Raw genomic sequence first — 115343 nt, 5'->3', positions numbered from 1 at the left:
ATCAATGAATGATATTATCACAGCAAGATAGGATTTTGAGTCTCGGCTTCATCTCAATAACAACGGGATTAAAAAATGACCGATAAATTAACCTTTTTACGAAAAATAACGACGGTTGTAGCAGATACAGGTGATATAAGCGCAATAAAGCTTTATAAACCTGAAGATGCAACAACTAACCCTTCTTTGATCCTTAATGCGGCTCAAATCCCAGAATATCAGCCACTCACTGATGAAGCGATCTCATGGGCACGGCAACAAAGTCAATCACGTGAGCAACAAATCATTGATGCGTGTGATAAATTGGCTGTTAATATTGGGTTAGAAATCCTGCAATTAATTCCGGGAAGAATTTCAACGGAAGTCGATGCGCGTCTTTCCTATGATACCGAAGCCTGTATTAACAAAGCGCGGCATATTACTGAACTTTATAATCGTGCCGGCATTAAAAATGAGCGTATTTTGATTAAGTTAGCTTCAACCTGGCAAGGGATCCGCGCGGCAGAGCAGTTGGAAAAAGAGGGTATTAACTGTAATCTAACGCTATTATTCTCTTTTACTCAGGCACGAGCTTGTGCTGAAGCTGGCGTTTATTTGATTTCACCTTTTGTCGGTCGTATTCTTGATTGGTATAAAGCGAATACCGATACAAAAGAGTATGCGCCACAAGAAGATCCTGGTGTTATTTCTGTTACACAAATTTACAATTATTATAAGCAGCATGACTATAAAACGGTTGTCATGGCGGCAAGTTTCCGCAATAGCGGCGAAATTTTACAACTGGCAGGCTGTGATCGTTTAACAATTTCTCCGACATTACTTAAAAAACTTTCTGAAGCCCAAGGCGAAGTGCCCCGCAAATTGGCATTTAATGGTCAAATTCAGTCACCGCTAAAGCCGATGACAGAAGCAGAATTCTATTGGCAACATTATGCAGATGCCATGGCGACGGACAAACTGGCTGATGGTATTCGTAAATTTGCTATTGATCAGGAAAAATTGGAAAAAATGGTTGCGCAGCAGCTGTAATTAATATTTCTCTGTTATAACTTGAAAGCCTAGTGGATTATCTTACTGGGCTGATTGTGCCCAAGGTCAATAAACAATATTATTTACCTTTGTATCGTTACAGCATAAGTTGAATAAATTTAGTATTAAACATCTTGTTTTCAATATCGAATTTGATGACCTCATGGATAAGTTTCCGATAGGTTTGGTTTCTGTTTCAGATCGGGCAGCCAATGGAATTTATCAAGATCAGGGGATCCCTGCACTTAAAAACTGGCTTTCAACGGCACTAAAAACCCTTTTTACGGTTGAGCCACGTTTGATCCCTGATGAACAAAAAATTATTGAACTTACTCTCTGTGAGCTGGTTAATGAATTTGCTTGTCATTTAATTTTAACCACCGTTGGCACTGGCCCAGCGCTGCGTGACGTAACACCGGATGCGACACTGGCGATTGCTGATCGGCAAATACCTGGTTTTGGTGAACAAATGCGGCAAACTAGTTTGCATTTTGTGCCAACGGCGATCCTCTCACGCCAACTTGGCGTGATCCGCAAGCAAACATTGATTTTGTATTTACCTGGACAACCAAAATCAATTACAGAAACATTAGCCGGTTTAAAATATGAACAGGGACGTGAAATTGTTTCCGGAATTTTCGCTAGCGTGCTTTACTGTATCTAATTACTAGAGGGTCCCTATGTTGAAACTGATCCCAACGTGATTAAAGCATTTAGACCTAAATCAGCCATGCGATAAAATGGATCAATCTTGGCTATTTTTGGCATTAGAAAATAACTTTAGTAATGATTAAAGCAGCTGTTAAATTGCGCTGCGATCAATTAGTGTCAATTTTAAAGCCAAAACTTCTCTATTGTCGTCATGGTGACGGATAGAATAGGGTATTAATAAAGCAGTATAATACTGCTTTATTAATGTGGCAGGATGCTGTTTAAGATCTATTACCAATAGGTAATATTGTACGGCCAAATTGTTCATTAATAACTTCTGCCATAGCAAGGTAAAAATCGCTGGCGCCACAAATGATACCTTCGTAACCGGCAATAGTAAGTACAGTTTGATTTCCATACATATTACCGATTGCTAGCAGCGCAAAAAGTACTGTCAGACTAGCAAAAACGAATTGTAGTGCGCAATTAGCCTTTAACGTGCCAACAAACATAAATACATAAATAAGGTAAAGATACCCCACACAATGTCAAGTAAACTGCCAGAAAATCTGCTGATGTCACTTGCACTGACGCTATTTCAGGCAGCATTAATAAACCAATTAAGCTGAGCCAAAAAAAGCCATAAGATGAGGATGCCGTTGCGGCAAAGGTATTTCCTTTTTTATATTCAAAAATATCGGCAATAATCTGGGTAATACCACCATAGAAGATATCCATACTTAGTATTACTGAAGTTAATGGAAAAAATCCAGCATTGTGAATATTTAATAAAATTGTTGTCATACCAAAACCCATCAAACCTAATGGGCCTGGATTGGTAATATTATTTGAACTCATGCATTCCTATAAATGTCATTAAATATATAATATTCAATAGGATATAAATTTTTATATACTATTATGGCTTACATAAAGCAAGTATAATAGGTAGTGTTTGGTTCAAAACAAAGATTAAAATGACTTTTCATTTAAAAAATATTTTTTTACTTTCCCCTTGATGAATATTTTTATGTCCCCACTTTAATGAATAGAATAGTTACCAATGGTCAATCTATCAACCTCTCACAAGATGTCTCGTTAGGTAGATTTTTTTTTGAGGTCAGGGAAAAAATCCCTTGAAAAAAATTCATTGAGCCTCATATAGGTTGGTAACTAGATTGGTTAAGAATTCCCTTTGGAGGCTGTTTAGATGGGTAAAATTATTGGGATTGACCTGGGTACAACTAACTCTTGTGTAGCTATTATGGATGGCACAAATGCACGGGTATTGGAAAACAGTGAGGGTGATCGTACCACACCTTCTATTGTTGCATATACTCAAGATGGTGAAATTCTTGTGGGGCAACCGGCAAAACGTCAGGCCGTGACAAATCCACAAAATACATTTTTTGCCATCAAGCGTCTGATTGGACGTCGCTTTGAAGATGAAGAAGTTCAACGTGACATTTCTATTATGCCTTATAAAATCATTGCCACAGATAATGGTGATGCTTGGTTGGATGTTAAGGGGCAAAAAATGGCTCCTCCTCAGGTTTCCGCTGAGGTGTTGAAAAAAATGAAAAAAACAGCAGAAGATTATCTGTGTGAACCCGTTATTGAAGCTGTTATTACTGTACCGGCTTATTTTAATGATGCTCAGCGTCAAGCAACTAAAGATGCAGGTCGCATTGCTGGTTTAGATGTAAAACGTATTATTAATGAACCAACGGCAGCGGCGCTTGCTTATGGTTTAGATCGTGAAGTAGGTAACCGTACCATTGCGGTATATGATTTAGGTGGTGGTACTTTTGATATTTCAATTATTGAAATTGATGAAGTTGATGGTGAAAAAACCTATGAAGTGCTGGCCACTAATGGTGATACTCACTTAGGTGGTGAAGACTTTGATAATCGTCTGATCAACTATTTAGTCGATGAATTTAAGAAAGAACAAGGTTTTGATCTACGCAATGATCCCCTAGCAATGCAACGCTTAAAAGAAGCAGCAGAGAAAGCTAAAATTGAGCTCTCTTCTGCTCAGCAGACCGATGTCAATCTGCCTTACATTACCGCAGATGCAAGTGGTCCTAAGCATATGAATATTAAGGTGACTCGAGCAAAACTTGAATCACTGCTTGAAGATTTGGTTAAGCGCTCAATGGAGCCGTTGAAAGTTGCACTGCAAGATGCCGGCTTAAATGTTAATGACATAAACGACGTCATTCTGGTTGGTGGTCAGACGCGTATGCCAATGGTGCAAAAAGCGGTTGCTGACTTTTTCGATAAAGAACCTCGTAAAGACGTTAACCCTGATGAAGCGGTTGCTATGGGTGCGGCGGTGCAAGGTGGTGTATTAGCTGGTGATGTGAAAGATGTCTTGTTACTTGATGTAACTCCACTATCTTTAGGTATTGAAACCATGGGTGGTGTAATGACAACGTTAATTGCCAAAAATACCACTATTCCGACTAAACATAGTCAGGTGTTTTCAACCGCAGAAGATAATCAGTCGGCAGTAACCATTCATGTATTGCAAGGTGAACGTAAACGCTCAGGTGATAATAAATCATTAGGGCAGTTCAATTTGGATGGTATTCAAGCGGCACCGCGTGGTATGCCACAAATTGAAGTTACCTTTGATATTGACGCTGATGGTATCTTACACGTATCAGCTAAAGATAAGAATACTGGCCGCGAGCAAAAGATTACCATTAAGGCATCTTCTGGTCTGAAGGAAGATGAAATCCAAAGAATGGTAAGCGATGCAGAAGCAAATGCGGAAGCAGATCGTAAGTTTGAAGAATTAGTTCAGGTACGTAATCAGGCTGATCAATTGATTCATGGTACGCGCAAACAAATTGAAGAAGCGGCTGATAAGTTACCTACTGATGATAAAGCTAACATGGAAAAAGCCATTTCTGAGTTGGAAACTGCGGTGAAAAGTGAAGATAAAGCCATCATTGAAGAGAAAATTCAAGCTTTAGTTCAAGCTTCGGTCAAGCTACTAGAGTTAGCTCAACAGCAGGCTCAAGCAGGCACCGCTGATGCTGCTGCAGGCGCTCAACCTAAACAAGATGATAATGTTGTTGATGCTGAATTTGAAGAAGTCAACGACAAGGATAAAGATAAAAAATAGTGGCCCTTAGCGGGCACAGTAATGGTATTAAGGATAATTTCCTCTGTTACTGAAAACCGAGTACGGGCGTTGGGGGAACTCTACGCCCGTTTACGTGTGTTAAGGGCAAAATAAATATGGCAAAAAAAGATTATTATCAAGTTTTAGGCGTTACTAAAACCGTTAACGAAAAAGAGATCAAAAAAGCGTATAAACGTCTGGCAATGAAGTATCATCCAGATCGTAATCAGGGTGATAAGGAAGCAGAAAATAAGTTTAAAGAAATTAAAGAAGCTTATGAAATTTTAACTGATGTGCAAAAACGCGCTGCTTATGATCAATATGGACATGCAGCTTTTGAACAAGGTGGCATGGGTGGTGGATTTAGCGGTGGTTTTGCTTCGGGCACTGATTTTAGTGATATTTTTGGTGATGTATTTGGTGATATTTTTGGTGGTGGTAGGCGTCAGCGATCGGCTCGTGGGGCTGATCTCCAGTACGAAATTACCTTAACCTTAGAGGAATTAGTTCGCGGAGTCAGCAAAGAGATCCGTATCCCGACTTTAGAAAAATGTGATGTTTGTCACGGCAGAGGCGCTAAACCAGGCACTAAACCAGAAACTTGCTCAACTTGTCATGGGGCAGGTCAGATTCAAATCCGGCAAGGATTTTTTGCAGTTCAACAAACTTGTCCAACTTGCCATGGTCGTGGTCAAATCATCAAAGAACCTTGCATTAAATGTCATGGTCATGGTCGAGTAGAGAAATACAAAACTTTATCAGTAAAAATTCCACCAGGGGTTAATACAGGCGATCGTATTCGCTTAAATGGTGAAGGTGAGGCCGGAGAAAACGGCGCCCAAGCTGGTGATCTATATATTCAGATCAATGTCGCAAGACATGCTATTTTTGAGCGCGATGGCAATAATTTATATTGCGAAGTACCCATTAATTTTGCGATTGCGGCTCTGGGTGGTGAAATTGATGTACCGACACTTGATGGTCGGGTAAGTCTCAAAATTCCAGCTGAAACACAAACAGGAAAAATTTTCCGCATGAAAGGAAAAGGTGTGAAGCCTGTTCGTGGTGGTATGACGGGAGATTTAATTTGCCGTATCCTTGTGGAAACGCCGGTTAAACTAAATGAAAAACAAAAAGCATTGTTGAAGCAATTTGGTGAATCTTTGAATGGCGAAAGTGATGGTAGGAACAGCCCTCGTTCAAAGAGTTTTTTAGATAGTGTGAAAAAGTTTTTTGATGATCTGACCAAGTAACGATATTTAGCTAAATAGATAGAGCATCGGATAGTCACTGATCGGTGCTTTTTTTATTGATTAAAAATAAGAACATTCAATTTGATTTACGGAAGAGAAGAGATAGTTATAAAATCGCGGGTTAATTATGGTTATTTAATTAATGTAACTTATTTAATTTGTTCAATTTATGCAAATTATATTTAAAAATTTTAAAGATTAATTTTGCCTGTTTTATGCAAGTTTCCTGCTTAAATTTCTATATAAAAATAAATTAAAATTAATTCCAACAAGTTAAACGTGCGCCTAACAAAACTTTCTATACAATTTGGTTTTATTTTTAATTAATTTATTGGATTGGAAATAGTTATGTGAGAATCGTTAGTAATAAGAGTAAAAAATTCATTTTCTTTTAATAAGCCCTTTATAACTGAACACAATTGCCAGCAAAATTTTAAAAAAGAATTAATTGACTGTCTAAAAGACATAGTAAATAACAGTGAAAAAAGTATTAAAATTAGCAGGACATTTGAATTATCAGCTAAACAGTATTGTTTTCTTTCTGCTGAAGGATTGGAGATACTTTTAGCTCGTAAACATACTGGAAATAAATAAAGCTAAACTGCAAAAATTTGATTTTTGTCTTTTTGATTGTATTAAAGAGATAAAAAATTTAGATAAGTTAGATAATATACGAAGACAAGTGGGTGGAAATATTATAGATACAATTGTATTAAGATTTTTAAGTGAGAATGATCAGGATTTTAATTATGTGAAAGAATGTACAAATAAAATTGATGACATAACAAATGAAGATAAAAGAAATCATGCAATATTTTAATAAATTTATAACTATAAATCATGTAAATGAGTAAGCTAATAAGAATAAGATAAAATTTAGAAGAATGAATATTAACTAAAAAAATGACTGAATTAGCGGAAGAAAAAACAGAATTTGCGCCATCTTCAAGCGCCGTTAAGAAAAAAAGTGTAATAGAAAAAAAGAAGCTGTTATTTTTGATAAAATGCATGCACAAGCTAAAGAAAGTCAAGAAGCTGAAAAGCCACTTCAAGCTAAACCGCAACAAGAGAGCAAGCCAACTTTTTGGCAAAAATTAAACCAAAAAACCACCCAGTTATTTGCAGGATCATGGAGTTTTATCAAAACTAAACTTATCGGGGTTTTATTACCTACTTTTTTTAGTACCAAGATTAACTAATTGTTTTTCAATGCTAGCCTAATTTTAAACAGCTAATCGGTTAATAGCGTCAAAATAGTTAGTAACTACTCGGTATAAACGAATTATTTACGTTAAAAAAAATGGTTTTCCGGATTGTATGTATTAGCGTAAAATAAATTAAGCTAATTAACACTGAGGTTATAGTAATGACAGCAATTATCCGACAGTTTTTAAAGTTAGAAGTAGCAAGCGGGGTGCTGTTAATTATTGCTGCCATCTTAGCTTTGATTATGGCTAATACCCCATTGCGGTTAAAATCAGCGTATTAGATATTGATAAACCTTTTTTACTGTGGATAAACGATAGTTTAATGGCCATTTTCTTTTTGGTTGTTGGTCTGGAAGTTAAACGAGAACTGATAGAAGGCTCGTTAGCCGGTCGTGATAAAGCAATATTTCCCGCTGTTGCTGCGGTAGGTGGTATGTTATTACCCGCTCTGGTATATTTATTTTTTAATGTTAATGATGAAATTGCCCGGCAGGGGTGGGCCCGATCCCAGCGGGGCGACAGATATTGCATTTGCATTGGGTATTATGGCGCTATTAGGTAAACGTGTACCAACAGAGTTAAAAGTATTTCTACTGGCGTTGGCGATTATTGATGATCTTGGCGTGATTATCATTATTGCTCTCTTTTATACTAAATTTTCTATCATGGCATTAGGGTTGCTATGCTTTCTCTATTGGTATTAATATGGATGAATTGGCGTAAAGTTGAAAATACTTCTGCTTATTTGGTTGTTGGCATCATTTTGTGGGGTCTGTATATTAAAATCAGGCATTCATGCAACGTTAGCTGGTGTCATTATGGGCTTTTTGATACCGCTCAAAGGGGGACAAAATAATTCACCTTCTGAACAATTAGAACATCTTTTACATCCTTGGGTTGCTTATTTAATTTTGCCATTATTTGCCTTTGTTAATGCAAGCATACAACTTGATGGTGTTACCCTAACTAATCTTGCCAGTGCTTTACCGATCGGTGTCGCGTTAGGCTTATTAATTGGTAAACCAACAGGTATTTTTCTGTTTAGTTGGCTAGCGTTAAAATTAGGCGTTGCAAAATTACCCGCCAAAATTAACCTTAAACAGATATTTGCTGTTTCAGTACTCTGTGGTATTGGCTTTACTATGTCAATTTTTATTGCCAGTTTAGCATTTGAAGGTTTAGATAATTTTAGTACTTATGCACGGTTTGGGTATCCTAATCGGTTCGACCCTAGCGGCTATCTTAGGATTATTATTATTGAATAGTGTATTACCTAAAAAGCCAATTAGCACTAAAACAGCTAATCAGGCAGGATAATGTTAATTTTAAGTTATATTTGCGTGAAATAAATAGTATTTTTGTATTCGCAATACAATATTTTATTTTTGTAGCGAGAGTATCTTATTTAGGTAAAATGAAATGAATCGTTTATCTTCTAATGTTCAGAGAATAACGAATATAAACAGTTATCGGTGGTACAAAAAGGAATCTATATGAGAGTGTCGCATCTCAATTTTAATCATCTCTATTATTTTTGGCATGTTTGTAAAGAGGGATCGGTTGTTGGCGCCGCTGAAGAACTTTATTTAACGCCTCAGACAATAACGGGTCAGATTAAGGCATTAGAAGAACGTTTGATAGTAAATTATTTAAAAGACAAGGCAGAGGGCTGGTTCCTTCAGAACTAGGGGAACTAGTTTTTCGTTATGCTGATAAAATGTTTGTGCTAAGCCAGGAAATGCTAGATATTGTTAATTATAGTCGTGAAATGAATTTGCTATTTGATGTTGGTGTTGCTGACGCTTTATCGAAACGGCTGGTAAGCCGTGTTTTTGAAACAGCTATTGTTGAGCATGAGCGGGATCCATTTACGCTGTTTTGAATCGACACACGAGCTTTTATTGGAGCAATTCAGTCAACATAAGTTAGACATGATCTTATCTGATTTCCCGGTTGATTCGTCCCAATAAGAGGGATTATTTTCCGTCAAGCTTGGAGAATGTGGCGTTAGTTTTTTCTGTCGCAAACCAATACCAGAGAAACCTTTTCCACTGTGTCTAGAAGAGCGGCGATTATTGATCCTAGGTCGCCGTTCTATGTTAGGTCGTCACCTGCTTTCTTGGATCCAGAATAATAATTTGCAGGTAGAAATCCTGGGTGAGTTTGATGATGCTGCATTGATGAAAGCATTTGGTATGTATCATAACGCAATATTTGTTGCGCCATCGCTCTATGCTAGTGAGATTTTTTTAGATAATGAAGTAGTTGAAATTGGTCATATGGATAAAGTAAAAGAAGAATATTATGTTATTTTTGCTGAACGTATGATCCAGCAGTGCAACGTGTTTGTAATAAGGATTTTTATGGTCTATTTTATCAAATTTTTTATAAACAATAAGCGTCATTTTTTAATAATAAAAAAACCGGCTGAAGCCGGTTTTTTTAGCAAAATCAAAATAAATTACATTGATTTGATTTGCGCTACTAAATTTGCTTTATGACGTGCAGCTTTATTTTTGTGGATCAAGCCTTTGCTAGCATAGCGATCAACAATAGGTTGCATGTCGTTAAATGCTTTTTGTGCTGCTTCTTTATCGCCAGTAGCGATAGCAGCGTAAACTTTTTTGATAAAAGTACGCACCATAGAACGACGGCTAGCATTATGCTGACGGCGTTTCTCTGATTGTATGGCACGTTTCTTAGCTGATTTGATATTAGCCAAGGTCCAACTCCCAAATATTTATTCTATCGAGGACAATCTAAAGGCCGAGGGATATGCCTTTTTAGCCTTCATTTGTCAATGAATTTGTGTAAATAAGCATCGTGTACAACAATGCGAATCTGTTATGATGACCAGGAATTTTATCAGTTTACTGAGTGAGAATACAGTTTTAAATGTGAAAAAGCGGATGAAATTGTAGGAAATTAGATTAAGTATTTTTTACTGACAAACAACCATTTATTATCTTTGTTATAAATATTAATCAAATGGTGACTTAACCTTCAAGGTAGTAAGCGGTATAATCCAGCAATTTTTATTATATTGAGCCGATTATGAAGTTAGTACGTGGTATACATAATATTCGCGCATATCATCATGGCTGTGTGTTGACTATTGGCAATTTTGATGCTGTTCATCGAGGGCATCAGACATTATTGAAACATTTAAAACAACAGAGTCAGCGTCTTGGCCTGCCAACGATGGTCATAATTTTCGAACCTCAACCATTGGAGTTTTTTTTGGGTGCAAATGCGCCAGTACGTTTAACGCGTTTACGTGATAAGATAAAATACTTTACCGAATATGGTGTTGATTATTTACTATGTGTTAAATTTAATCCAACATTTGCTTCATTGACACCCCAGGCTTTTGTTTCACAATTGCTAGTGGAAAAATTGGCAGTTAAATTTTTGGCGATCGGTGATGATTTTCGTTTTGGCAAAGATAGACAGGGTGATTTAAAATATCTTCGTGAGGCAGGGGAACAATATGGTTTTGAAGTGGCCAATACTGAAAGTTTTTGTGACGCCGGCCAGCGAGTTAGTAGTACGGCTGTCAGGCAAGCACTATTAAGTGATAATCTTACCCTTGCTGAGAACCTCATGGGACACCCCTACCGATTGAGTGGTCGAGTGGTACATGGTCGCCAGCTTGGTAGTACGATCGGTTTCCCAACCGCGAATATACCATTTAAATGTTTAGTTATGCCTGTTAAAGGTGTTTATGTGGTAGAAGTATATGGATTAGCCGATAACCCTTTGCAGGCAGTGGCCAATATTGGCACACGGCCAACAGTGAATGGGGTAGATCAGCAAATTGAAGTTCATTTGATAGATGTGCATATGGATATATATGGACGTCATATTGATGTTGTATTGTGTAAAAAATTGCGTAACGAGCAGCGATTTGCTTTTATTGATGAATTAAGACAGCAAATCGGTAAGGATATAATGGCTGCGAGACAATTCTTCCAGTCGTCATAATTTAGATATTTAGCAGAAAATTGGAACTGAGAATTTAGATGAGTGACTACAAAAATACCCTAAATTTACCGGAAACAGGGTTCCCTATGCGCGGTGATCTCGCTAAACGAGAACCACAAATGTTAGCCCGTTGGTATAAAGAAGGTTTGTACCAAGCTATTCGCCAGGCCAAAACAGGCAAACAGATGTTTATATTGCATGATGGTCCTCCTTATGCAAACGGAAGTCTTCATATTGGTCACTCAGTTAATAAAATTCTCAAAGATATTATCATTAAATCTAAAGGGCTATCCGGATTTGATTCGCCATATATTCCTGGTTGGGATTGCCACGGTTTGCCAATTGAACATAAAGTTGAACAAATTATCGGTAAACCCGGTGACAAGGTTTCTGCAGCTGTTTTTCGTGAAGAGTGTCGCAAATATGCCAAAGAACAAATTGAGGGCCAGAAAGCTGATTTTATCAGAATGGGCGTACTTGGTGATTGGGAACAGCCTTATTTAACCATGGATTTTAGTACCGAAGCCAATATTATTCGTGCGTTAGGTAAAGTGATTGAAAATGGCTACTTAGTGAAAGGTGCTAAACCTGTTCATTGGTGTACTGCTTGCGGTTCTTCCTTAGCGGAAGCGGAAGTTGAATATTATGACAAATCATCACCTTCCGTTGATGTACGCTTTAGCGTGGTGGATGCTAACGCTATTTATAGTAAATTTGGCGTAAAATCGTCGGCTTTGCCGGTTTCAGCCGTAATCTGGACGACAACACCTTGGACATTACCCGCCAACCGGGCGATTGCGGTTAACGCTGATTTTGAATATCAATTAGTGAAAGTCAATAATAATGAATGTTTGATTTTGGCAAAATTATTGGTTGAAACAGTAATGCAGCGTATTGCAGCAACAGAGTGGCAAATTTTAGCACAATGTAATGGCTTTGAATTGGAATTACTGCGTTTTCATCACCCATTTATGAATTTTGATGTGCCTGTTATTTTAAGTGATCACATTACTTTAGATGCGGGTACCGGGATTGTACATACGGCACCAGGCCATGGTCCGGATGATTATATTGTTGGGCAGAAATATAAACTTGAAATAGCAAATCCCGTCGGTCCAAATGGTTGTTATTTACCTAATACTTATCCTGGTTTGGATGGTGTTTTTGTATTTAAAGCAAATGAATTAATTATCAAAGTTTTAGCGGCAAAAGGGGCATTGCTGCATAAAGAAATATTACAGCATAGTTATCCTTGTTGCTGGCGGCATAAGACACCGGTTATTTTTCGTTCTACACCTCAGTGGTTTGTTAGTATGGAAAAAAATGGTTTACGTGAACAATCACTAAAAGAGATTAACGGGGTTAAATGGATCCCAGATTGGGGACAAAGCCGGATTGAATCTATGGTTGCAAATCGTCCAGATTGGTGTATTTCTCGTCAGCGCACCTGGGGTATGCAGATGGCATTATTTGTGCATAAGCAGACAGAAGAATTGCATCCGCGGACGTTAGAATTGATTGAAGAAGTCGCTAAACATGTTGAAAAAGCAGGTATCCAGGCGTGGTGGGATCTTGACCCCGTTGCCCTATTAGGAAGTGATGCAGCTGATTATGTTAAAGTCCCCGATACGCTTGATGTCTGGTTTGATTCTGGTTCTACACACTATGCTGTTGTAGATGTTCGCCCTGAATTTAAAGGCCATTCTACTGATTTATATTTGGAAGGCTCTGATCAATATCGTGGTTGGTTTATGTCGTCTCTAATGCTATCAAATGCTATGAAAGGAAAAGCGCCTTATCGAGAAGTATTAACCCACGGTTTTACGGTTGATGGACAAGGCCGTAAAATGTCAAAATCTTTGGGTAATACCATTAGCCCACAAGACGTCATGAATGATTTAGGGGCTGATATTTTACGGCTATGGGTTGCTTCAACCGACTATACTAGTGAAATTGCTGTTTCAAATGAGATTTTAAAACGTTCTGCTGACAGCTATCGACGTATTCGTAATACATCACGCTTCTTATTAGCCAATTTGAACGGTTTTGATCCTGCTTCACATCAAGTTAAACCAGAAGATATGGTGATATTAGATCGCTGGGCAGTAGGGCGGGCGAAAGCCGCTCAAGCGGAAATTGGTATGCATTATGCTAATTATGATTTTCATGCAGTTGTTCAGCGTTTGATGCAGTTTTGTTCAATTGAAATGGGTTCTTTCTATTTAGATATTATAAAAGATCGTCAATATACGGCAAAAAGTGATAGCGTGGCACGTCGTAGTTGTCAGACAGCCTTATTTCATATCATAGAGGCATTGGTACGTTGGATTGCGCCGATCCTTTCTTTCACAGCCGATGAAATTTGGCAGCAATTGCCTGCTAGACAGAGCAAATATGTCTTTACTGAGGAATATTATGCTGACTTGTTTGGCTTGGAAGTTAATGAAACGCTTAATGATGAATTTTGGAATAAGTTATTAATTATCCGTAGTGAGGTTAATAAAGTTCTCGAACAAGCGCGTGCAGAAAAACTTATCCGTAGCTCGTTGGAGGCCGCAGTGATTTTATATGCTGATACAGAACTGGCTGAAATACTTAATTGTTTAGGTGATGAGTTACGTTTTTTACTGTTAACTTCACAGGCTAAAGTAATTGATATTAGCCAAGCCACAGTTCAGGCACAGAATAGTGAACTGAGTGGATTGAAAATTGCTTTCCAGCAGGCGGAAGGTGATAAATGTCCTCGTTGTTGGCATTATACAACGGATATTGGTCGGGAGGCGGAGTATGCAGAATTATGCGGCCGCTGTGTTACTAATGTAGCCGGTGACGGTGAAATACGTAAGGTTGCCTAATGAAAAATCCTATTTGCTCTACTGGCTTACGCTGGTTATGGTTAACGGTTGTGATATTAATTGTTGATCTTGGTAGTAAGCAACTCATTTTGAATAATTTTCAATTATATGAGTCGATACCATTAATGCCTTATTTCAATTTGGCTTATGCTCAAAACCTTGGTGCAGCATTTAGTTTTCTAGCTGATAAAGGGGGATGGCAGCGTTGGTTCTTTGCCTTGGTTGCTATTGTCATTTGTGTGGTGCTTATCGTAATGATGTATCGCCAAAGCGTGAATAAAAAATTGAGTAATATTGCTTATGCATTAGTTATTGGTGGAGCACTAGGGAATTTGTGCGACCGCTTAGTCCATGCCTTCGTAGTTGACTTTATTGATTTTTATGTTGGTGACTGGCATTGGCCAATATTTAACATTGCGGATATGGCGATTTGTCTTGGTGCGGCACTCATCATTTTCGACAGTTTCATCAATACAGATAAAAAAGCGAATGAATCTTAGATTATCCTTCGTTTACGTTGATAACAGGTTGATTTATTTATAACAGTGGCTTTTTATTGTCATGTTAACCTTAGTGCAAGCAAATAGTGCCGTGTTGCTGCATTTCACGATCAAACTTGAGGATGGTTCAATTGCTGATTCAACCTATAATCAGTATAAACCGGCACTTTTTCGCCTTGGCGATAAAAGTCTCTCGCTAGCACTTGAAAAACAATTAATTGGTTTAAGTGTTGGTGAAAAAAAGACATTTACTTTAAGCGGAGAGGATGTTTTTGGTAAACCAAACCCAGATATGATTCAATACTTTATGCCAAAAGATTTTATTCAGGTCGGTATACCTGAAGTCGGTGCCATCATATTGTTTACCACGATAAATGGCAGTCAAATGCTAGGGATCGTAACAGCAGTGACGGAAGAGTCGATCACTGTTAATTTTAATCACCCGTTAGCGGCTCAGAATATCATTTTTAACATTGAAGTGTTGGAAAAATTGACCCAAAATGGGAGGAATCAAATGCAAATATTGCTGGCTAACCCTCGGGGTTTCTGTGCCGGTGTTGATCGGGCAATTAGTATTGTTGATAGAGCTCTAGCGCTTTATGGTGCGCCGATTTATGTTCGTCATGAAGTTGTTCATAACCGTTATGTGGTTGACAATTTACGGCAACGTGGTGCGATTTTTATTGAACAAATCTCTGAAGTTCCTGATGGTGCTATTTTGATCTTTTCTGCTCATGGTGTCTCTCAAGCAATTCGACAGGAAGCTAAGCAACGTCATCTGACCATGTTATTTGATGCAACTTGTCCATTGGTGACTAAAGTACACATGGAAGTTGCGCGTGCTAGTCGTAAAGGTAAAGAAGCGATTTTAATTGGTCATGTTGGGCATCCTGAAGTAGAAGGCACAATGGGGCAATATAATAATCCCGCTGGAGATATGTATCTGGTTGAATCACCGGAGGATGTCTCGAAATTACAAGTAAAAGATGAAAATAATCTTTGTTTTATGACCCAGACTACCTTATCGGTTGATGATACCGCTCATATTATTGACGCGCTAAATAGTCGTTTTCCAAATATTATTGGGCCACGCAAAGATGATATCTGTTATGCGACAACCAATCGTCAGGAAGCAGCGCGTGAATTGGCTAATAAGGCTGATATTGTACTAGTTGTCGGCTCTAAAAATTCTTCTAATTCCAATCGTCTTGCTGAATTGGCTCAAAGAGCAGGCAAGCCGGGCTACCTGATTGACTCTGCTGATGATATTCAAGAACATTGGCTGAAAAATATGCAGATTATTGGTCTTACTGCTGGCGCATCTGCACCAGATATTCTTGTTCGTCAGGTTATTGAACGCTTAATGGTTTTAGGTGCCATTGAAATGATCGAACTTGCTGGTCATGAAGAAAATATTGTTTTTGAAGTACCAAAAGAGCTACGTGTTGAAATCAAGCAAATATAATAATAGCTATTTTGGTATTTTATTAAATGAATTTTTTAGTGCAGCCATTTATATATTAATTAAGCCAACTCTAATGGCTTTTTTTTTATCACTGATGGTTGCTGTAAGCGTTAAGCTACTATGAATGTTAACCTTATCGAACTCAAGATACTTAATCCGCTTTTAATCAAGAGAGATAAACATGACTAATTCAGATATTCGTGTTGCCATCGTTGGTGCGGGTGGCCGCATGGGACGTGAACTAATTAAAGCAGTTTCACAACAGAATGGCCTTGTTTTAGGGGCTGTATTAGAAAGAAAAGGCTCAAGTATAGTAGGTACTGATGCTGGTGAATTAGTAGGTATTGGCGGTTTAAATGTTATAATTAGTGATGACCTAATTAATGTTTTAGATAAATTTGATATTTTGATTGATTTTACCCGTCCCGAAGGCACGCAATATTACCTGTCAGTTTGTAAAAAATATGCCAAAGCGATGATTATTGGCACTACAAGTTTTAATGAAACTGAACAGCAGTCGATTGAAGAAGCGGCGAAAACGATCCCTATTGTATTAGCAGCCAATTTTAGTGTTGGCGTCAATTTGATGTTGAAGTTATTAGAAAAAGCCGCAAAAGTGATGGGCGAATATAGCGATATTGAGATTATTGAAGCTCATCACAGGCATAAAGTCGATGCGCCCTCAGGAACAGCCTTAGCAATGGGCTATGTTATTACCAAGTCAATTGGCCGTGATTTAAAAGATTGTGCAGTGTATGGTCGCCAAGGTATTACTGGTGAAAGAGAAAATAACAGCATTGGCTTTGCAACGATTAGAGCTGGCGATATTGTTGGCGAGCATACGGCGATTTTTGCTGATATAGGTGAAAGAATCGAGATAACTCATAAAGCATCAAGTCGGATGACGTTTGCAAATGGGGCTGTGAAGGCATGTTTGTGGCTAAAAGGAAAAAAAAGTGGTTTATATAGCATGAAAGATGTATTAAATTTAGAAAATATTTAATTTTCTATTTATCTATCTATTTGATAAATCAAAATTAATTTTAAGTTTGTGATTTTTTATGGCGGTTATTAAGTTTTTTATTTAATAACTTTTATTTCTATTATTTAAAATGAAAATTTTATTGACTTAAGATGATTTTTTGCGCATTTACTATAGTGAAATTTATCTAAACCATACTTTTACAATTATCATGCTATGCAATCGATTATTTTGCTAAGATAATTTATCATTTTACTAGTTACATTGATTTTTCATTATAAATTAACTAAAAAAGTAATAAAAAATTATTTTTTACTAGGCAATCACTCTTCTCATCATTAGATTGCGCGCAATTTGCCAAAAATTTGCTTAAATTCCATTTTGGCACGAATTTATTGGCTTACGCATGAATAAATATGCTCAATAAATGTTTTTTTATTCTCCTGGAGGGTATTTTGATTAAGCCAGCTATATTGGTTCTGCTGGAAGACGGAACCCAGTTTCATGCTCATTTCATTGGGGCTGAAGGAATTGTTGTTGGAGAAGTAGTTTTTAATACATCAATAACTGGATATTAAGAAATCCTCACTTATCCTTCCTACTCCCGCCAAATTGTCACACTTACTTATCCCCATATTGGAAACACTGGAATTAACCCAGATGATGAAGAGTCCGCAATCATTCATGCTCAAGGGTTTGTTATACGTGATTTACCGTTAATTTATAGTAACTTTCGTGGAAAAGAAAGTTTATCTGATTATTTAAAACGCCATAAAACAGTCGCCATTGCTGATATTGATACTCGTAAGCTTACGCGGCTATTAAGGGAAAAAGGTGCGCAAAATGGCTGCATTATTACTGTTGAAAATTTAGATACCGATTTAGTATTAGAAAAATTAAGTTATTTGCTGGAATAAAAGGGCTGGATTTAGCTAAAGAAGTTACTACTAAAGACATTTATACTTGGCAGCAACAGAGTTGGCATCTTGGTGCCGATGGATTATCGGCTACTAAAGCACGGGAGCAACTGCCTTATCATGCTGTTGCTTATGATTTTGGTGTTAAACGAAATATTTTACGGCTACTCGTTGATCGTGGCTGTTATTTGACGATTGTGCCAGCAACAACAGCGGCTGATGAAGTATTAAAATGGCACCTGATGGCATTTTTCTTTCTAATGGTCCGGGTGATCCTGCAGCCTGTGATTATGCAATTAAAGCAATTAAACAGTTTTTAACAACAGAAATACCTATTTTTGGTATCTGCTTAGGCCATCAATTACTGGCATTAGCCAGTGGGGCTGATACCGTTAAAATGAAATTTGGCCCCCATGGTGGGGTAACCATCCAGTAAAAGATTTAGTTAATAATCGCGTCATGATCACCGTACAAAATCACTGTTTTGCAGTTGATGAAGCAACATTATCTGACAAATTGCGCGTGACCCATAAATCACTGTTTGATGGAAGTTTACAAGGCATACATCATACCGAAAAGCCTGTATTTTGATTTCAAGTGCATCCCGAAGCAAGTCCAGGCCCTAAAGATACAGAATCCCTATTTGATTATTCAGGTGCACAAGTGTGTAAAGAACTACGAGAAGAGGGTTATCGAGTTATTTTAGTTAATTCCAATCCAGCGACAATCATGCCGGATCCGGATCTAGCTGATGCTACTTATATTGAGCCGATTCAGTGGGAAGTAGTGCACAAAATTATTGAAAAAGAACGTGATGCGATTTTGCCTACGATGGGAGGGCAAACTGCTTTAAACTGTGCTTTAGAATTAGAGCGTAAAGGCGTATTAAAAGAATTTGCTGTTACCATGATTGGCACAATGGCTGATGCGATTGATAAGGCAGAAGATCGTCAGCGATTTGATAAAGCAATGAAGAAAATCGGCCTTGAAACTGCACGTTCAGGAATTGCGCATTCCCTGGAAGAAGCGTTAGACGTAGTAGCAAAAGTAGGTTTCCCATGTATTATTCGCCCTTCATTTACCATAGGCGGCTCGGGTGGTGGTATTGCATACAACCGGGAAGAGTTTAAAGGTATTTGTCTGACAGGTTTAGATCTTTCAACGACCAACGAATTATTGATAGATGAATTGCTGATTGGTTGGAAAGAGTATGAAATGGAAGTGGTGCATGATAAAAATGATAATTGCATCATTATCTGTTCTATTGAAAATGTTGATGCAATGAGGATCCATACTGGAGATTCTATCACTGTCGCACCCGCTCAAACATTAACGATAAAGAATATCAAACATGTGCAATGCATCGATGGCAGTGTTGCGAGAAATTGATGTAGAAACTGGTGGTTCAAATGTTCAATTTGCCGTAAATCCTAAAACTGGCCGCTTAATTGTTATTGAAATGAATCCACGAGTATCATGTTCTTCGGCCTTGGCATCTAAAGCAACCGGTTTTCCTATTGCTAAGGTTGCAGCAAAACTTGCCGTAGGTTATACACTTGATGAATTAATGAATGATATTACCGGAGGACGGACACTTGCTTCTTTTGAACCTTCCTATTGATTATGTCGTGACTAAGATCCCACGCTTTAACTTTGAAAAATTTCCAGGTAGTAATAATCGTCTGACAACCCAGATGGAATCTGTTGGTGAAGTAATGGCTATTGAGCGAACTTTTCAAAAATCAATACAAAAAGCATTGCGTGGATTAGAAGTTGCCGCCACGGGTTTTGATCCTAAAGTAGATTTGGATGAATTTGATTCGTTAACAAAAATTCGCCGTGAATTGAAAGATGCTGGTGCTGAACGTATCTGGTCTGGTATATAGCCGATGCTTTCCACGCAGGTATGTCTGTGGATGGTGTATTTAATCTAACCAATATTGATCGTTGGTTCTTGGTACAAATTGAATAGCTTGTTCGTTTAGAAGAGAAAGTTACTGAGTTTGGCATTAATGGCTTATCAGCAGAATTCTTGCTGCTATTGAAACGAAAAGGGTTTGCTGATATTCGTTTGGCAAAATTAGTAGGTGTTTCTGAAGCTGAAATTCGTAAATTACGCCAAAATTATAAACTGCATCCTGTTTTTAAGCGAGTTGATACTTGTGCAGCAGAGTTTGCTACAGATACCGCTTATCTCTATTCCACTTATGAAGATGAATGTGAAGCCAACCCTGACAATAGCAAATCTAAGATTATGCTACTAGGTGGTGGACCAAACCGTATTGGTCAAGGAATTGAGTTTGATTATTGCTGTGTTCATGCTGCATTGGCGTTACGTGAAGATGGCTATCAAACAATAATGGTAAATTGTAATCCTGAAACGGTTTCTACTGATTATGATACATCTGATCGTCTTTATTTTGAACCAGTAACATTAGAAGATGTATTAGAAATAATCAGGGTCGAACAACCTGACGGTGTAATTGTGCAGTATGGTGGCCAGACACCTTTAAAATTGGCGCTTGCCTTAGAAGAAGCGGGTGTTCCAATTATTGGCACTAGCCAGAATGCGATTGATCGCGCTGAAGATTGTGAACGTTTTCAACAAGCAGTGACCCGTTTAGGACTTAAGCAATCAGAAAACGCCACGGTTACGACAATTGAACAGGCTATAGAGAAGGCTCACAGTATTGGTTATCTTATCCATTAGTTGTTCGTCCTTCCTATGTTTTAGGCGGGCGGGCAATCGAAATTGTTTATGATGAAACTGATTTACGTCGATACTTTCAGACAGCGGTAAGTGTTTCCAATGATGCGCCAGTATTGCTCGATCATTTCCTGGATGATGCCATTGAGGTTGATGTAGATGCCATTTGTGATAGGGAAACTGTTTTAATTGGTGGTATTATGGAGCATATTGAAGAGGCTGGCGTTCTCTGGTGATTCGGCCTGTTCCTTGCCACCTTATACCTTGAGTCAGAATATACAAAATGTCATGCATGAACAGATAAAAGAACTGAGCTTTGAACTACGCGTTCGAGGATTAGTGAATGTTCAATTTTCGGTTAAAAATAATGACGTTTATTTAATCGAGGTTAATCCACGGGCTGTGCGTACAGTGCGTTTTGTATCAAAAGCAACCGAAATACCACTGGCAAAAGTAGCTGCTCGTGTCATGGTCAGGCAATTTTTAGCTAAACAGTGGGTAACGAAATAAATTATTCCACCTTATTATTCGGTAATAAGAAGTCGTATTACCATTTAATAAATTCCCTGACGTTGATCCTATTTTAGGGCCAGAAATGCGTTCCACCGGTGAAGTTATGGTATTGGTCGCACTTTTGCCGAAGCATTTGCTAAAGCTATGTTTGGTTGCTCTTCTACGATGAAAAAATCTGGCCGCGCATTACTTTCAGTAAGAGAGAATGATAAAGCCAAGGTTGTTGATTTAGCGGCGAAATTAATTGCGCATGGTTTTGAGTTAGATGCAACTCATGGTACCGCAATTGTGTTAGGTGAGGGCGGAATTAACCTACATTTAGTTAATAAAGTGCATGAGGGACGCCTTCATATTCAGGATAGAATAAAAATGGTGAATATAGTTATATTTTCAATACTACCACGGGCCGTCGTGCAATAGAAGATTCGAAGCTGATTCGTCGTAGTGCATTACAATATAAAGTAAATTATTATACCACTATCAATGGCGGTTTTTCGACCGCGATCTCTCTCAATGTCGATCCTACAGAGCAGGTTATCTTTGTCCAAGAGATGCATAAAATGATCCAGCATTAATTATGACTGACTATTTGAAATGGCCTATTTAACCGGGCGATTTTCTTATTCTGGGCGAATAAAATACATACTATTTAACTGCTTTTTTTATGTTTCCGATATACGACAATTGAGCCGATAAATCCGCTAATGAGTAGCAGTATCGGTAAAAATATTAAAATATTCATAACGATATTCTCATGGCGTTTTATAAAAGGAATTTGATTTATTGCGTAACCTAGAGAAACAATGATCCCAATCCATAAGAGGCCACTAAGCCAATTGAATAATTGAAAGCGCCGGTGACTTAAAGTCGAAAGCCCTGCTAAAACTGGCAATAGTGTTCGCACAAAAGCTAAAAAACGACCGATCAAAAGCGCATACCAGCCTTGGTTGTTAAATAATCGGTTTGCACGATCGTGATATTCTTGTGGGATCTGTTTTAACCATTGTTTTACTAAATGAGTATCACTAAGCCAGCGTCCTTGTAAAAAACCTAACCAGTAACCTAAGCTAGCAGCAATAGTTAAAATAATAATTATGGGAATAAAAGAAAGAACACCTTTTGCAATCAAAGCACCGGAAAGAATAAGCAATATATCTCCTGGCAGAAATGCGGCAGGAAGAATACCGTTTTCTAATGCAATAATGGTAAAAAGTACAGCATAAATAATCCATAAAATATCGGGATTATTTAGTTTAGCAAAATCATGATGCCAAATTGCCATCATGATCTCATTAAGAACTTGCATAACTTACCCTGCTAATAACAACCAAATGAAGGATCGATGTAGTTGCCAGTTTACCTTAAAAAACTGAATTATGTTGGATTTATTCAAGTGTTAAGTATAAAAGCCTGTTAGATAAAAAATGTTTATTTGAGAGAAACAAATATTAAAAATGGCAAATATCTGTTGCGATTATCAGTTATTAGAACAAGTCAAATTGCAGCAAAACTTATTGATAACAGTTAAATAAATAAAAAATTCATCAAATAGTAATGATAATTACTATCAAATGATTTAATGTCTGGTATGATCACTCAGTTTTTCATAATGTAAGCGTGGTAAATCAAAATTTACTACCAATAAACTAGCTGGCATAAGTTATGATTAGCTAAAAGGATCACATTAAATAACCGAAGAGTGATAGCCAACTGATGCGTAAATTGATAGCTTTTATTTTATTGGCAATGAGTTTGATAAATATAACATTCGTCGAGACAAATCTGGCAGGTCTGTCTGAACAGTTTTAGCCTGTTAATACACTTAATCAGCAAGATATGAGCTAATGAAGAGCAATCGAGCTAGAGAGACAGCTCGCTGCGGAAAAAAATTTAGTGAGTCTACAACAGGAGCCTAATTTATTAACCGCACAAGGAGGATTTGATCAAGATCTTTCGATTTGCAGTATGTATCAGCATACTGACATGGTTGTAAAGGTAGTAATGCTAGTATTAATTGTTGCTTCAATCATTACCTGTGCACTGTTTTTCTCAAAAGGCATCGAATTGATTGGAGCATACCAACAGCTACGAAAAGAACAGCAAAAACTATCTAAAGTAAAATCACTCGATGATGCGGTAGAAATTGCTGCAACATTTAAAAAAACTAGTTTTACTAGAAAATTGTATGATGAAGTTGTGGCAAAAAAAACATTATCAGCTGGCAGTAATGATTTAAATGGAACCAAAGATCGTGCCAGTTTTCGCCTTGAAAGAGTAGTTGCTTCAATTAGTCGTTACATGGGACGGGGTAATGGTTATTTAGCAACTATAGTAGCAATTTCTCCCTTTATTGGTTTATTTGGTACGGTTTGGGGAATTATGAATAGCTTTATTGGTATAGCCCATTCTCAGACGACAAATTTAGTAGTTGTTGCGCCTGGTATAGCAGAAGCTTTGTTAGCCACAACAATAGGACTGGTAGCTGCGATACCGGCGGTGGTTATTTATAATTTATTTGCACGCATGATTAATACTTACCGTGGTCAACTGGGTGATGTAGCTGCTCAAGCGACGGTATTATTAGGTAGAGATTTGGATTTAGCTGATAGTAAAAAAGAAAGGTAAGTGCTTATGGCGATCCGTTTAAACGATGATTTAAATGATAATGGTGAAATGCATGAAATTAATGTTACACCATTTATTGATGTAATGTTGGTTTTACTGATTATCTTCATGGTTGCTGCACCTTTAGCGACAGTAGATATTAAAGTTGATTTACCGGCTTCTGCAGCTAAACCCCAACCTAAACCGGAAAAACAGTTATTTTTAACAGTGAAAGCGAATGGTCAAATGTATGTTGGAGAGCAAAAGGTCTCTCAAGAACAATTGGCATCAGCATTGGATCTAATAACCGGTACAAATAAAGAAACCACTATTTTTTTCAAGCAGATAAAACAGTAGATTATGAAAGGATAATGGATGTAATGAACTTATTACGTAAATCTGGCTATCTTAAAGCGGGATTAGTTGGCATGGAGATGTCACAGGGTACAAAATAGAGTATTGTTAATAATGTCAAAGCTGGGTAATTAAATACCCAGTATTTATTCAATTAGGTTATTAATAAATCAATAGTGTTATATATTTTTATATTTCATGGCCATGTTAATTATATGGTTAATAAGCAATATAATTAATAATTCCAAATTTATTAATGTAGAAAAATAATAAACTATTAATTGAAGTTAAAATATAACAACAAAAAATTTATATTCATATTTTATGTTATTTATGGTTATTAATTTCATTTTTCTTAAGCTAATAAATTGAAAGTAAACATTAGCAATTTTTTACTCATATACTAGTTAAGTTATATATATAATTTTAATGAATGCACTAAGTAAGATCAGTTTTAATGTACAGTATAATTATTTATAAAAAATAAGGTAATTTAACTACGTTATAAATTAAAAAAATAATTTAACAAAAAATATTTGCATCAAAACATAGTTTAATTATAGAACAAATATTAGATATATGAATTATTAATATTAGGGATAATCACTATTGATAGTAGAATCTTTGTATTTATAAATCATTTTTATAAATAATATAGCTATGTTTACAATAGAATTTGTATCTAATTGTACTTATTAGCTAATTAACATATACATTTCCTAAGTTAGTTATAATTTACAGCTATTTTTTAGAAATTTTAATGGGCTGACTGTTTAATAACTACATACAGCAAAGTATATCAATAATATTTAACTTTATTAGGATTAACGTTATCTAGCCAAGATAACGTTTTTTTTGATCTATTTAATATTTTCAATATAAAAATAGGTATATTCAATTCTCTGTTAAGAAAATAAGAAAAATTCTTATTTTCTTTTTAATATATTTATATTATTCATTTTAATAAAACTGCCAGTCTTATATAACTAAAACAGTTATTGCTATTATTTTTAGTGATAAAATTCTAATTTGATAATCATAAATAATAATCTATATAGTTGGCAATTTTGTAATAAAAAATATATAAGTTATTAGAAATAATTATATTTATTCATTTAAACAGATAGAGGTATAGTGATATGAGTTTATTATCATTCAGCCCAGAAAGGGGGTATTTACCTAGTTGATAAAATTAAATTGGCGATTAAAAATCGCCATTCCCAATGGTTTTAGTGCATTAAAAGCTAATCACATTAAGTATTCATTTCTGCACCTAAAGCATCAATTGGTATTTTATCAACGCACTTATTTCGTTTGTCATCAAGATATAATCAGCATCAAAACGTTGGGCAAAATCTGTTTTATCAATATCATCATTTTGTCCTTTTATTAGATCACTAAATTTTAGTCTTTTAACAGTTCCGTCGTCCGAAATAATGAATTGAATACGCTCTTTCCATTCTAATGCTAATTTTGTTACCCGTTTTTTAGCTTCAATATGGGCAATAATTTCATCGTAGCATAAATCTTGTTTTTTACAACGGATCACGCCCTCTTCATCAACAGGTGCTTTTAATTCAGCTTCGTCCGATAAACTAAAACCATTAGTTGGTTGGCCCGAGCGTAGCCACTCAGTTAATGTCAGTTCGATCGGATTTTAATAACTTAAAGGAACAACTGTTAGCGAACCTAATGTTTTACGTAAAAAAGCCAGGTTATTTTCAGCATGCTTAGTACTGGCTGCATCTACGATAATCAAGTTATTGATTATATCTAACCTGATAAGTATGACTGATTTTACTAAAAGCTCTGCGCAAAAGAGCATGAACTACTTTCATCTTTCAATGGATCTTTTTCGCTTTTTTTCAGTTTTCGCGCCTGAGCTGTTTCTAGTTTTTTAATTTTTGCTTGTAACTCTTGTTTAATAACTTGTGCTGGTAGCAGTTTTTCTTCTTTCTGTGCACAAAGTAGAATTTGATTATTAACCGAGTGTATTAGCGCTTCACTGTGAGGTCCCATCGGTGATGTCCAACCTATTTTCATCATATCTTGGCTTCCGCATGGGCTATAAGCCAGTGTGGCAAGTTGTTTTTCAAGCTTATCGACGGATAATGTAAATTCCTCATTTAAGCGGTAGATCATTAGATTTTTAAACCACATCTCAAGGCTTCCTAGTTATTCCATTTCAAAAAATCGTGGCTATAATAACGGATCATACACTTTGACCCTAGTTTTCAATTGCAATTTTTATTGCTTAAGTCAATTTTAATGGGTTTTAACCATCTGGATATGTCACTCTTATCTTAAATAATAATGTATTTATAGTGATAAATTGATTTTAAAATTAAACTTTTACAATACAAGGTAATATTTTATTATCCATTATGATTAAAATAAAATTCTAACAATAAAAGATAAATTTTAATAACAGGAAAAAGAATAAAAAGAACATCTTATTTTATTGATTAAATTTACTAAATAGATTGATTAATTCCAATATAAGGTTTTATGCCAACAAATAGAATATAAATGTAATGTTATTTTAAACATAAAAGTAATTTTTTTATTGTATTTTTACACTTGCTTTATTAGTAACTTGATTATTTTGTTTATTAGTTTATCATTTCATTGGCGGTGATATTTTAATAAATCCTTATTCTTTGTTTATTTTTCAAAATATTTTTATTTATTATTTCAGTGTAAGTTTTTTTAAATTACCTTAAAGCAAATGGATTAACTTTATTATTTGAAGTGAGATTTTTAAATTATTTATTAGCTTAAATTAATGGGTGTTCTTATGGTAATAAAATTAAAACCTATCATAACATTTATTGTTACTTTATCTTTAGCACAGATTACACAGGCAACAAGTATTTATGATGATCAATATATACAGTTTGATATTTATGGACAGATTAGATTAATAAATAGTTGGGATACTGAAAAGAATAAAACCATTATTGGTGATGATGGAAGCCGTATTGGTTTTTATGCCGAGCATAAGTTGCCTCATTAGGTTAAAGTATTTGGCAATATTGAATTAGGTTTAGATACGTAAAAGTTGAATAGTAATAATCCCAACAGTCGGTTTGAACTCTATAATCGGGTTGGATATATTAGTGTTTCCCATGCAGAATATGGTAAAGCACAATTTGGCCGTACTTATATGCCTATATGCCTATATGCCTATATGCCTATATGCCTATATGCCTATATGCTTATCAATTCCGTTGCAAAATCTAATTTAGGTTATAACAATACTGGAGTGCTTTATTTTGCTGATGTACTTGGTCGACCGGTATATCTTCCGGTTTTATAGCGCAACAAAATGGCAATACCATCTATCGTGGTACTGGACAGGATAATTTTACCATACGTTTACCTCATACTATTTTTATAGAAACACCTTCATTTAAAGGCGTCAAGCTAGCAGGCAGTTATTCCAGATCCGCAGAAGGCAGTGTTGAGCCTGATTTCGGTGATATTATTCATGCATATTCATTGGGACTTTTTTATTAGAACGCTTTAGGTTTAGAACTGGCTACTGGTTGGGCAGAAGTGGTAGGTGAAAAAAACCGCAAGACAATATGTTTGCATTGGGTGTCAAATATGTTTTTCCTGATAAAACAGCTTCAATCGGGGTTGATTATGGTCGATTACAATCAACTAATGTTGTTGTTGCAGGACAAAAACTATCGCCAACTGCTGTTACCGGGGATTGGGCGGCTCACCTTTATGGCATGACTGCAAAGTGGTACTGACCTCAATCCGATACAGGGTTATATGCTGGTTATGGACTAAGATCGGGCGATAAAAAAACCTTTGACTATATAAAGTAGACTTATACGTTAGGGGTAGATAAAGACTTTATAGTAATAAAAAGTTCGCTATTACTTTTATATATGGAGATGGCCTATAACCATGTTCATAGTAAAAATCACGCTTACGAAAAAGATAATTGGCTTTTGGTTGAAACCAGTTTACGTTTCTTTTTCTAATCAAATCGGTAAATATTCACCTTATTGGTCATAGCGATTTAGTTTATTAAATAAAAATAAAAATTAATAACAACAGCCATTTTGGCTGTTATTTTTTATTTTTGATTCAATGATCAGAGTTAATATATTTTGCAAACTTTATCTTATTAATTGATATCTTATTGGTATAAGAATGTCACTAAAAAAACATTTAGTTTTGTTACCCTAATGCCGTTTTGCTAATAGTTGTGACTATGGGCAAAATAAATTTTGCCGCAAATTGAGTTAATTTTTTCCAAAGACTTTGAAACGCACGTCATCGTCAATATATGTTTTTTCATTGGCTGGTTGTTTAATTGCACCAAAAACTAATTGAGCGCGTAATTTCCACGAGTTTGGGATATGCCAACTGGCATGCACTTTTTCATCAATTAGTGGATTGTAGTGTTGTAGTGATGCGCCTACTTTTTCTTACGCCAGGCTAGCCCAAACCGCATATTGTGCCATACCACTACTTTGTTCTGACCAAACTGGAAAATTATCGGCATAAAGTGGAAATTTTTGCTGTAATTGTTCGATAATATTTTGCTCTTCAAAAAATAATACCGTACCTGCTCCGGCAGCAAAACTATCGATTTTTTTCTCTGTCGTGGTAAATATCTTTTTAGCCACAATTTCTTTTAGTGTTTCTTTGGTAATGTTATGCCACAGTTTTTTATGTTCATCACCAAATAGAATAACTACACGCGATGTTTGCGAATTAAATGAAGAGGGCGTTTCTTTAACCAATGTAATAAGTCTTTCTTCAGAGATAGGTAATGAATTATTTATATTATAAATAGTTCTTCTTTTTTTCATCATTTCAATAAATTTGTTTAGCATTATATTTACCTTATATTAATAAGGTCATAAATTAATTATTTGTAAATAGGTTATTGATAACTATAATCGGGTCGATAAAAAATCATAGATAAAAATTTTAACCATATCGTTCAAAAATTCAGTTATTAATTAATTTTGTGAATTAGATATCAAATCTCATATTCAGCCTGAAAATTTGCAACTTGACGAAATTCGCTACAATATTTCATAAAATGGTCATAAATATGAAATAATGGCGCCTACTAATTTAATAATGAAATAATGATAGGATCAATCATGGTAAGACGTATTCTGATCGTCGAAGATGAAACCGCGATCCGTGAGATGGTTTGCTTTGTATTAGAACAGAATGGATTCCAAACCATTGAGGCTGATGATTATGATTCAGCTATTGCTCAGCTCATAGAGTCTTATCCGGCATTCATCTTGCTAGATTGGATGATCCAGGGTGGTTCGGGTATCCAGTTTATTGCACATATAAAGCGTGATCAACTGATCCGAAATATCCCGATTATGATGTTAACTGCAAGGGTAGAAGAAGATCGGGTGCGAGGTTTAGAAATTGGGGCAGATGATTATCTGACAAAACCTTTTTCACCTAAAGAGCTGATTGTTAGAGTAAATGTAATTTTGCGTCGTGTTTCAGCTAGGGTTAGCGACAATCTTATTGAAATGAAGGGATTGAAGCTAGATCCTACCTCTCATCGGGTAACAAGTGATACAACGTCAATAGAAATGGGGCCGACAGAATATAAATTACTGCATTTTTTTATGACCCATCCAGAACGAGTTTATAATCGTGAGCAATTATTAAATTATGTTTGGGGTGTGAATATTTATGTTGAGGATCGGACAGTAGATGTGCATATTCGTCGTTTACGTAAAGCACTTGCTGTGGGTGGTCATGACAAAATGATCTAGACAGTTCGAGGTACAAGCTATCGTTTCTCTGTCCGTTATTGATTGTTGGTTATAAGGAAAAGTTGGCGTGCTTGAACGTTTGTCGTGAAAAAAATTAGTGGTTGTTCTGATTTTCTTCTGTTTACCGGCATGTGGATTATCACTTTTTGTTGTGCATCTATCTTGGTTGCTCGTGATTTCATTATTAGCCGCTTTATGTTGGCATAGTTATCATTTACTGAAATTATCTGATTGGCTTTGGCTTGAACGTCGTTTACTGCCACCAACTGGACAAGGTGTTTGGGAACCGATTTTTTATGGTATTTATCAGTTACAACAACGCAATCGTAAACGTCGGCGTGAATTGGTACAGATTATTAGGCGATTTCGGAGTGGTGCAGAATCTTTGCCTGATCCAGTTATTATCATGACAGCAGAAGGTAATATTGTTTGGTGTAACCGTTTAGCTGAATATTTATTGGCGTTTCGTTGGCCGGAGGATAGTGGGCAATCTATTTTCAATTTACTCCGTTATCCTGATTTCAACCGTTATTTTATGTTGGCCGACTATTCTGTGCCGTTTACGATAGCGTTAAATAACAGTGCGATTGTTAAATTTCAAATTATGTCTTATGTTGATGACCAATTATTAATGGTTGCAAAAGACATAACGGAAAAGTTGAAATTGGAAAAATTACGCAGCGAATTTTTTGCTAATGCTAATCATGAATTACATACACCATTAACTGTTTTACAAGGTTATTTGGAAATCATGGATGAGCAAATCGATAGTCATTCGGCTAACAAAAAAGCTTTACACTCAATGCGTGAACAATTGGCACGCATTGATAGTTTAATTAAACAATTATTTCAGCTTTCCCGCATTGAAATAGCACCACATATTAATTTGAATGAGCAGATCAATATTCTAGCAATGCTAAACACAATAAAACAAGATGTAATAAATTTAAGTGTGGGAAAGCATGAAATTATTTTTGATGTGGATAAACAATTACAAGTTTATGGTAACGAAGAGCAACTGAGAAGCGTCATTTCAAATCTTATCTATAATGCGATTAATTATACACCGGTTGGAACATCTATTCACATTGGTTCGCGACAAATTAAACAGGGAGCACTTTTTTATTCGCGATAATGGTCCGGGAATTGCTTCAGTACATTTGACTCGGTTAACTGAACGTTTTTATCAAGCAGATAAATCGCGTTCACGTCGAATGGGGGGTGGTAGCGGATTGGGATTGGCAATTGTCAAACATGCATTAATACACCATCATTCCCAATTAGATATCGAAAGTCAATTAGGTAAGGGGCGGTGTTTAGTTTTATTTATCCCGTCTAGTTTAATTGTAACAACAAAAAATGGCCAAAATTAAATTTCATTTGCTGAATTTTAGTTAAACAGATTGAGTTAAATAATACATTTGCATGAATAGATGTTAGTGTAGTGTTGGTTAAATTTTATGCAAATCATATAACGCATATTGAGTAAACACTAAAACCAATCACTAAATAAAAAATTTATTTCAGATGCTTATTCTGCTTCTGCTTTTTCGATTTACTATTGCCTTTTATCATTATAAAAGTTTTACTTGTAGTCTTTTATTGACGGATTTTTCTATTTTTACTAAATTTATCAGGTTAATTAAATATTTTTATTTGATTAAAAATCAGCTGAGATTAGCGTCAATAAATAATAAGTGGTTTAGGTTTTGCTTTTATTTAAGCTGAATTATAAATAACAACAAATTAACAAATAATTATGGCATATCGTTTAACATTTCGAGATATTTTAGCGTTAGGGTTTATGACCTTTGCGTTATTTGTAGGGGCAGGAAATATTATTTTTCCTCCTATGGTTGGATTGCAAGCTGGGGAACAAGTCTGGACAGCGGCAGCTGGATTTCTGCTAACAGGTGTCGGTTTGCCTGTTATTGCAGTTATTGCGCTAGCAAAAGTAGGTGGTGGCATCGAACAGCTTAGTGCTCCAATTGGTAAATGTGCGGGGTTATTGTTAGCTATTGTTGCCTATTTATCTGTTGGGCCATTATTTGCCACACCTCGTACGGCAACAGTTTCTTATGAAGTCGGAATTGTCCCACTAGTAGGCGGTGTTTCATCGATTTCATTGTTTATCTATAGCTTAGTTTATTTTGCTGTGGTGATAGCTATTTCACTCTATCCAGGACGACTACTCGATAGCGTAGGACATATCTTAGCGCCAATAAAAATGATTGGATTGGCTATTTTGGGCATTGCTGCGGTACTTTGGCCGGCCGGTGAACCCATTATATCAACGCCATCATATACTGAAATGGCATTTTCTAATGGTTTTATTAATGGTTATTTGACAATGGATACCCTGGGCGCGATGGTGTTTGGCATTGTTATTTTTAATGCTGCCCGTTCACGCGGTGTCGAAAATTCTGTTCTTTTAACCTGTTATACCATGTGGGCTGGATTAATTGCCGGCGTGTTATTAACATTGGTTTATGTTTCACTGTTTAAATTGGGTGAGAATAGCGGCACGTTATTACCTAATGCCAGCAATGGTGCTGATATTTTGCATGCCTATGTGCAACATACTTTTGGTAATTTTGGTAGCTTTTTCTTAGCGATACTTATTTTTGTTGCTTGTCTGGTAACTGCGGTTGGACTCACTTGTGCTTGTACGGAATTTTTTGCGCTTTATGTGCCGATTTCTTATCGTAAATTAGTCTGGATACCTGGCATCTTTTCTATGGTGATCTCGAATTTAGGATTGAGTAAACTGATTGAATTTTCTATTCCTGTATTAATTGCAATTTATCCACCATGTATTGTATTGATTTTAATGAGTTTTACTTTGAAATGGTGGAAGTGCCCATCCAGAGTAGTTGCGCCAACTATGTTGACCAGTTTAATCTTTGGCTTATTAGGTGCGATGAAATCTTCTGAGCTTTTGCAAGCATTTATTCCTGATGTTGCGAAGAAATTACCAGTTTATGTTCATGATTTAGCCTGGTTGGTACCTTCATTAATCGTTTTAGTGATTTTTGCACTCTATGATCGTATTAGCACTAAACAACACTGATATAAAGCGAGATATATAAAGAGTGTTATTTAATCTGTAATAAACCCTAGCCTCTAATCAGCTAGGGTTTATTTATTTTCATTAACGGCGCTCTTTTTTCTGATAGAGTTTCGGCAAAAGCGATCATTGCTGGATAAAGTTGCAAAAAAAAGCAGAAAAATCGTGGTAATGCAGAATAAAATCATCAAAGGAGCCAATTAAATTAACCAGTTTAGGACGTTTGCGCGCCATACTGTTTTTAATACATTATTAATATATTCAGGTTCTGCATAATGCAGCAGCCAATTTTGTGACCATAAATACTCATTTAATTCTTGAAATTTTTCTGGGGTATATCATATAGGTTTAGTTCAATTTGCTGGCGAGCATAATGAACAAATTGGGGTAGAGTCTGTTTTGCTTCAATTTGATCCTAATATAAAGCGAGAAAATGATCTCAAACTAAATCGAGAGTGATCGCTGCGACTCGGCGGTATGGCGGTCGAAAAAGTTGCTTGGCATTAATCACAATGGGATGCTGATCGGTGAATTTATCTACCTGACGATGCATTCTGATCCCGGCCACAACATCTGGTGAATACAAGCCTTCAGGATCACCGCGAACGAAATCCGCCATTAAATTTCCTAATAAGGAACTTTGTGCTCGTTGAGCTAAATGTAAGTGTGCAAGAAAATTCATAGTGTCATTATAAGTGAATTTTTAATTTTCGTGATGCTTATTTGTTACACTGTTTTTATTGCCGCACTAGACTAGTGCGCTTGTTTTGATCAAATAGTGTAAGGAAATGCGTGTCTCTAATTTTGCTTTTAAATTACCTGATGAGTTAATAGCCCATTATCCCTTAGCCAAACGTAGTCATTGCCGACTACTCTCTTTAAACGATTCAACAGGTGAACTGGCACATGGTATATTCACTGATATTGTTGATAAATTAGAATCAGGTGATTTGTTGGTTTTCAATAATACTCAGGTAATACCGGCTCGTCTTTATGGTCGTAAAATGTCTGGCGGCAAAATTGAAGTATTGATTGAACGCATATTGCGAAGTCATTGGGTGTTGGGCATATTCGTGCTTCTAAAGCACCCAAGGCATAAACCGAATTATTATTAGGTTATGATGAAAGTGTCAAAGCCATTATGTTGGCAAGACACGATACGTTATTTGAAATTGATTTTCAGGATAAGCGAGATGTGTTAGCTATTTTAAATGATATTGGCCATATGCTATATTACCACCTTACATTGACCGCCCTGATGAAGAGGCTGATAGAACGCTTTATCAAACGGTTTATGGCCAACGGCCTGGTGCTGCGCCGCCGGCAGGATTGCATTTTGATGAATCTTTACTAGCGGCGCTGCAGCAAAAAGGGGTAGCAATGGCGTTTGTGACGCTGCATGTTGGTGCCGGCACTTTTCAACCTGTGCGGGTGGTGAATATTGCTGAACATACCATGCATGCAGAATATGTTGAAGTATCGCAACAGCCTGTTGATGCAATATTGGCGTGTGAAGCTAGAGGTAAACGGGTTATTACGGTTGGTACAACTTCGATTCGATCATTAGAAAGCGCGGCTTGTGCATGTAAATAAGGTATTATTGCCCCCTTTTTTGATGATACTCGAATTTTTATTTACCCAGGCTTTCATTTTCAAATTGTTGATGCATTAATTACTAATTTCCATTTACCTGAGTCTACTTTGATTATGTTGGTATCTGCTTTTACTGGTTATTAAAATACGATGAATGCCTATCAACAAGCAATCGCAGAAAAGTACCGTTTTTTTAGTTATGGTGATGCCATGTTTATCACGCACAATTCTAAAGCAGAGAGTAAAAACGTGTCTAACTAGTTGTTAACTATTAAATTGATATCAGCAATTTATTTAACTGAATATGTAATTAACCCATCAGACTGTTTTTCTGATGCTAGAGAGGCAAAGTGAAATATGAATTACAAAGCCAAAACGGCCAAGCTCGTCGTGGTCGCTTGATTTTTGAACGTGGGATTGTAGAAACGCCTGCTTTTATGCCGGTTGGCACTTATGGTACAGTCAAGGGGATGACGCCAGAAGAAGTTAAACAAACCGGTGCTCAAATCCTGTTAGGCAATACTTTTCATTTATGGTTGCGTCCTGGACAAAAAATAATAAAATTACATGGCGATCTGCATGATTTTATGCAATGGCAAGGACCAATTTTGACTGATTCCGGTGGATTTCAGGTTTTTAGCCTTGGTGCTATGCGTAAAATTAAAGAAGAGGGCGTTTATTTTCGCAATCCAATCAATGGCGAAAGGGTTTTCCTGAGCCCTGAAAAGTCGATGGAAATTCAGTACGATCTTGGTTCGGATATTGTTATGATTTTTGATGAATGCACACACTATCCGGCAGATTGGGATTGGGATTATGCCAAAAAATAGATGGAAATGTCTCTTCGCTGGGCAAAATGTAGTCGCCAACGATTTGATGAGTTAGCTGATAAAAATGCGTTGTTTGGCATTATTCAGGGCAGCGTTTACCGGGATTTACGTGATATATCCGTAAAAGGCCTGGTCGAGATTGGTTTTGATGGTTACGCTGTTGGTGGTTTAGCAGTCGGGGAACCTAAAGCGGATATGCACCATATTTTAGAGCATGTTTGCCCACAAATTCCGCAAAATAAACCACGCTATTTAATGGGGGTCGGTAAACCAGAGGATCTGGTTGAAGGGGTTCGGCGCGGTATTAATATGTTTGATTGTGTAATGCCAATCCGAAATGCTCGGAATGGCCATCTATTTGTCACTGAAGGTGTAATTAAAATCCGTAATGCTAAATACAAATCGGATACTTCGCCGTTAGATGCCCATTGTGACTGCTATACTTGCTCTCATTATAGCCGTGCTTATTTACATCATCTTGACCGATGTAATGAAATTCTTGGTGCTAGGCTTAATACCTTACACAATTTGCGTTATTATCAACGACTAATGGCTGAAATTCGACAAGCGATTGAAAAAGGTCAATTTGAGGCTTTTGCAGTAGAGTTTTATCGACGGATCAATAAATTGATTTCATCAAACTAGAGTATAATTTCAGTCGTGCTAATTGAATCAAATCAGTGTAGGATTTATAGGCTAGGATTAATTTTTTGAGCTAGAAATATTGTTTTAATCACAATGAGGAAATTTTGATGAGTTTGTTTATTTCTGAAGCAGTCGCTTCAGCTGGTGGTCAAGCACAAGGAAACCCATATTCTTTGATCATCATGTTGGTTGTTTTAGGATTGATTTTTTATTTTATGATCTTACGCCCACAGCAGAAGCGAGCTAAAGAGCACAAAAAATTAATGAATTCTATTGCTAAAGGTGATGAGGTACTAACAACCGGTGGATTAATTGGCCACGTCACTAAAGTATCTGAAACCGGTTATATTGTTGTTGCATTAAATGACACCAATGAAGTAACCATTAAACGTGATTTCGTTGCTGCTGTACTTCCAAAAGGTACAATGAAATCTATCTAATTTCTGATTTTCCCGAAGGGAATTGCCGTGCTAAATCGTTATCCTTTGTGGAAGTATTTGATGCTGATTGCTGCGTTGCTTATCGGTTTGCTGTATGCGCTTTCCAATCTTTATGGAGAGGATCCGGCTGTTCAGATTACTGGCGTGCGCGGAACCGCAGCCAATGAACAGACTTTGGATCAAGTTCGCAATATTTTAAAGAAAGAGAAAATCGAAAGTAAATCAATTGCACTGGAAAGCGGTGTAATCCTTGCTCGTTTTAATAATGCATATGTCCAGCTACATGCCCGCGAAACCTTAGTTGCCGGTTTAGGGGAGCAATATATCGTAGCGTTAAATCTGGCACCTGCAACCCCTCATTGGTTAAGAGCATTGGGCGGTGAACCAATGAAACTAGGGCTAGATTTGCGTGGTGGCGTTCACTTCTTAATGGAAGTGGATATGGAAACAGCATTAGGTAAATTGCAAGAACAGAATATGAATGGCCTACGTAGTGATTTATGTGAAAAAGGGATCCCATATTCAACTATACGTAAAATAGATAATTACGGTGTTGAAATTCGTTTTCGTGATGATAGTGGGCGCTCTCAAGCGGAATCTTATTTGACACCACGTTATCGCGATTTGGTTTTTACTGCTGGTAACAAGAATCTATTAACGGCAGTAATGACAGATGAGCGGATCCGTGAAGCACGTAATTATGCAGTATCACAAAATATTAATATTATCCGTAATCGTGTTAACCAATTAGGCGTTGCTGAACCATTGGTACAAAGTCAGGGCGCTGATCGTATTGTCGTTGAATTACCAGGTATTCAAGATACGGCGCGAGCAAAAGAGATCCTTGGTGCTACTGCAACGCTGGAGTTTCGCTTAGTAAATGTCGGCATAGACAGTTCGGCTGTTCAACGTGGCCATATTCCAGGTGATTCTGAGATAAAATATACTCGCAATGGTGAACCTGTTGTTCTTTATAAACGTGTTATTTTGACAGGCGATCATATTACTGATTCGACATCGGATTTGGATGAAATGGGCAGTCCGCAGGTAAGCATAGGTCTGGATAGTGCTGGTGGCTCAATAATGCCTGATTTTACCCGTGATAATCAGGATAAATTGATGGCAACCCTATTTGTTGAATATAAAGATAGTGGGCGAAAGGATGCCAATGGTCGTGCTATTTTGGTAAAAGATGAGAAAGTCATTAATGTCGCCAGAATTTCTGCCCGCTTTGGTAGCAAATTTCGTATTACTGGTATTAGTAATCCAACTGAAGCTCGTCAATTATCTTTATTATTACGCGCGGGCGCATTAATTGCACCTATTCAAATTGTTGAAGAACGCACAATTGGGCCAACATTAGGATTGCAAAATATTGAGCAAGGAATGGAAGCATTATTAGCCGGTTTGCTAGCTCTAGTTCTATTTATGGTCATTTATTATCGCAAGTTTGGTCTGATTGCCAGTTCTGCATTGTTAGCAAACTTGATCCTCATTATGGGGATTATGTCGCTATTACCGGGGGCCACTTTAACCATGCCGGGAATTGCTGGTATTGTTTTAACGCTTGCTGTTGCCGTTGATGCGAATGTGTTGATTAATGAACGTATTAAAGAAGAATTAAAGAATGCTCGTTCGATACAGCAAGCGATACATGAAGGTTACAAGGGGGCATTTTCCAGTATCTTAGATGCGAATTTGACAACTGTGATCACGGCAACCATTTTGTATGTGGTAGGCACACGCTCAATTAAGGGTTTTGCTATTACTACGGCGATTGGTATTGCCACTTCCATGTTTACTGCAATTGTAGGAACACGTGCTATCGTGAACTTATTGTATGGTGGTAAACGTATTAAAAAGCTGTCTATTTAAGGAGCGTGGTTGTGGCGCAAGATTATACAGTAGAACAGTTAAATCATGGCCGTAAAGTTATCGATTTTATGCGTTGGGATTGTTTAGCTTTTGGTATCTCAATTGCTTTATTTATTCTTTCGGTTACGGTTATTTCATTGAAAGGATTTAACTGGGGATTGGATTTCACCGGCGGGACTGTTATTGAAATTAATCTCAGTCAACCTGCGGATCTTGATAAAATTAGAGCGAGTTTAGCGAATAATGGCCATCAAGAGCCGTTGATTCAAAACTTTGGTAGTAGCCGAGATATTATGATCCGATTGCCTCCTACTGAAGGCGTGGCAGGTCAAGAAATCGGTAAGTCCATTATTTCAGTCATTAACAAAAATGTTGATGATCAAGCAACGGTTAAGCGCATCGAATTTGTCGGGCCGAGTGTCGGCAGTGAATTATCTCAAACAGGTGCAATGGCACTGTTAGCTGCTTTGATTTGTATTTTGATTTATGTAGGTTTCCGCTTTGAATGGCGTCTGGCTGCTGGTGCAGTAATATCATTAGCGCATGATGTGATCATTACATTAGGCATTGTATCACTTTTTCAGATTGAAGTTGATATGACTATCGTTGCTTCATTAATGTCGGTCATCGGTTATTCATTAAATGACAGTATTGTTGTCTCTGATCGTATTCGTGAAAATTTCCGCAAGATCCGCCGCGGTACTTCTTACGAAATAGTTAACGTTTCATTGACCCAAACATTGAGTCGAACACTTATTACATCAGGAACTTCTTTATTAGTGGTATTGATGCTCTATCTTTTTGGTGGGTCAATACTGAAAGGATTTGCTCTAGTTATGTTAATTGGCGTGACGATTGGAACCGTTTCTTCTATTTATGTTGCTTCTGCTCTAGCATTAAAGATGGGCATGAAACGAGAGCATTTGCTTCCTCCTAAAGTAGAAAAAGAGGGAGCGGATCAACATTCTCTGCTGCCGTAAAGGCGAATTTTGTTAACTTACACCCTGTTAGATTACGCTAGCAGGGTGTTTTTCATTGATAGCTGAGTTAAACTGAAAAACCGGACCCTAAAATCAGGAAATTTTATGCATTGCCCATTTTGCACCGCTGTAGATACCAAAGTGATTGATTCACGCCTGGTTGGAGATGGTTCGCAGGTTCGTCGTCGTCGACAATGTCTTGAATGTCATGAGCGTTTTACTACTTTTGAAGTGGCTGAATTAGTCATGCCGCGTGTGGTAAAAAGTGATGATGTACGTGAGTCATTTGATGAACACAAACTTAGACGAGGTATGCAAAAAGCATTAGAAAAACGCCCGGTAAGTTCCGATGATGTGGAAACAGCTATTAACAATATAAAATCGCAGCTTTGCGCAACCGGAGAGCGAGAAATTCCGGCGAAGATGATTGGAAAAATTGTCATGGATGAGCTGAAAAAGCTGGATAAAGTTGCTTATATACGTTTTGCTTCGGTATATCGTAGTTTTGAAGATATTCGTGAATTTGGCGAAGAAATTGCTAAGTTACAGGATTAATAGTAAAAATGACTACGTTTGATAAGCAGTTTATGAGCCGTGCGTTGTCATTGGCCAAGCAAGGACGATTTACTTCCTCACCAAACCCGAATGTAGGCTGTGTCATTGTACGCAATGGTGAAGTTGTGGGTGAAGGTTTTCATTGCAAAGCAGGCGAGGCGCATGCTGAGATTCATGCATTACAAATGGCGGGTGAAAAAGCGAACGGAGCAACTGCTTATGTCACATTAGAACCTTGCAGTCATTATGGTAAAACGCCACCTTGTGCGGATGCGTTAATTAGAGCAGGTATTCGGCGAGTTGTTGTGGCGATACAAGATCCAAATCCACAGGTTGCAGGACGTGGTTTACTTAAATTACAGCAGGCTGGCATCGAAGTATTACATGGTTTACTAATGGATGAAGCTGAACAATTAAATCAAGGCTTTCTAAAAAGAATGCGAACAGGTTTTCCCTATGTTCAACTTAAGTTAGCCGCATCACTTGATGGGCGGACGGCCCTTGCATCAGGTGAAAGTAAATGGATCACTTCGCCAGTAGCTCGCCAAGATGTACAAAGTTTCAGGGGCCAGGCGAGCGCAATCTTGACTACCAGTGCTACTGTTTTAGCTGATAATCCAGCTTTGAATGTTCGTTGGACAGATTTTGCGCCTGAGCTACAAAATATTTACCCTAAAGAGCGTCTTCGACAACCAATAAGAATTGTTTTGGATAGTGATAATCAAGTAAAACCAGAACATATTATAACAAAATCAGATGGTGAATGTTGGCTTATTCGCCCTAATCCCATATTGCAAAATTGGTGTGGTGATGTTGAGCAAATCGCTATCCCAACCTACGAAAAAGGTATTGATTTAGTTTTGTTGATGATGCAGCTGGCTAAACGTAATATTAATTCAGTTTGGGTCGAAAGCGGTCCAACACTTGCTGGCGCTTTGTTAACACTAGGATTAGTTGATGAATTGATTGTTTATATTGCACCTAAAATTTTAGGTGGAACCGCAAGAGAATTAATTAATATTCCAGCATTACAAAAATTGAAAGATGCACCTGCATTTGAATTTATTAATATTGAACTTATTGGACCTGATTTACGTTTAACACTTCGGCCATTGTGATGTCATATTTATTAACTGATTAGCTTAATATAGCAAAGCAGTATAGTTAAAGTAATGTAACATTTAATTGATTAAATTTAGCGTTCCTGATGACTGTTTTAAAGTTAGCTAAATTCAGCAGCGCAGTATAGAAAAGAATATGATAAAATTGTCGTTTCTGTAAAGAATAATTAATATTTAAGGAAGGCTATGAAGGTAATAAAAGGTACGGTAGCAGGACCTAAAGCTCGTATAGCAATCGTTGTTGCACGTTTTAATCATTTCATCAACAATAGCTTGCTGGAAGGCGCTATTGATACCTTGGAACGTGTTGGCCAAGTTGCAAAAGAAAATATTACGGTAGTTTGGGTGCCAGGTGCTTATGAACTGCCTTTAACGATTAAAACATTAGCAGAAACCAAAAAATATGATGCAGTTGTTGCACTTGCTAGCGTTATACGTGGTGCAACCTCACATTTTGAATATGTTGCCGGTGAGTGTAGTGCTGGACTTTCTAATGTTGCGATGACAAGCAATCTTCCTGTTGCCTTTGGTGTATTAACCATCGAGGATATTGAGCAGGCAATTGAGCGCGCAGGTACAAAAGCGGGAAATAAAGGTGCAGATGCTGCATTAGCTGCACTAGAAATGGTTAATGTAATTCAAGCCATTAAAGGCTAACTATTTTATTTAAGGGGAATTTTGTGAAACCTGCTGCTCGTCATCGCGCGCGTGCGTGTGCTGTTCAGGCGATTTATTCTTGGCAATTATCGGGTAATAGTATTGCTGATGTTGAAGTGGAATTTTTATCTGAACAGGATATGTCAGATGTTAATGTAACTTATTTCCGTGAACTACTTAATGGCGTTTCAACTCATGTGTTAGAACTGGATAAAAAAATGGCTCCTTATCTTTCTCGTCAGCTTGGGGAGCTTGGTCAGGTAGAGAAAGCGGTTTTACGTTTAGCGATGTTTGAACTCTGTTATCGTGATGATGTACCTTATAAAGTTGCTATTAATGAAGCGATTGAATTAGCAAAAGTTTTTGGTGCCGAGGAGAGTCACAAATTTATCAATGGAGCGCTCGACAAAGTTGTTGCTACTGTGCGTAAGAAGTAATGGTGTTCAGGCTTTTCGAATAATCTAATGTTTATTTTGATTATAAGGTGCTGTGATAGCCTTATAACAATAGGAGCATGGTATATTGGAATATTATTATGGTTTGTGGCGAATTTGATATCATGGCGCATTATTTTAATCGTCAACAGCAAAATCGGCATGACGTTAATATCGGTATTGGTGATGATTGTGCATTGATAACAATACCGGAAAGACAGCAATTAGCGATTACTACCGATACACTAGTTGCAGGTATCCATTTTCTTGATAGTATTTCACCTGAAGATTTAGCCTATAAATCTTTGGTGGTTAATTTAAGTGATTTAGCCGCTATGGGAGCCGATCCTGCCTGGGCTTCTCTGGCGTTGACATTGCCACAAATCAATGAAGATTGGCTGGCAAGATTTAGTTCTAGCCTATTTGAACAGCTTAATTACTATGAAATGCAACTTATTGGTGGAGATATAACACGAGGGCCAATGAGTTTAACCTATACAGCCCATGGTTTGATTCCGACAGGAAAATCGCTAACCCGGTCTGGAGCCTGTCATGGTGATTGGATTTATGTTACCGGAACATTGGGTGATAGTCCTGCAGGCCTTGCGATTTTACAATCACAGCTGGTTGTCGATGATGTAAAAGATCGTCATTGGTTGATTCAACGTCATTTAAGGCCACAGCCTCGTATTTTGCAAGGGCAGGCTTTACGTCATCTTGCTTCTTCAGCGATAGATATTTCTGATGGCTTGATTTCTGATCTTGGACATATTCTCAAAATCAGTGGCCGTGGCGCTAAAATTAAATTAGATTCTTTGCCACTATCAGAGGTATTGCGCAGACAAGTTACTTCAGAACAGGCGTTAACCTGGGCGTTAAGTGGGGGAGAAGATTATGAGCTGTGCTTTACGGTGCCTGAGATAAACCGTGGTGCATTGGAGTCAGCGCTAGCGCATACTGGGGCAAATTTTCATTGTATCGGCCAGATCACACCAGAATCAGAAGGCATTCGCTATTTTTATGGGAATAAAGAGGTTTCACCTAATTTAACTGGTTTTGATCATTTTATTGTGGAAGCTTGCTATGATTGATGCAAAATCTCGTTTAAAGCTATCAAATCACTGGCATCTATTGGCAACCGGATTCGGTAGTGGTTTATCACCCATCATTCCTGGAACCATGGGATCGTTAGCTGCTATTCCATTTTGGCTACTGATGTATTGGTTATTACCCGTTTTGTTATGTTGGTTTATTATTTTATTTGGTTTTGTTGTTGGTATTGTTATTTGTCACCGGACATCCGATGATATACAAGTTTACGACCACGGTAGTATTGTGTGGGATGAATTTATTGGCATGTGGATGACCCTGATGGTGATACCGTTAGTTAGTTGGCAATGGGTATTGATAGCGTTTGTGCTTTTCCGCTTTTTTGATATGCTAAAACCTTGGCCTATAGGTTGGTTTGATCGGCAAGTAGGTTGCGGGCTAGGTATTATGCTAGATGATATTATCGCGGCTATTTTTGCTATGGTTATCTTGGCTGCGCTTGCACACTGGTTACCCGTTTTATAATGTAAGTGAGTTATACTAAAAATCAAAAGTGCTTGGTAAACCGATGCTTTTGATTTTAAATATATTTATTAATTTATTTGGCGTAATAGTTGTTAATTGATTTTACAATTCCTTCCGCATTAAGCCCTAATTCAGCCTGAATTTCTGTTTGATTTCCTTGTGCGATATAGCGATCAGGCAAGCCGAGGTTAATGATAGGCATAATGTTATGGGCTTTTAATAAAAATTCATTAACGCCGCTACCGGCTCCCCCCATAATTGCATTTTCTTCTAATGTGACTAGTAGCTTATGGTTGTGAGCTATTTCCAATATCAATGTTTCGTCCAACGGTTTTACAAACCGCATATCGACCACGGTGGCATTAAGTAATTCTGCGGCTTTCATCGCTTCACTAAGTAATGTGCCAAAATTTAGGATGGCAATTTTTTTTCCATGTCGGCGAATTATTCCTTTACCGATTGGAATTTTTGCTAAAGGTTGTAGAGTGGCGCCAGAGCCTGTTCCTCTTGGATAACGAACCGCAACTGGGCCATCCTGATAGTGATAACCCGTATGTAGCATTTGCCGGCATTCGTTTTCATCACTGGGCGACAGAATGATCATATCAGGTAGACAACGTAAAAACGATAGATCGAAAGCACCTTGATGGGTTTGTCCGTCGGCACCAACAATGCCTGCTCTATCTATAGCAAACAGGATAGGTAATTTTTGAATGGCTACATCATGGATCACTTGATCATAGGCGCGTTGTAAAAAAGTAGAATAAATAGCAACGACAGGTTTATAATCTCCAATGGCAAGGCCAGCAGCAAAAGTCACAGCGTGTTGTTCTGCAATAGCAACATCAAAATATTGTTTGGGATAGGTTTTGGAAAATTCAACCATTCCCGATCCTTCTCGCATGGCTGGTGTGATAGCCATCAGTTTAGGATCATCGGCTGCTTCTTGGCATAACCAATCGCCAAAAACTTGTGAAAATGTTAATTGGCTATTATTGTTTTTTGGAAGGCTAAAAGTTGCTGGATCAAATATAGGCACCGCATGCCAGCTGATAGGATCTTTTTCGGCGGGCTCATACCCCTTGCCTTTTTTGGTCATGATATGTAAAAACTGTGGGCCTTTTAACTCACGCATGTTTTTTAATGTTTGTACTAATGTGAGTACATCATGGCCGTCAATGGGACCAATGTAGTTAAAGCCCAGTTCTTCGAACATAGTACTAGGGATCACCATGCCTTTAAGGTGCTCTTCGGTTTTCTTTAACAATTCTTTGATTGAAGGAATATTGGAAAATACCTTTTTCCCCCCTTCACGTAAACTAGTATATAGATTGCCTGATAGCAGTTGCGCTAAATGATGATTTAACGCCCCAACGTTTTCTGAAATTGACATTTCATTATCATTGAGGATCACTAACATATCTTTATGAATGTCACCAGCATGGTTCATTGCTTCAAAAGCCATACCTGCGGTAATGGCGCCATCACCAATAACACAAACCGTTTTACGATCCTTATTTTCATATTCAGCAGCTACCGCCATGCCAAGTCCAGCACTGATAGAAGTCGATGAATGACCGACACTGAGAATGTCATATTCACTTTCTGATCGCCAGGGAAAAGGATGTAAACCATTTTTTTGTCGTATGGTATCAATGCGGTCGCGGCGGCCAGTTAAGATCTTATGTGGATATGCCTGGTGGCCGACATCCCAGATAAGATTATCAAATGGGGTTTTATAGACATAGTGTAAAGCGACAGTGAGTTCAATGGCTCCTAATCCGGAAGCAAAATGTCCACTGGAACGGCTAACACTATTTAATAAAAATTGTCGCAATTCTTCGCATAATTTGATCAGACTTTCTTTTGGTAAAAGTCGCAATTCTTCCGGCGTTTCTATTAATGCTAAAGTTGGATAGGAAGTGATATCAATGCTCATGTCTGCCCATTAAGTAATTGTTTTTTGTTTATACCCATGACGCTGTAGTAGGCCGCCAAAATATTATTTTGAATTTTTATTACTGGTAAAATATTCTGTTTCTTAATCAAGAAAATTAGCTTTTTCGTTCGATAATAAAGTGTGTTAAATTTTGTAGTGTTTCCGTATTTAATCCATACTGTTGTTCTAACATATAAAGCGCATCCAGTGCTTGTTTAGATAAATTGTTTGCTTTTTTTTGTGCTTGTTCAACACCGATTAATGATGGATAGGTGCTTTTTTTATGTTTTTCATCAGATCCCTGATTTTTACCTAAAGTGTCTGTATCACCAGTAACATCAAGAATGTCATCATGGACTTGGAATAGCAGTCCAATCGCATTAGCATAATTATCTAATAATGGTAGTAATTTGTAGTTTTGGCTGCCAGCCGAAAATGCACTCATTCTGATGGCAGCACGAATTAAAGCGCCGGTTTTATGATGATGAATAGATTCTAAGGTCGCTATATCAATTTGTTGACCTTCTGATTCCATATCGAGCGCTTGACCACCACACATGCCGGCTGCTCCACTAGCAGTAGCCAGCTCAGCTATCATTGCCAGCCGATTAGTATCACTAATATCAGGCATAGCGGAACGAGATAAGATGTCAAAGGCAAGTGTTTGCAGGGCATCCCCAGCCAAAATGGCATGAGCTTCACCGAAGGAAATATGGCAGGTAGGTTGGCCACGACGTAAATTATCGTTATCCATTGCGGGTAAATCATCGTGGATTAATGAATAAGCATGAATACATTCAACGGCCACAGCAGGTACATCCAAGTTTTCCACGGCAACATTTAACATATCACCTATAGCATAAACTAAAAAAGGTCTTAGTCGCTTTCCACCAAGTAATGTGCCATATTTCATCGCCGTGACCAGTTGACTTTGATTAACCGGTAGGCTCTTGAATTGTTTTAGTAGTGTTTTATTGACGCGATCTTGTACCCATTGGTGTTGATCCGCAAAAGAAAGTGTCACTATTTCAGACATGATTTATTTATCTTCCGGCGTAAAGTTGTCTAGTGGTGCATGGTCATCGGCTTGTAACAAAATTTTGACGCATTGTTCTGCCTGTTGCAACGCTTTCTGGTTTGTCTGGCTAATTGGATCCCTTGTTCAAATTCACTTAATGCTTTTTCCAGCGGAAGTTCGCCTGATTCCAAGCGTGTGACTATCTGCTCTAACTTTGTCAAAGAAGTTTCAAAAGATAGCGGATCTTGTCTATCAGATATTTTCTTTTTAGCCATAATCGTTTTACTTGCCTTAATATCAGGTGAATATGCGCGTCAGGCGATTTATTTTACTACATTTATGCAGACAATTTATTCTTTTTGTGATTTTTAGCGACGAACAGCAATATAGTGATATACTTCTCGTCTTAAAATCAAATGCTCTGCTAATAAATATGCATAATATGCGTTTATTCGTAAAAATAAAAACCGACTTTTATACAAAATTATGAAGTTTATTATTAAACTATTTCCTGAAATTACCATTAAAAGCCAATCAGTGCGCTTGCGCTTTATTAAGATCTTGGCTAGCAATATTTTTAATATATTGAAGGTGTTAGATGCGGAAATAACCGTTATTCGCCATTGGGATAATATCAAAGTTCGCACCAAAAAAAACACATATCATGATGAAATTTGCGATGCCTTAACCAGAATTCCTGGCATCCATCATATTCTGTTAGTTGAAGAATATCAATTCCACGATCTCCATCATATTTTTGAGTTAGCTTATGAAATTTATGCTGAATTGCTAACCAATAAAACTTTTTGTGTACGCGTTAAGCGTCGTGGTCAGCACGACTTTACTTCAATTGAAGTAGAACGTTATGTTGGTGGGGGATTAAATCAACATATTTCGTCAGCTAAGGTAAAACTCAATCAGCCTGATATCACCATCAATCTTGAAATTGAAAAGGATAAAGTCATGCTTGTTAAATCCCGTATTCAAGGGATTGGTGGTTTTCCTATCGGTACTCAAGAAGATGTTTTGTCGTTGATATCGGGTGGCGTTGATTCAGGTGTGTCTAGCTACATGCTAATGCGGCGTGGTTGCCGAGTTCATTATTGCTTTTTTAATCTGGGTGGTGCCAGTCATGAGATTGGTGTCAAGCAGGTTGCTTACCATCTTTGGCATCGTTTTGGTCGTTCACATAAAGTACGTTTTGTCGCGATAGATTTTGCTCCGATTATAAGCGAAATTCTTGAAAAGATTGATGATGGCCAGATGGGCGTGGTATTGAAAAGGATGATGGTTCGCGCCTCATCTATAATAGCAGAACGTTATGGGGTTCAGGCTTTAGTAACCGGAGAAGCGTTAGGACAGGTTTCTAGCCAGACATTAACCAATCTACGTGTAATTGATAATGTTACCGATACATTAATTTTACGGCCATTAATTTCACATGATAAAGAAAATATTATTAACCTTGCTCGTGAGATAGGAACGGCAGATTTTGCCCGTATTATGCCTGAATTTTGTGGCGTGATTTCGAAAAAACCAACCGTGAAAGCAGTAAAAGCAAAAATTGAAGCACAGGAAACTAATTTTGATTTTTCTCTACTTGATTATGTTGTTAGTACAGCACAAAATATTGATATTCGTCAGATAATGAATGATAGCGAAGATAAAACGCCAGAAGTGGAAATTGTCACTACATTTTCAGGTGATGATATTGTGCTGGATATTCGTTCCCCTGATGAACAGGAAGCGCGCCCACTCAAGCTTGAAGGTGTTAAAGTAAGGTTACTACCATTTTATAAGCTAAATAACCAATTTGGTGAGTTACCGCAAGAAAACCCCTATTTGCTCTATTGTGAGCGCGGTGTTATGAGCCGCTTACAGGCACTTTATTTACATGAACAAGGTTTTAAAAATGTAAAAGTGTATCGGCCTTAATGGTAACCCATTGACTTTTTCGTCTCAAGGATAGGCGAGTTTCAAGTAAATATACACAATTTGCTATATCACCGTTAGTTTGCATAGTTGTAAATACCAGGCGGCAAGACAAGCTGTGAAGCAACTTCTACTGCCTTTTTTTGCCAATTAATAGCCTCGATAAGTTTAAGTGAAAAGTCAATAGCTGTGGGCAGGCCCTTGGCTAGTGAGTAGTTTTACCTGTTCATCATAATAGACACGACAATCAACGCGTTTGTGACTAGAAATTTTACTTTGTAAAGTAGGATAACCGGTCATATTGCCGATTGGAAATAAATTATGGTGTTCTAGTACGATTGCTGGCACGGCAAAAAGAGCGGCAATGAATGATTTTACCCAGATGATGGGATTGGCGAATTTTTTCAATGATCAGCGGATTATCACGAAACGCCTCCGCGCCTTTCAATCCACCAGGTAATACAATAGTAGTAAAATCCTGTTCAATGATACTGACTAACTGAGTGTCAGTAACAATTTTTAATCCTTGTGAGCAAATTAATACCAATTCGCCATTATCTGCGGTACTCGCAGTTTTTACTGGGATCTCGGCTCTAGTTAACAGATCAATCACTGTTACGGCTTCTATTTCTTCGCTACCATGCGCCCGGCAAACGAGAACAGTTGGTGACATTAGAGTTTCTCTCGGTCTAATTTAATTGATAAATAATCGGATTAATCATGTTGTCAGCCATAACTTACTAACAGCGTCAGCACCAAAGATCGCTATTGTTTTTTATCTGACTGAATCAATTATGCTTTTTGAGGAATTTATTTAACGTTAAGTATAGAGCTTTTGCTGATAATAAAAAGTAGTATTATGCTATTTTATGAGTAATAAGGAGGTCATGAAATATGCCATCATTTGATATAGTTTCTGAAATTGACATGCATGAAGTGAGTAATGCCGTTGAAAATGCGCAACGTGAATTGGCTAGTCGTTGGGATTTTCGCAATGTTGAAGCCAGTTTTGAACTCAATGAAAAGAATGAGTCGATTAAAGTAACGAGCATGTCCGACTTTCAAGTAAACCAATTGGTAGATATTTTACGGGAGAAATTAGCTAAGCGTGGAATAGATGGTGCTGTCTTGAATATACCTGACGATATTGTTCATAGTGGTAGAACTTATAGCCTCGAGGCTTCGTTACTGCAAGGCATTGATTCGGTAATGGCAAAAAAGATCATTAAACTAATTAAAGACAGTAAATTGAAGGTTCAGGCTCAAATTCAGGGAGAACAAGTGCGAGTAACCGGTAAGTCACGGAATAATTTACAATCTGTGATAGCGCTAGTGCGAGAGGCTGAACTTGGTCAACCTTTTCAATTTACTAATTTTCGTGACTAAATTTATCATCCCTGCTGTATCCTACAGCAGGTAGTGTGTGATTGGTTATTAATAATAGTTTCCAACTGTTGCCGACTAATAATTTTTTTATCTATTTTAATGTAGGCACTAAAGGCTTTAAGATCGAACATCACTTCGCACACGCCGGGCTCATTCATTAATTGGCTTTGTAGTAAATTAACATCTTTGATCTGTTGGGGTAAAATTAAACGAATGCTACTGGTATAAGTAGGTTGATGCATATTTAAGCTAATAAAAAACCAACAGGTACAAAGTATCAGGCCGGCCATAAAGACCAAGGAAGCACCATTTAATTGAAAAAGCCATCCCCCTAAGATCCCACCTAAAGCAACGCCCAGAAACTGATTGGTTGAGTAGAGACCCATCGCGGTTCCTTTATATCCAGCAGGCGCTTCTTTACTGATAAGTGAAGGCAATAATGCCTCCATAACATTAAATGCAATAAAAAACAGCTGAAGACCGAATACGATTAACCAAAATTGTTGATTCGAAAAACAAAATGTTAATTCAGAGATAAATAAGATGCTAATGCATAATAAAAAAACTTGTTTCATTCTACGCTGCTTTTCAGCATAGATAACAAAAGGTAGCACTGTAATGAAAGCAATAAGTAAAGTTAGCAAATATATTTTCCAATGTTGATTAGCTGCCAGACCTGAATCGATCATCACTAACGGTAAAGCAACAAAATTTTCCATCAGCAGAGTATGTAAACAAAATATGCCAAAATTAAGTTTAACTAGTTGGCGATTATTAATGATTGTTTGTACACTATTTTTTATAAAATGGGTTTCGCGATTAACGCTATGATATCGGCTATCTGGTACGGCAAAGCGAGTTATTAATATCCCGCCCAAGGCAAGTAAGCTTATCCCCCAAAAAAGGCCATGCAAGCCGATAGCATGGGTAATAATTGGGCCGAGAACGAGTGCAATAGCAAAAGTGATGCCAAAGCTTATTCCCATAAAAGCCATCGCTTTAGTTCTATTTTGTTCACTAGTTAGATCGGACAGCAACGCCATAATTGCAGCAGAAATAGCCCCTGCGCCTTGTAACGCGCGACCGATAATGATACCCCAAATAGAATTTGTCATCGCGGCAATCACACTACCAGCAATAAATATGAGCAAGCCGGCGATAATTAATTGCTTACGACCAAATTGGTCGGACATTAAACCAAATGGGATTTGGCAGATAGCCTGACTGATACCATAAATGCCAATAGCCAGACCAAGTAACAATTCGTTGGCATCTTTTAGCTCACGTCCATAGCTGGCTAAGATGGGTAATACCATGAACATGCCTAACATACGTAATGTGAATACCGCCCCTAACCCCCAAGTTGCCTTTAATTCAATTGGCGTCATTTTACTATCATTCATCGTTTATCTCAGAAATTTCACAAGTGAACATTGTAAAATGGTTTAATCGATTAGTTAATCTATTTGTCGAGTAAGCATTAGCAAGATATGGATAAAAGAGTGAGGAATTCATTCGCATATTGGATGTTTTAACCGTGAAGGTAGTGGCAATTATCTGCCACTATTTAAGATAAATTATTATTTGAGATAGACAAAAATCTGTTCAGCGGTAACAGTTGGATCAATCGACATCATGACACTGAGAGAAGTAATTGCCACGATAGAGAATATAAACAGTTTCCGTGCCCAAAGACGATCATCATTCTGATTTTTAAAGCCAGAAATTGCAATACCAAGCCACCATAAACTCACCGCGGCGGCAATAATAAGATATTTGTAGCCGGTATAGCCACTAATGGTCAGCATAATGGTTGCTACCATAAAAGCAAGGATATATAAAAAGATATGAGTTTTGGCGACCGAAATTCCTTTAATGACTGGTAATACGGGAATATTGGCGGTTTGATAATCTTTGAAACGAAAAATAGCAATTGCATAAGAGTGTGGCATTTGCCATAAGCTAAAGATCAATAGCAGAATCAATGCTCCCATATCAAATTGATCAGCAACAGCACAGTAACCAATAACTGGCGGCGCAGCGCCGGATAAGCTGCCTACCAGGGTGCCATAAACCGATTTACGTTTCATATAGAGACTATAAATACCGATATATATGATAAAACCGATAACGGCCAGTAGTGCCGCTAAGGCATTGGTGGCAATATAAAGTAAAGCTATGCCAGCAATACCCAATATGGTGGCATAAATTAGGCAAAATTTCGGCGCAATGAATCCTTTAGCTAAAGGTCTATTTTTGGTTCTCTCCATCATTCGGTCGATATCTCGGTCAATATAGTTGTTAAAAACACAACCAGAAGCGATAACTAGAGATACGCCGAGTAATGTGGCAATAAATAGTGGGTAATCTATTATACCTTTAGCTGCGAGCAGAAAGCCGCCAATAACAGAAATTAGATTACCGAAAATAATGCCTGGTTTGGTCACTTGTAGATATTGCTTCATTAGATCCACAACTCTTTAGTCGAGCATCATATTGATGTTCAGGTTATACATTATCCACAGCGAGCCAATAACGACAATGCCTATAATTAGCATTGTGAACAGGAAGGCAACCAGATTCCAACGGTCATCTGAAGAGGTATTCATATGTAAGAAACAGACAAGATGTACCAGAATCTGGCTAATTGCCGTACCAACAACGATCCATAAGATAGTGTCATGAGATGCAGTACTATTCATTACCATCCAAAAGGGGATGACCGTTAAAATGACCGAGAGTATAAAGCCAATTAAATAAGTCTTCATACTGCCGTGGCTAGCACCAGAGTGCGGTGTATTTGTGTGACTCATGCAAGTTCCCCCAGCAGATAAACAACGGTGAATACACAGATCCAAACAACATCTAGGAAATGCCAAAAAAGACTTAAACAACTTAAACGGGTTTGATTGAGGGCAGTGAGGCCATGACGTGAGATATGGATTATCATAATGATGATCCAGGCTAAACCAAAGCTTACATGAATACCGTGAGTACTAACTAGCGTAAAGAAAGCGGAAAGGAAAGCGCTGCGATCAGGCCCGTAACCTTCAGAAATGAGCTCATGAAATTCGTAAATTTCCATGATAACAAAGCCGAATCCGAATAAAAAAGTAATCAGTAGCCATAATTTCACCAGATTTATTTTCTGCTTATGCATCGCAAGCATGGCAAATCCATAAGTGATGCTACTAAACAATAATAGGAAGGTTTCGACCAAGACAAAATTGAGGTTAAAAATCTCCTTTTCTGTTGGGCCTCCGGCAGTACCATGAACTAGAACAACGTAGGTAGAAAAAAGGCAAGCAAACAGGATCAGATCGCTCATTAAATAGATCCAAAAACCAAATATTTTTATTGCGCCTATGTCATGATGCCCATGATTCTCATGGGCAATATGTTGATTAGCTATTGAATTAGTCGACATGATGGATACCTGCTTTTTTCAGTTCATCGTAATGCTGTTTTTCAATACGTTTAATTTCTTCTACAGGGACATAATAATCAACATTGTCATCAAAACTTTTACCAATCCAGGTGGCGATAATACCAGCAAAACCAACAATCACCAGCCACCAAATATGCCAGACCATAGCAAAACCGAAGATTAAACAAAACGCTGAAATAATTATTCCGGCAGCAGTATTTTGTGGCATATGAATGGGTTCATATTTGGTTGGTTGTTGATATGCAATCCCTTTTTCTTTCATATCCCACCAAGCATCACGTGTATCAATTTGTAGTTCTTTCGCGAAATTATAAAAAGGTGCAGGGGACGATGCTGACCATTCTAATGTACGACCATCCCATGGATCGCCACTGAAATCGCGATTTTTGTGGCGATCGCGAATACTAACAATTATTTGAATGACTTGGCAGAGAATTCCAATAGCGATCAGTGCAGCACCGAGTGAAGCAACCATCAGCATTGGATGATATTGTGGATCAATGTTTTGACTTAAACGACGAGTCATTCCCATGAAGCCAAGTATATAAAGTGGCATAAAGGCAATAAAAAACCCGCTGATCCAAAACCAAAAAGCACGAACGCCCCATTTTTCATTTAATGTAAAGCCAAATGCTTTCGGGAACCAGTAGGTCATACCAGCAAAGCAACCAAAGACCACTCCACCGATAATGACATTATGGAAATGGGCAATCAGAAATAAACTATTGTGCAGCACAAAATTTGCCCCTGGAACGGCTAGTAGTACGCCAGTCATTCCACCAATCGAAAAGGTAACAATAAAACCAATCGTCCAGAGCATTGGTGTTTTAAATTCGATACGCCCATGGTACATGGTAAATAACCAATTGAATATTTTTACTCCAGTTGGAATAGCAATAATCATAGTGGCTATACCGAAGAAGGCATTGACATTTGCCCCATTTCCCATGGTAAAGAAGTGATGTAACCAGACGACAAACGACATTACGGTAATAACAATGGTTGCCCAGACTAGAGACATATAACCAAATAAACGTTTTTTACAGAAAGTTGCTGTGACTTCCGAAAATACGCCAAAAACAGGTAAAACTAATATATAAACTTCAGGATGTCCCCAAGCCCAGACCAAATTGATATACATCATCATATTGCCGCCCATATCATTAGTGAAGAAATGGGTGCCCAAATATCGGTCAAGTGTGAGTAGTGCGATAGTAACGCTCAGGATAGGAAATGCTGCAATAATCAGTACATTAGTACAAAGCGCTGTCCAAGTAAAAACAGGCATTTTCATCATTGATATACCAGGCGCCCGTATTCGAAGAATGGTGGCAAAAAAGTTTATTCCAGTTAGGGTGGTGCTAATGCCTGATATTTGTAAACTCCATATCCAATAGTCTACCCCGACACCAGGATTGTATTCCTTACCTGATAATGGCGGGTAAGCTAGCCAACCGGTCTGCGCAAATTCACCGATACCTAATGACAGGTTAATCAAGATAACGCCAACGACAAATAACCAAAGACTGAGAGAATTTAAAAATGGAAAGGCAACATCGCGAACACCAATTTGCAATGGTACAATTAAATTCATTAAGCCAACCACAAAAGGTGTTGCCATGAAAAAAATCATGATCACACCGTGAGCGGTAAAGATTTGATCATAATGATGAGGAGGTAAGAAACCGGCCTCACCGGCTGACGCTAATGCTTGTTGACCTCGCATCATTATGGCATCAGCAAAACCGCGCAGTAGCATTATCATGGCAACGATAATATACATAACTCCAATTTTTTTATGATCTACACTAGTTAGCCATTCACTCCACAGCCACTTCCATTTACCAAAATAGGTAATAACGCTTAAAATAGCTATGCCAGCTAATAAAATACAGATCACAGTGATGACAATAATTGGCTCGTGAATAGGGATTGCATCGAGCGTTAATTTACCCAACATACTATTTATTCCTTAGCATCGACATGAGCAGAGTGGTTCATATGGATTATTTGATTGCCAGACATTTCATGTTCAGTTTTGTTAGCATGATTGATATGATGTTCATGGCCGAATTTTAATATCAGTTCTTCATAGAGATTTGGTTTTACACTTGAAAAATAGGTAACAGGGACATTGTGGCTAAGTTTAGCCAATTGATTAAATGTAGTCATACTATCTAGCGTTTTAGTGGATGCTTTTACTTTTTGTACCCATTGATCAAAGCTTGCCGTATCAGGTGTTGCAATTACATTAAATTTCATGTCTGAAAAGCCGTGACCGCTATAACTTGATGAAAAGCCTTTATAGGTCGCAGGTTCATTAGCAATTAAGTGAAGCTTCGTTTGCATACCAGCCATCGCATAAATTTGACCACCAAGTGCGGGGATAAAGAAAGAATTCATCACTGACTCGGCTGTCACTTTAAAGTTAATTGGCACACCGACAGGAATGGCGATTTCATTAACGGTAGCGATATTTTCTTCTGGATAGACAAACACCCATTTCCAATCGGTAGAAATGACCTGAATGGTAATCGGTTTTTTATCGCTTTCTAATGGTTTATAAGGATCCAATTGATGCGTGGTTTTCCAGGTGATCACGGCAAGAATGATGATGATGATGATAGGAACTGTCCAGCAAACTAACTCAATTTTATTTGAATGTGCCCAATCTGGCCGGTAGGTTGCTTGTTTATTGCTTGCTCGATATTTTATGGCGAAGATAAGCGCCATAAAAATGACAGTAATGACAACAATTAACATTAAACCAAGCGCAGTCAGTATCAGTCTTTTTTGTTCAACACCAATGGCGCCCTTGGGATCCATTAATACCATATTGCAACCAGTTAGCAGGAAAACAGTAGTAAACAGTGAGATGACTCCAATACTTCCTTTATATTTTATAAGTCTCATTTAGCGACCCCAAATGACAAAGATGGTTATTGTCGTTTTGTTCAGTGTGGGTATTTTACGGTAAGGTTGTATTAGTGTAAACAATTGTAAGGCGCACAAATATAACTGTTATTACTTTCTGTTAAAGTGATCACAAGTAAAATTGAATTCATTATAGAATTGTTTAAATGATTATTTTTTGGTTCACAATTATTTACATTAAATAATTTTTTTATTAATAAAAAGGAAGCAGATAAAAGGAAATCAAAATGTGATTTTATAGATTGAAAATTAATTATTATGCTAAATAGTTAGTTTTAAATATTTATTATTTAGCATTAGTTAAAAAATGGCGTTCATTTTCAAATAAGCTGGCTTTACGTTAGCTTAGGTGATTAAAAATTATATTTGATGGTATAAATGATTCCCATCGTGATAAAAATCATCACCAAGCTTGTTATCAGCATAGCGATATTGAATACTTGTAGATAAAGTTTCAAAAGGCGTCCACCATAAGGCTATAGCACCGTTAATACCTTCTTTGCCGCCATTACCATAGCCTTTTGCGCGATTAAATTCTATCTCATGCCAATTAGTGATAGAAAAGTTTTGTGACCATAATTGAAAACTATAGCCGGCAACCCAACCAATGACATAGCTATTGTTGCCAGAATAGAAAGTTTGATCAACATAATGTAAGGCTAAGAAGGGTTTTAGCCAAAAATCTCTTAGTGAGAAATTGTAGCCAAAACCATAAAGCGTGTTAATTTCATGGAAATTAACACCGTATTTATAGCCAAGTAAAGACCAAATACCATAAAGATGCCCATAGAGATTAAAGCCGCTGTCACCTAAGTAGAAACGACCAGTTGTTTTAACGGCGTACCGTTGGTTTTTGCTGGGCTCTGTTTTACGTTGATGAAATGGATTTTCAACATCAAAGAAACCATAGAGTTCACCCCAATTAAAGTTAACGCCTCCTTCCAGTTCAAGATAGGCAAAATCTTTTTTACCGGTAGTGTGAGCCTATTTATTTTCTGCGCGTTGTGACCAGTTAAAATAATTTAGACTGATATTAGCGAAACCATTTTGATAACCAACGGAATTTTCTGTTGTAGTACTGGCCATGATAAACGGAGTTAGCGACGTTAATATCGCAATAGGTAAAAACTTTTTACTCATAAAATTTGTTAACTTAATTTTAAATAAATTTAAACGCATTTTAATATAATAAAATGCGAAAGTGAAAGCTCCGAGATGATAGAGTTTGTTTTTGTAAATAGAAATTTGATCTTTTGCATACAGTGATAAAGATACAATCTGTATCAATGATTATTTTATAGCAGTCAATAATAAATCATTAATATAAATATTTTGCAATATAACTATTTGTATTTTTTATATATTCTAATGGCTATCGTGGCATTTTTTTGGTATGCTGGTTTTACGTATCGCCAGATAATCCAGGGTTCCGCCTAAAATAAAACCAATAGTCCCAATTATGATACTTAAATTAATCAGTTGATCTTTATAAATTAACATTTTAAACCATAGTTCAATCGGTTGCGTAAATAAATTTATCTTGCCTGCCGAAAAATAACTTAAAATTGTTATTATTAACCAATAATATAAATATGCTTGCTGAGATGGCAAGATAATTTATAGGATTGCTTAAAATAAGTTCGACGCATAAATTGGCCGGTTTGTTGGATATAAGATAAAGATTGTTTTCGTATCAATATTAAAAAAATACTTGGTAATGAAATAACGATAGAAATAAGATAAAAAGCGGACCAATCATATTTGCTCATTAGCGCGCTTGCCATGGGCCCAACATAGACCCGCCCAATAGCAGAAGTAAAGCAAATTAAGTTACAGAAAGCGAATGATTGCAAAGCGTCATCAGTAGTACAACAAAAGCGGAAGTGCCCAGTGCCCATGCCAGAAAAGATATTTTTAATAAAGATAACGCTGCTGGTGGTATAAATATTGGCGGGAGTTACTGCCAGAAACCAATAACCAAAATTAGAAATAGTCTGTAAAATACCGAAAAATAAGTAAGGCTTTAAATAACGACATTTTTTGCATGATATAGCCGCCATGTAAATCGCCAATAATAGTTGCAAATAGTCCAAAAGTTTTATTAATGGTGCCAACTTCAGCCAGGGAAAAGCCAAGTTTATTTAATAGGAAATTGGTACTCAGTGCCATAACAAATGCATCACCTATTTTATAAAAAATGATCAATAACAAGGTGATCCAGGGCATTATTACGACTAAAAAATTCGACAAAGGGTTCATAGGTAGCTTCATACAATGTTTTGGATGGTGGCGATTTTATTAGTGGTTCTTTAGCGGATAGTGTTGCATAGACATTAATTAGCATTAGGCTGGCCATCAGTAGATAAAGTTGCTGCCAAGTAACAAAATGGTCGACCAACCGTAAAGCTAATCCACCTGAAACCAACACACTAATACGATAACCCATAACGTATATTGCCGCGCTAGCGCCCGCGCTCTTCTGTTAACAATAAATCGGTTTTATAAGCATCAAAAACAATATCTTGTGAGGGGGAGCAGAAAGCGACCAGCACCGCAACAGCTGCCAGCCACCAAAGATGCTCTTTGGGATCGATAAATCCCATCGTCGCAATGCTGATAATCAGTAAAATCTGAGTGGTTAATAACCAACCACGCCGGCGGCCTAGCCAAGGCAGGGTGTAGTGATCCATTAATGGTGACCAAAGAAACTTTAATACATAAGCTTGGCCGACTAATGAAAAAAAACCGATCGTTTTAATATCAATATTTTCAACGGTTAACCAGGCTTGCAAAGTACTTGCGGTAAGTGCCAGCGGTAACCCTGACACAAAAACCTAGCAAAAGCAGTGCTCGGGAACGATGTTGGCTAAAAACAGCCAGGTAGTTTTTTTCATAGTCGTCTTGTTACGCGGTTATTGTCAGACAAAGCCATTACTGGCAGCACACTCGACTTAACACGCTGAAAAATTCATTGTGCGTTTTGTTTTATAAACTGGTTTGTTTCAGGATCATTAGCCATATCAGCTATAATGTTGGTTAACGCTTTATTGATAGCAGAAGCAATTTTTTTGTTACTAGCATCAAGAGGCCCTTGTTCATTATAGATACGTGTACTGGTTGACCCACTAGATGCCATAGCTACGACACTAATCGCAACATCGACAAATAATATTATGACGTAAACTGCCTTTTTATACATCGGCATACAGCTTATTTAGCGCAATTTGTAAATTAATATTAGTCGGTGCACTAACCGTATAACTTCTAGCGCTCATCTGTTTTTATAATGTTTCTTGTAAAAGATAGCGTAAATCGCGAGAGGGTTTTAATACCGCTAGTGCTGCATTACGATTAACTTCGGCAAGTGCCGTTGAGCTTCTTTTATCAATCTAGTAATATTTATTGAAACTGCTCTTATGGTTGGATCTTGAGTTGGCAGGGTAATATTTGGCTCGATAGACAGGGTGTTACTTGATGCGACACATCCTATTAAACTCAATGAGATTAACAGAGCAGTGATCAGATGAAAGGTATTTTTTAACATGTTTTCTCAACCTATTTTGGTATGACTTGATTTAATCGTTACCATACTTTTGTATTTTACTGTTAGTATGCCAGAAAGTTATCGGCATTTGGTGAAGAAACCGACTAAAAAATTGGTCTGGATTATGCTTTAATCGTAATTTAGTAATATCTAATCCTATTTCTAACCGATATTGGATAAATCGTAGTGAGTTATAATAAAAAACAGATTAATCATTTTTACTGGCATAAATGTTTACTTGGTAAATTAAGTCGAAAGAGTCTATTAATATGGTAACCAAACCTATGCAAACCATGTGTAAGCAAATTGAAGAAAAACTAGAATACGCTTTTTCGCCGGTATATTTTATGGTATTAGATGAAAGTGATAAACATAATGTTCCGCCAGGTACGGAAAGTCACTTTAAAGTTATTTTAGTGACAGAAAAATTTGCAGCACAAAGGATGATTGCTCGTCACCAAGCTGTTTATGAATTATTAGCAGATGCATTATCTAATAGCGTTCATGCATTAGCATTACATACTTATACCCCAACTGAGTGGCAACAGCGCCAACAGAAGGCTCTTTCTTCACCAGCTTGCCGTGGTGGAGAGTAGGTCAATCGAGGTTAAGAACTAGATAATTATGCTGACTTAACCAAATATTATTTAGCAATAATTGTTGGTATAAAATATTTTTATCGTTATATATCTTACACCGTGTTAGTCATATCAATTTTGCTACAAAAGCCAGTATTTAGAGCGTTTACTATTTATTATTCACCTTTGCTCGACTCGCCCCATATGCATCTGTATAATGTCGCGTCTAATTTTCTATAAGGTTTCGGAGCGGCTTCTACTTAACGGGGAGCCTCAAAAATAGAGGGTAAACCCGGGATTTGGGGGCAGTATGTTATCAGGAGATGTCTGATAACATTCACTCTGGAGTTGTCCGAGTACTAAGATTCTTTTGAGGTAACAAGATGCAAGTTTCTGTTGAAACAACTCAAGGCCTGTGGCGTCGTGTAACAATTACCGTTCCTAATGCTGATATTGAAAAAGCGGTGAATGGTGAATTAATTAATGTGTCAAAAAAAGTGCGCATTGATGGTTTTCGTAAAGGCAAAGTGCCAATGAATATCGTTAAACAACGTTATGGTACTTCTGTATTACAGGACGTGCTAGGCGATATAATGCAGCGTAATTTTGTCAGTGCAATCATAGAACAAAAAATTAATCCAGCTGGGGCGCCAAAATATCAACCTGAGCAATTTAAAACGGGTGAAGATTTTACCTATACCGTTGAATTCGAAGTCTATCCAGAAATTGAGTTAAAGGGTTTAGAAAATATCAAGGTTGAAAAACCTATTGTTGCGGTAAAAGATGAAGATGTTGACACAATGCAGGAAACATTACGCAAGCAACAAGCGACTTGGCAAGAGATAAAAGAAAAAGTTGCTGCAGATTCGCGAGTGACTATCGATTTTAAAGGCACAATTGATGGTGAAGCGTTCGAAGGTGGTAACGCGAGCGATTTTGTGCTGGTAATGGGTGAAGGTCCTATGATACCTGGTTTTGAAGATGGTATTATGAGTCATCAAGAGGGTGAAGAATTTACTATCGATGTCAATTTTCCGGCCGATTATCACGCAGAAAATTTAAAAGGTAAAGCGGCTAACTTTGCTATCACTTTGAAGAAAGTGGAACAACGTGTATTACCAGAACTGACCGAAGAATTTATCAAGCAATTTGGTGTTCCTGACGGTTCGATGGAGAGTTTACGTGCGGAAGTACGCAAAAATATGGAGCGTGAATTAAAAACCACTGTTCGTAATCGAATTAAGACACAAGTACTTGATGGTTTAGTTAAGGAAAACGAAATTGAGGTGCCTACTGCTATTGTTGACAGTGAAATAAATGTACTACGTCGACAAGCTGCACAACGTTTTGGTGGCAATGAAAAACAAGCGTTAGAATTACCACGTGAAATATTTGAAGAGCAAGCTAAACATCACGTTATTGTTGGTTTATTATTAGGTGAAGTTATCAATAAAAACTCGCTAACTGCAGATGATGTTCGTGTAAAGTCACTGATTGAAGAGATGGCTTCAGCTTATGAAGATCCCTCTGAAGTGATCGAATACTATAGCAAAAATAAAGAGTTAATGGATAGTGTTCGTAATTTGGCGCTAGAAGAACAAGCCATTGAAATATTATTAGAAAAAGCGGAAGTAACAGATAAAGAAATTCAATTCCAAGAGTTAATGAATCAGGCTCAGATGAGGTAATTGCTGAGTAGTGAAATGCTATTATCTGGTTTTGTGAAAACCCGTGGTTTTATGCTACGGGTTTTTTATCGTTAAAAAACTTTTTTTTCTTGAAAAAAGAAAAGAATAACCCCAAATAATTTTCTATATTGTTGTATGACTTTCTTCATAAGGGCGAATATCCCTTTATGAATAATGGTTAAGTTTGTAATTATAGTCATTCTTATTTATCTCGAGTAGAAATTAGATAGATTGGGCACCATAAAGCGTTTAATTAGGAGATGGAAATGTCATATGATAACAATCAAGATCAATTTGCGCCGCATATGGCATTGGTGCCAATGGTAATCGAGCAGACTTCACGCGGTGAACGTTCTTATGATATTTATTCGCGCCTACTTAAAGAAAGAATTGTTTTTTTAACAGGCCAGGTCGAAGATCACATGGCAAATTTAGTGGTTGCTCAAATGCTGTTTTTAGAAGCTGAAAACCCTGATAAAGACATTCATCTTTATATTAATTCACCGGGTGGCGTCATTACGGCAGGTATGTCAATTTATGACACGATGCAATTTATTAAACCTGACGTTAGTACAATTTGTATGGGGCAAGCATGTTCAATGGGCGCTTTTTTGCTTACCGCCGGTACTAAAGGAAAACGTTACTGTTTGCCCAATTCTCGTGTCATGATCCACCAACCTTTAGGCGAATTTCAAGGACAAGCGTCGGATATCGAAATTCACGCCAAAGAAATTTTAAAAATTAAATCGCGCATGAATGAATTAATAGCTAAGCATACGGGTAAAAAAATAAAAGAGATTGAGAACGATACCGAACGGGATCGTTTTTTATCTGCAGAGGAAGCAGTTATTTATGGTTTGGTAGATAAAATTTATACTAATCGTAATTAATTTACATAAATGTATGGCATGCCTGATATAGTTATATACATGATTAATTAGTAACAGTTTTTTGTTACCCTCTTTGTTAAAATTAGGGTGATGGTTAAAAAAGTGAGGTTATCTGAATGACAGATAAACGCAAAGAGAGTTCAGGAAAGTTGCTGTACTGCTCCTTCTGCGGAAAAAGCCAGCATGAAGTTCGTAAGTTAATTGCTGGTCCGTCAGTTTATATCTGTGATGAGTGTGTTGAGCTCTGTAACGATATTATTCGAGAAGAAGTTAAAGAGATTGCACTACATCGTGAGCGCAGCGCATTACCGACACCCCATGAAATTCGTTATCATCTTGATGATTATGTTATTGGCCAGGAAAATGCCAAGAAAGTATTGGCGGTAGCCGTTTATAACCATTATAAACGCCTACGTAATATTTCTAACGAAGGAATGAATGGCGAAGGAGTAGAACTAGGTAAAAGTAATATTTTGCTTATTGGGCCGACAGGCAGTGGTAAGACACTATTAGCTGAAACTTTGGCTCGTTACCTGGATGTACCATTTACCATGGCTGATGCGACAACATTAACAGAAGCGGGTTATGTTGGCGAAGATGTAGAAAATATTATTCAGAAACTTCTACAAGAATGCGACTATGATGTAGAAAAAGCACAGCGTGGTATCGTCTATATTGACGAAATTGATAAAATATCCCGTAAATCTGACAACCCGTCAATTACACGCGATGTTTCAGGTGAAGGCGTTCAGCAAGCTTTACTTAAACTTATTGAAGGTACAATTGCAGCAGTGCCCCCTCAAGGAGGCCGTAAACATCCACAACAGGAATTTTTGCAAGTCGATACTTCTAAAATTCTATTTATTTGTGGTGGTGCATTTGCAGGTCTTGATAAAGTGATTGGCCAACGGTTAAATACACGTTCAGGTATTGGTTTCTCAGCTGAGGTCAAAAGCGAATCTGAGCGAGCGACTGAAGGTGAGTTACTTTCTCAAGTGGAACCAGAAGATTTAATTAAGTTTGGTTTGATTCCTGAATTTATTGGTCGTTTACCTGTCGTAGCTACTTTAGGTGAATTAAGTGAAGAAGCATTAATTCAGATTCTGAAAGAGCCTAAAAATGCGTTGACTAAACAATATCAAGCACTTTTTGAACTTGAAGGCGTTAGTCTTGAGTTTCGTGAAGAAGCATTGAAAGCAATTGCGAAAAAAGCCATGTCGAGGAAAACCGGAGCACGTGGTTTACGTTCTATTGTGGAAGGCGCTTTGCTAGAAACTATGTATGATTTGCCATCAATGGAGCATGTTGAGAAGGTACTGATTGATGAAATGGTGGTTGCCGGTCAATCAGAACCTTTAGTGATTTATAGTCAGCCTGATATACAAGCATCAGGTGAAAAATAAATCTTAATGCTTTTCTTAGTTGAATTGTGTAATGCAAAATGAGGGTTTTTCCCTCATTTTGTGTTTAATACCGAATCAGGCTATTGAATGTCAAAACTTTGTCCCCATGTAACTTTATATTTAAATTGAGGTTTCTCAAAACTTTTAAGGAAACCCTAAAATTGGCATAAGCTAAACGAAGAGAGAACCTTATGAATCTTGAGTGTTCCGAACGAATTGAAATTCCTGTACTGCCTCTACGAGATGTTGTGGTTTATCCACATATGGTGATCCCATTGTTCGTTGGCCGTGAGAAATCGATTCACTGTCTTGAAGCTTCAATGGATCAGAATAAGCAGGTCATGTTGGTGGCTCAAAAAGAAGCATCGACTGATGAGCCAGGAGTAAATGATCTTTTCTCTGTAGGGACAGTTGCTTCTGTTTTGCAGATGTTAAAACTACCAGATGGTACGGTTAAAGTCTTAGTTGAAGGTCTGCGTCGTGCAAAAATCACTACGCTAACAGATAATGGAGAATATTTCATTGCTCAGGCTGAGTATTTTAGTTCTCAGACTGTTGATGAAAAAGAGCAAGAAGTCTTAAATCGGACAACCATTAATCAGTTTGAAGGCTATATTAAACTGAATAAAAAGATCCCACCTGAAGTATTAACATCATTACATTCTATTGAACAATCGGACAAATTGGCTGATACAATCACTTCTCATATGCCGTTAAAACTAGCGGATAAACAGCGTGTATTAGAAATGGCGGATGTGGTTGAGCGCCTTGAATATTTGATGGCAATGATGGAGTCTGAAATTGATTTACTGCAGGTTGAAAAACGTATTCGTAATCGTGTTAAAAAGCAGATGGAGAAAAGTCAGCGTGAATACTATTTGAATGAGCAGATGAAAGCAATTCAGAAAGAATTAGGTGAGATGGAAGACGCGCCTGATGAATATGAAATGTTCAAACGAAAAATCGAAGAAGTTAAAATGCCTAAGGAGGCTGGGCAAAAAGCGGAGGCAGAATTACAAAAATTGAAAATGATGTCACCTATGTCTGCTGAAGCGACAGTTTTACGGAGCTATATTGATTGGATGGTGCAGGTCCCGTGGAATGCTCGTAGTAAAGTTAAAAAAGATTTGCTGAAAGCTCAGGAGACACTGGATAGCGATCATTATGGTTTAGAGCGTGTTAAGGAACGTATTCTTGAATACTTAGCTGTGCAAAGTCGTGTGAGTAAAATTAAAGGGCCAATTTTATGTTTGGTGGGACCGCCTGGTGTTGGTAAAACATCATTGGGTCAATCAATTGCTAAAGCGACAGGGCGTAAATATATTCGTATGGCACTTGGTGGTGTCCGTGATGAAGCAGAAATTCGTGGGCATAGACGAACATACATTGGCTCTATGCCCGGGAAACTTATTCAAAAAATGGCAAAAGTGGGTGTTAAGAACCCCTTATTTTTGTTAGATGAAATTGACAAAATGTCTTCGGATATGCGTGGTGATCCAGCATCGGCTTTACTTGAAGTACTTGATCCAGAACAAAATGTTGCGTTTAATGATCACTATTTAGAAGTTGATTATGACCTTTCTGATGTGATGTTCGTTGCGACTTCAAACTCGATGAACATTCCAGCACCGTTATTAGATCGTATGGAAGTGATTCGTCTTTCAGGTTACACCGAAGATGAAAAACTTAATATTGCCAAAAAACATTTGTTACCTAAACAGATTCAGCGAAATGCATTGAAAAAAGGCGAGCTTATGATCGACGATAGCGCAATTATTGGTATTATTCGTTATTATACCCGCGAGGCTGGTGTTCGTGGTTTAGAACGTGAAATTTCCAAATTATGCCGTAAAGCAGTAAAAGCACTACTGATGGATAAATCATTGAAACACCTTTTCATCAATGAAGATAATCTAAAAGACTATCTTGGTGTGCGTAAAGTTGATTACGGTCGTGCAGATACCGAAAATCGTATCGGTCAAGTGACGGGTTTAGCTTGGACAGAAGTTGGTGGCGATTTATTAACTATTGAAACCGCTTGTGTACCTGGCAAAGGTAAACTCACTTATACCGGATCGTTAGGTGAGGTTATGCAAGAATCGATTCAAACGGCGTTAACTGCAGTTCGGGCGCGAGCAGAAAAGCTAGGTATTAATGCTGATTTCTACGAAAAACGGGATATTCATGTGCATGTACCTGAGGGAGCAACACCAAAAGATGGTCCCAGTGCAGGAATTGCAATGTGCACAGCGTTAGTTTCTTGTTTGACCGGTAATCCTGTACGAGCAGACGTAGCGATGACTGGTGAGATAACATTACGAGGATTAGTGTTACCAATTGGTGGTTTAAAAGAAAAATTGTTAGCCGCTCACCGTGGTGGTATAAAAATCGTGTTAATTCCCGATGAAAATCGTCGAGATTTGGAAGAAATACCCCAAAATGTTATCGCAGATCTAAAAATTTACCCGGTAAAGACCATTGAAGAGGTTTTTTCTATTGCACTACAAAATCCACACTTTGGGATGGAAATAGTGACTAAGAAATGCTCTTAATGCATTGATTTAAATTAAAAATTTAATATAAACTTAAAACTGATAAATCTTAAATGATTTATCAGTTTTTTTATCCACTAAATAATTTAAGTAAACAAATCTATAATTATTTGGCTGTAATATGTTTTCTTGCCATACTTTTGTAGTATTGATACGACGGTGTCATCTTTTTGTGAACCGTTAGCAATATGTTTGTTTAATACATAATTAATAAAATGGGGATGATAAGCGTGAAAAAGAAAGAGCTAATAGAAAAAATTGCTAAAGAGTCAAAGGCTGCTAAATCAGTTTCTGAGAGCGTTTTAAATGTATTTCTTAAAATTGTATCTCAAACTCTTAAAAAAGGAGATAAAGTTCAGTTAATAGGCTTTGGCTCTTTTGAAGTTAAAAATCGTCCAGCACGTACTGGACGTAATCCTCAAACAGGCAAGGCCATTAAGATAGCTGCGGCAAAGGTACCGTCATTTAAAGCTGGTCAAGGATTAAAAGATACGGTTAACGGCCACAAGAAAAAATAAGAATTGCGGCATACTATTAACGGATAAACTAAAATCGAATCAATTGTTTTAGTAAATTAGGATCGAGCGCATCATAAAAGTGATGCGCTTTTTTCTTTTAGGCTAAAATAGCGTATTATGCGTCTATTTACTTTGACTAAAACGGAGAGTAGCCTCTTTATGATGGACAACCTACGCACGGCGGCGAATAGTCCTGTGCTAAAAATAGTATTTGTGATTATTATCCTATCTTTTGTGCTTACCGGCGTTGATGGTTACCTGATTGGCGGTTCAAGTAATCACGCGGCGAAAGTGAATGGCACAGCAATTAGTCAAGTTCAATTACAGCAAGCTTTTCAGCAAGAAAAGCAAGCATTACAAGAACGACTAGGTGATCAATTTGCTGAAATTGCTAGCAGCGAGCAAGGGATCCAGATGTTGCGTCGTCAAGCTTTAGAACGTTTAATTGGTGTGACATTGCTTAATCAATATTCAAATCAATTGGGTTTAACGGCGAGTGATGAGCAAATTAAGCAAGATATCTACAACATGCCGATATTTCAGACTGACGGGCATTTTGATAATGAAAAATATCGCGCTATTTTATCTCAACATAATGTTAATGCCGATGATCTTGCCCAAGAAATACGACAGAATTTGATTAACCGTCAACTCAGTAAAATGTATGTGACAGATGAATTTGTCTTACCTGAAGAAATTAAGTCCTATGCTGAGTTACTTTTACAGCAACGTGAAGTGAAAACAGCAACTATATCGCTTGCTAACTATCAATCTAAACAAACGGTTACAGATAAAGAGTTACAAGATTACTATAATACACATCAGAACAGTTTTATTTCACCCGAACAGGTACAGGTTAGTTATATTAAGTTAGATGCCGCTTCTCAAACTGAAAATGTGGCAGTCAAAGATGAAGAGCTGAAAAGCTATTATGAGCAAAATATAGCTAATTTTACGCAGCCTGCTCAAAAACATTACAGCATGATCCAATTGGCAACAGAAAAAGAAGCCGATTCCGTTGCTAAAGAATTGGCTAGTGGGGCTGATTTTAAGCAATTAGTTGCCGAAAAATCGACAGATAAATTTAGTGCAGCAAATCATGGTGCTCTTGGTTGGATGGAGGCGACTTCTACGTCAAGTGAAATTATTGCTGCGAATCTAACTAAAAAAGGGCAGGTTTCTGGCGTAATAAAATCGGCCAGCAATTATATTATATTTCGTCTTGATGATATTAAATCTGAAGTAATAAAACCTTTTCAGTCAGTAAAAACTGAGATTGCCGATAGCTTAAAAAATGAAAAAGCGATTAATGCATTTTATTCATTACAACACACTGCAAGTCGCGCGGCGATGGATGATAATGAATCGTTAGCAGCAGCTGAAAAAGTTACTGGTATTAAAGCGGTAACAACAGATTGGTTTAGTCGTAATAATCTTCCTGAAGAAATAAGATTTGATAAAGTGGCTGATACTATTTTTAACGGCAACTTATTAGATAAAAATGGGCCAACAGGTATTAACTCAGATGTTATTAATGTCGATGGTGATCGTGCGTTTGTTATTCGAGTTGAAAAATATAAACCAGAGGTAACACAACCATTCGATGAGGTGAAAAAATCAGTAGCTGAATTAGTCAAGCTTAATAAAGCTACAAAAGAGATGGAAGCAGAGGGCAATAAATTGCTGACCGCATTAAAACAAGGGACAGGTGAAGCGGCTTTGGCAAAACAGGGTATTACTTTTGGTGAGGCTGAGATTATTAAACGTTTTGATCAAAATGACTCATTGGCTGAGCAAATTTTTCAGATGCCAATTCCTAAAGAAAATACACCGACTTATCTCAGTAGCAAAGATAGCAAAAATAATTTAGTGATTATTCAATTGGTCAAGGTTACTCAAGGGCAACCGACGGAAGATGAATTAAAAGTCTTTTCGCAACGCTATAAAATGATACTTGGCGATGTAATGATGGAATCACTGATGTTGAATTTACGTGATAAGGCTAAAATCGATTTGGGCCGAATTGAGTAATTTGCGATCGACTTCCACATAATTGTATATAATTACATAAATTAGAGGCTGCACAAGTGCAGCCTCTTGCTGTTATATCATTTTATTGTCGTAATGTTTTTTTATTCTTGTATCTTATCCATTGCTTAGAAAGTCTTTTTTTTTCATAGAAAATTATCACAGAATTGCTTAGCAAACGGCCATAATGCGTATACATCAGGAAAATATAATATCAATTTTAGTAATAAATATTAATTTTTACTAATTAACAAGGAGGTTATAAGATGTTTCTAATAATAAAAAAGAAACTAATATATACAACTAGGATCTTAATTTTTGCGATAGGATTTTCTCATACCGCATTTGCCCAATCTGATCAGCTAAAAGTAGTTAATGATCAACCGCAAACTGGAACAAAATCAGTTATAAATAAAACAGTCAAGCGACAGTTGATGGATGATAAAGTTAATATCAATACTGCATCTGAAGAGGAGTTGGCGGAGAAATTAAATGGGGATCGGATTGAAAAAAGCGCAGTTAATCGTGGTTACATTGTAAGAAATTTGGAGAATTTAAGTCAATCGAGCATCTTCAAGATGTGCCAGGTATTGGTTTGGATTTTATTGAAAAGAATTGTGAGAAATTAACCTATTGATACATAATAGAAACTGAGAGGAAATTATTAATCTCAGTTCCTTATTCATTACACCAAAATACAATAGAAGTGAAGGATTATATTTAAGCAAAAGTATTAAAATAATTTATTGTATCCTGTATTGATTAATATAGCGGCATTAATTGTAAGTTAAATTAACTTATTGTTTGAATGTCGTTAAATAGTATCTATTTAAAATTATTTAAGGTGCATTTTTTGTTTTAAAGAGGACATGATCACTTGTCGATGATTGAGATAATATTTTAATCTTTCTGCACGCAGATGGCAGGGCAGGCAGCACAATGTTGACAACCATTGCCTATGATACCATTGTAACAAGTAAGGGTTTTATTTTGTACTAATTTTAATGAGTGGTAATAATCGGCTAGTGCCCAAGTCTCGGCTTTATTTAGCCACATAAGAGGGGTTTCAAAGCGAATTGGTTTAGCTATACCCAGACAAATAGCTTGATTGAGCGCTTTAACGAATTCATCCCTACAATTAGGGTAACCAGAAAAGTCTGTTTCACAGACACAGGTTATAACCACCTCCGCTTGAACTTGGTAAGCATAAATAGCGGCAAGTGTTAGAAATAAAATATTACGTTCAGGAACGAAAGTATTGGGTAATTCACTTTCAATACTTTTTTCATAGGAAGGTATTGGAATGTTGTCGCGAGTTAGGCTACTGGTAGCAAGTTCATTTAATAATCCCGACATCCAGTATTTTATGTGCTGCGATGTTAAAATGCTGGCATATCTTTTGAGCAGCAATAATTTCAGCACTATGACGTTGAGCATAATTGAAAGTGATACAATGAACTTCATTATACTATTTTATTGCTTGTATAAGACAAGTGGTCGAATCTTGTTCGCCACTAAATACAATAACTGCTCGTTTCGTCATGCTTAATGCTATCCATCGATAAAGTACAAGTAAAAAATTTTGCTAGTGCAGATGATACGTTATATTACCGAGTTTAATCTAGTTTAGATAGCCTTAATTGGGAAGATATATTCATAGTATTATATTATTTGTTTAAATTATAAAATATGAATTATTTTATTCTGACTATTTATTATCGGTAGCATATTAATTTTATGTAATTATACGATGAAAATGCCATGATTTGTTGAATACATCCTGATATTACATTGCTTATAAAGCTGATAAAATCAGGTTGTTAAAAATATTTTATAAAACATTATGAGATTTGGTGGGTTACGATAGTTTTTATAAACATATAATCAACAATATAGCTAATTGAATTGATCATTTTTATTTTTGATTGAGAAAATAAAATGTATCACAATTTTATTTGTATCTGATTAATTTATTGAGCTGTATTTTATTATATTTTTTGACACAATTTTCAATATCAGGATAAAAAAATGTGAGATTATTTTCTCAATTACGTTGGTATTTTTTAACTGAGTGGCGCCGGTATTTTGGTGCTGTCATGTTATTAATTTTTATTGCTGGGTTACAACTTATTCCACCACGGCTTGTTGGCTTTATTATTGATGGTATTAGTAAGCAAACCATGAGTATTAAACAACTTTTAGGCTGGATAAGTGTGATGGTGCTTATTAAATTTATTATTTATGGATTGCGTTATATTTGGAGCTTCTTATAAATTAGCTGTACAGTTAAGACAAAAATTTTATCAACAATTTAGTCGCCAAACGTCCGAGTTTTATTTACGACATCAAGTAGGCGATCTTATTTCACGTACAACAAATGACGTTGATCGAGTTGTCTTTGCGGCGGGAGAAGGTGTCCTGACACTAGTCGATTCTTTGGTAATGGGTTGTGCTGTGTTAATTGTCATGAGCATAGAGATTAGTTGGCAACTGACCCTGTTTTCATTGCTACCAATGCCAATCATAGCAGTCATTATTAAGCGATATGGCGAGCAACTGCATACACGCTTTAAATCTGCTCAAGCGACATTTTCTTCTCTCAATAACCATGCCCAGGAAAATTTAACTACTATCCGTATGATTAAAGCGTTTGGTATTGAAGATCACCAATCCCATCAGTTTGAGATTGCCGCATTAGAAGCTGGACGTAAAAATATGTATGTTGCTAAAGTTGATGCGAAATTTGACCCTACAATCTATATTGCGATAAGTGCTGCAAATTTTTTGGCGCTAGCTGGATGGCTTTGCATAATAAAATGACATTAGACGATTTGACCAGTTTTGTTATGTATTTAGGACTTATGATATGGCCGATGTTAGCACTTGCTTGGATGTTTAATATTGTTGAGCGTGGAAGCGCTACGTATAGTAGGATTTGTGTTTTATTTGAATAACGCCCATCAATTATTGATGGAAAACAGTGTTTATAGCAAAGAGTTGGTCAATTGAAGATGAATATTCGGCAATTTAATTATCCAGGTGCGGTAATATCTTCCTTACATAATATTGTATTTCATATACAGCCAGGGCAATTAGTTGGAATTTGTGTCCAACCGGGGCAGGAAAAACAACATTATTATCATTATTACAGCGTCATTTTGATGTTATTGATGGTGAAATTTTATTCCAATCTATTTCTCTGACTAATATTTAGCAGGGAGAATGGTATGCCAGACTGGCAGTTGTGAACCAAATACCATTTCTATTTTCCGATACCATAGCGGGTAACATCGCTTTAGGTAAACCGACTGCTAGCCAAACAGAAATAGAGGAAGCGGCAAGACTAGCTGATGTACATGAAGATATTTTACGTTTATCTAATGGGTATAACACACAAGTTGGTGAGCGTGGCATTATGTTGTCTGGTGGACAAAAACAACGTATTTCTATAGCAAGAGCACTATTATTAAATACTGAAATTTTGATATTAGACGATGCTTTGTCTGGGGTAGATGGAAAGACTGAAAATAGAATTTTAAAAAATTTACGCTAGTGGCAAGGGTATTATACTATCATCATTAGTGCCCACCGATTGTCTGCATTAGTGGATTCAGATCAGATACTTGTATTGCAGCAATGTACTATCTTATCTCAAGGTACTCATCAGCAATTAATTGCAAAACCTGGGTTGGTATCGAGATATGCATAGCTATCAGCAAATTGAAGCTTCATTGGAAAATGAGCATGAATAATCATCGTCGTTTATGGCCATCTTTAAAACGCTTATTAATTTATGGAAATTCATTTCGTAAACCGATAATTATTACCGTTTTGATATCTTGGATAGCAGCTGGGGCAGAAATTTGTGGGCCACTTTGGGTGAGTTACTTTATTGATAATATTTTAGCAAAAGGCTACATGCCGTTGAAAAGCACGCTCATATTAATAATAATTTTTTTGCATCATAAATTATTGCTGCCATTTCACACTATTATCAAACAATCTTATTTAATCAAGCAGCTAACGGAGTTGTTCAAACATTACATACAGATGTGATGAGTGCCACTCTATCAGGCAGCCATTGAGTATTTTGATATAACCAGTAGGACAACTTATTTCACGAGTGACAAATGATACTGAAGTGGTTAAGGACCTATTTGTAACTGTTATTCCGAATATATTTCGTAGTATAGCGCTAATTATTACCATGTTAGTAGCGATGTTTTTTTAGAGTGGAGAATGGCAATTGTTGCTAGCTTAATTTTCCCTGTAGTATTTTTGATCATGGTAATTTATCAACGTTTAAGTACACCAATTGTTCGTCGAGTACGTACTTACCTAGCTGATATTAACGATAGTTTTAATGAGATAATTAACGGAATGACTATTATTCAACAATTTAGGCAGCGAGCCTGATTTAGTGAGAAAATGTTAGCAGTAAATCGGCCAGCACTATATGGCCAGGATGCAGGCATTAAAGTTAGATAGTATTCTTTTACGCCCACTATTGAATTTATTTTCTGCACTAACTCTTTGCGGATTAATTCCATTATTTGGATTTAAGGGAATAGATGTTATTGGTGTTGGAGTATTGTATGCGTTTATTAATTATCTTTGGCGTTTAAATGAGCCATTAATTAAATTAACCTCACAACAATCTGTATTACAACAAGCGGTAGTTTCAGGAGAAAGAATTTTTGAATTGATAAATAGACCTCGACAATGTTATGGCTGTGATCAATTACCTTTATTGTCAGGGCGCGTGGATATGAAAAAGCTTTCTTTGCTTATCGTGATGATAAATATGTATTGTACGATATTGATCTACAGATAGAGGATAACGAATTTGTCGCATTAGTTGGGCATACAGGTAGTGGAAAAAGCACGATTACTAACTTATTAATGGGATTCTATCCATGGCAAAAAGGACAAATATTACTCGATGGATGCCCGTTATCCTCACTTTCTCACCAAGTGTTGCGTAATTCTATTACTATAGTGCAACAAGAGCCGGTTATTTTAGCAACGACTTTGTTTGACAATATCGCTCTGGGAAGAAAAATTTCAGAACAGAAGGTTTAGCATATTTTGGCAACTGTAAAGCTTGTTGATTGGGTATATAAATTGCCTGATGGCTTAAATACTTTGTTAAGTGAGCAAGGTAACATGCTATCTGCGGGGCAGAAGCAATTATTGGCATTAGCGCGTGCTTTAGTACGAACGACGAAAATTTTAATATTGGATGAAGCAACGGCCAATGTTGATTCGGGAACTGAGAGAGCGATCCAAAAAGTTTTACAGTTAATTCGTCGGCAGACAACATTAATCGTTATTGCTCATCGACTTTCTACCGTTATTTATTGACGCGGATAAAATTTTTATTTTGCATCGTGGAAAAATTGTTGAGCAAGGCAAACATAATACTCAGATGTACCAATTGCAACAAATTGGTAATTTATTACATACTGATAGCGTAGAACATCTAGATGTGGTTAATTAATCTTTTTTCTATTTCATTCTTACTTATTTGTGGATTTTTTATGTAAATATTTTTACATTTCATGTTGAAAATTGTTTTTTCATCGCTTCGCGAAGATTGGTAAATTAATATTATATACTTATTTTGTTGTAAATAAGGTTAATTTTAATCTTTTTTATTATTTTTTATATACTATTAAACTATTTGTATGTTTAATAGTATCTATTTGAATAAGAAAACAACACTTGATTTCTGTTTTCTTGCTATTTGAGTATGAATAGTGCATAATGCGTGCCTCTATTGTTCATATAGAGACATTCAATGGGGTCCTGTTGGTTCTCCCGCAATGATAACTTGTTAAGTTGGTCAGGTCTTGAAAGAAGCAGCCATAGCAAGGTGTGTATGTGCCGGGATGATGCCGCTGACAGGACTCCGCCAGTTTAACACTTCTAAGATATTTATACTTTTTTAGATAAAATTAATCCAGTTAACAAAAATTGTTTTTATGTTGAAAATTGCTAAATTAATTCAATACGGTTGGTTTTTTACCTAGAGAAAAAATTTCAATTAATTTGATGAATTTTCATTTTAATCTAAAGGCTTGTTTTTGGTTAAGTTTTTATAGAAAAATAAGATTATGTAAAATTATGAATTTTGATTAATGATGCAATTGAATTATTAATTAAAAAATAAATAGCATTGCATTGATTTTTTTTATAAATAGTTATTGTTTAAGCATGGTTTTTATTAATGAAAAAGAGTTATGGTTGAGTGAGTATAATTATAGGGTTATTTTTTGATTAAGTGAAAATATAAATATGGTTCATTGTTTAATCTAATAACGTAAGCAACACAACGATATAATTATCCGTGCAATGAATGAATATTTTAAGTTATATAGTTATTAATAAAAGCCAATAATGGCTATTGGCTAAAATTATAAACATATCCTATCTGATAAAGAAAAGACTTATTTATTAACGAACATGTTTCCAAACTGACGAAGGAATTTTGTCATAAAGTTTATTCATTGTGAGCTCTGCTAACCTATGGTCTGCGGCAGAATAAAATAATTCAAGTTCGTCTTCAGATAATTCATATTTTTTTTTTCGATTACGCGCTCCAATGTTTCGATAGTCGTACATTTTCTTAAGCGCCTCAGATAGTCAATTTTAGTCATAATTTTCTTTCTTTAAATTATAGATGTATAAAATATGAATGTTATTGGCTGTTGCGTCAAGTGTTACTTAATGAATATTTTATATCATTTGTTAATATTTCAGCCAAATGCTCATTCATTTTTTGCCAATCAGAAATATCTGTTAGGCTCATTACAGGTTTACCAAATAGGTTATAAGTTTCATCCAAATATTCGTCAAAAGGTTTACGTTATTCGGATATTTTAATTTAAATTGACCAATAAAATCTGTGATATGATCAATTAATACATTAAGTTTAACGCTTTGATCGGAAACAAGATTATTTTTCTAATGGGTTTTTGTCTTATGCAAAGTTAACATCGCTTCACGATATAGAGAATCACATAAATACTTTAGCACTAAGATATCATAACTCCTTGGTGAGTACTCATCCATAATTACCTCCATTTAAACCACAGATTACGAGTTATTACTCATTTTTATTGTTATAATACTGCTAAAGATGAAGAAATTACCATTGAATTAATATATTGTTTTATTTTTTGTAAAATCAAAACACTATTAATTATGATTATTACCAAGATTATAAATGGGTGTCGATAAACAATCAGAAGAATGTAGATAATTTATACTTGTGTGAGTATAGCAAAAGTAAAGCAAACAAACCTCCTACTGGATATTAATATAGCACTATTATCGCATAAGTCACTATCTCTGTATAAAGTTTTTTGTTATATGATGTTAATCAACGAACTAATCTAGAGCAAAATATCAAATATATACAAAAAGTTACAGTATTACTGTGTTATTTTATTATTATTTATTTTTATTATTAAAAAATAAGTTCTAGTCATATATTTAGAGTTATTTTTCATTTATTTAAAAACATGTTTACTTAAAAGGCCAGAATATCTGGCCTTTTAAGGGAGATATTACTAATAATCTAACTAAGCTAATATTTATTTGTGAAACGTCTACGTATAACGACAAAAAATACTGGAACGAAATAGATTGCTAATGTGGTTGCAGCAATCATTCCTCCAAGTACACCGGTACCTACAGAGTTTTGCGCGCCTGAACCTGCGCCGTTACTGATAACGAGCGGTAAAACGCCAAGCATGAATGCTAATGATGTCATTAAGATAGGTTGTAAACGCATTCTGACAGCATCTAGTGTTGCTTCAATCAATCCTTTTTCTTCTTTTTCCATTAAGTCTTTAGCAAACTCAACAATTAAAATGGCATTTTTGGCAGATAGACCAATAGTTGTTAATAAACCTACTTTAAAGTAAACGTCATTTTCTAATCCCCGAATTGAAGTGAAGAGTAATGCCCCAATAACCCCTAATTGTACAACTAGCATAACAGAAAAAGGAATTAACCAACTTTCATATAAACTGGCTAAACAGAGAAAGACGACAATAAGAGAAATTACATATAAAGCGGGTGCTTGATTACTAGAAAGACGTTCTTGGTAAGACATACCGCGGTCCATTCATAACCAATACCTTGAGGTAATTTTTCAGTAAGTTGCTCCATTAATAACATGGCATCACCGGTACTTTTCCCCGGTGCCACAGAACCTTGAATTTCCATTGCAGGTAAACCATTGTAGCGTTCCAGACGTGCTGAACCATATAGCCATGGATCTTTGCTATGATCAATCAATGCAGAGAAAGGTACCATTTTCCCTTGATTATTGCGTACATAAAGTTTTTCAATATCAGCGGGCAACATCCGGAATGGGGCATTGGCTTGTACATAAACTTTTTTAACGCGTTCACGATCAATAAAGTCATTTACATAGATGCCGCCAAACATGGTACTTAAAGTTGCATTAATATCATTGATAGAAACACCTAATGCTTCCGCTTTCTGTTGATCAATATAAAAACGATATTGAGAAGTATCATCTTGCCCGTTAGGACGAACATTTTGCAATATATCAGGATGTTGAGCGATAAGTCCTAGTAGTTGATTACGAGCAGCCATTAATTTCTCATGGCCTAAGTTACCCTGATCGACAAATTCATAATCAAAACCACTGGCAGTACCTAGTTCAGGTATAGCAGGGATATTGACAGAGAAGATGATAGCTTCTTGTATTTTTGAAAAGGCAAGATTGGCACGATTAATAATTTGAGAAACATGGCTTTCAGCACTATGACGTTCTTTCCAATCTTGTAGTACGACGAAAGTAAGCCCCATGTTTTGTCCCTGTCCTGCGAAGCCAAAGCCACTTACGGTAAAGACAGATTTAACATTCGCTTTTTCTTTGGTGCGATAATATTGGTCAATATCATGAAGCACTGCGACAGTTTGTTCCTGGGTTGAACCAGGTGGTAGCTGAACCATAGTCAAAAGTACCCCTTGATCTTCCTCGGGAAGAAATGAAAAGGGCAACTTTAGGAACAAAAATGCCATACCGGCAACTAATATAACATAAATAACCAGGTAACGGCCTGTGTCTCTAAGCATATGGCCAATACTATTGGTATAGTGATGCGCGCTTTTTTCAAATGTACGGTTAAACCAACCTAAAAAGTCAGTCTGTTTACCGTGACTAACTTTAGAGATAGGTTTTAATATTGTGGCGCACAGGGCAGGAGTTAGGATCAACGCGACCAGAACGGAGAGCACCATTGATGCGACAATAGTAATCGAGAATTGACGATATATTGCGCCCGTTGAGCCACCAAAAAAAGCCATAGGGATAAATACCGCCGATAATACTAAGGCTATACCGACAAGTGCACCTTGAATTTGCCCAATCGATTTTTTGGTAGCTTCTTTAGGTGATAATCCTTCTTCTTGCATTACACGTTCGACGTTTTCTACTACCACAATCGCATCATCGACTAAGAGTCCGATAGAGAGCACCATTGCAAACATGGTAAGCGTGTTGATTGAATAACCCATCGCAGACAAAATAGCGAATGTACTAAGCAAAACAACAGGAACTGCGATCGTTGGGATCAAGGTTGCACGGAAGTTTTGCAGGAATAAGTACATAACAACGACGACTAGCATGATAGCTTCGATCAGCGTTTTCACTACTTCGTTAATTGAAATTTTTACAAACGGCGTGGTGTCGATAAGGGTAAACAATCTCTAATCCGTAGGGAAAAACAGCTCCATTTCAGCGAGCGTAGCACGTACGGCTTTTGCGGTATCTAAGGCATTAGCGCTGGTAGCCAATTTGATACCAATACCGCCTGACGCCGTACCATTATATTTTGCTTTGATGCTATAATTTTCCGCACCTAACTCAACGACAGCAACATCTTTTAAACGAACCTGAGAACTATCCGGATTAACGCGTAACAGGATATTTGTAAATTGTTCGGCATTATTTAGCCGCGTTTGAGCAATAATCGAAACATTCAGTCGTTGGCCTGTGATCGGTGGTGTGCCACCTAGCTGACCGGCGGCAACTTGGTTGTTTTGAATTTTTATGGCATTGATAACATCCTGAGTGGCCATATTGTATTTAACAAGTTTATCTGGATCTAACCAGATCCGCATAGCGTACTGAGTGCCAAACAACTGGGTTTCACCAACCCCTTTTACTCGACTGATAGGATCTTTAATGTGAGAGTTAACATAATCAGCGATATCCTCTTGGTTCATAAAGCCATCTTTAGAAATAAAAGCGACTAGCATCAAGAAAGAACCGGTAGATTTATTAACATGGATGCCTTGCTGCTGTACTTCTTGGGGTAGCAATGGCATTGCCAATTGTAATTTATTTTGTACCTGTACTTGTGCAATATCGGGATCTGTTCCTGCTTCAAAGGTAAGTGTCAGAGACATGTTACCCATTGCATCACTAGTTGACGACATATAAACTAGATTATCAATCCCATTCATATTCTGTTCGATAACTTGAGTAATGGTATTTTGTACTGTGGTGCCGTCAGCTCCAGGATAGGTTGCTGAAACCGATATAGCAGGTGGTGCAATGGTTGGATATTGCGCCACCGGTAATTTGATAATTGCCAATAGACCAGCAAGCATGGTAATAATAGCTATTACCCACGCGAATATTGGCCGTTCTATAAAAAACTGAGGCATTAATTATCGACTCTCTTAATTTAAGACTTTTGCAGAGAAAATTTATTTTACGGTTGTATTTGGAGTTAATGATGTTTCTTTAGCTACTACTTTCATGCCAGGCTTGACTTTTTGTAGCCCAATAACAATGACGCGCTCTCCAGCTTTTAGTCCTTTAGCTATTAGCCATTGATTACCAATTGCTTGCGCAGTAATTACCGTACGGGTTTCGACTTCATTATTGGTATTAACAATCATCACTTGGGCTTCACCACGAGGTGTCCGACTTACACCTTGTTGTGGCACTAAGATCGTATTTTTTTTCACGCCTTCTTCTAAAACAGCACGAACAAACATACCAGGCAGTAATTGTTTTTCTGGATTTGGGAAAATAGCCCGCATCGTGATAGAGCCCGTACTTTCATCAACCGTTACATCGGAAAATTGAAGAACACCTTTTTGTGCATAAACTTCACCATTATTCATTTTTAAACTAACAGGTGCTTGCTGTGATTCTTTAGATAAATTGCCGCTAGCAATCTCATTTTTTAAACACAAATAATCGTCACTAGATTGGGTAACATCAACATAGATAGGGTCTAACTGTTGAATGGTTGTTAGCGGTGTAGTTTGCCCGGTCGTGACTAATGCACCTTCTGAGCCGCTGGATTTACCGGAACGGCCTGAAATAGGCGCAGCTACTTTGGTATAATCAAGATTGATACGCGCGGTTTCAACTGCCGCCTCAGCAGCCTTAAGAGAAGCTAATGACTGAGCATAATTAGCGTTTGCAGTATCATACTCTTGTTTACTGATGTAATTTGTTCCTAATAGAGGCTTATAACGACTTACAGTTAAACGAGTAATTTCTGCTTTTGCTTTTGCTTTTGCTAAATTAGCTTTTGTGCTGTCATAACTTGCTTTATAGGTTGCAGGATCTATTTGATATAAAGAAGCACCAGCTTCAACATCACTACCTTCTTTATAATTTCTTTTTAATATAATACCCTCTACTTGAGGTCTTACCTCGGCAATACGAAAAGCGTTAGTACGGCCAGGCAGTTCAGTTGTAACTGTCAATGGCTTTACTTCCAATGTTACGACACCAACTTCAGGTGTTGGAGGTGCAATATTACCTTGCTGGGAATTATCGCCACATGCTGTCAAGATCAAACAGCTTGAGAGTAGTAATATTACTAGAGGTAAGACCCCTCTGTTTTTTTGCATAAATAAACCTCAATATTCAAATATCAATTTCAAATCTGAAACTTAGTGAATTATTATGTTATAAATCTCCTATTTTATTGCACATAACATACATGAATGTTTGTAAATTTACTTCAATAAGAAGAAAGTAAGTTAAAATGACACGAAAAACTAATCAACAAGCGAAAATAACTCGCCAAAAAATAATTGATGCAGCAATTAGAACATTTTCTAAGTATGGTGTTTCATCTACTTCATTGTCTAATATAGCATAGCAGAGGTTGCAGGTGTAACTCGTGGTGTTATTTATTGGCATTTTAAAAATAAATTGGATCTTTTCTCTGAAGCTTGTAAATTTACTGATGAACAAATAGCTGAAACTCAGAAAAAGTATCAGTTTAAATACCCCAATGATCCACTTTCTTGTATTGAGAAAATTATTACATTATATTTTATTTACTTTTTTTTGACGATACTAAAAACAGGGAGCTAACTGAGAGATTTTTTCATAAATGTGAATTGATCGGTGAAATAGCTCAGTTTGCTGAATTACGGCGTGAAATTTATATGATTAACCATCAACGATTAGTTACTCTGTTAAGTGCCTGTGTGGAAAAAAAACAGTTGTCTGTCAATATCGATGCCCAGTGCGCAGCAATTACTGGCCTGTTTGAAAATTGGTTATGTGTACCAGATAGTTTTAGTATCAAAGAAAATGCGATTCGTTATGTGGATACGATGATTGATATGATGAAATACAGTCCATCAATAAGAAACAATTGAAATGTTTTATTACATAATTACGGAGGATTCGATGTTATAAAAAACCTATTTTTGATTATTGCTAATGGTGCAGCTTATGGTGATGAAAATCTTTTTAATGCGCTACGTTTGGCGATTGCAGTTAAGGAACAGGCAGCGACAATTGAAATGAAAATTTTTTTAATGTCTGATGCGGTTGTTGCAGGTCTTGATAATCAAAAGCCAATTGATGGTTATAATTTAAAACAGATGTTAGAAATCTTGCTTGCACAGCAAGTGGAAATAAAATTATGTAAGACTTGTACTGATGCACGAGGTATCAGTGAATTACTGTTAATTAAAGGGGTCAGCATCGGCACTTTGGTAGAGTTAGCTCAGTGGACATTAGTAGCCAATAAAGTTTTAACTTTTTAGATATAATAATATTTGAGGCAAGGAAAGAAATCCTAAGGAGAGATTTTTAACTGTTTTCTTATTTTTAATCTAACTTAGTCGATACTACTATATTTTCATTTAGTCGAAGGTTGCAAAGCAGAGCATATTACCAGTGGTTAGTTTCTTTATTGTCCTTATCTTGTGGCTTATTCTTTCTTTTTAATACAACGTTAGTTGAGAGTGCTACCTTAACCAATATAACTCCAAGGCAAACTATTCAAAACCAATTAAATGCCTTAAATAATCGTAGCAATTTAACTGCGTATGAAACGCTAGCTTTATCTGACTATAAAAAAGCTATCCAATTCTATGATGAATTAGCTGGATTAGAAAAACAAACTGAACTAATACAAAAGAGAGTGATGCAAGCGCCAAGAGAAGCCCGATATGCACTTGATAATTTAGCTAAAATTAAACGTGATCAACAACAAAATGAGCCGATTAAAACTGAATATCAGCATTTATTGTTATCGCAACTCAAGAGCCAATTAAAAAATAAATTAGAAATGTTACAAAATCAGCAAGAAAATATGGGCAATATTAATAATAACTTGGTTGCATTACAAACCCAGTTAGAGCGGGCAATGAATATTATGCTAGGAAACGCTCAACGGCTACAAGATATTCGTTACCAACTAAATAATGATTTTTCTTCTAATGTGAAGATATTATGCCCTCTTTGCAAGTATTATTACAAGTGGAACAATTATATTTGCAGCAGCAGAATAAATTTCAACAACATGCATTACAAGCTAATACTCAATTATAGGATGCGCTACAGAAACAACAGGATTATACAGCAACTTATCTTGAGTTAATTCAAAGTGATATACAATATATTCAGGCTGCTATTAATAATAAACGCTTAAATTATTCTGAGGAAACCGCTAAAGAAGTGCAACGCTCAATGATAAATAGTCAGTAAGTCGAAGAATATCCGGTAATTAAACATGAAAAAGCGATTAATAAAGCACTGAGTGAACGTTTGACTCAGTAACCCAAGATAGTAACCAATTAGTAAAAAAGGGAATAAGGGGTAAATCTTGGCTAGAAAGAGCCATACAAGTAGAGAGTAATTTCAAAGAGCAAATTACTGTTTTGCTAGGTAGTCTATTACTTGCACGCATCCTTTTTCAAAAACAGATTAATTTTCCACCGAATATACTGACAAAAAATCTGCCCACCATAATTGCCGATTTATGGCTGGAGCAAGCTTGATATTAACCAAGAACCTGATCAGTTATATCAGTCTTCTAATTATTATTAATAAGTTGGCCGATACAATAAATGATTCAATGGTAGATAAGACTAAGACCATGCGACTTTCGAAGGAAGTCTGGCGGGCTTTGGAGTCACTGATTGATATACGCCGTGACCTTTTAGATCAGTTAAATATTCAACTGGGTAATCAGATTTCCCAGGCGATTAATTTACAGTTAGATCAACAGCAATTACTAGGTGTCATTGATTCTTTAGAACAGACATTAGCTCAGCAAATTTTTTGGGTAAATAGTAATAAACCGATTGATCTGACTTGGCTAACTTCTTTTCCTGGTGCGGCGAAAGCAGAAATTACCACTTTTAATTTTAAATTACCATTAATTAGCATAGTGAAAGGATTAATTAACTCCTCTGTTGTCACTATTCCCCTTTTGTTGGCTTGTGTGTTCTTTTTTTGGATGAATCGCAAGTTTAAACAGCGTTTAAAAGAAATCAATGAAGGAAGTTAGAGTCTTTAAAAAAGGTAGTCAATTACATACCCCTGTAGCGTTAATTTTAACCCTAATGATGACGTTTCCTGGTGCTTTTATTGTACTCGTTGTCGGTTATTGGTTTTTAAAAACAGGTAATCCTCATGGTGATTTTGTTTGGAGTTTTGTCCTGCAATTAGCTTTATTTTGGGTTTTATTTAGCTGGTGTATTAATATTCTTAAGCCTGATGGTATTGCAGAAAATCATTTTTTAATTGCTAAAAAAGACACTAGCTAGTTACGCCAACATTTGATGAATTTGATGTTGCCATTGGTCGTGTTGATTTATTGGTCAAGTTATGGCGTCATGTATCCTTTGAGGTTTGCGGATGATGTCATCGGACAATTGATTGTTCTAATATTCCTGTTTTTAGTTTTTCTATTTACTTTACCGTTTTGCCGTCGGATCTGGCAACTAAAAGGTGGGCATTTAACTCGCACTATTGTTATTACCATATTGGCTTTTTCTCCATTAGTGCTAATTGGTTTAATGATGGTTGGTTATTATTACACGACTCTTCCGCTTTCAAGTCGTTGGATTGATAGTCTCTACTTATTACTCCTTTGGTATATTATTTACCATAGTTGTATTCGTGGATTATCGATTGCAGCGCGCAAGCTTGCTTATAAAAGGGCGTTAGGGCGCCGTCATAATATGACACGAGAAGAACAAGAAAACGAACCGATCACTGAACCACCAATGTCAATTGAATTGATTAGTCAACAATCTCTACGTTTAACCAGCATGGTACTGTTTTTGATCTTTATCGTCGTTTTTTATTGGATATGGTCAGATTTCATTACTATTTTCTCATTTTTAGATGGTATCCAACTTTAGCATACGAATGTATAAAATGAGGCTAGTCATACTTTACAAGCAGTTATCCTAGCTGATTTAATTTTGGCAATTATTATTTTTATTGTCGCTTTAGTGATGACGCGAAATCTACCAGATTTGTTAGAGGTTTTAGTATTGTCCCTGCTTAAGTTTCGGCAGGGATCAAGCGATGCGATCACCACGATGCTGACCTATATTATCATCGGTATTGGTACAATTATTGTATTAGCAATCTTAGGTGTTACCTGGAACAAGCTACAGTGGCTAGCGGCAGCATTAACGTTTGGATTAGGTTTTGGTCTACAAGAAATTTTTGCCAACTTTGTTTCGGGTATTATTATTCTGTTTGAACGGCCGGTCAGAATTGGTGATACCGTTACGATTGGTAATTTTTCAGGCACAGTGAGTAAAATTCGTATTCGAGCAACCACCATAACTGATTTTGATCGCAAAGAAGTCATTATTCCCAACAAAGCATTTGTGACTGAACGTTTAATAAATTGGTCGTTAACAGATACTATAACCCGTATTATTATCAAGCTAGGCGTTGCTTATGGTTCTGATCTTGATAAAGTGAAGGCGATTTTATTACAGGCAGCGCAAAGTAATAATAAGATCATGTCAGATCCTGCGCCATTAGTATTTTTTACTGATTTTGGCGACAGTACTCTTAACCATGAATTACGTTTTTATGTTCGCCAGATAACGGATAAAAGCACAACCTTGGACGAAGTTAATCGACTGATTGATCGCTTATGTCGAGAACAAAATATCAATATTGCTTTTAATCAGTTAGAAGTTCACCTTCATAATAGCAAAGGTGATTCTGTGAAAGAAGTTGAGCGTACGCTAGGTGATGAAAAGCGATCGAAACAGCAGTATAAAAATAATCGAGATAATGTTGTGGAATAATCATTGAATTATTTTTATCAACGCTTTTTCGTTGCATTGGCAAGTAATAAAATGGCTTCTTTATTCTCATAATCTTTTTTTACAATATCAAGTGCTTTCAGTGCGGTAGTGGGTTCTATTTGATTAATTTCTAGAATATAAACTAAATCAATGGCAACTTGGATTTCTATTGCAGCATTCTCTAAATTCATTAAATATCACCTATATTATTTTTTATTCAATACTTTGATTTTCATAGTGTTCAATTGCCCTTTCTATGCGTGAAAGAGCCTGACGGTATCTCACTAATCTTCCAGTTAATGCAGCTATTTCTTGTTGCAGCTTCTGGCAAGCAACGTATGACTGTTGTTTATCTAATTGTTGCTCTCGATCATTTATGATTGCGATTAGGCGACGTTCATAATCTTGGTGTTGAACTAAACGCTCGTAAAGATCTATGGTTTTTTCTTTTTGGCTATTTTAGCTTTCTTGTTCCCTTAAAGTTTGGGTTGCAGATTCTCGTGTTATAGCGCCAATTTGGGCAATAATTTTTTCTGTCAAAAAAGTAACCTGTTCTGAACGAGACGTGATAATTGCATGTTTTAATTGATTAAAATGTTGCTTGATTTTAAATAAACATTCGCTTAATTGATGGCTTTTTCGATGAAATAATTTTTGATCAAAACGTAATGTTATAAAAGAAGAGTGTGCAATTGGTTTTATTTTTTCTGCCAATGCTTCAATTTGCTCTTCAAGCGCGTTTAGCAACTTTTGTGTTTTCATATATTAAGCCATAATAATAAAATATGTAATTGCGATTTGACTTCTTACAGTAAAAACGCGCATATTGATAAGCTAGTTATTGCTTTTTTATAGTAGTTTTCATAGATTGTAGCATTTGATTATTTTGTCTATGATGATAATTATGATGGTTAATGAAAAAAATACAATTTATAAAAGATAGTATTGAAACAATTCCTGATTATCCAATACCAGGCGTATTATCTCGTGATATTACAACCTTATTGGATAATCCGGACGCTTATCAGGCCACAATTGATCTACTCGTTGAGCGTTATAAAAATAAAGATATTACTAAAATTGTTGGCACTGAAGCGAGAGGATTTTTATTTGGGGCGCCGCTTGCTTTGCGTTTAGGTGTAGTATTTGTACCAGTACGTAAAGAAGGAAAATTGCCGCGCGCCACATTACGACAAAAATATGAGCTAGAATATGGTACCGATGCACTAGAGATCCATAAAGAAAGTATTTCAGCCAAATACAGTGTTTTAGTTGTTGATGATTTACTCGCTACAGGTGGAACGATTGAAGCGATAGTACGCTTGATACGGCAGCTTGGTGGTAAAGTTAATGAAGCAGCATTTATTATCTGTTTGCCTGACTTAGGTGGTATCGAACGTTTAAAAAAGCAAGGGGTCAATTGTTTTAATTTGCTTTAATTCCTAGGCAGTTAATGCGCAAAATGTGCTGACTAGCGAACAGCGATATGTTGGCGAATCTATATACTTAACGTCTAATAGGAATCATGAGCTACCAGGTACTTGCCCGTAAATGGCGCCCACAAACATTTACCTATGTTGTTGGGCAACAACATGTTTTGACCGCGCTGGCAAATGGTTTGCAACAGCAGCGGCTCCATCATGCCTACTTATTTTCTGGTACACGTGGAGTTGGAAAAACGACCATTGCGCGGCTATTTGCGAAAGGGCTTAACTGTGAGGTAGGGATAAGCCAAAACCCTTGTGGTAAATGTGCTAACTGCCTAGAGATAGCGGATGGGCGATTTGTTGATTTGATTGAAATTGATGCCGCTTCGCGCACTAAAGTTGAGGATACCCGCGAGCTACTAGATAATGTCCAGTATGCACCGGCACGCGGTCGATTTAAAGTGTACTTAATCGACGAAGTACATATGCTATCTCGTCATAGCTTTAATGCTTTACTCAAGACGCTAGAAGAACCACCAGAACATGTAAAATTTCTATTAGCAACGACAGATCCACAGAAATTACCGATAACGGTTTTATCACGTTGTCTTCAATTTCATTTAAGATCACTTGATATTGACCAAATAAGCAGTCAACTTGAACGCATTTTAGCGGCTGAGCAAATATCGAGTGATAAACGTGCCTGCCAATTAATCGCTAGAGCTGCCGAAGGTAGTTTACGTGATGCATTAAGTTTAACCGATCAAGCTATTGCTATGGGGCAAGGGCAAGTATCGGCAGATTCAGTTAGCCAAATGCTAGGCATATTAGATGATGAACAGCCGCTAGCGATCATTGAAGCAATTGTTCATGCTGATGGTCCAAAAATGATGGCTTTAGTAGAAGATATTGCTTTGCGAGGTGGTGACTGGGAAAGCGTATTGATTGAAATGTTATCATTAATTCATCGTATTGCGATGATCCAGCTTTTACCTGTGGAGATGCAAGATACTGGATCACCTATAGACGATCGTCTACGTTTACTTGCGCGCTTGATTACGCCAACGGATTTACAGCTCTATTATCAAACCTTGTTAATCGGACGTAAAGAGCTTCCCTATGCGCCAGAAAGGCGAATGGGAGTTGAGATGACATTGTTACGTGCATTAGCATTTCATCCTAAGTCTGTTAATGATATTGAAATTCCATTGGTGTCATCACCAAGTCTCTCTGAAACAACTACTATAACCAATGATATTGATAATCATGTCGATATTTCTCTTAACTTAAAAGATAAAAAAAAAATCATCAATAAAGCAATAAGCTCATCGGATGAAAAATTAATTAGTACGCCTACATTGCAATTGTTGCAGGCAAAAGCATCGCTAAATAACGCGCAAGAGAAAGCGCCGTTAAAAAAGTCTGAAACAGCATCACCAAAGACAAAAACGCCACTAGAGATGTCGGCGCTAGAAAGGTTCGCTACCGTTTCGGCACAGCATCAGCTATCTGTTTTAAATCAGCCCAAAACAGCTAATAAAAATGAAAAAAATCAAAAGGGTAAATCTTATCAATGGCGCCCGCAAAATGTTTCTGAACAAAAAGTAGAGCGAGTAACCACGCCTAGCAATATTAAACAAGCATTGGAATATGAAAGGACGCCGGAACTTGCTAATAAAATTGAGTTTGAAGCCTGCGAACGTGACCACTGGTCAGCAGAAATTTGTCAGTTAAAAATGCCAAAATTGATTGAACAACTTGCGTTAAATACTTATAAGGAAGCCTTAAGTGAAACGGAAATTTGTTTACATTTACGCTCAACGCAACGGCATTTGAATACTGAACCGGCGCATAAAACATTAACAAAAGCCTTGAGTGAGTTATATGGTCAGCCGATAAAACTGGTTATCATTGAAGATGATAATTCAGCCGTCAAAACACCTTTGGAATGGCGGCAGGTAATTTATGAAGAGAAGCTAGCACAGGCTCGTCAATCTATTATAGTGGATAAAACGATTCAGACTTTGCGCACGCTGTTTGACGCGCAGTTAGATGAAGAAAGTATTCGGCCGGTGTAGCCGAATGCATACCTTTAAGTATAATATTGCAATGTTAAAATCTATTTTTGTAACAGATCAGAAAGAGAGAATATTATGTTTGGTAAAGTTGGGCTGGGTAACCTGATGAAACAGGCTCAGCAAATGCAAGAAAAGATGCAAAAAGTACAAGAAGAGATTGCTAACATGGAGGTTACCGGCGAATCGGGTGCAGGTCTTGTTAAAGTAACTATTAATGGCGCGCATAATTGTCGTCGGATTGAAATTGATCCTAGTTTAATGGCAGATGACAAAGATATGTTAGAAGATCTTATTACTGCTGCATTTAATGATGCTGCGCGTCGTATAGAAGAAGCCCAAAAAGAAAAAATGGCCAATGTATCTAATGGCATGCAATTACCTCCAGGCTTTAAGATGCCATTTTGATGCAAACGAGTCCCCCTTCTTGAATCTTTAATGGAAGCGCTACGCTGTTTACCTGGTGTGGGACCAAAATCAGCGCAACGTATGGCTTTCACCTTCTTCAATGCAATCGTAGTGGTGGGATGCAATTGGCTCAGGCATTGACACGTGCAATGTCGGAAATTGGCCATTGTCAGGGTTGTCAAACATTTACTGAAAAAGATCACTGCTCTATTTGTACTAATCCGAGGCGTCAAAAAACTGGCCAAATATGTGTAGTTGAAAGCCCGGCTGATATTTATGCAATTGAACAAACAGGACAGTTTGCCGGGCGTTATTTTGTTTTAATGGGGCATTTGTCGCCATTAGATGGTATTGGACCTAAGGATATCGGTCTGGAAAGCTTAGCCGATAAACTCACGACTGAGACGGTATCAGAAATGATCCTGGCGACCAATCCAACAATTGAAGGGGAAGCAACCGCTAATTATATTGCTGGTATATGTGCTCAATATGGGGTGATGGCCAGTCGTATTGCTCATGGCATTCATGTTGATGGTGAGCTTGAAATGGTTGACGGAACCACGCTATCACATTCAATTATTGGCCGTCAGAAAATTAATTATTGATAGTATAAGCGTAATATAAAATAAATATATGCAGAGGTTAAAGACTCTGCTTATTTTTTTGTGAAAAAGTTAATCATATCGGCTATCAAGCACGCTTTTCACGACGCTGAACTTGAAATTTTCAAGTTATATCCCCATCTGAGTTTCATAACCATTCAACCTAATAAAATTATTTTAAAATTGAGGCTATTTAATGAGTATGAAAGGACAAGAAACTCTTGGATTTCAATCAGAAGTAAAACAGTTATTGCAATTGATGATCCATTCTCTTTATTCCAATAAAGAAATCGTTCTACGCGAGCTGATTTCAAACGCATCTGATGCAGCGGATAAATTACGTTTTAAAGCACTATCACAATCTGATCTTTATGAAAATGACGGTGATTTAAGAGTTAGAATTGCTATTGATAAAAACAAAAAAACCTTAATGATTAGTGATAACGGCATTGGCATGACGCGCGAAGAGGTTATTGATAATTTAGGGACTATTGCTAAATCTGGTACCAAGGCTTTTTTACAGTCTTTAGGCAACGAACAAGCGAAAGATAGCCCATTAATCGGTCAGTTTGGTGTTGGTTTCTATTCAGCTTTTATTGTTGCAGATAAAGTGACAGTGCGTACTCGGGCAGCGGGCGTGGCCGCCGATAAAGGGGTTTTCTGGCAATCTCAGGGTGAGGGTGAATATACCGTTGCTGATATTGAAAAAGCAGAGCGTGGGACTGAAATTACCTTACATTTACGTGAAGACCAAACGGAATTCTTAGATAACTGGCGTTTACGTTCAGTGATCAGCAAATATTCAGATCATATTGCCCTGCCAGTGGAAATCGAAGCCAAGAACGAAGAAGATGATACTGTTATTTGGGAAAAAATTAATAAAGCCCAGGCGCTATGGACACGTAACAAAAACAATATTACGGCTGAAGAATATAAAGAGTTTTATAAGCATGTTTCCCATGATTATGCAGATCCTTTAATATGGAGTCATAATCGGGTAGAGGGTAAACAAGAATATACCAGCCTACTTTATATACCGACTAAAGCGCCTTTTAATTTATGGAATCGTGATAATAAACATGGTTTAAAGCTTTATGTTCATCGTGTTTTTATTATGGATGAAGCAGAGCAATTTATGCCAAATTACTTACGTTTTGTCCGTGGGTTAGTTGACTCCAATGACTTACCATTAAATGTTTCGCGCGAAATTTTACAAGATAGTGACATCACCCGTAGTTTGCGTAGTGCGTTAACCAAACGCGCATTGCAAATGTTGGAAAAATTAGCCAAAAGTGAACCTGAACAGTATCAACAATTCTGGCAGGAATTTGGACTAGTGCTGAAAGAGGGTCTTGCGGAAGATACAACTAATAAAGAAGCGATTACTAAATTATTACGCTTTGCATCAACGCATAATGAGGGTAATTTACAGAATGTTTTTTTAGAAGATTATGTTAGTCGAATGATTGAAGGGCAGGAAAAGATCTATTACATTACTGCAGATAGTTATGCCGCTGCAAAAAATAGCCCACATTTAGAATTATTCCGTAAAAAAAGGATTGAAGTTTTATTATTATCTGATCGGATTGATGAGTGGATGATGAACTATTTGCCAGAATTTGCAGGCAAATCTTTTCAATCTGTTAGTAAGACAGATGAGTCACTAGAAAAACTGGCTAATGAAGATAAAAAAGAGCAAGAAAAGACAGATAAAAAACTAGAGCCTTTCGTTGAGCGAGTAAAAAAATTATTAGGTGAGCGGGTGAAGGAAGTGAAGTTAACCCACCGTTTAACAGACACGCCGGCAATCGTGACGACCGATACGAATGATATGAGTACTCAGATGGCAAAACTTTTTGCTGCGGTAGGTCAATCAGCGTCGGAAGTAAAATATAATTTTGAACTTAATCCTGAACATCCATTAGTTAAAAAAGCGACAGAGCTAAATGATGATGGCTTATTTTCTGAATGGATAGAGGTATTATTAGATCAGGCGTTGTTTGTTGAACAAGGTAGCCTAGAAGATCCTAATCAATTTATTCGCCGTATGAATAAGTTACTTTTGGGCTAAAATTTATTTAATAAACCAAGTTGTTCAGAAAACCACGTTTTAGTTATTTTAAGACGTGGTTTGTTTTTTAACGAAAATAATTTGATTCTTTAATGGTTATCTGTTTTCTTGAGTTATAGGTATACCTAATGATAAGGTAACTTTTTTTTCAAATTATAAAAATGAAATAGCGAGGGGTTTACACAATGCGTATTATTTTGCTCGGCGCGCCTGGCACAGGTAAGGGGACTCAGGCACAATTCATCATGGAAAAGTATGGTATCCCTCAAATTTCTACCGGTGATATGCTACGTGCTGCCGTAAAGGCGGGTTCAGAGTTAGGTCTACAAGCGAAAGAATTAATGGATAATGGTAAGCTTGTTACTGATGAATTAGTTATTGCTTTAGTTAAACAGCGTATAGGCCAGGATGATTGTCGAAACGGTTTCTTACTAGATGGATTTCCTCGCGCTATCCCACAAGCAGACGCAATGAAAAATGCCGGTATTGCGGTGGATTATGTGTTGGAGTTTGATGTACCAGATGAAATTATTGTTGAACGCATTGTTGGTCGTCGAATTCATACACTTTCGGGGCGTGTTTATCATATTAAATTTAACCCACCGAAAATAGCAAACAGAGATGATGTTACCGGTGACGAATTAAGCATTCGCAAAGATGATCAAAAAGAAACGGTCAGCAAGCGATTAGTGGAATATCATCAGTTAACTGAACCTTTACTTGCTTATTATCGTCAAGAAGCTGCTGCTGGTCATACTAAGTACTTTAAATTGGATGGTACCCGTAAGGTTACCGAAGTCAGTGAAGAGCTGGCTAACATTTTAGGTTAGTTGTTAGTTGATAAAATAGGCATCCAATTTGGCGCCTATTTTTTATTTATTGCTAATTAGTGCAAATAAAAATATTTAATAAGTGATGATAAAGTTATAAATAATTAACGATAAATAAAATGGAGCCAAGTGGCATGAGCATTAAGAAGTATGGTGTTTTATTAGTTAATTTAGGGACGCCTGATGCACCAACGCCTACAGCAGTGAAACGTTTTTTGGCAGAATTTCTTAGTGATGTAAGAGTTATTGATATTTCTAGGATAATTTGGAAGCCGCTATTACATTTGGTTATTTTACCAATACGCTCGCCAAGAGTAGCTAAATTATATCGGTCAATTTGGACCGAAGCTGGTTCCCCATTGCTAAATTATAGTTTGCAACAGCAGGCTGCGCTGGCAAAACAGCTACCCGATATTCCTGTAGAATTAGGTATGAGTTATGCTTCGCCTGCTATTGCCGAAGCAATTGATAAACTATTAATTCAGCAGGTTGAAAATATTATTGTGTTACCGCTTTATCCACAATATTCTTGTTCAACCACAGCGGCAGTTTTTGATGCGATTAGCCGAGCGTTAAAAAAATATCGAACGATACCCGGGCTTAACTTTATTCGTAGTTATGCTGCTCACCCTTCTTATATTGATGCATTAAAAAGGTCGGTGGAGTTAAGTTTTGAACGCTATGGTAAACCAGATCGATTATTGCTTTCTTATCATGGTATTCCTAAACGGTACGCAGAAACAGGTGATATTTATCCGCAGGAATGCGAATTGACAACCTGTTTACTCAGTAAATTAATTAATTTCCCTGCTGATAAAATCATCATGACTTATCAGTCACGCTTTGGCCGTGAGCCTTGGCTTACACCTTATACAGACATTACCTTAAAAAGGTTGGCAAAGCATGGAATAAAACATGTTCAGCTGTTGTGCCCAGGTTTTTCGGTAGACTGTTTGGAAACTCTAGAAGAGATTGCTGAGCAGAATAAGAAATTATTTTATGCTGCTGGTGGCGAAAAATATCATTATATACCAGCGCTTAATGCCTCTGAGAGTCATATTATGTTAATGGCTGAATTAGTTACAGATTTAGCAATTATTTAAATGGGAATTTAGCTAAAACTAAAAGTTTTTTTAGTGATTGTAATGCTATTACATATTTTTAAATTTACCGATATAACTAATTTTTTTAAATAGTTAATTTCAATTAATGTTCATAAAAATCTATATTTAAGTCAGTAATATTAATTATTGTTATTGTATAAAATATTAAATAATTTTTATGATATTTAGTCTTTTTTAAACGGTTTAATTTTTTTTAAAAAGTTAACATTTAACTAAATTTCATTTGTTTTTTTGTATTTTAGTTACTTGAAATATAGTGATTGCAAAAATAAAAACATTACTGATAAATATGAGTTATTTGTTTCGTTAAAGTTGGTAATATAGAATATAATGACTAAAATTTTCTAGTTTCATGATAATTATTTGATTATTCAACTCTTTTGTATAAGATAGAAATAGATAAAGATTTATAATTAATTATATAACAATATAACTGTTAGAAGCTATAAACTATGACAAATAGACCATTATTAAATACAACCACTGAGCTCGATCCCTCTTTTTATTCTGCCAATACGAAACAAGATGATGAAATTGATTTATTTGAACTTATTTCTATTCTTTATCAATCTAAATTGTTGATTGCGATTTTTGTTGCTGTGTTGTCCGCAACCGCTTTTTGTTGGTCGTTATTTTTACCAGAAAAATGGGCAAGCAAAGCAATGATTGTTCAACCTACCGCTCAAGAAACGTTTAAGCTGAATGAGTTCCTTAGTCAATTAAGAGTAATGGATGTTGAAACAAATATTGATGCTGAGCAAGTTTATGTAAAATTTCTTGATGCTTATCGTTCTCAGTTGTTGCAGGAAAATTTTCTGAAAAGTAGTGACTATTTTCAGCAGTTAGTTAAATCAACAGAGTCACTCTCCTTAGAGAGAGAACAATAGCTTTTACGTGATATGATAAATAATATTACTGTTGGCAGCGTCATTTTTAGTAAAAATGCAAATAATAATGTAGATGATATTACGCAGTCGATAGAAGCAAGCCTCGAATTTTCTGCGGCAACTGCTCAAGATGCCAAGAATTTATTGTCTGGTTATCTGCGTTATGTTGGCTCGAATGTACGGTAGGAAATTAAAGCCGAGTTAAATGAAAAAATAACACAACAAATTGTTTATGCTAAAGGTAAATATGCTATTAAGTTGACGGTATTTAAAAAATGCTAATCCGGTTGCGGTTCAGCGACTGAAGAATTCGTTAAAAATAGCTTAATCTGTTGGAGTTAAAAAACCGGTTTCAACTACTCATAACTTTATTCAAGATGATTTAGATTATCCTATTGCATTGGGTTCAGAAGCTTTAGCTTAAAAGTTAGCCATTATTGAACAGGATAATGATCAGCTACCATTAGATCCTGAACTTTTAAATAGCCAACAATATATCCAACAATTACAGGCGTTAGACACTAAAGATATTTGGTTCCAGCCGGTGAAATATTATACAAAAGCCAACTTTACCGCTTGCTAAATAGGCACCCAAGCAAATGTATATGGTTGTATTAGCTGGACTAGCCGGTTTAATTTTGGGTTGTGTTTATGTTTTATTACGTCATATGATAAATAGCCGTAAGCAACAAGTCTGATGAGATAATTTTATATAAGCAGTAGGTAATTTTCCTGCTGCTCAATAATGTTAGTTATGTTAGATTCACTCCTTTAGTTATTATTAATCTACCTATTATGAAATTCCTTGGTCAACGTAAGTCCAAGCACTATTTTCCTGTTAGTCTCCTAGATCCCTTATTATCCAATCAAGAGTTAATCAATAGTGACAGTGATCATGCATATATAGTTGGTATAGATCAAACTTTGGTTGATATTGAAGCAAAAAGTTGATGATGATTTTATTCAGCGTTATCCCCTTAGTCAGGGGCACTCACTCGTTATTGAAGAGACTACTGCTGAAGAACTTTATCGTGAGTTAACGGAGCGCAATCTTATTAGTTATGAATTTGCTGGTGGCACGATAGGGAATACTTTACATAATTACTCGTTATTAGCTGATGATAGATCTGTGTTGTTGGGTATGATGTGTAATAACATTCAAATTGGCAGCTATGCTTACCGTTATTTATGCCATACTTCGAGCCGGATGGATTTAAATTATTTACAGGGTGTTGATGGCCCGATTGGTCGCTGTTTTACCTTAATTACGGAAAATGGTGAACGAACATTTGCAATTTCCAGGGTTAATGAACCAATTGCGTCCTGATAGCATTCCAGAGCAAATTATTGCAGAGGCATCAGCACTGGTTCTTATTACTGCTTATCTTGTCCGTGGCCAACCTGGTGAACCGATGCTAGCAGCAACAATGCAAGCAATAGAATATGCTAAAAAACATGATGTACCAGTGGTGCTAACATTGGGCACTAAATTTGTTATTGCCTATGATCCCTCATTTTGGCAGGATTTTCTCGCTAAATATGTTTCTGTTGTGGCAATGAACGAAGATAAAGCGTTATATTTGACGGGGATCAAAGATCCCTTATTAGCTGCCGATAGAGTGCTTGATTGGATTGATCTGGTACTTTGTACCACCGGTGCTGATGGATTCTACATGGCTGGTTATACCGAATCAACCTATAAAAGAGAAACTCAGCATCCTCTATTGTCTGGCGTGATTAAGCAATTTAATTGTTATGAATTTAGCCGTGCGATGAGGAAAAAAGAGTGTCAGCTTCTTTTTAGGATCTATTCACATATTGAGCCTTATATGGGTGGGCCAGAAAAAATCATGAATACCAATAGAGCTGGTGATGGTGCACTGTCTGCTTTACTACACGATATTACCGCTAATCGTTTTCATCGTTTAAATATACCTAATTCAACAAAACATTTTTTGCCTTACCTGACATATTCTTCCTTAGCACAGGTGTGTAAATATGCTAATAGAGTTAGTTATCAAGTATTTATTCAACATTTACCACGTTTAACGCGAAGTTTGCCTGAAAAAGAAGATAGTTTAGAGGAATCTTACTGGGAAAGGTAATTAAATAAAATCAGGAGAAGGCCAATATTTCCCCTGATTTATTTTTATTGGTTAGTTAGAAGCATCAGGTTTTAAGTATTTATCTAAATCTTTAGTGCCTGATAATAAATTATCGTCATTATTATTAATGGTACAGCCTACTGTTTTCTTTTTAGACAGGAAATGTGCCATGGTTCTGGCTATTTCATGTTCACCAACAACGATGTGATTTGCGCCACGTTCACGAATATATCTAACTTCATCATCATAGTGGGCACGAACAATAATAGTGATATCAGGGTTTAATGACCTAGTCTTCTCAATAATTTGCCCAGCTTCATAACCATTTGGAACGGTGACTAACAGTGTTTGGGCACAATCTATGTGAGCCAGCTTCATTAGTGCTTTATTTACGGCATTGCCAATTATTGAACGGAAGCTATTTTTGGCTAATTCTTTAAATCTGGCGCGTGTATTTTCGATAACGACGATCGGGATATCTTTTTGGCGTAAATTTTCAGCCAGAATAGTACCAACACGACCATAACCAACAATAATTGCATGACGGCAAATATCGACAGGAATTTGTGCAACTTCCTTCCTGCGTTTCATCTAATAATTCTTCCTCTGTTGTTTCGGTTTTTTTCAGATAACGGTCAAGTAAGCTAAATAGTAATGGATTAATCATAATAGAGACGATAGCATCAGCTAAAACCAGGTTTGGTGCTTGACTATCAAATATATTGAGAGTATTCACATTCCGGCCAGGATGAAAGAGAATTCACCGATTTGTGCCAGACTTATTGCGATAGTTAAGGCGGTTCGGCGGCTATGACCAAATAGTCTCAATAACAGTAATGCGGCGAGTGATTTACCAATAGTAATAATTGTGCTAAAATCGACAATACCGCGAGTGGATGTTCTATTAATATGATAGAGTCTAGAAGCATACCGACCGATACAAAAAACAGAACCGCAAATGCATCTCGCAAAGGTAGTGTATTTTGTGCAGCCCGATGACTTAATTCAGATTCATTTAGGGTCATACCTGCGAAAAATGCGCCAACGGCAAAAGAAGCATTAAATAGAGTTACCGTGGTATAGGCAATACCGAGTGCTAATACTAACACTGCTAGTGTGAATAATTCACGAGAACCGGTTGCTGCAGTACGGGCTAGCATCCATGGAATAAGTTGGCGACCGATGAAAAGGGTAATAATGATAAAAATAGTTACTTTACCAACGGTAATGGTTAATTTAATTGCGAGCTCACTAAAATTAGCATTATTACTATCGAGAATACCGGCAATTGCTGGCAGCAATACCAGAGTTAATACCATGACTAAATCTTCGACATCAGCCAGCCAATAGCAATTCGGCCTCGTTTACTATCGATCAGTTGACGTTCTTCTAATGCTCTTAATAGCACTACAGTACTGGCTGTTGAGAGACAAAGCCCAAAAACAATACCAGCAAAAATACTCCAACCAAATAGCATGGCTAAACCAACACCTAATAAGGTGGCAGTAATTATTTGAGCGATGGCACCAGGAATAGCAATCGATTTTACGGCTAAAAGATCTTTTAAGGAAAAATGTAAGCCAACACCAAACATCAATAATATAAAACCAATTTCGGCGAGTTCACTGGCTAAATTTGTATTTGCAACAAAACCTGGCGTAAAGGGACCAATAAGAACACCGGCCAATAAACAGCCGACTAACGGTGATATTTTTAGCCGTTGTGCAATCATACCAAACAGATAGGCAAGAGCTAAACCACCAACAATAGTTGTGATGAGGGATGCTGAATGATTCATTAAATCTCCTCTTTTTGGGATGACAAAATACGTCATGTAGAATTCAAACTTATTTTATCTGCTATAAACTAAAAAAGCGCTAAAAAATTACGTTATAAATAATAAAAATGCCAAGTAAATAACCATATTAACTATTATAATTTATTATTTTTTAATATATTATAATATAAACTATTATTCTTTTTTTTGTTCATATTTGGTAATGATGTGGTCAAAAAAATGATAATGATAAAAAATCCAGGTTGAATTAATTAATTCAATACACTTTATGTGTAATATAATTTCAGCAGCTGAAACGATGTCAATTGTCTCCAAAGGTTATTTATCAATCATCTCAGCAATAGAATCATTAGGTTGATACTTTTACATTTTGGATATAATTAGCAAAATGATGTATCAAATAACAATTATAGTAGTTATTTATGCTAATAAAATAAAAAAATTTGCAAAAATCAATTGATTGATTATTTTTTGACTGAGCATTTTTATTGCCATTTTGGCTAACAATAACACCGATTATCTAATGTTTTTTATATAATTTTATTATATTTTTCAGTTAATTAACTGAATTAAAATAATCATTATCCACTATTCCTTTAGCAATAGCGATTCAGTCTCTATTTTGTTATTTAATTGAGATTATGACTGGCAATACTTTTATCTTGTGTAATGGCCAGAACGATTTATGTTGTAATAATCAGATAAAATATTTAGTAAATAACAAAATAGATAGTTATTTTTACAGGATATAAAATAAATCATTTGATGAAATACAGAGGGTATAAATTTTTAATGGTGTGGAGATAGATATGCGATTGTCACTTAAGACTTCCCAGGGTGGGATAATGTTATTTTTATGGTTGTTATTAAGTCCAACCGCAATGGCATGGCAAAAAGATAAAGCTTACTCTATCATAATATTACATACCAATGATCATCATGGTCATTTTTGGCATAACAAAAACGGAGAATATGGGTTAGCCGCGCAAAAAACATTAGTTGCAGAAATTCGCCATGAAGTTGCAAAAAAAGGGGGAATTTTTTTACTGCTTTCCGCTGGTGATATTAATACAGGCGTGCCTGAATCCGATTTGCAAGATGCTGAACCAGATATTAAAGGCATGAATATGATTGGTTATGACGCAATGGCAATTGGTAATCATGAGTTTGATAAACCTTTGGCGATCTTACGCAAACAACAGCAATGGGCAACTTTTCCTTTTCTGTCAGCTAATATTTATCAACCCAGTATTGGCCAGAGATTATTCAAACCCTATCTTATTTTTAATAAACAGGGTATTAAAATTGCTGTTATTGGTTTAACTACCGACGATACTGTTAAGTTAGGTAACCCAGGGATATTTTCCGATATAGAATTCCGTTCTCCTGTTAATGAAGCGAAAACGGTGATCCAATCTTTACGTGCTAATGAAAAGCCCGATATCGTTATTGCAGCGACGCATATGGGACATTATAACAATGGTGAACATGGTTCTAATGCTCCTGGTGATGTTGAAATGGCGCGTAGCTTACCGACCGGATATTTAGATATGATAGTGGGAGGTCATTCTCAAGATCCCGTTTGTATGTCCGTCAGTAGGATAAATTACAAACAAGTTGATTATGTGCCTGGTACATTATGTATCCCAGATCGCCAAAATGGAACTTGGATTTTGCAGGCTCATGAATGGGGAAAATATGTTGGGCGGGCTGATTTTGAATTTAAAAATGGTAAATTTATTTTAACCCGCTATCGGCTTATTCCTATTAATTTAAAACAGAAACGGCTTAACGAAGATGGTTCGACAGAGTTAACTCTTTATACACGAGAAATTCCGCCCGATGTTGATATGGTAAAATTACTTTCTCCATTTCAGACAAAAGGCCGTCAACAATTAGATATGAAATTGGGCTTCGTTGATGGTCGATTACAAGGTTCCCGCAACAAAATACGTTTTGATCAAACTAATTTGGCACGGCTGATTTTAGCGTCGCAAGTGGAACGTGTAAATGCCGACTTTGCCATTATGAGCAGTGGCATGATCCGTAATTCTATTGAACGAGGCGAGATCAGTTATCGACAAGTACTTAAGGTTTTACCTTTTGCTAATCATGTAGCCTATGTTGATTTTAATGGTCAGGAAGTGAAAAATTATTTGGCAGCCGTTGCTAGTAAGACGCCAGGTTCGGGGGCTTATGCCCAATTCTATAATATCAGTTTAATTCGTCATAAAGATGGCGCGATTACAGATATTAAAATAGCCGGTCAGCCATTAGATATTAAAAAGCATTATTGGATGGCAACACTAGATTTTATTGCTTTTGGTGGTGATGGTTACCCGAAAATTAGCCATCATCCAAATTATGTCAATTCAGGATTGGTGGACACTGAGGTATTAAAGCATTTTATTGAAAAACATGCGCCGTTAAAAGTTAATGATTATGCGCCCGGTAAAGAAATTATTAATCATTGATTAACCCGGTATTATTTATCACTTTTTATATTGGCAAAAATTGCATTTAATAAATGAGCTAGATCGTTGGGATCAAGTTCAATCTCCAGCTCTCTTTTTCCCCCTGAAATATAAATAGTGGCAAATTGCTTGGCTTGTTCATCAATAATTGTTGGCAGACATTTTTTTGTCCCAATGGGCTGATTCCGCCTAATAAATAGCCTGTTATTTTTTGTGCGATTTGAGGTTCAACCATTTCTGCTTTTTTGCCGTTAAATATGCTGGCAACGCGTTTCAAATTAAGTTGTCCAGATACCGGTGTGATAGCAACGATAAGATTTTTGCTATTTCCATTTAATGCTACCAGTAGCGTTTTAAATACTTGCCTGGCATCAAGCGCCAATTTTTCCACCGCCTCTTGACCAAAATGATGTAGATGAGCATCATGTGTATAGCTATGTAGCGCATATTTGATTCTGTTTTTTTGCAATAAATTAATAGCAGGGGGGTCACATAAAAACCTTATTTTAAGTAACGTTATAGCGGGTAGTTAAATTGCTATTTTATTATTTTGATTGGCAATCTCGCTTAAATAAAAACTGGAATTGAATTAATCGATTTGCTGTTTAAATAAGTTAGCAAGATTATTGTCGCCATATAAATGTAAAGCGCCAACGGCCACGACATAATGACCTGCTGATAATTTTTTTAACTTTTGACACCACAATAAATTACGTTACTTGCAGTAATAACTGATAAACATCATCATGAAAGGCTCTTGGCAATTTTAAATCCAGCTCAGGTTTGAAGTTTATCCACCAACTCAACATTACCTGTAGCGAACGAGCATTAGAACACCAATATGTAAAGGTATCTTCCAATAAAGATTGCCCATTATTAGGTAAATTCATGAGTAGCTCGATTTGAGAGGCGGTGCCTTCAAGTTCAATGATCGGTTTCTGCTTTTGCTGTGCAATTTGTAGCAGTTGATAATCTATCCTGTATTGAGGAAATAATCCTAGGCTCTGCGCTTGATTGGCTTGTAAAAACAACGCAATTTGCCAGGCAGCAAGGCCATCTAATTGTTCATCGTGCCGTTTGATTTCTTGGCAATAATGTTTAAATTTCAGATATAGTGAAGGTGAAAGCCGTTGTTTGACCGGTGGGCAAGGGATATCAGGATTGTTAGTTAAGGGAGGCACGGTATCAGTAATGTCGGCTTCAACAATCAAAACATCGCATTGATTGAGTTTGTTCATTAGAGTTTGAGGTAGAGGGAACATATTTTTGCTGGCCATATGAATGCTACTAACGAGATGCAGATGAATATTTCCGGCCAGGCTAATATCATAAGCAGGATAAGGATAATATTTAATCTTATTGGCAATCAAATATTTTTTTAGCCTAGATAATACAGGCTCTACCATTCTTCATTTCCCCTTAACACAAAAATTGCTCATTGCCAGTTTAATATGTTAGCTGTTTTTAATCATCAAGTACAAGATTTTCTATGCTTTATAAAAAACGGTAACTGAGTTTTAGTCACCGTTTTGTTAACTGGTGGATAATAATTTATTACTTAGGTTTAAATCGCAATAAATGATTTGCATTACTAATGATAGTAATTGATGACAATACCATAGAGCGACACTAGCAATAACCGGATTAAGTAAGGTTCCAGCAAATGGATAAAATAGACCTGCTGTGATGGGGATGCCCAGCGCGTTGTAAATAAATGCGTCAAACAGATTTTGTTTCATATTACGCAAAGTCCCTTGGGCAATTTGCACCGCATCAGCAACACTATGTAAGTTATCATTAATTAATGTGATAGCGGCTGTTTCAATTGCAATATCACTACCGCTCCCCATGGCAATACCAACATCAGCTCGAGCTAGAGCAGGGCGTCATTAATGCCATCACCAATCATGGCAACTTTATGACCACTCTTTTGTAGTTGTGCGATGACGGCTGCTTTTTTATCGGGCAATACACCGGCAAACACTTGGTCGATTTCCAATTCTTTAGCAATGGCATTGGCGGTGATTGGATTATCACCGGTTAACATGATCAATTGATATTTTTGCTTATGTAGCCGCTGTAAAGCGCTAATGGCGGTTTCTCGTAGTGGATCTCGAATTGAAAATAAAGCGGCTAATTGATTATCAATGGCCAGTAAGACCGGTGTGATCCCATTATTGGCTTGTTTAGCAATTAATTGATCAATTTGTTGGCTGTTAATCGAGTATTGTGACATCAGGGCTTGGGTGCCTAACAAAATTGTTTGATTGTCGATTTCACCTTTCACTCCGGCGCCGGCTAAAGTGCGGAACTGATTTACCTCTGGTAACGATAACCCAACGCTTTTCGCTAAAATCGCATTTGCTAATGGATGATTAGCACCTTTCTTAAGGGCGCCAGCAATCGACAGTACTTGGTATTGTTCAATCAAATTGATTAAAAGTATTAATTTCTGTCACTTCAGGTTTACCTAGCGTCAATGTTCCGGTTTTATCAAAAACTAAGGTGTCTAGGCTGCTAGCTTGTTGTAAGGCTTCGGCATCGCGTATTAGAGCGCTGTATTCTGCAGCGCGAGCAACATCCGTAATAATTGACATTAGCGTTGCTAAACCGAGCGAGTACACATGGGCAGGCGATTATCAGTACGCTAGTGGTAACTATTAATGCATAGCTGATTTGAGGTGATGGCCCAAAGAAATACCAAATAGTTCCGGCAATTAAGGCAATTATGATCACAGTAGGGACGAAAATAGAGGCGATTTTATCAGTCAGTAGTCCTATTGCTGGTTTACTGCTTTGTGCTTGGCGCACTAATTTAATAATGCGTGCTAAGGTGGTATATTGTCCGACTGCCGAAACGCGTAATAATGCAGTACCATCTTGTACCACCATTCCGGCATGTACTTTTTCACCTACGGTCCTATATTGTGCAATAGCCTCGCCAGTTAACATTGATTCATCTAGCCAAATTTCACCGTTAGCCAGCTCACCGTCAACGGGAATGCGATCACCGGTAGTTAGACAGATGTAATACCATACCTTATTCAACTTGAGACAGTGGCACTCTATTTTCACCTTTTTCACTAATAACCAGTGCAGTGGGTAGCGTAAGATCAAGTAATCGCCTTAGCGCATTTGATGAACGTTGACGGGCACCTTGTTCTAATGCATGGCCAAGATTAATTAAACCAATGATCATTAAACTGGCTTCATAATAAAGATGACGAGCCTGGAAAGGAAATTTATCTGGCCACAAATTAACGCTAATTGAATTTAGCCAGGCGGCATCGGTTCCAAGTGCGATCAGGGTATCCATTGTTGCACTGCCATTTTTTAGACTTCTCCAGGCGTTATAATAAAAATGGCCACCAGTTAAAACCATGATCATCAGAGTGAGCAGACCAATAAGCAGCCAGCTAAATTGATTTTTTTCACTTAACATCATATGGTTGTCAATCATGCCCCAAATCATAACGGCGATACCAATTAGTAGTGCTAAAGCAGCTTGCCAACGAAATTTGCGTATAGTGTCCTTGGTTAGCTGCTGTTGTTTTTTTCGATGTTCCATTTCATTGTCAATGATTGCGGCGTCATAACCTGCTTTTTGCACTGCTTGAATTAATACGTGATGTTTAGCTTGTCGGGTGATTAGGGCACTGCGTTCGGCTAAATTAACCTGAGCGTTTTGTACGCCTGGAATACTAAGTAACGCTTTTTGTACTTTGTTAACGCAGCTGGCACAAGTCATACCATTGATGAGTAATTGTATTGTCTCACTATCAATATTTACTTTCTCAAGTCTATCTGATGCAGTTTGTTTGCTAACTGTTTGGGTTGTCTTGCGTGATAGTGTGGCTGATTGTTAGCGAATGGAAGGATTGCTTGCTGTTTCCAATGTAGTTTGGTAGCCAGCCGACCTAACCGCCGCAATTAGCTCTGTGGGCTCGGGCAGTACCAAAAATTTGAGCTGTTTGAGTGGTTACTATGGCGGGCGGCAACACCACTGATATTTTCCAATGTTTGTTGTGTTTTATTGACACAGTTGCGGCAATTGAGCCCTGTAAGCTGTAGTGTAATATCAGGCTGTGTTGCCACTTTCCCTTGGTAATCGGCTTGTTCGATGGTTTTAATCATATCTTGTACTGAAGCAGAACCGGTAACTTTGGCATAATTAAGTGTAACGGCAACTTGTTGTATGTCTGGTCGTGCTTTCAGCACTTTAGTTAGCTTGCTTAATACAATTGGAGCAAGTCAGTCCTTGTAGCGCTAGAATGGTGATATTAGGTATGATTGACACTCCTAATGCATACAATAAATTAATTGGTATAATGCTAATTACGTCCTAACATTTATGGCTGAAATAACCTCGATTATGATAAAGGTTAAACCTTCTAGTAAGGTTAAGGTCAAGGAGAAATGATGAATATTACTCAAGTTGCAGAGAAAACGGGATTAAGCGCCAAGATAATTCGGTTTTATGAGGAAAAGTCATTAATTACTCCGCCAACGAGAAGTGAAAATGGCTATCGCCATTATTAACCTACTCACTTGGAAGAATTAACATTATTAAAGCAAGCTAGGGAGGTTGGATTTACGTTAAAAGAGTGTCGGAAATTACTTGAACTTTTCTGTAATCCACGTCGCCACAGTGCGGATATAAAAGCGGCGACGTTAAATAAAATTAGTGAAATTGAAAAAACCATTACCGAACTTAATCTGATCCGCGATAGTTTGCTTTCATTGGTTGCATCGTGTCCAGGGGATGACAATGCAAAATGCCCGATTATTTATCATCTGGTTGGTCATCATGTTGATTAGACCAAACCGGTTTGACTGTTAGCGTAATACCATCGACGTCAATCACTTCGACTTCAGTGTTAGCTAATAATTGCTGAGAACAATAAACCCGCCAGCTACCATCAGCTAGTCGTATTCTGCTATAGCCATTATTGGTATCTGAGATTAAACGTGCTTTTGTGCCAATTAATTGATGTTGTTTTTGATTAGGTTCATCGGACATTGATTTATTACGTATACTAAGCCATTTACGCCAACCCAATACAGAAAGAATGATCATAATCGCAAATAATAGACCTTGCCAATCGCAACTCATTTCAGGTATAAGCCAGGTAATAAGCGCCATGATAACGGCAGCAACACCAGACCAGAGTAGATAACCGCCGGCACCGAGTAGCTCAGCAATTAACAGTAATCCACCTAAACAGAGCCAAAACCAGGCTGGTTGCCCAATTATTTGCTCAAGCATCGTTTAATACCTCTAGTTATGTTTGATTGCTTTTTTGGCTATCGCGTTTTTTGTTGTTTTGAAATAGTTCAGTGATTCCACTAATAGCACCCATTAAATTACTTGCTTCAAGAGGCATCATAATCACTTTGCTGTTATCAGCTTTACCAATATTGGTTAGCGCCTCGGTATATTTTTGTGCAATAAAATAGTTTATCGCCTGCATATTACCATTGGCAATGGCATTAGAGACCATTTGGGTTGCTTTGGCTTCGGCTTCTGCCGTGCGCTCTCGCGCTTCAGCATGTAGAAATGCTGATTGACGTTCACCTTCCGCTTTTAAAATTTGTGACTGCTTTTCACCTTCCGCTTTTAGGATAGCTGCCTGGCGTACCCCTTCGGCCTCAAGAATGTCAGCGCGCTTAGTTCGCTCTGCTTTCATTTGCGCATTCATGGCATTAATTAATTCTTTCGGTGGTCGAACATCACGGATTTCAATCCGGGTGATTTTAAGCCCCCAGGTATTGGTGGCTTCATCGACAATATGCAGTAAACGACCATTGATTACATCTCGTTGAGATAAAATTTCATCCAGTTCCATCGCTCCTAATACCGTGCGAATATTGGTCATGGTGAGATTAATTACAGATAATTCAAGGTTATTCACTTCGTATGCGGCGCGAACGGGATCAACAACTTGAATAAAGCAAACGGCATCAATAGTGACATTGGCATTATCTTTAGAAATAACTTCTTGCGATGGAACATCGAAAACTCGTTCCATCATGTTGATTTTTCGTCCAATTTTATCCATGAACGGAACAATGAAATGTAAACCCGGTAGTAGTGTACGGGTGTAGCGGCCAAAACGTTCAACCGTCCATTGAAAACCTTGTGGCACAGTTTTCACACAAGTTAAAACAATGACAATAGCAACAAAAATAATTATGGGTATGGCACCAAAAGAAAATAAGTCCATCGCGTTTTTCCTGTTTGATGTTAGTAAAGTAGTGAATAAATTTGATGACGGTAGCGATTTGTTAATGGATCACTAGAGCCTAAGGCAGATAAAATATCCATCATCTTTTTTTTCACAGAACCGTCTCCTGCCGATAAATCTTTCTTAAGAAATGTTAGCAAAATTTCTAATGCTTCTTCATTTCTATTCACTTCATGTAGTTTGAGTGCCAGTTGTACCGCTAGTTCGGCGTTTTCTGGCTGTTGAGCGAAAGGCTCTTGTAATTGCTTAATTTCCGGTGTATCAGCGGCTTTCTTTTGTAGTTCAATTTGGGCTAATAAACCTTGATAACGGCTATCTTGATCTTGAATAGCAATGGTGTTCAAAATTTTCTGGCTTTCATCTAATTGGTTGAGGGTAATTAATGCTTCTGCATAAGTTAGGCTAATATCACTATTTTTAGGCGCTAGTTGATATGCTTCTTTTAGCAAGAGCAAAGCTTCGGCGTTTTTTCCAGCGGCCATTAATTTAGTCGCTTGAGTAATTTTTAATTCTTCTGCTTTAGGTAGAACATGCGTTAACATTTCGCGGATAAATTCTTCAGATTGAGGTCCTTGAAAGCCATCAACCGGTTGACCTTGCTGTAATAAATAGACAGTTGGAATGGCACGTAATCCAAACTGAGCGGCAACCATTTGCTCGGTGTCACAATTGACTTTTGCTAGCGTGAATTGGCCAGCATATTCAGCCGCTAATTTATCCAGCGTGGTACCTAAGGTTTGGCAATGAGGGCTTTGTGGTGACCAAAAATAGAAAACAACCGGTTGCGTCATTGATTGTTCGATGACTTGTTGCAGATTAGATTCCTTTACGTCGATGGCATAAGCAGCTGCTAGCATGATGTTTTTCTTAAATTATGTTCGGTTATCCTTATAAAATAAGCTCAAACTTAGTTATTTCAAGGGGAAAAAGATATTTGTTATGTTAAAAATTTATTCATTAAACGATCAGGTAATAGACGTTTCATAAAGGCAATAGCGTAAGTTAATAGTGTTACTGGGTAGCGAATTTTAGGCTTGGGACTCTCTAATACATGGAGTAGTCGTTTGACAACGTGTTCTGGCGTTAATGCTAGCCTTGCAGCGATAGTTGGATTTTCAACCGGATTATTTTTGTTGGTTTGATCGACGTTGTCAGTAAAACGTGTCTTAATTGGACCAGGTTCGATAATACAAACTTGTATACCCGATCCTTTTAGTTCAAGACGAAGTGCATCTGACCAAGCCTCTAAAGCATGTTTACTGACCGCGTAGCCTCCACGACCAGCAGAAGAGACAATTCCTAACACCGAGCTGGTCTGAATAATACGCCCTTCGTTATAAGGCAGCATGGCCGGTAGCAATAAAGTGGTGAGCTGATGGATACTAAAAAAATTAGTGGAAAACTGCTGCTCTAGTTGTTGTCGGCTGATGGTATTTAGTGAGTGAGCCATGGACACCGTAACCGGCATTGTTAAATAAGGCATATAATCGGCCATTAGTTAATTCGATAACTTGTTGGGCTGCTTGTTTTACACTTTCTGCATTATCCATATCGATTTTAATCGGTTTAAAGCCTAGTGTTTTCATGGTAATTAAATCTGCTTCTTTACGACAACCCGCTAATATTCGATAACCTTTGGTTAGCAAAATTTTGGCAGCTTATAATCTAATACACTTGAGGTTCCGGTAATAAAAATCACTCTTTTCATGGTTTTTGATCTCAATAAAATTATCATGCTACATACTAGTATTGATTCTTAATGCCAACAGATAAAGTGCTAAATAAGTAAAATAACTCTGTTTTTAATTACAATTTATAATTTTGAGGCAATCGCTGCACTGGCGGTTTCATTAATAATGTTAGTGATAAAATAATAAAAACAGGAATAGTAATAATTAAAAATGCCGGCGTAAAACTCGCTGTATAACCTTTGATTATTCCGCCGAAGAATGGGGCAAAACAGGCGCAAGTAGAGAATAAATTCATGACAGAAAAAAGCTCCAGGTATGGACCTCGACCAAAATAGTTAGCCAGTAAAACACTTGACGCTAGAAAGGTCATGCCATAATCGACTCCAACACCAATAGTAAATAAGATTAGCCACAGCCAGATTGTGGCAAAACTGAGAGCAATAAGTCCACAAATAATAATTATTAAACTACTTATTAATAATTTTTTGGGTTTTAGCTGCTCACCGACTGCACCGCCAGCCAAGCGAGAGAAGGCGTTGATAAACGCCATTGCACTTAAGGAACCTGCGGCAATTGTTTCGCTAAAACCTTGTTCTATGATGTGGGCAACAGCAAAGCTATTAACGGTAATACCGCACCAAAGAAAGGCGGTATAGCTAGCGACAATGATATAAAATTGCCAGGTGCGTAGGGCACCACTGGCAGTCCATATTTCTTTCGTTTTGTAGATTGTTTCTGAAGAGTGTTGTGTCAGTTTGTCTGCGATCCGTTTTGGTATGTAAAATTTCACGCTGGCCTTCGCGTAAGGTTAATAGTGTAATAAAAACAACAATGGCCAAACAAAGCGCTGAAATGATCCATTGTATGCGCCATGAACCCCAGACACGTGTTACCAGAAAATAGATCCAAGGGCCTACTACACCGCCTAAGTCGCCAATAGTAAAGTAGAAGCCAAAAGCGAGCGATTGTTTTTCAAACAATCGCGAAATAACATAAGTACCTGGCAACGTTGCTAAAAAAGTAAAGCCAATACCTAACAAGGCAGTACCAGAGAAAAGTAATCAAATAAACTGGCGGTAGAATAGAGGCAATAAAAGCCAAGGATAAAAATAGTAAGGCCGAATAATAATGTTATTCGAAGACCCGGTTTACGGATCATTAAGGTGGGCAGATAGCTTGATAAACCACAGGTTAATCCTAATATCGTGAACCCCAGTCCTGCTTTGCTCAGTTCCAATTGAATTCATTAATCATGCTAGGTAGTACGACACCTAGAGAAGTAAAAGTAGTGGCTGTTGATAAGAAGTAAATTAATCCCAATAAAACTAACATATACCATGGGTAAATAGGACCAAATATTTGTTGTTGTGCAGGCATTATGACTACTAAGCAGACAACTATTGCATGAAAACAGTAAGCTTAACAATAAACTGGCTTATTCAACATGGTAGTTGTTGTTATTTTCACTCATCGTGTCGTGGGGAATGGATTAATTTTGTGTTTAGCCATCCAATACTATCGTTATATTCACTAGGAAGTAAAGTTTGTATTGTATTTAATGAGTTTTTTATCGCTTGCTGACTGTTACTACACAAATTTAGATGGCCTACTTTGCGCGCTGGACGAACGTCTTTTTTATACCAATGTAGGTGAACTAAAGGTAATGACAACCATGCAGGATTTAACGCTGTACCTATCAAATTAATCATGACTGCCGTAGTTTCTATATTAGGGGTAGGAATTGGTAGATTTGAAATGGCTCGCAGATGGAGTTCAAATTGACTTATAGATGCGCCATTTTGCGTCCAGTGACCACTATTATGAACACGTGGTGCTAATTCGTTAATTAGCAGTTTATCATTTAAAATAAAACATTCCATTGTCATCACACCCACATAATTTAATTTTGTCATAATGGTCGACAGCATCAATTCTGCCTGAGTTTGCAATTTTTTATCTGGCTGAGGAAAAGCGATACTTGCTCGTAGTATTCCCTCTTGATGCAGATTGTATGTTAGCGGGTAAAAAATACATTGGCCATTTATATTACGTGCACCGACGAGTGAAACTTCGCCTAAAAAAGGAATGGCTTTTTCAACAATTGCTTGACCATAAATCTCAGCTGGCAGTATTGATAGGTTATCCGGTGTGATACGCCATTGTCCACGGCCGTCATAACCACCAGTACGACATTTAACAATAACAAAATCGCCTAACTCGGTAAATAATTGTGGCCATTGTGTTCGATTGGTAAGAGGTTGCCAGGGAGCCGTCGTTAAGGCTAAAGAATCTAGCAATTGCTTTTGTGACAACCGTTCGGCCAGTTGCGGAAAGATATCGCGATTAATAAAGCTAGCTTGGCGAGCTAATTCACAGGTAAGCGGCGTTTCGGGCCAGCGCTCAATTTCGGTTGTTATGATGCTGTGTTGATAGGGGATAGTTTCTAATTTATCATCGATACCGATAGGATAAACACGAATACCTAACGGCTCTCCTGCTTGGCGTAACATGCGGCCTAACTGGCCATTACCAAGGACGCAAATCGATTTCATTCCACCTCCCGTGGATCGGGATTGCTTAAGACGTCATTAGTTTGTTTTAAACGCCAGATTGATAAACGCTCATAAAGTTCATTATCTGTACCAGCAAGAAATTGGGCTGCCAGCAATGCCGCATTGGCTGCCCCAGCTTTACCAATTGCGAAGGTAGCCACTGGAATGCCCTTTGGCATTTGAACAATCGAATAAAGGCTATCAATACCATTAAGTGTCGCTGTTACAACAGGAACACCAAAAACAGGAACTAACGTTTTAGCTGCTAGCATACCGGGTAAATGTGCGGCTCCACCAGCACCGGCAATGATAATTTGCAATCCTTTTTCTTTTACTTGTTCAGCAAAGGTGAAGAGTTTATCTGGGGTGCGATGAGCAGAAACAATTTCTACTTGATAGAGTAGTTCTAGTTCATTAAGTATATCGGCCGCATATTTCATCGTGCTCCAGTCGCTTTTGGAGCCCATTACGATGGCAATTTTGGCGTTGGAATATGACGGTTTCTGTGCATCAAATTGAGCGATCATTAATTTGTTGCTCCTGGATTTAAGTCATTTATTGATGGCAAATTAAGCAGTTCGATAGTTTTAGGCGTTATTTTGATCACTGAGCCATTTTTATCCCAGGCACCTAACACCGCTCGGTGTAATATTTTACCATTAACATTAATTTTATGGATAGCAAGTCGATGCGTATGGCCGTGGATCATCCAATCGACTTGATATTTTCGAAATTTTTTAATTACTGTTTGTTCATTAACATCGGTAATATACTCTGGCTTAAGTTGGGTGGCTGATTGGCTATTCTTACGCATTCTTTCAGCGATACGGTGGCGGGTAGATAACGGGAGCGATAGAAATAGCCGTTGCAACCAGCGATTATATACTCGTTTTCGATAACGCTGATAGGAAATATCATCAGTACAAAGTGTATCACCGTGTAAAATAAGGATATTATGGCCATGTAGCGTTAATACTTTCTCTGCTGGTAATAAAATCATGCCACTTTCTTTGGCAAATTTCTTACCCAGTAAAAAATCACGATTACCATGAATAAAGTAGCAGGGAACACCTTTACTTTGCAGTTCCTTAAGTTTTTGCGCTATAGCTTCATGTAGCAGGCTGGGATCATCATCACCGATCCAATAATCAAAAAAATCACCTAAAATATACAAAGCCTTAGCTTGGCTCGCTTGTTCGTGTAAGAAATGCAGAAAACCGGCAGTGATAGCCGGCTCTTTTTCACTTAAATGTAAGTCAGCAATAAATAAGATTGCCATAGTTTGTAATTATTCGTTAACCGTTATGCGTTTGATGATAACATCTTCAACTGGTACATCTTGATGTAAACCACTACGACCTGTTTCGACTCCTTTAATTTTATCAACAATATCCATTCCTTCAACTACTTCGCCAAAAACACAGTAACCCCAGCCATTTTGCTGTTCTGAACGGAAATTTAGAAAGTCGTTGTCGACAACATTAATAAAGAATTGTGCTGTGGCTGAATGTGGATCATTGGTTCTAGCCATCGCGAGCGTACCACGGTTATTTTTTAATCCGTTATTCGCTTCATTTTTGATTGGATCCTTGGTCGTTTTTTGCTGCATTCCGGGTTCAAAACCGCCACCCTGGATCATAAATCCATTAATAACGCGATGAAAAATCGTGTTACCGTAAAATCCATCACGACAATAGTTTAAAAAATTTTTTACCGTTATGGGCGATTTTTCATCAAAAGTTTTAATGACAATATCGCCTAAATTGGTGTGAAAAGTTACCATAATCACTATCCTGATAAATCGTTATAAGTAATGTAAAAATCAAAAAGCAAAGTAATCAATTTAAAACAGATCAACTATTTTATACTATATTGGGTTAATTGCGTCAGTATTTGTGGAATATTGAATAATTTCCTTGCGCCTTGTAGTTGCATAACTCAGAATATAGGGCTCCAATAGTTGTGCTTATTGGTAGCAATGGCCTCTTACATAGTCTTGTAATTAAAATAAACTATTTACCGCATGTACCGGCTGATGATGGAAAAAGTCTCAATGTTAAAAATTTATAATACACTAAATCGTCAAAAAGAAGAGTTTAGACCAATTACCCCAGGCAAAATTGGCATGTACGTGTGTGGTGTTACTATTTATGATTTATGTCATATTGGTCATGGCAGAACTTTTGTCGCTTTTGATGTGATTAGCCGTTATTTGCGTTTTCTTGGTTATGACCTGACTTATGTACGTAATATTACTGATGTAGATGATAAGATAATCAAACGGGCAGCTGAAAATAATGAAACATGCGACGCTTTGAAATCACGCATGTTGTCTGAAATGTATAAGGATTTTGATGCGTTAAATATTTTGCGCCCCGATTTTGAACCAAGAGCAACTGACCATATTAAAGAAATTATTGATTTGACCGCGCGCCTAATTGAGCGTGGCCATGCTTATATTGCAGACAATGGTGATGTCATGTTCGCTATTAATAGCGATTCTGATTATGGACTATTATCCCGCCAAGATCTCGAGCAATTACAAGCTGGAGCACGGGTTGAAGTCACGGATGCCAAGCGTAATCCATTAGATTTTGTGCTATGGAAAATGTCTAAACCGAATGAGCCAAGTTGGTCTTCCCCTTGGGGAGATGGGCGACCAGGTTGGCATATAGAGTGTTCAGCCATGAATGGTAAACAACTGGGTGAACATTTTGATATCCATGGTGGTGGGGCAGATTTGATGTTTCCTCATCATGAAAATGAAATAGCTCAATCATCCTGTGCCCATAATGGCCCCTATGTAAACTATTGGATGCATACTGGAATGGTTATGGTAGATCGGGAGAAAATGTCAAAATCATTAAATAATTTCTTTACCATTCGTGAT

76 protein-coding genes, 1 other RNA gene and 33 pseudogenes (1 of these 110 only partly in view) are annotated in these 115343 nt (G+C 37.0%); 69 read left to right on the top strand and 41 right to left on the bottom strand.

The features are described from left to right. Nucleotides 1-75: 75 nt before the first annotated feature. A complete protein-coding gene (tal, locus tag ARADI_RS13340; protein ID WP_119712341.1) occupies nucleotides 76-1029 on the top strand; it encodes a transaldolase in 954 nt (317 codons plus the stop codon). Between the two features lie 163 nt (nucleotides 1030-1192). Further along, nucleotides 1193-1768: pseudogene (mog, locus tag ARADI_RS13335) on the top strand (molybdopterin adenylyltransferase). A gap of 193 nt (nucleotides 1769-1961) precedes the next feature. On the opposite strand, the pseudogene satP reads toward mog, so the two are convergent. Further along, nucleotides 1962-2538 (bottom strand): annotated as a pseudogene (satP, locus tag ARADI_RS13330) (acetate uptake transporter). 352 nt (nucleotides 2539-2890) lie between these two features. On the opposite strand from satP, the gene dnaK reads away from it, so the two are divergent. The 7 genes and pseudogenes from dnaK (at nucleotide 2891) to nhaR (ending at nucleotide 9675) form a co-directional block, all read left to right on the top strand. Beyond that, the gene (gene dnaK, locus ARADI_RS13325; protein ID WP_119712340.1) at nucleotides 2891-4816 is read left to right on the top strand and encodes a molecular chaperone DnaK; all 1926 of its coding nucleotides are present in this window, start codon (nucleotides 2891-2893) and stop codon (nucleotides 4814-4816) included. A gap of 116 nt (nucleotides 4817-4932) precedes the next feature. After that, nucleotides 4933-6069: a molecular chaperone DnaJ gene (gene dnaJ / locus ARADI_RS13320; RefSeq protein WP_119712339.1), complete on the top strand. Its 1137-nt coding sequence runs from the start codon at nucleotides 4933-4935 to the stop codon at nucleotides 6067-6069. A gap of 1004 nt (nucleotides 6070-7073) precedes the next feature. Continuing rightward, on the top strand, nucleotides 7074-7268 hold the full coding sequence (locus tag ARADI_RS13315; protein WP_119712338.1) for a hypothetical protein: 195 nt from the start codon (nucleotides 7074-7076) through the stop codon (nucleotides 7266-7268). A 167-nt stretch (nucleotides 7269-7435) separates the two neighbouring features. Next, nucleotides 7436-7558 carry a hypothetical protein gene (locus ARADI_RS21190; RefSeq protein ID WP_369407031.1) on the top strand — a complete coding sequence of 41 codons (123 nt, stop codon included), beginning with the start codon at nucleotides 7436-7438 and terminating at the stop codon, nucleotides 7556-7558. Next, complete coding sequence (locus ARADI_RS21185) at nucleotides 7534-7839, top strand: Na+/H+ antiporter NhaA (RefSeq protein ID WP_369407033.1); 306 nt, start codon at nucleotides 7534-7536, stop codon at nucleotides 7837-7839. The genes ARADI_RS21190 and ARADI_RS21185 overlap by 25 nt, the downstream gene beginning before the upstream one ends. Next, nucleotides 7745-8542, top strand: a pseudogene (gene nhaA / locus ARADI_RS13310) (Na+/H+ antiporter NhaA). Before ARADI_RS21185 ends, nhaA begins: the two are co-directional and overlap by 95 nt. Nucleotides 8543-8770: 228 nt before the next feature. After that, a pseudogene (gene nhaR / locus ARADI_RS13305) lies at nucleotides 8771-9675 on the top strand (transcriptional activator NhaR). Between the two features lie 63 nt (nucleotides 9676-9738). On the opposite strand, the gene rpsT reads toward nhaR, so the two are convergent. Then, a complete protein-coding gene (rpsT, locus tag ARADI_RS13300) occupies nucleotides 9739-9999 on the bottom strand; it encodes a 30S ribosomal protein S20 (RefSeq protein ID WP_026821429.1) in 261 nt (86 codons plus the stop codon). A 332-nt stretch (nucleotides 10000-10331) separates the two neighbouring features. On the opposite strand from rpsT, the gene ribF reads away from it, so the two are divergent. From ribF to carB, 8 genes and pseudogenes are all read left to right on the top strand, one after another. Next, nucleotides 10332-11261: a bifunctional riboflavin kinase/FAD synthetase gene (gene ribF / locus ARADI_RS13295; protein ID WP_119712337.1), complete on the top strand. Its 930-nt coding sequence runs from the start codon at nucleotides 10332-10334 to the stop codon at nucleotides 11259-11261. Between the two features lie 38 nt (nucleotides 11262-11299). After that, nucleotides 11300-14116 carry an isoleucine--tRNA ligase gene (gene ileS, locus ARADI_RS13290; RefSeq protein ID WP_119712336.1) on the top strand — a complete coding sequence of 939 codons (2817 nt, stop codon included), beginning with the start codon at nucleotides 11300-11302 and terminating at the stop codon, nucleotides 14114-14116. After that, nucleotides 14116-14616, top strand: a complete 501-nt coding sequence (lspA, locus tag ARADI_RS13285) for a signal peptidase II (protein ID WP_119712335.1) — start codon at nucleotides 14116-14118, stop codon at nucleotides 14614-14616. The genes ileS and lspA overlap by 1 nt, the downstream gene beginning before the upstream one ends. A 61-nt stretch (nucleotides 14617-14677) precedes the next feature. Then, nucleotides 14678-15106 (top strand): annotated as a pseudogene (gene fkpB / locus ARADI_RS18725) (FKBP-type peptidyl-prolyl cis-trans isomerase); the annotation flags it as partial. Between the two features lie 24 nt (nucleotides 15107-15130). After that, nucleotides 15131-16081 (top strand): 4-hydroxy-3-methylbut-2-enyl diphosphate reductase, encoded by a 951-nt coding sequence (ispH, locus tag ARADI_RS13280; RefSeq protein ID WP_238149471.1) that lies wholly within the window; start codon nucleotides 15131-15133, stop codon nucleotides 16079-16081. A 181-nt stretch (nucleotides 16082-16262) separates the two neighbouring features. After that, complete coding sequence (gene dapB / locus ARADI_RS13275; protein ID WP_119712333.1) at nucleotides 16263-17084, top strand: 4-hydroxy-tetrahydrodipicolinate reductase; 822 nt, start codon at nucleotides 16263-16265, stop codon at nucleotides 17082-17084. A gap of 434 nt (nucleotides 17085-17518) precedes the next feature. Further along, nucleotides 17519-18631 (top strand): annotated as a pseudogene (gene carA / locus ARADI_RS21180) (glutamine-hydrolyzing carbamoyl-phosphate synthase small subunit); the annotation flags it as partial. Then, nucleotides 18623-21775: pseudogene (gene carB, locus ARADI_RS13265) on the top strand (carbamoyl-phosphate synthase large subunit); the annotation flags it as partial. The pseudogenes carA and carB, both read left to right, overlap by 9 nt. Before the next feature lie 74 nt (nucleotides 21776-21849). Here the strand turns inward: carB and ARADI_RS13260 are convergent. Then, nucleotides 21850-22506: a DedA family protein gene (locus ARADI_RS13260; protein WP_119712332.1), complete on the bottom strand. Its 657-nt coding sequence runs from the start codon at nucleotides 22504-22506 to the stop codon at nucleotides 21850-21852. 587 nt (nucleotides 22507-23093) lie between these two features. Between ARADI_RS13260 and exbB the strand changes: the two genes are divergently transcribed. Together exbB and exbD are read left to right on the top strand one after the other, a co-directional pair. Further along, complete coding sequence (exbB, locus tag ARADI_RS13255) at nucleotides 23094-23825, top strand: tonB-system energizer ExbB (protein ID WP_439647121.1); 732 nt, start codon at nucleotides 23094-23096, stop codon at nucleotides 23823-23825. 6 nt (nucleotides 23826-23831) lie between these two features. After that, a pseudogene (exbD, locus tag ARADI_RS13250) lies at nucleotides 23832-24259 on the top strand (TonB system transport protein ExbD). Between the two features lie 1152 nt (nucleotides 24260-25411). On the opposite strand, the pseudogene rdgC reads toward exbD, so the two are convergent. Beyond that, a pseudogene (gene rdgC / locus ARADI_RS13245) lies at nucleotides 25412-26318 on the bottom strand (recombination-associated protein RdgC). Between the two features lie 625 nt (nucleotides 26319-26943). Between rdgC and ARADI_RS13240 the strand changes: the two are divergent. From ARADI_RS13240 to ARADI_RS13230, 3 genes are all read left to right on the top strand, one after another. Beyond that, nucleotides 26944-27174: a hypothetical protein gene (locus tag ARADI_RS13240; protein ID WP_119712331.1), complete on the top strand. Its 231-nt coding sequence runs from the start codon at nucleotides 26944-26946 to the stop codon at nucleotides 27172-27174. A gap of 45 nt (nucleotides 27175-27219) precedes the next feature. After that, complete coding sequence (locus ARADI_RS13235; protein WP_119712330.1) at nucleotides 27220-27477, top strand: hypothetical protein; 258 nt, start codon at nucleotides 27220-27222, stop codon at nucleotides 27475-27477. Between the two features lie 268 nt (nucleotides 27478-27745). Beyond that, entirely contained in the window at nucleotides 27746-27919 is a 174-nt protein-coding gene (locus tag ARADI_RS13230) for a hypothetical protein (protein ID WP_182853254.1), read from the top strand. Between the two features lie 501 nt (nucleotides 27920-28420). On the opposite strand, the pseudogene ARADI_RS13225 reads toward ARADI_RS13230, so the two are convergent. Further along, nucleotides 28421-29017, bottom strand: a pseudogene (locus ARADI_RS13225) (nitroreductase family protein). 276 nt (nucleotides 29018-29293) lie between these two features. Here ARADI_RS13225 and phoB point away from each other — a divergent pair. The 3 genes and pseudogenes from phoB (at nucleotide 29294) to brnQ (ending at nucleotide 33008) form a co-directional block, all read left to right on the top strand. Next, nucleotides 29294-29938 (top strand): phosphate regulon transcriptional regulator PhoB, encoded by a 645-nt coding sequence (gene phoB / locus ARADI_RS13220; RefSeq protein WP_119712361.1) that lies wholly within the window; start codon nucleotides 29294-29296, stop codon nucleotides 29936-29938. A gap of 97 nt (nucleotides 29939-30035) precedes the next feature. Further along, nucleotides 30036-31311 (top strand): annotated as a pseudogene (gene phoR / locus ARADI_RS13215) (phosphate regulon sensor histidine kinase PhoR). A gap of 386 nt (nucleotides 31312-31697) precedes the next feature. Further along, entirely contained in the window at nucleotides 31698-33008 is a 1311-nt protein-coding gene (brnQ, locus tag ARADI_RS13210) for a branched-chain amino acid transport system II carrier protein (protein ID WP_119712329.1), read from the top strand. 436 nt (nucleotides 33009-33444) lie between these two features. Here the strand turns inward: brnQ and ARADI_RS21840 are convergent, their stop codons facing one another. Then, on the bottom strand, nucleotides 33445-33687 hold the full coding sequence (locus tag ARADI_RS21840) for an ACP phosphodiesterase (RefSeq protein ID WP_439647120.1): 243 nt from the start codon (nucleotides 33685-33687) through the stop codon (nucleotides 33445-33447). 106 nt (nucleotides 33688-33793) lie between these two features. On the opposite strand from ARADI_RS21840, the pseudogene queA reads away from it, so the two are divergent. The 11 genes and pseudogenes from queA (at nucleotide 33794) to pgpA (ending at nucleotide 43710) form a co-directional block, all read left to right on the top strand. Beyond that, nucleotides 33794-34859 (top strand): annotated as a pseudogene (gene queA, locus ARADI_RS13200) (tRNA preQ1(34) S-adenosylmethionine ribosyltransferase-isomerase QueA). Nucleotides 34860-34948: 89 nt separating this feature from the next. Beyond that, nucleotides 34949-36073: pseudogene (gene tgt, locus ARADI_RS13195) on the top strand (tRNA guanosine(34) transglycosylase Tgt). Between the two features lie 107 nt (nucleotides 36074-36180). Continuing rightward, nucleotides 36181-36513, top strand: coding sequence for a preprotein translocase subunit YajC (yajC, locus tag ARADI_RS13190; protein WP_119712328.1), 333 nt, complete (start codon nucleotides 36181-36183; stop codon nucleotides 36511-36513). A 27-nt stretch (nucleotides 36514-36540) separates the two neighbouring features. Further along, nucleotides 36541-38388 carry a protein translocase subunit SecD gene (gene secD / locus ARADI_RS13185; RefSeq protein WP_119712327.1) on the top strand — a complete coding sequence of 616 codons (1848 nt, stop codon included), beginning with the start codon at nucleotides 36541-36543 and terminating at the stop codon, nucleotides 38386-38388. 11 nt (nucleotides 38389-38399) lie between these two features. After that, nucleotides 38400-39368 carry a protein translocase subunit SecF gene (gene secF / locus ARADI_RS13180; RefSeq protein WP_119712326.1) on the top strand — a complete coding sequence of 323 codons (969 nt, stop codon included), beginning with the start codon at nucleotides 38400-38402 and terminating at the stop codon, nucleotides 39366-39368. A 105-nt stretch (nucleotides 39369-39473) separates the two neighbouring features. Beyond that, entirely contained in the window at nucleotides 39474-39923 is a 450-nt protein-coding gene (gene nrdR / locus ARADI_RS13175; RefSeq protein WP_119712325.1) for a transcriptional regulator NrdR, read from the top strand. A gap of 8 nt (nucleotides 39924-39931) precedes the next feature. Then, a complete protein-coding gene (ribD, locus tag ARADI_RS13170) occupies nucleotides 39932-41041 on the top strand; it encodes a bifunctional diaminohydroxyphosphoribosylaminopyrimidine deaminase/5-amino-6-(5-phosphoribosylamino)uracil reductase RibD (protein WP_119712324.1) in 1110 nt (369 codons plus the stop codon). A 189-nt stretch (nucleotides 41042-41230) separates the two neighbouring features. Beyond that, entirely contained in the window at nucleotides 41231-41701 is a 471-nt protein-coding gene (gene ribH / locus ARADI_RS13165) for a 6,7-dimethyl-8-ribityllumazine synthase (protein WP_119712323.1), read from the top strand. A gap of 23 nt (nucleotides 41702-41724) precedes the next feature. Beyond that, complete coding sequence (gene nusB, locus ARADI_RS13160) at nucleotides 41725-42138, top strand: transcription antitermination factor NusB (protein ID WP_119712322.1); 414 nt, start codon at nucleotides 41725-41727, stop codon at nucleotides 42136-42138. Nucleotides 42139-42236: 98 nt separating this feature from the next. Beyond that, nucleotides 42237-43226, top strand: coding sequence for a thiamine-phosphate kinase (gene thiL, locus ARADI_RS13155; protein WP_119712360.1), 990 nt, complete (start codon nucleotides 42237-42239; stop codon nucleotides 43224-43226). After that, on the top strand, nucleotides 43219-43710 hold the full coding sequence (gene pgpA / locus ARADI_RS13150; protein ID WP_119712321.1) for a phosphatidylglycerophosphatase A: 492 nt from the start codon (nucleotides 43219-43221) through the stop codon (nucleotides 43708-43710). Before thiL ends, pgpA begins: the two co-directional genes overlap by 8 nt. Nucleotides 43711-43783: 73 nt before the next feature. Here the strand turns inward: pgpA and dxs are convergent, their stop codons facing one another. From dxs to xseB, 3 genes and pseudogenes are all read right to left on the bottom strand, one after another. Continuing rightward, nucleotides 43784-45649: a 1-deoxy-D-xylulose-5-phosphate synthase gene (gene dxs / locus ARADI_RS13145; protein WP_119712320.1), complete on the bottom strand. Its 1866-nt coding sequence runs from the start codon at nucleotides 45647-45649 to the stop codon at nucleotides 43784-43786. A gap of 115 nt (nucleotides 45650-45764) precedes the next feature. Continuing rightward, nucleotides 45765-46685, bottom strand: a complete 921-nt coding sequence (ispA, locus tag ARADI_RS13140) for a (2E,6E)-farnesyl diphosphate synthase (RefSeq protein ID WP_119712319.1) — start codon at nucleotides 46683-46685, stop codon at nucleotides 45765-45767. 3 nt (nucleotides 46686-46688) lie between these two features. Next, a pseudogene (gene xseB / locus ARADI_RS13135) lies at nucleotides 46689-46942 on the bottom strand (exodeoxyribonuclease VII small subunit). Between the two features lie 211 nt (nucleotides 46943-47153). Between xseB and thiI the strand changes: the two are divergent. Then, the gene (gene thiI / locus ARADI_RS13130; RefSeq protein WP_119712318.1) at nucleotides 47154-48602 is read left to right on the top strand and encodes a tRNA uracil 4-sulfurtransferase ThiI; all 1449 of its coding nucleotides are present in this window, start codon (nucleotides 47154-47156) and stop codon (nucleotides 48600-48602) included. 74 nt (nucleotides 48603-48676) lie between these two features. Here the strand turns inward: thiI and yajL are convergent. Further along, nucleotides 48677-49272 (bottom strand): annotated as a pseudogene (yajL, locus tag ARADI_RS13125) (protein deglycase YajL). A gap of 221 nt (nucleotides 49273-49493) precedes the next feature. On the opposite strand from yajL, the gene ARADI_RS13120 reads away from it, so the two are divergent. Then, nucleotides 49494-49985, top strand: a complete 492-nt coding sequence (locus tag ARADI_RS13120; RefSeq protein ID WP_119712317.1) for a YajQ family cyclic di-GMP-binding protein — start codon at nucleotides 49494-49496, stop codon at nucleotides 49983-49985. A gap of 5 nt (nucleotides 49986-49990) precedes the next feature. Here the strand turns inward: ARADI_RS13120 and ARADI_RS13115 are convergent, their stop codons facing one another. The 9 genes and pseudogenes from ARADI_RS13115 to ARADI_RS21175 form a co-directional block, all read right to left on the bottom strand. Further along, nucleotides 49991-51388 (bottom strand): MFS transporter, encoded by a 1398-nt coding sequence (locus ARADI_RS13115; RefSeq protein WP_119712316.1) that lies wholly within the window; start codon nucleotides 51386-51388, stop codon nucleotides 49991-49993. Between the two features lie 177 nt (nucleotides 51389-51565). Further along, the gene (gene cyoE / locus ARADI_RS13110; RefSeq protein WP_119712315.1) at nucleotides 51566-52450 is read right to left on the bottom strand and encodes a heme o synthase; all 885 of its coding nucleotides are present in this window, start codon (nucleotides 52448-52450) and stop codon (nucleotides 51566-51568) included. A gap of 15 nt (nucleotides 52451-52465) precedes the next feature. Further along, a complete protein-coding gene (locus ARADI_RS13105; RefSeq protein ID WP_119712314.1) occupies nucleotides 52466-52798 on the bottom strand; it encodes a cytochrome o ubiquinol oxidase subunit IV in 333 nt (110 codons plus the stop codon). Continuing rightward, on the bottom strand, nucleotides 52795-53412 hold the full coding sequence (locus ARADI_RS13100) for a cytochrome o ubiquinol oxidase subunit III (RefSeq protein ID WP_119712313.1): 618 nt from the start codon (nucleotides 53410-53412) through the stop codon (nucleotides 52795-52797). The genes ARADI_RS13105 and ARADI_RS13100 overlap by 4 nt, the downstream gene beginning before the upstream one ends. Next, nucleotides 53402-55393, bottom strand: a complete 1992-nt coding sequence (cyoB, locus tag ARADI_RS13095) for a cytochrome o ubiquinol oxidase subunit I (protein WP_119712312.1) — start codon at nucleotides 55391-55393, stop codon at nucleotides 53402-53404. Before cyoB ends, ARADI_RS13100 begins: the two co-directional genes overlap by 11 nt. 5 nt (nucleotides 55394-55398) lie before the next feature. After that, nucleotides 55399-56346, bottom strand: a complete 948-nt coding sequence (gene cyoA, locus ARADI_RS13090; protein ID WP_119712311.1) for a cytochrome o ubiquinol oxidase subunit II — start codon at nucleotides 56344-56346, stop codon at nucleotides 55399-55401. Between the two features lie 374 nt (nucleotides 56347-56720). Further along, nucleotides 56721-57507 (bottom strand): annotated as a pseudogene (locus tag ARADI_RS13085) (nucleoside-specific channel-forming Tsx family protein). A gap of 225 nt (nucleotides 57508-57732) precedes the next feature. After that, nucleotides 57733-59247, bottom strand: a pseudogene (locus tag ARADI_RS13080) (AmpG family muropeptide MFS transporter). A gap of 88 nt (nucleotides 59248-59335) precedes the next feature. Beyond that, complete coding sequence (locus ARADI_RS21175) at nucleotides 59336-59566, bottom strand: YajG family lipoprotein (RefSeq protein ID WP_369407030.1); 231 nt, start codon at nucleotides 59564-59566, stop codon at nucleotides 59336-59338. Between the two features lie 638 nt (nucleotides 59567-60204). On the opposite strand from ARADI_RS21175, the gene bolA reads away from it, so the two are divergent. The 8 genes from bolA (at nucleotide 60205) to ARADI_RS13035 (ending at nucleotide 70197) form a co-directional block, all read left to right on the top strand. After that, nucleotides 60205-60507, top strand: coding sequence for a transcriptional regulator BolA (gene bolA / locus ARADI_RS13070; protein WP_202864227.1), 303 nt, complete (start codon nucleotides 60205-60207; stop codon nucleotides 60505-60507). 365 nt (nucleotides 60508-60872) lie between these two features. Next, on the top strand, nucleotides 60873-62177 hold the full coding sequence (tig, locus tag ARADI_RS13065; protein WP_119712309.1) for a trigger factor: 1305 nt from the start codon (nucleotides 60873-60875) through the stop codon (nucleotides 62175-62177). 266 nt (nucleotides 62178-62443) lie between these two features. Further along, nucleotides 62444-63067, top strand: coding sequence for an ATP-dependent Clp endopeptidase proteolytic subunit ClpP (clpP, locus tag ARADI_RS13060; protein ID WP_119712308.1), 624 nt, complete (start codon nucleotides 62444-62446; stop codon nucleotides 63065-63067). Between the two features lie 116 nt (nucleotides 63068-63183). Next, a complete protein-coding gene (gene clpX, locus ARADI_RS13055) occupies nucleotides 63184-64470 on the top strand; it encodes an ATP-dependent protease ATP-binding subunit ClpX (RefSeq protein ID WP_119712307.1) in 1287 nt (428 codons plus the stop codon). Between the two features lie 191 nt (nucleotides 64471-64661). After that, nucleotides 64662-67022, top strand: a complete 2361-nt coding sequence (gene lon / locus ARADI_RS13050) for an endopeptidase La (RefSeq protein WP_119712306.1) — start codon at nucleotides 64662-64664, stop codon at nucleotides 67020-67022. A gap of 230 nt (nucleotides 67023-67252) precedes the next feature. Next, a complete protein-coding gene (locus ARADI_RS13045) occupies nucleotides 67253-67540 on the top strand; it encodes an HU family DNA-binding protein (protein ID WP_182853253.1) in 288 nt (95 codons plus the stop codon). Between the two features lie 117 nt (nucleotides 67541-67657). Further along, a complete protein-coding gene (ppiD, locus tag ARADI_RS13040; protein ID WP_369407029.1) occupies nucleotides 67658-69571 on the top strand; it encodes a peptidylprolyl isomerase in 1914 nt (637 codons plus the stop codon). 263 nt (nucleotides 69572-69834) lie between these two features. Next, nucleotides 69835-70197, top strand: coding sequence for a hypothetical protein (locus ARADI_RS13035; protein ID WP_119712303.1), 363 nt, complete (start codon nucleotides 69835-69837; stop codon nucleotides 70195-70197). A gap of 206 nt (nucleotides 70198-70403) precedes the next feature. Here the strand turns inward: ARADI_RS13035 and queC are convergent. Next, nucleotides 70404-71111: pseudogene (gene queC / locus ARADI_RS13030) on the bottom strand (7-cyano-7-deazaguanine synthase QueC). Between the two features lie 487 nt (nucleotides 71112-71598). On the opposite strand from queC, the pseudogene ARADI_RS13025 reads away from it, so the two are divergent. The 3 genes and pseudogenes from ARADI_RS13025 (at nucleotide 71599) to ffs (ending at nucleotide 75474) form a co-directional block, all read left to right on the top strand. Beyond that, a pseudogene (locus ARADI_RS13025) lies at nucleotides 71599-73320 on the top strand (SmdA family multidrug ABC transporter permease/ATP-binding protein). Then, nucleotides 73313-75068 (top strand): annotated as a pseudogene (locus ARADI_RS13015) (SmdB family multidrug efflux ABC transporter permease/ATP-binding protein). Before ARADI_RS13025 ends, ARADI_RS13015 begins: the two co-directional pseudogenes overlap by 8 nt. 309 nt (nucleotides 75069-75377) lie before the next feature. After that, nucleotides 75378-75474: signal recognition particle sRNA small type (gene ffs / locus ARADI_RS13010), an RNA gene on the top strand. A gap of 550 nt (nucleotides 75475-76024) precedes the next feature. On the opposite strand, the pseudogene hha reads toward ffs, so the two are convergent. From hha to ARADI_RS12990, 5 genes and pseudogenes are all read right to left on the bottom strand, one after another. Continuing rightward, nucleotides 76025-76227: pseudogene (hha, locus tag ARADI_RS13005) on the bottom strand (hemolysin expression modulator Hha). 56 nt (nucleotides 76228-76283) lie between these two features. Next, nucleotides 76284-76642, bottom strand: a pseudogene (tomB, locus tag ARADI_RS13000) (Hha toxicity modulator TomB). Nucleotides 76643-77159: 517 nt separating this feature from the next. Then, nucleotides 77160-77690 (bottom strand): efflux RND transporter permease subunit, encoded by a 531-nt coding sequence (locus tag ARADI_RS21835; protein ID WP_439647119.1) that lies wholly within the window; start codon nucleotides 77688-77690, stop codon nucleotides 77160-77162. Then, a pseudogene (locus ARADI_RS12995) lies at nucleotides 77639-80224 on the bottom strand (efflux RND transporter permease subunit). Before ARADI_RS12995 ends, ARADI_RS21835 begins: the two are co-directional and overlap by 52 nt. A gap of 99 nt (nucleotides 80225-80323) precedes the next feature. Then, nucleotides 80324-81487: an efflux RND transporter periplasmic adaptor subunit gene (locus tag ARADI_RS12990; protein WP_119712302.1), complete on the bottom strand. Its 1164-nt coding sequence runs from the start codon at nucleotides 81485-81487 to the stop codon at nucleotides 80324-80326. A gap of 250 nt (nucleotides 81488-81737) precedes the next feature. On the opposite strand from ARADI_RS12990, the gene ARADI_RS18710 reads away from it, so the two are divergent. From ARADI_RS18710 to ARADI_RS18690, 7 genes and pseudogenes are all read left to right on the top strand, one after another. Further along, the gene (locus ARADI_RS18710) at nucleotides 81738-81959 is read left to right on the top strand and encodes a TetR family transcriptional regulator (RefSeq protein WP_369407032.1); all 222 of its coding nucleotides are present in this window, start codon (nucleotides 81738-81740) and stop codon (nucleotides 81957-81959) included. Between the two features lie 26 nt (nucleotides 81960-81985). Further along, nucleotides 81986-82249: a hypothetical protein gene (locus ARADI_RS18705; RefSeq protein WP_238149460.1), complete on the top strand. Its 264-nt coding sequence runs from the start codon at nucleotides 81986-81988 to the stop codon at nucleotides 82247-82249. A gap of 51 nt (nucleotides 82250-82300) precedes the next feature. Further along, complete coding sequence (locus tag ARADI_RS12980; protein ID WP_119712301.1) at nucleotides 82301-82642, top strand: DsrE/DsrF/TusD sulfur relay family protein; 342 nt, start codon at nucleotides 82301-82303, stop codon at nucleotides 82640-82642. A 110-nt stretch (nucleotides 82643-82752) separates the two neighbouring features. After that, complete coding sequence (locus ARADI_RS12975) at nucleotides 82753-83481, top strand: hypothetical protein (RefSeq protein ID WP_182853251.1); 729 nt, start codon at nucleotides 82753-82755, stop codon at nucleotides 83479-83481. 498 nt (nucleotides 83482-83979) lie between these two features. After that, nucleotides 83980-84393 (top strand): hypothetical protein, encoded by a 414-nt coding sequence (locus tag ARADI_RS18700; RefSeq protein ID WP_238149459.1) that lies wholly within the window; start codon nucleotides 83980-83982, stop codon nucleotides 84391-84393. Continuing rightward, nucleotides 84380-85252: pseudogene (locus ARADI_RS18695) on the top strand (hypothetical protein). The gene ARADI_RS18700 and the pseudogene ARADI_RS18695 overlap by 14 nt, the downstream one beginning before the upstream one ends. Nucleotides 85253-85315: 63 nt before the next feature. Beyond that, nucleotides 85316-86164, top strand: a complete 849-nt coding sequence (locus ARADI_RS18690) for a mechanosensitive ion channel domain-containing protein (protein WP_238149458.1) — start codon at nucleotides 85316-85318, stop codon at nucleotides 86162-86164. 17 nt (nucleotides 86165-86181) lie between these two features. On the opposite strand, the gene ARADI_RS12965 is transcribed toward ARADI_RS18690, so the two are convergent. Continuing rightward, nucleotides 86182-86355, bottom strand: coding sequence for a DUF2496 domain-containing protein (locus ARADI_RS12965; RefSeq protein WP_119712299.1), 174 nt, complete (start codon nucleotides 86353-86355; stop codon nucleotides 86182-86184). Between the two features lie 22 nt (nucleotides 86356-86377). Continuing rightward, nucleotides 86378-86926: pseudogene (gene priC, locus ARADI_RS12960) on the bottom strand (primosomal replication protein PriC). A gap of 152 nt (nucleotides 86927-87078) precedes the next feature. Between priC and apt the strand changes: the two are divergent. From apt to ARADI_RS12910, 10 genes and pseudogenes are all read left to right on the top strand, one after another. Continuing rightward, on the top strand, nucleotides 87079-87603 hold the full coding sequence (apt, locus tag ARADI_RS12955) for an adenine phosphoribosyltransferase (RefSeq protein ID WP_119712298.1): 525 nt from the start codon (nucleotides 87079-87081) through the stop codon (nucleotides 87601-87603). A gap of 86 nt (nucleotides 87604-87689) precedes the next feature. After that, nucleotides 87690-89669: a DNA polymerase III subunit gamma/tau gene (gene dnaX, locus ARADI_RS12950; protein ID WP_119712297.1), complete on the top strand. Its 1980-nt coding sequence runs from the start codon at nucleotides 87690-87692 to the stop codon at nucleotides 89667-89669. A gap of 75 nt (nucleotides 89670-89744) precedes the next feature. Next, on the top strand, nucleotides 89745-90074 hold the full coding sequence (locus tag ARADI_RS12945; protein ID WP_119712296.1) for a YbaB/EbfC family nucleoid-associated protein: 330 nt from the start codon (nucleotides 89745-89747) through the stop codon (nucleotides 90072-90074). A gap of 30 nt (nucleotides 90075-90104) precedes the next feature. Beyond that, a pseudogene (recR, locus tag ARADI_RS12940) lies at nucleotides 90105-90679 on the top strand (recombination mediator RecR). 193 nt (nucleotides 90680-90872) lie between these two features. Further along, nucleotides 90873-92747, top strand: a complete 1875-nt coding sequence (gene htpG, locus ARADI_RS12935; RefSeq protein ID WP_119712295.1) for a molecular chaperone HtpG — start codon at nucleotides 90873-90875, stop codon at nucleotides 92745-92747. A gap of 185 nt (nucleotides 92748-92932) precedes the next feature. After that, a complete protein-coding gene (gene adk / locus ARADI_RS12930; protein ID WP_119712294.1) occupies nucleotides 92933-93577 on the top strand; it encodes an adenylate kinase in 645 nt (214 codons plus the stop codon). A gap of 134 nt (nucleotides 93578-93711) precedes the next feature. Next, complete coding sequence (gene hemH, locus ARADI_RS12925; protein WP_119712293.1) at nucleotides 93712-94680, top strand: ferrochelatase; 969 nt, start codon at nucleotides 93712-93714, stop codon at nucleotides 94678-94680. Nucleotides 94681-95153: 473 nt separating this feature from the next. Next, a complete protein-coding gene (locus tag ARADI_RS12920; RefSeq protein WP_119712292.1) occupies nucleotides 95154-95588 on the top strand; it encodes a Wzz/FepE/Etk N-terminal domain-containing protein in 435 nt (144 codons plus the stop codon). A 12-nt stretch (nucleotides 95589-95600) separates the two neighbouring features. Beyond that, complete coding sequence (locus ARADI_RS12915; protein ID WP_182853250.1) at nucleotides 95601-95774, top strand: hypothetical protein; 174 nt, start codon at nucleotides 95601-95603, stop codon at nucleotides 95772-95774. A 609-nt stretch (nucleotides 95775-96383) separates the two neighbouring features. Beyond that, nucleotides 96384-97693: pseudogene (locus tag ARADI_RS12910) on the top strand (inosine/guanosine kinase). Between the two features lie 51 nt (nucleotides 97694-97744). Here ARADI_RS12910 and ybaL read toward each other — a convergent pair. Further along, nucleotides 97745-99491: pseudogene (ybaL, locus tag ARADI_RS12905) on the bottom strand (YbaL family putative K(+) efflux transporter). Between the two features lie 809 nt (nucleotides 99492-100300). Between ybaL and ushA the strand changes: the two are divergent. Then, nucleotides 100301-101965 carry a bifunctional UDP-sugar hydrolase/5'-nucleotidase UshA gene (ushA, locus tag ARADI_RS12900; RefSeq protein ID WP_119712291.1) on the top strand — a complete coding sequence of 555 codons (1665 nt, stop codon included), beginning with the start codon at nucleotides 100301-100303 and terminating at the stop codon, nucleotides 101963-101965. A gap of 11 nt (nucleotides 101966-101976) precedes the next feature. On the opposite strand, the pseudogene ybaK reads toward ushA, so the two are convergent. The 4 genes and pseudogenes from ybaK to ARADI_RS12885 all read right to left on the bottom strand — a co-directional run bounded on the left by ybaK (nucleotide 101977) and on the right by ARADI_RS12885 (nucleotide 106253). Then, nucleotides 101977-102470 (bottom strand): annotated as a pseudogene (gene ybaK, locus ARADI_RS12895) (Cys-tRNA(Pro) deacylase). A gap of 84 nt (nucleotides 102471-102554) precedes the next feature. Further along, a complete protein-coding gene (locus tag ARADI_RS21830) occupies nucleotides 102555-102626 on the bottom strand; it encodes a hypothetical protein (RefSeq protein ID WP_439647129.1) in 72 nt (23 codons plus the stop codon). Between the two features lie 49 nt (nucleotides 102627-102675). Then, nucleotides 102676-103371 (bottom strand): TraB/GumN family protein, encoded by a 696-nt coding sequence (locus ARADI_RS12890; RefSeq protein ID WP_439647118.1) that lies wholly within the window; start codon nucleotides 103369-103371, stop codon nucleotides 102676-102678. Nucleotides 103372-103519: 148 nt separating this feature from the next. Beyond that, a pseudogene (locus tag ARADI_RS12885) lies at nucleotides 103520-106253 on the bottom strand (copper-translocating P-type ATPase). Nucleotides 106254-106384: 131 nt separating this feature from the next. Here ARADI_RS12885 and cueR point away from each other — a divergent pair. Next, nucleotides 106385-106783, top strand: a pseudogene (cueR, locus tag ARADI_RS12880) (Cu(I)-responsive transcriptional regulator). Here cueR and ARADI_RS12875 read toward each other — a convergent pair. The 9 genes and pseudogenes from ARADI_RS12875 to ppiB all read right to left on the bottom strand — a co-directional run bounded on the left by ARADI_RS12875 (nucleotide 106749) and on the right by ppiB (nucleotide 114236). Continuing rightward, the gene (locus tag ARADI_RS12875) at nucleotides 106749-107231 is read right to left on the bottom strand and encodes an NfeD family protein (protein WP_119712290.1); all 483 of its coding nucleotides are present in this window, start codon (nucleotides 107229-107231) and stop codon (nucleotides 106749-106751) included. The pseudogene cueR and the gene ARADI_RS12875 overlap by 35 nt on opposite strands. A 16-nt stretch (nucleotides 107232-107247) precedes the next feature. Further along, entirely contained in the window at nucleotides 107248-108189 is a 942-nt protein-coding gene (locus ARADI_RS12870) for an SPFH domain-containing protein (RefSeq protein WP_119712289.1), read from the bottom strand. A gap of 20 nt (nucleotides 108190-108209) precedes the next feature. Beyond that, on the bottom strand, nucleotides 108210-109067 hold the full coding sequence (locus tag ARADI_RS12865; protein ID WP_119712288.1) for a co-chaperone YbbN: 858 nt from the start codon (nucleotides 109065-109067) through the stop codon (nucleotides 108210-108212). A gap of 80 nt (nucleotides 109068-109147) precedes the next feature. After that, a pseudogene (locus tag ARADI_RS12860) lies at nucleotides 109148-109918 on the bottom strand (SDR family oxidoreductase). A gap of 98 nt (nucleotides 109919-110016) precedes the next feature. Then, nucleotides 110017-111278, bottom strand: a pseudogene (locus tag ARADI_RS12855) (MFS transporter). 86 nt (nucleotides 111279-111364) lie between these two features. Further along, nucleotides 111365-112453, bottom strand: coding sequence for a 5-(carboxyamino)imidazole ribonucleotide synthase (gene purK / locus ARADI_RS12850; RefSeq protein WP_119712287.1), 1089 nt, complete (start codon nucleotides 112451-112453; stop codon nucleotides 111365-111367). After that, the gene (purE, locus tag ARADI_RS12845; protein WP_119712286.1) at nucleotides 112450-112980 is read right to left on the bottom strand and encodes a 5-(carboxyamino)imidazole ribonucleotide mutase; all 531 of its coding nucleotides are present in this window, start codon (nucleotides 112978-112980) and stop codon (nucleotides 112450-112452) included. Before purE ends, purK begins: the two co-directional genes overlap by 4 nt. Then, complete coding sequence (gene lpxH / locus ARADI_RS12840) at nucleotides 112980-113732, bottom strand: UDP-2,3-diacylglucosamine diphosphatase (protein WP_119712285.1); 753 nt, start codon at nucleotides 113730-113732, stop codon at nucleotides 112980-112982. Before lpxH ends, purE begins: the two co-directional genes overlap by 1 nt. 9 nt (nucleotides 113733-113741) lie before the next feature. Continuing rightward, nucleotides 113742-114236: a peptidylprolyl isomerase B gene (gene ppiB / locus ARADI_RS12835; RefSeq protein ID WP_119712284.1), complete on the bottom strand. Its 495-nt coding sequence runs from the start codon at nucleotides 114234-114236 to the stop codon at nucleotides 113742-113744. A 270-nt stretch (nucleotides 114237-114506) separates the two neighbouring features. Between ppiB and cysS the strand changes: the two genes are divergently transcribed. Further along, on the top strand, nucleotides 114507-115343 hold the 5' portion of the coding sequence (cysS, locus tag ARADI_RS12830; RefSeq protein WP_119712283.1) for a cysteine--tRNA ligase. 555 nt of this gene lie beyond the right edge of the window; the window shows 837 of its 1392 coding nt (coding positions 1-837); the start codon lies at nucleotides 114507-114509; the stop codon falls past the right edge of the window.

The organism is Arsenophonus endosymbiont of Aleurodicus floccissimus (assembly GCF_900343025.1).
Taxonomy (GTDB): Bacteria; Pseudomonadota; Gammaproteobacteria; order Enterobacterales; family Enterobacteriaceae; genus Arsenophonus.
This window is presented reverse-complemented; position numbering and strand designations above follow the sequence as displayed.

What these genes read in the sequence shown, in the direction of transcription:
- brnQ (WP_119712329.1), top strand. Translation starts at nt 31,698, where the DNA reads ATGGCATATCGTTTAACATTTCGAGATATTTTAGCGTTAGGGTTTATG.
- yajC (WP_119712328.1), top strand. Translation starts at nt 36,181, where the DNA reads ATGAGTTTGTTTATTTCTGAAGCAGTCGCTTCAGCTGGTGGTCAAGCA.
- ARADI_RS13120 (WP_119712317.1), top strand. Translation starts at nt 49,494, where the DNA reads ATGCCATCATTTGATATAGTTTCTGAAATTGACATGCATGAAGTGAGT.
- ribH (WP_119712323.1), top strand. Translation starts at nt 41,231, where the DNA reads ATGAAGGTAATAAAAGGTACGGTAGCAGGACCTAAAGCTCGTATAGCA.
- ARADI_RS12875 (WP_119712290.1), bottom strand. Translation starts at nt 107,231, where the DNA reads ATGCTTGAGCAAATAATTGGGCAACCAGCCTGGTTTTGGCTCTGTTTA.
- cyoE (WP_119712315.1), bottom strand. Translation starts at nt 52,450, where the DNA reads ATGAAGCAATATCTACAAGTGACCAAACCAGGCATTATTTTCGGTAAT.
- ARADI_RS13230 (WP_182853254.1), top strand. Translation starts at nt 27,746, where the DNA reads ATGTTTGCATTGGGTGTCAAATATGTTTTTCCTGATAAAACAGCTTCA.
- ARADI_RS12915 (WP_182853250.1), top strand. Translation starts at nt 95,601, where the DNA reads ATGATAAATAATATTACTGTTGGCAGCGTCATTTTTAGTAAAAATGCA.
- dnaJ (WP_119712339.1), top strand. Translation starts at nt 4,933, where the DNA reads ATGGCAAAAAAAGATTATTATCAAGTTTTAGGCGTTACTAAAACCGTT.
- ARADI_RS12890 (WP_439647118.1), bottom strand. Translation starts at nt 103,371, where the DNA reads ATGGTAGAGCCTGTATTATCTAGGCTAAAAAAATATTTGATTGCCAAT.
- ispA (WP_119712319.1), bottom strand. Translation starts at nt 46,685, where the DNA reads ATGTCTGAAATAGTGACACTTTCTTTTGCGGATCAACACCAATGGGTA.
- ARADI_RS21840 (WP_439647120.1), bottom strand. Translation starts at nt 33,687, where the DNA reads ATGAATTTTCTTGCACACTTACATTTAGCTCAACGAGCACAAAGTTCC.
- ARADI_RS13315 (WP_119712338.1), top strand. Translation starts at nt 7,074, where the DNA reads ATGCATGCACAAGCTAAAGAAAGTCAAGAAGCTGAAAAGCCACTTCAA.
- ispH (WP_238149471.1), top strand. Translation starts at nt 15,131, where the DNA reads ATGCAAATATTGCTGGCTAACCCTCGGGGTTTCTGTGCCGGTGTTGAT.
- nrdR (WP_119712325.1), top strand. Translation starts at nt 39,474, where the DNA reads ATGCATTGCCCATTTTGCACCGCTGTAGATACCAAAGTGATTGATTCA.
- ARADI_RS13260 (WP_119712332.1), bottom strand. Translation starts at nt 22,506, where the DNA reads ATGCAAGTTCTTAATGAGATCATGATGGCAATTTGGCATCATGATTTT.
- ARADI_RS12870 (WP_119712289.1), bottom strand. Translation starts at nt 108,189, where the DNA reads ATGGACTTATTTTCTTTTGGTGCCATACCCATAATTATTTTTGTTGCT.
- purE (WP_119712286.1), bottom strand. Translation starts at nt 112,980, where the DNA reads ATGATCGCTCAATTTGATGCACAGAAACCGTCATATTCCAACGCCAAA.
- ARADI_RS13035 (WP_119712303.1), top strand. Translation starts at nt 69,835, where the DNA reads ATGTTTCTAATAATAAAAAAGAAACTAATATATACAACTAGGATCTTA.
- tig (WP_119712309.1), top strand. Translation starts at nt 60,873, where the DNA reads ATGCAAGTTTCTGTTGAAACAACTCAAGGCCTGTGGCGTCGTGTAACA.
- thiL (WP_119712360.1), top strand. Translation starts at nt 42,237, where the DNA reads ATGGTTTGTGGCGAATTTGATATCATGGCGCATTATTTTAATCGTCAA.
- ARADI_RS13100 (WP_119712313.1), bottom strand. Translation starts at nt 53,412, where the DNA reads ATGTCGACTAATTCAATAGCTAATCAACATATTGCCCATGAGAATCAT.
- adk (WP_119712294.1), top strand. Translation starts at nt 92,933, where the DNA reads ATGCGTATTATTTTGCTCGGCGCGCCTGGCACAGGTAAGGGGACTCAG.
- ileS (WP_119712336.1), top strand. Translation starts at nt 11,300, where the DNA reads ATGAGTGACTACAAAAATACCCTAAATTTACCGGAAACAGGGTTCCCT.
- ARADI_RS12945 (WP_119712296.1), top strand. Translation starts at nt 89,745, where the DNA reads ATGTTTGGTAAAGTTGGGCTGGGTAACCTGATGAAACAGGCTCAGCAA.
- cyoB (WP_119712312.1), bottom strand. Translation starts at nt 55,393, where the DNA reads ATGTTGGGTAAATTAACGCTCGATGCAATCCCTATTCACGAGCCAATT.
- cyoA (WP_119712311.1), bottom strand. Translation starts at nt 56,346, where the DNA reads ATGAGACTTATAAAATATAAAGGAAGTATTGGAGTCATCTCACTGTTT.
- ARADI_RS21835 (WP_439647119.1), bottom strand. Translation starts at nt 77,690, where the DNA reads ATGTCTTACCAAGAACGTCTTTCTAGTAATCAAGCACCCGCTTTATAT.
- clpP (WP_119712308.1), top strand. Translation starts at nt 62,444, where the DNA reads ATGTCATATGATAACAATCAAGATCAATTTGCGCCGCATATGGCATTG.
- ARADI_RS12990 (WP_119712302.1), bottom strand. Translation starts at nt 81,487, where the DNA reads ATGCAAAAAAACAGAGGGGTCTTACCTCTAGTAATATTACTACTCTCA.
- purK (WP_119712287.1), bottom strand. Translation starts at nt 112,453, where the DNA reads ATGAAATCGATTTGCGTCCTTGGTAATGGCCAGTTAGGCCGCATGTTA.
- lon (WP_119712306.1), top strand. Translation starts at nt 64,662, where the DNA reads ATGAATCTTGAGTGTTCCGAACGAATTGAAATTCCTGTACTGCCTCTA.
- ARADI_RS13115 (WP_119712316.1), bottom strand. Translation starts at nt 51,388, where the DNA reads ATGAATGATAGTAAAATGACGCCAATTGAATTAAAGGCAACTTGGGGG.
- dnaX (WP_119712297.1), top strand. Translation starts at nt 87,690, where the DNA reads ATGAGCTACCAGGTACTTGCCCGTAAATGGCGCCCACAAACATTTACC.
- apt (WP_119712298.1), top strand. Translation starts at nt 87,079, where the DNA reads ATGAAAAAAATACAATTTATAAAAGATAGTATTGAAACAATTCCTGAT.
- tal (WP_119712341.1), top strand. Translation starts at nt 76, where the DNA reads ATGACCGATAAATTAACCTTTTTACGAAAAATAACGACGGTTGTAGCA.
- ARADI_RS21190 (WP_369407031.1), top strand. Translation starts at nt 7,436, where the DNA reads ATGACAGCAATTATCCGACAGTTTTTAAAGTTAGAAGTAGCAAGCGGG.
- ARADI_RS12965 (WP_119712299.1), bottom strand. Translation starts at nt 86,355, where the DNA reads ATGAATTTAGAGAATGCTGCAATAGAAATCCAAGTTGCCATTGATTTA.
- dxs (WP_119712320.1), bottom strand. Translation starts at nt 45,649, where the DNA reads ATGAGCATTGATATCACTTCCTATCCAACTTTAGCATTAATAGAAACG.
- ppiB (WP_119712284.1), bottom strand. Translation starts at nt 114,236, where the DNA reads ATGGTAACTTTTCACACCAATTTAGGCGATATTGTCATTAAAACTTTT.
- lpxH (WP_119712285.1), bottom strand. Translation starts at nt 113,732, where the DNA reads ATGGCAATCTTATTTATTGCTGACTTACATTTAAGTGAAAAAGAGCCG.
- dnaK (WP_119712340.1), top strand. Translation starts at nt 2,891, where the DNA reads ATGGGTAAAATTATTGGGATTGACCTGGGTACAACTAACTCTTGTGTA.
- hemH (WP_119712293.1), top strand. Translation starts at nt 93,712, where the DNA reads ATGAGCATTAAGAAGTATGGTGTTTTATTAGTTAATTTAGGGACGCCT.
- dapB (WP_119712333.1), top strand. Translation starts at nt 16,263, where the DNA reads ATGACTAATTCAGATATTCGTGTTGCCATCGTTGGTGCGGGTGGCCGC.
- ARADI_RS21175 (WP_369407030.1), bottom strand. Translation starts at nt 59,566, where the DNA reads ATGTATAAAAAGGCAGTTTACGTCATAATATTATTTGTCGATGTTGCG.
- bolA (WP_202864227.1), top strand. Translation starts at nt 60,205, where the DNA reads ATGTGTAAGCAAATTGAAGAAAAACTAGAATACGCTTTTTCGCCGGTA.
- thiI (WP_119712318.1), top strand. Translation starts at nt 47,154, where the DNA reads ATGAAGTTTATTATTAAACTATTTCCTGAAATTACCATTAAAAGCCAA.
- ARADI_RS12865 (WP_119712288.1), bottom strand. Translation starts at nt 109,067, where the DNA reads ATGCTAGCAGCTGCTTATGCCATCGACGTAAAGGAATCTAATCTGCAA.
- ARADI_RS12920 (WP_119712292.1), top strand. Translation starts at nt 95,154, where the DNA reads ATGACAAATAGACCATTATTAAATACAACCACTGAGCTCGATCCCTCT.
- clpX (WP_119712307.1), top strand. Translation starts at nt 63,184, where the DNA reads ATGACAGATAAACGCAAAGAGAGTTCAGGAAAGTTGCTGTACTGCTCC.
- phoB (WP_119712361.1), top strand. Translation starts at nt 29,294, where the DNA reads ATGGTAAGACGTATTCTGATCGTCGAAGATGAAACCGCGATCCGTGAG.
- ARADI_RS18700 (WP_238149459.1), top strand. Translation starts at nt 83,980, where the DNA reads ATGCGACTTTCGAAGGAAGTCTGGCGGGCTTTGGAGTCACTGATTGAT.
- ARADI_RS13105 (WP_119712314.1), bottom strand. Translation starts at nt 52,798, where the DNA reads ATGAGTCACACAAATACACCGCACTCTGGTGCTAGCCACGGCAGTATG.
- lspA (WP_119712335.1), top strand. Translation starts at nt 14,116, where the DNA reads ATGAAAAATCCTATTTGCTCTACTGGCTTACGCTGGTTATGGTTAACG.
- ppiD (WP_369407029.1), top strand. Translation starts at nt 67,658, where the DNA reads ATGCGTCTATTTACTTTGACTAAAACGGAGAGTAGCCTCTTTATGATG.
- htpG (WP_119712295.1), top strand. Translation starts at nt 90,873, where the DNA reads ATGAGTATGAAAGGACAAGAAACTCTTGGATTTCAATCAGAAGTAAAA.
- ushA (WP_119712291.1), top strand. Translation starts at nt 100,301, where the DNA reads ATGCGATTGTCACTTAAGACTTCCCAGGGTGGGATAATGTTATTTTTA.
- ribD (WP_119712324.1), top strand. Translation starts at nt 39,932, where the DNA reads ATGACTACGTTTGATAAGCAGTTTATGAGCCGTGCGTTGTCATTGGCC.
- ARADI_RS13240 (WP_119712331.1), top strand. Translation starts at nt 26,944, where the DNA reads ATGGGTGTTCTTATGGTAATAAAATTAAAACCTATCATAACATTTATT.
- pgpA (WP_119712321.1), top strand. Translation starts at nt 43,219, where the DNA reads ATGATTGATGCAAAATCTCGTTTAAAGCTATCAAATCACTGGCATCTA.
- ribF (WP_119712337.1), top strand. Translation starts at nt 10,332, where the DNA reads ATGAAGTTAGTACGTGGTATACATAATATTCGCGCATATCATCATGGC.